The following is a 108,928-nucleotide window of genomic DNA, read 5'->3' on the forward strand; positions in this document are numbered from 1 at the left end:
TTACCACTTAAATATGCTGCTCATACACCATGTTTCCGTAGTGAAGCGGGCTCGTATGGTCGTGATACCCGTGGCTTGATTCGTCAACACCAGTTCGACAAAGTTGAGATGGTGCAAATTGTAAAACCTGAAGATTCGATGCAGGCTTTAGAAGAATTGACTGGTCATGCAGAAGGTATTTTACAGGCGCTAGGTTTGCCATACCGTAAAATCATCCTGTGTGGTGGTGATATGGGCTTTGGCGCAATCAAAACTTATGATTTGGAAGTTTGGGTACCGAGCCAAAATACTTATCGTGAAATTTCAAGCTGTTCATGCATGGGTGACTTTCAGGCGCGTCGTATGAAAGCACGCTACCGTGTTGACCAGAAGAAAACTGAATTTGTGCATACCTTGAATGGTTCAGGTCTGGCTGTTGGTCGTACCTTGCTTGCGGTGATGGAAAACTACCAGCGTGCAGATGGTTCGATTGAAATTCCTGAAGTGCTTCGTCCATATATGGGTGGTGCAGAATTTATTGATTAATCTTCGGATTGATCAATAAAACGATGAATAGCACAATTTTGTGCATGAAAATTGCTTAAGACAGTCAGATTTAAAATATTGAGGTCATTTGTGGATATCTTTCCAATCTCTTTAAAGTTGCAACAGCAACCTTGTCTGATTGTCGGTGGTGGACATATTGCTTACCGTAAGGCGGTACTTTTGGCAAAGGCAGGCGCAGTCATTCACGTGATTGCACCTGAAATTGAAAGCAGTTTGCTTGAGATTGTTGAAACCAGCCAAGGGCAATATGTCCAAGTGCCTTTTAGTCCAGATATTCCGTTACGCGATTACCGTTTGGTGATTGCGGCAACCAATGATAAAGCGACCAATATTCAAGTTTTTGAAGCGTGTGAAGCTGAAAAAATATTGGTGAATAGTGTCGATGATCCACCACACTGTCGTTTTATGGTTCCTGCCATTATCGACCGTTCGCCTTTGGTGGTATCTATTGCGACCAATGGCACATCCCCGGTTTTATCCCGTCAAATTCGAACTCAGCTTGAAGCCAGCATTCCACATGGAATGGGTAGACTTGCTGATTTTTCAGGAAAATGGCGTGCTGCTGTAAAAGCGAAAATTGTAAACCCGGATGAACGCCGTATTTTTTGGGAAGACTTGTATGCCAGTCCGCTCAAAGAACAGGTGTTTAATGACAATCTTGCTGAAGCAGATCGCCTCATTGAACAAGCCTTGCAGGAGTGGAAAACCCCTAAAGGGGAAGTCTACCTGGTGGGCGCAGGACCAGGTGATCCTGAGCTGTTGACTTTAAAAGCATTGCGTTTGATGCAACAGGCAGATGTTATTATTTACGACCGTTTGGTTTCACCTGCAATTATGGACTTATGCCGCCGTGATGCGGAAAAGATTTATGTGGGTAAAGCCCGTTCAAATCATAGTGTTCCTCAAGAGGGGATTAATGCACTCTTGGTGGAATATGCAGCCCAAGGTAAGCGTGTCTGCCGTTTGAAAGGCGGTGATCCGTTTATTTTTGGTCGTGGTGGCGAAGAAATTCAGGAGCTGTTTGCTGCGGGTGTAGCCTTCCAAGTGGTACCCGGGATTACTGCGGCTTCAGGCTGTTCTGCTTATGCCGGTATTCCTTTAACCCATCGTGACTATGCGCAAAGTGTTCGCTTTCTGACTGGACATTTAAAAGAAGGCTCGCCGGAGTTACCTTGGAGTGAGCTGGTTTATGAAAACCAGACCTTGGTATTGTATATGGGCCTGGTTGGTCTGGAAAAAATCTGTGCCCAGCTGATTGCGCATGGTCAACGTCCAGATATGCCAGTTGCACTTATTTCCAAAGGGACGACGCCTGAACAGAAAGTAGTGGTCGGAACTTTGGCAGATATTGCTTCAAAAGTGTCTGAACATCAGATTCAAGCGCCCACCCTGACCATTATTGGTGAAGTGGTAAAATTACGCGAACAATTACAGTGGCAAGGCTAATTCGAGTCCTGTTGCATTGAAAGAGTAGAGAAATTCAGTGATCCATGTTGTTTTATACGAGCCAGAAATTCCCGCAAACACAGGGAATATCATTCGTTTATGTGCCAATACCGGTGCGCAACTTCATTTGGTCAAACCGCTGGGATTTGAGCTTGATGACAAGAAGCTGAGACGTGCAGGTTTGGACTATCATGAATGGGCGCATATGAAAGTTTGGGAAAACTTTGCAGAATGTATGGCGCATTTAAAAGAACAGGGGATTGATAATGATGCCATCTATCCCTTAACCACTAAAGGTTTTGAAACCCCGCATACCTCAAATTTAAACCGTCCGGTGGCTTTATTGATGGGTCCTGAAACACGTGGTTTGCCTGAAAACGTTCGTATGATGTTTCCGGAAAAACACTGGATCCGTTTGCCAATGGCAGCAAACTCCCGTAGCTTGAACTTGTCTAACGCCACTGCTGTTATTTTATATGAAGCTTGGCGTCAGCAAGGTTTTAAAGAACTGGTCTAATAGAAGGCTGTAAAAAAAAGACGCATTAAGCGTCTTTTTTTATGAAGGAAATCAAACCATTAATGAGAATCATCAAACTCGTTATGTTGCGGTGCCGGGTGTTTGAAACCTTTGGTTTTATAACCCAGGTACAAAATACCAAACATTGCCCACCATAAACCGAATTTTAATGCAGTATCTTCAATTTCAAGCCACATCGCAAAAATGCTTAAGAAGCCGAGTAAAGGAATCACCACAAAGCTGAAAATGTCTTTGATATTTTTGGTACGACCATCACGTAATGCATAACGTGAAATCACAGACAGATTCACAAAGGTAAAGGCAGTTAAGGCACCGAAACTGATCATCGAAATCACGATGTCCAAATCCATAAAGCCAGCAGTTAAAGCCACGCCACCGACAATCAGAATGTTGTAAACTGGAGTGTAGCTTTTCGGACTGATATGACCAAAGATCTTTTTATTGATCACGCCATCACGGCCCATCACATACATTAAGCGTGAAACACCTGCATGTGCAGAAATACCCGATGCCATCACCGTGACGATTGCAAAGTAAAGCACTACAGTTTTGAACGCTACTCCACCCACAGCTTGAAGGATATCTGGCTGAGTTGCAGCAACATCTTCAAAGTAAGTCTTCGGATCATTCGGGAAGTAGATTTGCATGAAATAGGTACTGATAATGAAGATAATACCTGCAAGGAGTGCCGTAAGGAAAATCGCTTTAGGTAAGGTTTTTTCAGTATCTTTAGTTTCTTCTGCCAGTGAGCTGAGTGAGTCAAAACCGGTAAAAGAGAAACACAGCAATGTTGCGCCGGTAATGAGTGGGCCTAAAGCTGTCATTTCATTCCAAAATGGTTCCAGGCTCCACAACTGGTATTTGGCATTTGCTAATGTACCATCGGCATTGACCCCGCCTGCAAGCAGTGTATAGACCATCCAGGTGAAATAGGCGATGACTGCCAGCTGAACCAATACAATCAGGCCGTTGAAGTTGGCAACGAATCTGGCACCACGTAAGTTTACCCCGGTCATAAATGCAGTCAGTACGACTACCCAAACCCAATGGTTCACCTCAGGGAAAAGAGCTTCTAGATAAATGACCGCCAAAATGATGTTGACCATTGGCGAAAGCAGATAGTCTAACCAAGATGACCAACCCACCATAAAACCAACGTTCGGATGAATTGATTTTTGCGCATAGGTATAAGCAGAACCTGACGACGGATAGCGACGGATCATGTGTCCATAACTAATCGATGTAAACAAAATTGCAATCAGGGCAATAATGTATGACGTCGGTACGTGGAAATGACTTTCTTCGGAAACCAGGCCGAATGTGTCAAATAACGTCATTGGTTGAATATAAGCTAAACCAATAATAATAATGTGCCAGAGCCCTAGCGTTTTTTGCAGTTTAGCTGCCGATTGAGTCCCAGAGATATTTGTCAACGGCGTTATCCTCTTAATCGTTGATCAAGGATCAGTCATGTTTACAAGGATCGTTTGAGACGAACGATCCCCCCTATATGAATAAAACAAAGTGCGCCAATCTACTCTAGTTTGGTACCTTTTGCCAATATCTTTATGAGTTTTTAATGCAGAAAATATGCCATTTGATATAAAAAGTTCGCTTTATCTTTCCATAAAGTAAAAGCCTGATGCTTAAAAAAACATCAGGCTAATTTTTAGCTATATTTGCTTAATTTTCAATATTTACCAAGCTTTTTCTAAAATCGCTTTTAAATCACTCAGGGTTGCTTCTTTAGGATTGTAAATAATGGAACCATCATTTAATGCCTTGTCCGCGACTTCATCAAGTTGTGCTTCTGAAACTTTACCAGTTTCACGTAAAGTACGTGGCAATTTGGTCAGTGCATATAAGCGGTCACGCATGGTCAGAATAGTGGCAATGGCTTTGTCGGCACGTAAATGTGCAGGCGTCTGTGCATAAATATCTGGCCCTGCTAAAGGCAGTAATAGCTCTGCAATTTTATCGCCATTAACTTCCTTGTTGTACTCAAGTACATAAGGCAGGAACAGGTTCATGCAGAGACCATGGGGTAGGTGGGCAACCGCACCTAAAGCATGTCCGAGTGAGTGAACCAGACCTACCATAGAGTTAGAGAACGCAATACCAGCCATGGTTGAAGCTTGCGCCAATTCCAGGCGGCCAAATTCATCGGTTGGATTGTCCAGAACATTGAACAGGCTGCTGCTGACTTTTTTGATCGCAGCCGTCGCATAAGCATCACTGATCGGATTGGCAGCCATGCAAGTATAGGCTTCAACTGCATGGGTCAATGCATCCATTGCCGTCATTGCCGTTAAATGCGGAGGCAAGGTTTGGGTCATACGCGGGTCAAGAATCGCGGCATGTGGCATCAGGTAATAAGATGCAAACGGCATTTTGACGTTTTTCTCAAGATCTGAAACTACCGCAACCATCGTTACTTCTGAACCGGTACCCGATGTGGTAGGAATTACGAAGAATGGTTTTAACGGTTTTGGCAGGTTATGTGCACCTGAATATTTAAGCAGGTCATCGCCACCTTCAGTCACCAGGATATTAGTTGCCTTGGAGGTATCAATCACCGAACCACCACCAACAGCGATAATCGCATCACATTGATTGTCGCGATAAGCTTTCGCTGCATTTCGAACGGTTTGTACGCTTGAATCGGGTGGAACATCATCAAAAATATAGCCAATCACCGCATCGGTAGATTCAAAAGCCGCCTCAATAGGAGCAAGCAGATTGTTGCTACGTACGCCTTTATCGGTAATGATTAGCGGGCGTTTTGCACCTAAAGTAGCAAGTTCAAACGGAATATGTTCTAACGCGGCATGACCTGCGATGACTTTTACTGGACAGAAAAATTCGTAATAAGGCTTAGCCATGTTATGCACTCCGTTTAAAATAGGATTGAGCTAGTTTCAAATAAATATTTGCAGCTCCACTCAGTTTTTCTTTTAAGCTCAATTCGGTTGGATATTGTTTTACAGCAAGCTCAGCAAGCAGTTTAGGTAAAATGAGCGCTTCCATTTTGTTTAAGCAACGCACCAGACGAATGGCAAATGCAATATCTCCATCAGCAATCATACGGTCGTGAGCAAAAGCCTGTGCGGTACTTTCCTGAAAAGAAAACACTAAAAAAGCATGACTTAAGTGCTTAAAAGTAATGGTGAGGTCAGGCTTGCTGTCTGCAGATTGCAATAATTGTAATTGATGGTCTTGCGTGACTTTTGCAATAAAAGCCGGGCCATGGGGAAATACTTTCATTGATAGAACGAAACCCACAGGGAATTTTGCAACTTCCTGTTTTACTTCGGCGTCGACTTGACTCGCCATTACCAGACCTCTGCCAATCACATCCATCATGAGTTTGACATAGGTCAGTTGTAAAGCGGGCTTAACGGATTTGGTTGAAATCACTCGCGTATCCCTTATCTAAAAAATATTTTATTAGTTTAGAGTAAATACTCTAATTTATTTTTATGCCAAAAGCAAAGTTATTGTTGCATGATTTGAACTTCACTAAAGTAACCGCTGTTGTTTAAAGTTTCAATGATATCGACGCATAAGTTCTCGAATTTTGGATAATCTTCAACTAAATCTTGGATGCGGACCATTTCTAAACCAGCATAACCACAGGGATTAATGGTGTGGAAGCCAGTCAGGTCGCAATCAATATTCAGTGCCAGACCGTGGTAGCTGCGCCCTTTACGGATTTTAAAACCCAAAGAACCAATTTTGCGCTCATCGACATACACGCCTGGTGCATCTGCTTTGGCATAGGCTTCAATGCCATATTTTTTCAGCAGCTCAATCATCAGGTTTTCAGCATAGGACACCAGCGTGCGTACATTCCAGCCCAAGCGGTTTAAGTCAAACATGAAATAGGCAACCAGTTGGCCCGGACCATGCCAGGTAACTTGTCCACCACGATCCGTTTGTACCACTGGAATATTGCTGGACATGAGGATATGTTCAGGCTTGCCAGCTTGACCTTGGGTCAGCACATCATGATGCTGTAAAATCCACAGTTCATCTGGCGTATTCTCGTCGCGATTTTCAGTCAGGTTTTTCATATCCTGAAAGCGATCCTGATAGGGGGTGAGCTGGTTAAATTGGCGAATAATCAGTTTGGGTTTTAGAACAGCATCAGTCACGTGAAGTGCATCCTTAAAAAATTTTAAGAGGATGGAAGGATTATAGTGAAATCGTGCCGAGATAGGGGGGATCGCTGGACGATTTAAAGTTTTTTGCAGAATTAGTCATATTTTTATTGTTATATAAATAAAAAAACACGCCTGAAGCGTGTTTTTTTCATGCCCTTAAAGAGCGGTTTTAATTAATGGGCAGGCTGCCAAGTCAGCATATAAAGCATGCACCTGTTCCAGCTCTACAAAAACAATTTGGGCAGTCAAAGAGTGATATTTCCCGGTACGTGAAGGTTGTACCTTGATGCTGTTACCGTCAAATTCCGGGAAATGTTTTACCAGAATGTCTACCACAGCAATATGTAATTCTTCGCAGGCTTCACCAATCAGTTTAATTGGATAATCCATTGGGAAAACCCAAAGATGTTCTTGAAGTTCGCGAGATGGAGTACGGTTTAACATGGTCATAGTAGTCCCACTTATATATCAAACGCCTGCGTAAATGCAGGCGTTATATGTTGCTGAATACTAGATGGGGTTGCTAAATACTTTTTCAACTCCCCGGCGTATCCCTATGGGTTAGTCATTTTCAAGGAATGAACGTAAGTGTTCAGAACGGGAAGGATGACGTAATTTGCGTAATGCTTTGGCTTCAATCTGACGGATACGTTCACGGGTAACGTCAAACTGTTTACCGACTTCTTCCAGAGTGTGGTCAGTCGGCATGTCGATACCAAAACGCATTTTCAAGACTTTCGCTTCACGTTCAGTCAGGTTTTCCAGTACTTCACGGGTTGCTTCTTTCAGGCCTTCTGAAGTTGCTGCATCAATTGGAGAAGTGATGTTGCCATCTTCAATGAAGTCACCCAAATGCGAATCTTCATCATCACCAATTGGCGTTTCCATAGAAATCGGCTCTTTGGCAATTTTAAGTACTTTACGGACTTTAACTTCATCCATTTCCAGACGTTCGCCCAATTCTTCCGGGGTTGGTTCACGGCCCATTTCTTGAAGTAATTGACGAGATACACGGTTGATCTTGTTGATGGTTTCAATCATGTGTACCGGAATACGAATAGTACGTGCCTGATCGGCAATCGAACGGGTAATTGCCTGACGAATCCACCAGGTGGCATAAGTCGAGAATTTATAACCGCGACGGTATTCAAACTTGTCTACCGCTTTCATCAAGCCGATGTTCCCTTCTTGAATCAGGTCAAGGAATTGCAAACCACGGTTGGTATATTTTTTCGCAATTGAAATTACCAGACGCAAGTTGGCTTCGACCATTTCCTTTTTCGCACGACGAGCTTTGGCTTCGCCTACCGCCATACGTTTAGAAATGTCTTTGATTTCTTTAACATTCAAGCCCAATTCTTTTTCAATGTCGGCAATCTTTTGCTGGAATGCCAGTACATCTGGACGTACTTTTTCTAAATAAGTTTTTTGCTCGGCAGGTGCTTTGGCAATTTGCTCATCTAACCATGCAGGATTAGATTCCTGACCCGGGAAAGAAGTACGGAATTGAGTACGATCCATACGGCCACGACGGACTGCATAGCGCATCACTTCACGTTCAGAAGTACGAATCTGTTCATGTGTGCCACGAATCATTTCAGAAATGATGTCAAACAAACGAGGAGTGAATTTGAACATCATAAACACGGTTGCAAGTGCTTCAAGCGATTCTTCTGCTTGTTTGCTGTTACGACCATGTTTTTCAATGGCAGCTTTGGTTACTTTCCAGGCTTCTTCCAATTCAGCAAAACGTACACGGGCAATTTCTGGATCAGGACCTGATTCACCTTCAGAATCATCATCACTTTCAGATTCTTCTTCGTCATCATCATCCAGTTTTACATCTTTGGTTGTTTTAGAATCAGCTTCTTCATCTTCATCGATTTCAGCTTCTTCTTCTAAAACTTCTGGAATTTCTTCATCAGATTCCGGGTCTAAATAGCCCGATAAAATATCAGCAAGACGACGTTCACCTTCGGCAACATCATTATATTCTTTTAATACAACTTCAACTGCATTTGGCCAGTACGCAATAGAGTGAAGAACGTCACGAATACCTTCTTCAATGCGTTTAGCAATGCTAATTTCGCCTTCACGTGTTAATAGTTCAACCGTTCCCATTTCACGCATGTACATACGTACTGGATCCGTGGTACGACCAGGTTCGTTTTCAACAGAAGCAAGTACTGCTGCCGCTTCTTCTTCGGCAACTTCATCGGCAGCTTCTGCACTGGAACCATCGAACATAGTGTCATCAGATTCAGGCGCACGTTCATGAACTGGAATACCCACGTCCTGAAGCATCTGAATGATGTCTTCAATCTGTTCGCTTTCCGTGATCGAGTCCGGGAGATGATCGTTAACCTCAGCGTAAGTTAAGTAACCTTGCTCTTTGCCTCGGCTAATCAGAGCCGCTACTTGCGAAGTAGGGGAAGTCATATCGCTCATCTTTGCTTACTCTTCGTTGAATCTGTGGCAGTGAAAAACCGTGCATGATAGCACAATTCGTTTAAAATTGTTTTGAATATTGATTGCTCAAGTCTCATTTAAAAATATGAATTTGTTTTAACAACTGTTTTCAATATTGGGCTGGAATTTTTTTTTTCAAGTGCATAGGGTGGATCACTCAAAATATATTGAGTTTTTATTAGGCCATGCTGAAAATTCTAGGTATTAATAAATACACAATTTTTAGGGGAAAAAACAAGATTAAACCAGCTTTGTGAGAAAAAAAATAAAAATACTTGACAAGAGTGCATAAGCACGATAAATAGCGCCTAGACCCATTCACTTTTTTCACCATGAGGTAGTTTTAGTGTCTTCTACAGATTTTGAACTAGATGATAGCTACAGTGATGATGATGTTAGTTTTGATGAAGTATCAAGCAAAATTAGTGCTAAAGAGTCGTTAGAAAAACGTCGTCTCATTGATGACCTTCTCGCACAACGTCGTTTAGAGCGTGAACTGAAAGATTTTGATTATGATCTGGATGATGACGACGATTTTGATGACGAAGAAGACTAAAATAGGATTCAGCATAGCGGGCTAAAATGCTATGCTATGCCGTAGTTATTTTACAAACCTGGATTTTAAATGAGTGCTTTAGATTTAGACCTTTTGAGCGAATATCTAGATGGCGACCAAAATGAATATGGTCTAGATTTCCCGGCTACTCATGGCTTTTTATGTGCAATTGCTGTTGGTCCGAAATTCGATAAATGGTTGGACGAACTTTTTGATAACAATCAAAAGAAAGTACCTGCTGAAATTATTGCACAAGTAAAAGCATGGTTAGAATCAATTCGTCAAAGCTTGGCTAATGAAGAAGGAATTGAGTTTCCTTTTGAAATTGAAGAAGCAGAAGTGGATTCAAGTTTAGGTGACTGGAGCGTTGGCTTTGTCGATGCAATGTTCCTAAACGAAGATGCCTGGTTCACGCCTGAACATGAAGAGCAATTGGTAGACTTAACTTTACCAATGATGGTTTTCAGTGGTGTGGATGAAGAAGATCCGCAAATGGAATCTTTCCGTCGCAATGGTCAGCTCATGGATGAAATTGCTGAAGAAATTCCAGACAATTTGAATGAATTGTATCTCATGTACCACACGCCAGCGTGATGTTACATTTTGAGCCGCTACAATCGCGGCGCATAGATTACACGCCAAATTAATTGGCTCAATAAAAAAAGCACCATAAGGTGCTTTTTTTAGGCCTGAATTTTTATTTTTATAGTAGCTCTAGGGAATTCATCAGTAAAATTTATTTATATTTATTCAAAGTATAGCGGGCATAACCATTATAAGCGATATGAAAGATCAACCCATGTAAGGCAATGGCAGCTGCGACCAACAATGAATTACGGGCTCTCCCAGCATAACCCATTGCCATTAAAATTTCCTCAGCTCGTGGATGCATAAAAATAGAGACAAACATCACGATAAAGCCAATGGTCATGGCGACCACTGTGGATCCCCAAACCAGTGTATTTTTTTCCTTGGCATTCGGTAAGCGCTGTTCTTTTTTGACAAAATGTCTGGCGCTTAGAAAAGCGGAAGCAATCAGTCCAGGCAGTAGAGTAATGGCACCAAGCTTTAAGCCATAAATTAGGAGGCTGACTAACAGGATTAATACCATACTATAAACAACTGCAAAATATTTAAGATAATGCGACATCGTCTTAGTCTCCTGAGTATCACTTAAATTCAGGATGGACGATTTTTGCGCTGCTGTCTACGGTATACAATCCAGCCAATGATGAACACCACAATGGCAATAATCACATAACTGACGTTACTGAAGATTTGCTGCATTAGTTGCTGGTTTTCACCAAAGTAAAATCCGACACAAGCCAGGAATGTAGTCCAGATGATGGTGCCTAATCCACTGTAAAACATAAATTTCCAGAATGGCATCCGGCTCATGCCTGCAGGAATGCTGATAAGCGACCGAACTGCCGGAATCATACGACCAAAGAATACGATGCGATGTCCATAGTGTTCAAACCAGTCTAGGGACTTTTTGACATCACTGGATTTGATAAACAGATATCTGCCATAACGGTCAACAAAACGAAAAATACTGTCATGGTTAAACTTATAACCAATCCAATAGAGTACAGCAGCAGCAAGCAATGAACCGAAACAACCGGCAATGATGACGCCCACTAAAGCTAGCTGTCCTTGTGAGGCAGAATAGCCAGCTGAAGGCATGATGATTTCAGATGGAATGGGGGGGAATACATTGTCAAGAAACATCAGCAGGGCAATACCGAGATAGCCCAATTGTTCCATAATGGAAATAATCCATTCTGTCAGATTCATAAAGTGATAAAAATAATCGTGATATTTACACCATCCTAAATATTATTTGATGCAGGGTAAAGCATAGCCAAGCAATCAATCCTGATTATTCTTGGCTATGAATCAGGGTATAGATATAAACTTTTCTTAAACTATAGGCGAGTGCAAATGGAATTACACCGAGCAAAGCATATTCCAGCAGATTAGGGGTGAGATGATATGCAATGAATAGGGAAAAAATACTGCCAATTACAGCACCCATAATCACAATAAAAAGATGCGATTCTTGCTCTAAAGTTTGTTTAATTTGTTCTACTTTTTGCAGATTTCTTTCGCGCACAAGGTGAAAGCGGCGAGTATAATTGGCTGAACGGCTAATTGTTCTTGACATATATTTAACTCCTTTTTCACGTTACTTTTTTAGGTTATATATTAAATATTTCACGTTAAAAATTAATAGGTTACAGGTTTATTGTAATTTTTATATCAGACTAACAGATTATTTGTGACTTGACACACATTAATGGTAAAACTTGGTGATATTTTTTTATTTATTGTTGGTTTTGAGTAAATAAAAAAGCCCTCTATAGTAGAGGGCTTTTTTGAAGGAACTCGATTACAGACGTTTGCGTTTAGCAGCTGCAATTTGTGATTGACGCATACGGAAACCGGCTTTTTGCTTCTCGCTGGTTTTGTCGATGCAGTATTTGCATGATACACCATGTTCATAGCTTGGGAGTTCTACTTCTTCAGGAAGCAAAGGCCAGCCACAAGCATGACACTTGATATTTTGACCTTCTTCTACACCATGAGTAACAGCTGTACGACCATCAAAGACGAAACATTCGCCTTCCCACATGCTTTCATCAGCAGGAGTTTCTTCCAGGTATTTTAAGATACCGCCTTTGAGATGATAGACTTCATTAAAGCCTTCTTGAAGAAGAAGAGAAGTGGATTTTTCACAGCGAATACCGCCAGTACAGAACATGGCAATTTTCTTGTCTTTGTGCTGTTCCAGTTGTTTTTTTACATATTCCGGGAATTCACGGAAGGTTTCGGTTTTAGGATCAAGCGCACCTTTAAACGTACCGGCTTTATATTCGTAGTCGTTACGCGTATCAATCAAAATTACGTCGTCACGTGCAATCAGTTCATTCCATTCTTTAGGATCAAGATAGTGACCCACTAAATCACGCGGTTTGACTTCTACGCCTAAAGTTACAATTTCTTTCTTCAGTTTGATTTTCATTTTACGGAATGGTTTATCAGAGCTTTGGGACTCTTTATATTCCATTGCGTTAAAACCTTCATTGAGAAGAAATTGATGAATGGTATCGATCGCTGCACGGTCACCCGCTACAGTACCGTTAATGCCTTCACCTGCAACAATTAGAGTTCCACAAAGATTGATGGTTTTTACCAGATCAAGAAGACGTTGTTGAAGATCGGCTGGATCTTGAACTTCTTTGAATTGATAAAGTGCTGCAACAACCCATTCAGTGGTCGCTTGCTGTTCTACAGGTGCAAGCTGTTCTACAGTAGCGTTCATGGAATACTCCAAATGTATTTAAGATAAGACAAAATTTAAGGCGCATATTCTAGCTTGATTTCGTAAAATTAGCGAGAAAACCCTTTGCAAAATATGGTTTTTAATTTGCTGTTTAGGGATGTATGATGCCTGTGCCAATTGCATCTTAAATTAGAAAAATGGTCTGAATTTTCCAGACTTGAATGTTGTTGAATTTCGGAGTTTATTTTGAATACTGATCGTCGAATTGCCTCTTTGACTCCATGTGCAGGGCGTTGCTCTACGGTGTTTGGTGATTCGGTGTGTCGTGGTTGCCGTCGTTTTAATCATGAAGTGATTAAATGGAATACCTATACGCCTGAGCAGCACACGGCTATTTGGCGTCGATTAGATTCACAACTGGATCAGATTTTGATTCCGATGTTGCCGATGGCTGATATAGCCCATGTGGAAGGCTTTGTTTTATCCAAGCGTGTGCGGTTGCGTCCTGATGCGAGCAAAGGACGTAAGCTCTACCATGCATTAAAGTTGTGTGAGAAAAATCGCCATTTCACCGATGATAGTGGGTTAGGTATTCACTATAAAGATGTTCGTCCTTTGTGGGATGAATTTGAGCGACGAGTATTGGCACTTGCCACGGCCAGTTATGATTTGGCCTTTTTACGCGCTGATGGTATCAGTATGCATTTGCTGCAAAGTCTGGAAGAAGAGGATTAAGTCCTCTTTTAAAACTTAAAATTTATAAAAAAATTCTTATTCTCGTGTGCACTGAAATCATTTTGCATTAAAAAATCATCAGGCTTGACTAGGAAGCCTGATGATTTTAATTTTTTTGTGGCAAGCTTTGTTGTCTCGGTTAAAGATTATGCTGCAAACGGTACTGTACAATTTCCTCAATGGTAATCACGGTTAAATGATGAGTCTGTGCATAGGACAGAACCTGAATACCAGATGCCATCGTGCCGTCAGGATTGGTCAGTTCACATAATACACCAGCGGGTTTTAAACCGGCCAAACGTGCGAGATCAATTGTACCTTCGGTATGACCACGACGGGTGAGTACGCCACCTTCACGGGCACGCAAAGGGAAGACATGACCTGGACGGTTTAAGTCGCTTGCGACAGCGCCATCTTTAATTGCCGCTTTTACTGTGGTGGTACGGTCTTTTGCCGAAACACCAGTAGTGACACCTGAAGCTGCTTCAATGGTCACGGTAAAGGCTGTTTTAAACTGACTCGAGTTGTCAGTTACCATTGGTGGAAGTTCTAAATGATTGGCGAGTTCATCGGTCAGGCAAAGACAGACAATGCCTGAACCATCACGAATCATGCGAGCCATGGTTTCTACGGTTAAGGTCTCTGCGGCAACAATCAGGTCGGCTTCATTTTCGCGGTCAAAGTCATCCATCACCAAAACAGGTTTACCCTGGCGGATATCTTCTAAAGCTTTTTGGATGCGTTGTTCAGCAGGAGGAAGGGCAGAAAAGAAAATTTCGGGTTGAATCAAACTAGACATTGAAACGCTCTCGTAAAATAAACATACGGTTGAACATTTCAGGACTGATGTAGAAATGGGGTCGCAGCGATATATCACATATAAATATCGGTTACGTCGTCTTCTTTCATCCGGACTATACCGTCGGCTTTGGTTTTTCACCAAATCTGCGAGCAAACCCTAACAGGTTTACAGGCTCGTGGGCTGATTAAATCCTACAAGAATATAGTTTTAATTTACCACCGGTGGGGAATTGCACCCCGCCCTGAAGCGATGTGCAATAAGTATAGACCTGTTTTTAACAGTGGGTACAAATTTCTATAGATGAATCAGTCATATCAATCGTCAAGCTAGGAATAACTCTAGAGTAATTTTATAATTATGAATATGTAGGGTATAAAAAAGCCCGCAGAAGCGAGCTTTTTGAATTTTGACCTGAACTGATCAGTTTAGGCAACCTGTACAGGAATACAGTTCGCAGTGTGATTTACCGTATTATTTGGGTTGGCATAAACCAGACGTGGTTTATGTGCATTTGCTTCAGCTTCGGTGAAATCGCCAAATGTTGCGATAATCATCAGATCACCTACATCAGCTTGCAGGGCAGCACCGCCATTCACTGAAATGATGCCTGAATTTTCTTCACCACGAATGGCATAAGTGGTAAAACGCTTACCATTAGTCACGTTCCACATATGAATTTCTTCATATTCACGGATACCGGCTAAATCCATTAACACGCCGTCAATTGCACAAGAACCTTCATAATGTAATTCTGCTTGTGTAACGACACAACGGTGAATTTTAGCTTTTAATAAACGAGAAAGCATGGCTAGCGTCTCCTTAGTTGATCTAAGATTTTATCTTAGTTAAATCAAATCACTTCTTACTGGATCAGTAATCCGCAGAAAGCGCATTTTGCTCCGAAAAAAGCAACATGGCAAGAAGGAAAATTCAATTATTTGTAGAATGATCAGTTCGGTTTGTAGGCATTAATTTGATTCATGGCTGGCTGTATGTCACCGTTTACCAGCAATTTAATGCGGGATAAAGCATGTGCAATCGCATCATCCATTAAACCTTGTTCACTGCTCGGTGCTTTGCTCAGTACATGACCCGATACGCGTTCTTTGGAACCAGGGTGACCAATACCGATACGTAAGCGATGGAAATTAGGACCTGTATGCGGAACGATATCACGTAAACCGTTATGTCCACCGTGACCGCCACCTGTTTTCAGGCGAATGACACCAGGGTTCATATCCAGTTCATCATGAGCAATCAGCATGGCTTCAGGTGCAACTTGATAGAATTTGGCGAAGGGCACAACACTTTTACCGGAGGCATTCATAAATGTAGTAGGTAAAAGCAGACGGACGTCTTGACCTTCAATATTACCGCGACCACTAATTCCGTGGAATTTAGGATCGGCTTTGAGAGAGATGCCATATTGTTCTGCAAGGCGTTCAACGAACCAGAAGCCTGCATTATGGCGGGTTTGGGCGTATTCCTTACCAGGATTGCCCAAACCAACAATTAGCGAAAGTTTTGACACTAATTTACACCGTTAACACTTATGCGCGTTTGAAGTCAGCGTGCATTGGAGTGTTTTTAGCTGGGTGACGTTGTAAAGCTTGGATTTTAACGCTTTCAACTTTATCGCCAACTTTGATTTCAACAACTTCTTCAAAGAAAGCGTTGTTTTCAAGTGCTTTAACAAGTTCACGAAGTTCTAAAGTTACTGCAACAGGCTCACCTGAACCGTAGATGATTGCTGGTACTTTGTTTTGAAGACGAAGGCGGCGGCTCGAACCTTTCCCTTGTACTGCTTCTTCACGTGCTGCTGCGTTTAATACGAAGTTTGCCATGATAGACATTCCTAATTTAAGTTTAATTAAGCTGAGTTTTCGACCAGCTCAGCGATAGAAAACCCTGCCTAGGGCAGGGTTTTGAAAATTTAGCGCTATATTATAGATAAGAATCAAACATTGCGCTAATAGATTCTTCGTTGTTAATACGACGAATTGTTTCAGCAACCATGCTGGCTACTGAAACTTGGCGAATCTTACCAAGTTCTTGAGCTTCTTGAGAAAGAGGAATCGTATCTGTAACAACGAGTTCGTCGATTACAGAGTTCTTTAAGTTCTCAATTGCTTTACCAGAAAGTACAGGGTGGGTTGCATAGGCAACTACACGGCGAGCACCAAACTGTTTCAGTGCATCAGCAGCTTTACATAAGGTACCTGCTGTATCAACCATATCATCCACGATCACACAGTCACGATCTTTCACATCACCAATCAAATGCATCACTTGTGATTCATTGGCTTTTTGACGACGTTTATCGATGATTGCAAGATCGATATCACCCATTTGTTTCGCTACAGCACGTGCACGAACTACACCGCCAACGTCTGGAGAAACAACCATAAGGTTATGGTGTTGCTGTTGACGAAGGTCAGCAAGTAATGCAGGAGTACCGTAGATGTTGTCTACAGGGATATCGAAGAAACCTTGAATCTGGTCAGCATGAAGGTCGATCATTACAACGCGGTCAATACCAACAGTTGTAAGCATATCTGCTACAACTTTTGCAGTGATTGGCACACGGCTTGAACGAGGACGACGGTCTTGACGAGCATATCCGAAGTAAGGGATGACAGCAGTAATACGACCAGCACTTGCACGACGCAAAGCATCAGCCATAACGAGGACTTCCATCAGGTTGTCATTCGTTGGGGCGCAAGTAGGTTGTACTAGGAACACGTCTTTACCACGAACATTTTCAGTAATTTCGACAGCAATTTCACCGTCAGAAAATTGACCTACAGATGCTGCACCTAAAGGGATGTGCAGATGGCTTACGACTTTTTGGGCGAATTGTGGATGTGCAGTTCCACTAAAAACGACAAGATTGGGCATGAAGCACCCTTGGCGGTTGGAATGTTTGAAAATAGATGGCAGGGGCGGCTGGATTCGAACCAACGGATGCCGAGATCAAAACCCGGTGCCTTACCACTTGGCGACGCCCCTAATGCGGCAGAACTTTAATATTTTTGCTGTTCTGTGTCAAGGTGAATTAACAAATGAACATGCAAATTCTGTTCTGTCTTTTTTGAGAAAATGGCAGGGGCGGCTGGATTCGAACCAACGGATGCCGAGATCAAAACCCGGTGCCTTACCACTTGGCGACGCCCCTAAATTTGATTGCTGTATTTTTAATTTAAACGACGAGTTTAAATGGCAGGGGCGGCTGGATTCGAACCAACGGATGCCGAGATCAAAACCCGGTGCCTTACCACTTGGCGACGCCCCTAATACAGTAATCTACAGATGAATATGATGGCAGGGGCGGCTGGATTCGAACCAACGGATGCCGAGATCAAAACCCGGTGCCTTACCACTTGGCGACGCCCCTATCATATAACCTTGAAATGACGTAATGGTGATTCATTTAAACTATTCACCAAGTAAGCTTTACACGGCGAATGAGCTAAAATCTCATCAATATTCATATCAGCAGTTACTTCAGTAAAAACACAAGCACCTGTACCTGTAAGTTTTGCAATACCGAACTGGTCTAAATACTGCATTGCTTCATTTACTTCCGGATATAAGCTTCTTGCCAAAGGCTCAAAGTTATTTCCAAAGTTAAATGGCTTTAACTGATAGGCGCAAAATTTAGTAGGCTTCGTGTCTCTTGTCAACGTTTTTTGTGAAAAAAGAAGTTGAGTGCTGATAAAACAGTCAGGTTTTAGCACAATGTATTGTTTTTGATCTAAGTCTATGAATGTTAAGTGTTCACCAATACCTTCCGCCCAGGCATTCCGGCCATGAACAAAAATGGGAACATCAGCACCGAGTTTTAGCCCCAGCTCTGCCAACTGCTCAATGTTTAAGCCACATTGCCATAATTGATTGACCACAATGAGAGTAGTCGCTGCATTAGATGAGCCGCCACCAAGCCCTGCACCCATGGGGATATTTTTTTCAATGCGGATAGTTAAGCCTGAATATGCTTTTGCATACGGTTTTAAAATCTGTGTTGCCTTGAATATGAGGTTTTGTTCCAAATCAACGCTTTTTAATCCATCAATGTTAATTTCAGGATTCACGGTTTGGCTAAATTCCAGCCAGTCACACAGGTCGATGAGCTGAAAAATACTTTGCAATTCATGATAGCCGTCGTCACGACGACCGGTGATATGCAAAAAAAGATTAAGCTTGGCAGGAGAAGGAACACGAATCATAGAATTTTGAACTTTTGAATAGGCTTAACGGTTTTGAATGAGCATTGTAATACGGTTTTCCTGACCGGATTCAAGCACATGCTTTAAAACTAGCTTGTTCGGTAACTGAGCTTGCTCGTTATAACTGAGATCTACTATCCAGCCATCTTCCAGAAATTGAATTGGGCGGTTTTGCTCATCTTTACTGATTTTTGCCTGTGTGGTGGCCGGTTTGGCCTGAACCCAATCGACTAAATGGGTAATTGGGGCCTGCCAGCCTGTTGCACGCTGCAGCAATTCTTCAGGTGTGTCTGCTTGAATCAAACCTGTTTTGGCACTGTTAAGGGTGACATTACCCGGTTGACCTGAAATCTGGGTCTTGCCGACACCCAAAATTCCGCTTAACTCGATGTCAAATTCATCCTGCTGTTGTATCCAGGTAAAGAATGCGCTGCCAGATTGTCCCGGTGTTCTTACCCCAATTTTACCTTGCAGATTGAAATTTTTTGCTGCTTCAGGAATTTGAGCGACATTAGGTGCTTGAGGTTGGGTGTATTGCTGGCAACCGGTCAGGATCAGCGTGCTTGCTGCAAGCAGGCTTAAACTGAATTTTGAAAAAATATGCATCAAGATATTTAACTCTTCTTCATTTGTTGCGGTAACAGTAACGATTTCAATTGTTCTAATTGCGGATCATTAGGATGATTTCTTTGTAATTCTTGTAACACTTTATTAAATTTTGTCAGCTCACCTTGCATGTATAAGGATTTGGCATAACGCACTCCAATTTTCACATTTTGACTCAATTTATAGGCTTGTTCTAACACTTGAGCAGAAGTTTTAAAGTCGTTTTGTAAAAAGGTGATATAGCCTAAAGTATCTAAAATAGAGGCCTGTTCCGGAGCAAATTCCAGGGCATGTTCAACATACTTGCGGGCTTCATCTAAACGCCGGTTTTGCAGCGCAAGCGTATAGGCGTAGGCATTCAGATAAGTTGGGCTGTTTGGCTCAATTTCCAGTAATTTTTTCAATAATTTATCAAGTTTGTCACGATCTTGATAAGGATCAAGTAATAACACTTCTGAATAGATCAGTTCCGGATCATCGGGGATATTTTTAATGGCTTCATCCAGCAGGCGCATGGCTGCTTTTTTATTGTCCATGCGTTTTAAAATATCGGCCTGAGCCTGGTACAGGAAACTGGCATATTGCGGATAATTGACCCGCTCCTGGGTCAGGAAGCGCAGGGCATCGGTGGGCTGGTTCTGGGCGGCAAAAATATTGATCATGCTGCGGCGTGACACTGTGTACAGGCTACCATCCACCAAACGGTAATAGGCTTTTGCAGTTTCAAAATGCTGCTTTCGTTCGGCATTGACTGCCAGATAGTAATAGGCTTCATTTTGATATTGAGTGGAATAACGTAGCTCTACTAAATATTTTTCAGCTTTTTCATATTGTTCCAGGTCAATACTGGTTAAACCGGCAATAAACAGCGCTTCTTCTTCATGCGGCCATTTTTTTAATACGGTTTCGAGTTTATTGAGTGCTTCTTCTGATCTGTTTAACTTAATCAGGTATTTAATTTCAGCTAAGCGAACTTCTATATTGTTTTTATGTTTGCGACTGGCTTTATTATACCATTTTAGGGTTTCTTCATCGTCGCCCAGGGTACTAAGCAAATTGGCCTTCATTAAAATAAAGCCGGTCACATTGGCGCGCTTTTTTAATGCACGACTAATGGTGGTCAGGGCTTGTTCCAGTTGCCCGTTTTGCGCTTCTAAACCTGCAATTAGCACCAGTACAGAAGGATTGTCCCGTTCTTTACTTTTACGCAAGGCATCAATCAAAAAATCGCGATCTTCGGGTTCTTCCGGTGCAATCCCGACCAGAATTTTTTCCAGGTCTGCATTCGGGTCAATGTTTAAAATCTTGTCCAGCGTTTCTGCGGCCAGTTCATATTCATGAGCTTTTAAGGCAATATGTGAAAGATAAAATAAAGCCGGAACGTCAGTCGGTTCTTGCACCACCCAGTGGGTCGCAATATCCAGCGCCGCTTTTAGATCATTCTGTTCAATGGCAATATTTAAGGCACGCTGTTTAACCGTGGTGGAATTGCTTTTAATTGCAAGCACGGTGTAGTTGTGTAATGCTGTGGGAATGTCCTGATAGGTCAGTGCAAATTCAGCAATCATGCTTTGTTTTATGGCATTATAATTTGAATTGGCATGATAAATTTCTCCAGATGCTCTAATATGAGCACTGTAAGCCATGCTACCCACAAGTAAGAATGTGGTAAAATATTGCTTAATTGTCGCGCCGTTTATCCGGCTATTTGTTTGACGCAATTTTTCTTGATCCAAGTAATGCTTTTTATGACACCAATACTGCACAATAGCATAAATTTAGCGAAATGATGATCTGATATGTCTTTCTTTGCATTGGGTGTCAACCATCAAACCGCCTCTGTAGAGCTGCGTGAGCAGATTGCATTTAATCCTGAAAAATTAATGCACCTGCTTGCCCTGCAAAGCCAAAACCATGACCTGAATGATATGGTGGTGGTCTCTACATGTAACCGCACCGAAGTTTATGCCATGTCTGAAAATGCGGACATGGTAATGAATTGGCTCGCCGAAGCAAATGGCCTAGATGTTAAACAATTGTTTAATCATGTATATCGTTACGAAAATGCGCAGGCAGTGACCCATTTAATGCGGGTAGCCAGTGGTCTGGATTCGCTGATGCTAGGTGAACCGCAAATTTTGGGGCAGGTGAAATCTGCATTGTCTCTGGCTAAAGATGCGCATACCGTATCGCCGAATTTAAACCGGATTTTTGAATACGCCTTTTACGCGGCAAAACGTGTACGCTCGGAAACAGCCGTGGGGAGTCATGCCGTTTCGATGGGCTATGCCGTTGCCCAGTTGGCGCTGCAAGTCTTTAGCAAACCTGAAAAACTGACCGTGTTGGTGGTAGCCGCTGGGGAAATGAATAGCCTGGTGGCGAAGCATTTAGCAGAAATGGGTGTGGGTAAAATCCTGATTTGCAACCGGACACGCGCCCGTGCAGAAAGTTTGGCACAGGAAATTGCCCATCGTGTTGATGTAGAAATTATTGAATTTTCCGAACTTGCTGCAAATTTGCACCGTGCAGATGTCATTTCAAGCTGTACCGGAAGTCTGCATCAGGTCATTTCATATCAAGATGTCAAAACAGCGTTGAAAAAGCGTCGTTATCAACAAATGCTGTTGGTAGATTTAGCCGTTCCGCGCGATATTGATCCCAAAGTAGAATCTCTGGATGGTGTTTACTTATATGGAGTGGATGACCTGCAAAGTGTCATTGACGACAATCTTGCCCAACGTCGCCAGGCTGCGGTTGAAGCAGAGGTGATGGTCAATCAGTTAGCCACAGAAATGCTGACCCAGGAAAAAATCAAAAAAGCAGGCAGTACCATTCAGGCTTATCGTGAACAGGGTGAAGCACTCAGACAGGAAGAACTGGCTTTGGCTATGTCTCGTCTGGCAAGTGGTGACAATGCAGAGCAGATTTTACAGGAATTCTCGCATCGCCTGACACAAAAACTACTCCATCCGACTTCTATCTTGTTGCGACAAGCTGCCAAGGCTGAAGATCCAGGCTGTTTTGAATCTATGCGCGAGCAACTAGAAGATGTATTTGCCAAACGGCGTAATACCAAGCATGAATCATAAGTAGTAGAATGCTGCTCGCTTATTCTTCCAGTAAAGTAAGCGAGCGTTTTTTATCAATCTCGTAAATTTTCTGTTTCAGATTGCGCATTTCGGCAATGCTGGCAAATTTCTTCGATTTGAGTTTCTGTTGCAAACATTGATATTGCAGTTTGATGGAAAAATCTTCCGCCAATTTATCTGCCTGCTCGGGTGATGAAGTGTAATCACTGACATTGGCGTGTAGCAAAATATTTTGCAGATCATGGTGATATGGAGCACAGGCACCTAAGACATAATACTGCGACAGTTCGGTATCATCAGGTAAATCATCAAAAATGATATTGAAGACATTGAGAATTTTAAACAGCAGTTGATCCTGAAAAATCAAGGCGCGTAGCGGTTCAAAATGAATATACAGATAGGGGTGATTCATCAGGATGGCAATCACATATTCTTCAGCATCAATCTTGGTGCTAAAGCTTAAGGATGCGTCATTGTTAACTTGTGGTTGCCATTTGCGATTAAAGCCCAGTTTTTCCCGGAAAAACTGCTGTAACAGATAGCGATACGAACCCTGTTTTGGCAATAGTTCAGTCAGTTGGCGTAATTCGCCCATGACCTGACTTTTGCCTTCCGGCTTGGTCACATCATGATTCTGGGTTAAAAGGGCAAAGACAAAATCGGACAATAATGGCGCTTGTTGTAATAAGCGATGGAAGTTTTCAATGCCTTCACGACGGATCAGCGAGTCCGGATCGTGATCATTGGGCAGTACAAAGAACTTGAGTTCGCGGCCGTCGTTGAGTAGCGGCAGGGCAATTTCCAGAGTGCGGCGGGCAGCTTTTTGTCCGGCAGCATCACCATCGAAGGCAATAGTGATGCGGTTATTCTGCTTGAACAGAATATTCAGATGTTCGGTATTGCTCGCCGTTCCCAAGGTCGCCACGGCACCAGAAATGCCATATTGCTGCAAGGCAATGACATCCATATAACCTTCAACCATCAGCCAGTCTTGGGCTTTCTGTTTGCGACCTTCATATAAACCATAGAGCAACTGGTTTTTATGGAACACTTCCGAGTCAGGCGAGTTGATGTATTTGGGTTTGATTTCGTCATTTAAGGCACGACCACCAAAACCAACGACGCGACCTTTGGGATCACGAATCGGGAAAATCACCCGGTCACGCAGCAGATCAAAATCACGGCCACTATCACTGGTACGGATTAACCCGAGCAGTTTTAAACCTTCAATATCTTGAGGAAAGGCTTTTTCAAGGTGTTGCCAATCTTCTGGTGCATAGCCTAAGCGCCAATAGTCAATGGTCTCTGCACTTAAGCCACGCTGTTTGAAATATTGCTGGGCACTGGCACTTTGCGGTAATTGGCGTTGATAATACTGGGCAATATTTTCCAGCAGATCAAACAGGTTGCCATCTTGCGCTGTTTCTTCCATTGGCATTTCAAAAGATGCAAATGGATCGCCATAGTATTCGTTTTCTTGCGCCTGAAATTCGGCAAAAGGATCAAAGTTTACTACAGGTGCAACATCTGTTGTCTGATTGTTTGTGCTTTGCGGTTGTTCTTGCAGCTGTGCTATTGGAGCAGGTTTGGCTGCTTCACGTTTATATTTGATTTTATTGCTGTCGTTATTGTCTTTAGGCAGTTCAATACCGGTGCGGCTCGACAGGTCCTTCATCACATCAATAAAGTTACGACCGTCAATATCCATTAAAAAGCGAATGGCGTTGCCGTTGGCCTGACAGCCAAAACAATGAAAATATTGCTTGTCGCGATAGACATGGAAAGATGGCGATTTTTCCTGATGAAAAGGGCAGCAACCTGAATAGGTACGACCGGTTTTCTTGAGTTTCACGCGCTGACCAATCAGATCGACAATATCGGTGCGATCCAGGATTTGATCAATCGTGTGTTGAGGAATAGCCATAGGTATGCAATCGGGTTGAGATCTATCTAAGTGACTGACAAATAAGCTGTCAGAATTTATGCAAGTTAAAATTGCGTCATCGGTTAAAAGTTAATTTGTATACCTTTTGCGCAAAATGATCAATATGACACATTGAAATAACAAAAGGGCAAGTATGATAACTTGCCCTTCATGAAAATGCGACCAATAAGCCAAGCTTATTCTGATGCTGGAGCCTCGGTTGGTGTTTCTTGTTGAGGCTGTTGCTCTGGTGCGGCAGGAATGCTGCTTTCAGTTTTAGGACGGTCTAGCAAGCCAAAACTGATGCGATTAGTGAAACTGCGTTTTTCACTCTGCTCTAAATTTTGCTGTTGCTCTGCCTCGGTAGAGGTTTGCGCTTCACGACCAAAAATACCTAAAGTGGCACGGTTAACCCAGCTACCTTCACCATGCGCAGCACGCATATTCACGCTACCATCTGATTTAACCAGATGTGGATAATTCAGCTTTAACACCTCAATATACTGCTGTGAAGTTTGCGTATCACCTAACTTGTCATAACCATAGGCCATGGTTGCTAAAGCTTCAGGAACTTGCGGAGTTTGTGGATAGTGTTCCACCACCCATTGGGAACGTTCAATAGCCGCTAGCCATGCTTTACGCTTGATATTAAAACGTGCCGCGTTCATTTCACTTTCAGCCAGTTCAGTACCAATGAATTTCATGCGCTGTGCGGCATCGACAGCATAAGTGCTTGATGGGAAACGACGGATGAAATCGACAAAGTTCTGGTAAGCGACTTTTAAATAGCTGACATCACGGTGCGCCTGTTTTAATGAAGTATAACGCAACAGGCCATCATAGTTTTGTTCCATGTTCGCTACGCCACGAACATAGTAGGCATAGTCCACATTGGGATGCTGCGGATTCAAACGGATAAAACGCTCAGCCAGGGCAACTGCGCCTTCATAATCTTTTTGTTGAAATTTAACGTATAACAATTCCAGTTGTGCCTGTTGCGCATAGTCACCTGTTGGATAATAGGTATCTATAGCTTCAAGATGTTTGGCCGCATCGGTATATTGTCCGCGTTCAAGCGCTTTTTCTGCTTTTTGGATATACACTTGCTCGCTAGACTGCGGTCCTGTGTCCACAACTTCTTTCTTTGGATTACTGCTACAGCCCACTATTGCCGACGCAACGCCTAAAGATAAAGCAAGCATTGTCATTTTATAACGTGGTAACGACATAAAAATTCCTCTGTTAATACTGGCAATGAGCTACAATTGCGCTATTAAACCACTTTTGTCTGAATGAGCAAATGAGTCAAGCACAATCTTCTAATTCTAATTTCCCTGAAACTGATTTCAATTTACTTGAAGATTCTGAGGATGCAGATAACCATACTTCAGACTCAACTGCAACACGTTTATCGTTGCAATTTCAATTGGATGAAAGTTATTTGGGGCAACGTATCGATCAGGTTGCAGCGCTAGTCTGGAGCGATTTTTCTCGTGAAAAATTGAAGCAGTGGCTGAAAGATGGCCATTTGTTGGTAAATGGTAACACTGTCAAACCCAAGTATAAATGTGAAGGCAATGAACTGCTCACGCTGGATGTTGAGCTGGAAGTTCAAACCAAAAGCCTGCCGGAAAATATTCCCTTAAATGTGGTGTATGAAGATGGCGATATTATTGTCATTAACAAACCGGTCGGTATGGTGGTGCATCCGGGGGCAGGAAACACTTCGGGTACTTTGGTGAACGCCTTGCTTTATCATTATCCAAAATCTGCCGAACTGGCACGTGCTGGCCTGGTACACCGTATTGATAAAGACACCAGCGGTTTGCTAGTAGTAGCAAAAAATCTGGAAGCACAGTTTTCTTTAAGCAAGCAATTGGCAAAGAAATCGGTATATCGTCTCTATGATCTGGTGGTGTACGGTAACATTATTGCGGGCGGTACTATTGATGAGCCAATCAAGCGCCATCCGGTTGATCGTGTAAAAATGGCCGTGTTGCCGGGTGGTCGAGATGCAGTGACCCATTACAACGTGAAAGAACGCTTTCAGCATTTCACCCGTGTACAGGCACGTCTGGAAACCGGTCGTACCCATCAGATTCGTGTGCACTTTAGTTATCTGGGCTTTGGTCTGGTCGGTGATCCGGTCTATATGAGTCGTGTTCGTGTACCGGCCGGTGCTTCAGAATTACTGGGTGCTACTTTACGCGGCTTTAAACGTCAGGCCTTGCATGCATCGAAACTTGGGCTGATTCATCCGCGCAGTGGTGAGGAAATGATGTTTGAAGCGCCATGGGCAGATGACTTTGCACAACTTGTTGAAGTATTGCGTAGTGAAAATAAAGCTTACTAAGCAGTTTGATCGCCTGGTATGAACCACAAGGAAAAGGACAGGGAAATAGACATGCAATTTGTTCAAGGGCTTCCACCAGGTGTATATGTTGGGCAGACGCGAGTGCATCATGCAAAAATGCTGGCCTCGGCTCAACCTGAACTTGCAGGATTTAACTTGGCCTTGCATGTGGGTGATGATGCAAAGCGTGTACAGCAGCACCGGATGGCTTTGCTGGCAGAGTTTGCTGAATTTGGGGTCGATAAAGTGACCTGGATGACGCAAACCCATAGCACCATTTGTCATACCATCAATCAAGAAATCCCTTTTCAGGCATTGGAAGGGGATGGACTGGTCACACAGCGTAAAGCGCATGCTTTAATGATGATGACTGCAGACTGTTTGCCCGTGGTGTTGGGTAATGCCGATGGTAGCGAAGTTGCAAATTTGCATGCCGGCTGGCGAGGTTTGGCCCATGGTATTGTTGAAAATACCATTGCTGCCATGCAAACCCAGCCGACCTGGGCATGGTTGGGTGCTGCGATCAGTCAGCCTTGTTTTGAAGTTGGTGAAGAAGTCAAACTTGCTTTCTGCTCTAAATACCCTGAACTGGATAGTGCTTTTAAAGCGGGTGAAAAAGCCGGGAAGTTTTATGCCGATCTGTATGCCATTGCACGGTTGATCTTAAAACAACAGGGTGTTGATGTAGTGCTGGGCGGCGATCAGTGCTCCTATACGCAGGCAGAGGAATATTTTTCCTATCGCCGTGAAGCCAAAACTGGGCGCATGGCGACATTCGTGTTTATGGTTTGAAACTGTTAAACTTAATTAAAATTTACTGCTTTTACTGATATGTCTTTATCCACAAAATCTCTTGCCATCGTTTATCACAGCCCCTATGGACATACTGCAAAAGTTGCCTCTTTCATTGCTCAAGGTGCCAAGCAAACTGGTGTTCAAGTGCATTGCATGAATACTGAACAGGTGGATTGGGATGTATTGGATCAGGCGGATGCGATTATTTTCGGTTGTCCAACCTATATGGGAAGTCTAACTGCTGCTTTGAAGCTATTTATGGAGCAGTCTTCCAAACGCTGGCTGGCACGCAGCTGGCAAGGCAAAATTGCAGCGGGTTTCACCAATGGTGGCGGATTAAGTGGTGACAAGCTGGCGGTATTGCAACAGATCAATCTGTTTGCCATGCAACATGGCATGTTATGGGCAGGTTTACCTTTTATGCCTACAGGTCGTAGTGCCCAAGACATTAACCGCATGTCCAGCTTTTTAGGTTTAATGACCCAGTCCGATAATGCCCCTGCTGAGATCACTCCACCTGAAGGTGATTTGCAAACAGCAACGCAGTTTGGCGAATATTTGGCTTTATTACTGGCTAAACTAAAATAATCACAGATTTATTCGAAGATTAAAAAAAACCTCCAAATGGAGGTTTTTTATTTGTGAAAAATTATTTATGGAAGATACGGGCTTTGTCGCGCTGCCAGTCCCGATCTTTTTCAGTGGCGCGTTTATCGTGTAACTGTTTCCCTTTAACCAAAGCAATTTCCAGTTTGGCTAAGGGACCTTTCCAGTAACATGCCAAAGGTACGCAGGCATAACCTTTCTGATTCACTGCACCCAAAAGTTTTTCAATTTCACGACGCGAAAGCAGCAATTTACGAGTGCGGGTTGCTTCAGGCACCACATGTGTCGAAGCGGATAACAAGGGCTGGATTTGTGCACCAAATAAAAACGCTTCATTGTTTTTAAAAAGAATATAGCTTTCGGTAATGGTCATTCGCCCAGCACGTAAGGACTTGACTTCCCAGCCTTGTAATGACAGCCCAGCTTCGAATTTCTCTTCAATAAAATAATCATGGCGAGCACGCTTGTTCTGCGCAATAGTGCCACCAGTATTTTTTTTAACTACGATTGATTTCGACATAATACGCATATTCCAAGATTAGTTATATTTTGCCTCAAACTTGCACTAAGGTGAAGTTTTTTCAAAATTAAGGAGATTGTTCACTAAAAAAAAAAGTTTTTGCTAAAATAGGCTTCTACTAAAAACTAGAGTAAAAATGGATGACTAAATCTCGCGTCATTTATCCAGGTACTTTCGATCCAATTACCAATGGACATATCGATTTGGTGTCACGTGCAGCGAAAATGTTTGATGAAGTGGTGGTTGCGATTGCCATTGGTCATCATAAGAATCCAGTTTTTAGTTTGGAAGAGCGAGTGGAGTTAGCAAAAAAATCGCTAAGTCACTTGCCTAATGTAGAATTTGTCGGCTTTGATGGTTTGTTGGTTAATTTTTTCCGTGAACAAAAAGCAACAGCAGTGCTGCGTGGATTACGCGCCGTATCCGATTTTGAGTACGAATTTCAATTGGCCAATATGAATCGCCGTCTGGATTCAAGTTTTGAAGCAGTATTTCTAACCCCTTCAGAACAATATTCTTTTATTTCATCTACTTTAGTACGTGAAATTGCCCGCTTAAATGGTGATGTCGCTCAGTTTGTACCGCAAGCAGTAGTCGCAGCCTTTAAGCAGAAACAACAGCAAGGTTGGTAGCGTGTCCCTATATATTACCGATGAATGCATCAATTGTGATGTATGCGAACCGGTTTGCCCGAATGAGGCGATATTCATGGGTGAAGTCATTTATGAAATTCACCCGGATTTATGTACCGAATGCGTTGGGCATTTTGATGAACCGCAGTGTCAGTTGTTCTGTCCAGTCGACTGTATTCCGCATGATCCCAAGCATGTGGAATCATCAGATGAACTGATGGAAAAATATAAAAAGCTGATTGCACAAAAAAGCACCAGTAATTAGTGCTGAAATTTGTTAGCATACGCCCCGAAGTGAGCCAGACGATCGCTGCTGTGGAGATCTCCGTGATTGAAGCAGGGGAGGAAAGTCCGGGCTTCGTAGGGCAGGGTGCCAGGTAACGCCTGGGCGGTGTAAGCCGACGGCAAGTGCAGCAGAGAGTAGACCGCCTCATTCGTGAGGTAAGGGTGAAAGGGTGCGGTAAGAGCGCACCGCGTGTCTGGTAACAGTTCACGGCAAGGTAAACCCCACCAGAAGCAAGACCAAATAGGAATCCTTCAGGCACGGCCCGTGCTGGATTCGGGTAGGTCGCTTGAGCGTACGAGTGATTGTACGCCTAGAGGAATGATCGTTCACGACAGAACCCGGCTTATCGGCTCACTTCACTAATTTTTTTACAATTATTGCGTGATATTTCTTGACATGAGTTTGTTTGAAATAGATAATACGCGCACAGTTTTGGCTATGTAGCTCAGTTGGTTAGAGCACCGCACTCATAATGCGGGGGTCACAGGTTCAAGTCCCGTCATAGCCACCATTTTCATAGACCACGTTTCTAAAAGCGTGGTCTTTTTTTATGTCTAAAATTTATGTTTTAAAAAAACAAGTCATTCACATTGAATTGCTCTGGCATCCAATTTTATTTTGGGAAATTCTTGAGTATATTTTTGCAAAATTGCGGCTTTTTCATTTTTCCCAAAAATAACGCTTTGTAACTGACTGATTTTATTTTCTGTAAGATGTAATCGGGCACAATGCAGTGCAATCTGGTTTTGCATGGCAAGCGTTAATTTCTGATCTTCTGGAATCTGTTCAATACGATATAGCTTTTGCTGCGCTTTACTGAGCTGTGCCAGGCTGCGTTTTTGCTGCATGGTCAACAGTTGTTGATTGTTAATCCATCGTGCCACATCTCTGCGTACCCCATTATAATCGACGAATATGGGTGAAATCAGCTGGCATGAGGAACTCAGGAAGGTCATTAAGCCGATAGAGATGACTTTGAAAGGATTCATTTTTATCTCAATCTTCAGTACTTTAATTTTGCGCTTAAAGCAGAAAATAGCATGAATAAACAGGTGTTTTGTTTAAATATTAACTGAAAAAAATTAAAACGCTCAAACTCTGAACACTCGTAAAATAAAGGGCTTGACGCTACTCATTGAAATTTAGATAATGCGCACACAGTTTATGGCTATGTAGCTCAGTTGGTTAGAGCACCGCACTCATAATGCGGGGGTCACAGGTTCAAGTCCCGTCATAGCCACCATTTTTATAGACCATGCTCTCAGCATGGTCTCTTTTTTTGTGGGTCAAAAAAGTATTGGTGGATATCAAATAAAAAATTCGAGAAAAAATCAGGAATTTTCTTGAAGATATTGCTCGATAAATTGATGGGTGGTTTCGCTACTATAAAAAGGTGCAATCAGTGCCTGAATGATGCCGTCCAATAAGCCTTGTTGTTCTAGAGCTTGAAGTGTGTAAGGCAGGAAGCGATGAGCCTCTTGATGCAAATCGTCTTCATCTAGGCCTACAGATTGCAACAGTTCCTGTAAGTTGTAGTCGGCAAAATAATCATAAAAACCAGCCACGACATCCAAAACCACCTGTTGCAGGTATTCCGTTTGTCTTAACTGCCGCCAGGTTTCATAGACTAAAATAAAAAAATCTTCAAAGTCGATGGCTTGAAACTGCGAGAAGGTCTCTTTAAACGTTCTCTGCTTTATGTCTTCCCATAAATGCAGAGCAATATCGGCAAGTTCTTCATTGGGCAGCAAGATGATGTGACCAAGCTGTTTGACCAGTGCCTGAGCAAGTTGCTGCTCAAGTTTGAGTTCAATATGCTGTTGCTGGTCTTGAATAAAACTCAGGATTTTAGAACCCAGTCCATGTTGATGGGTATTCAACTTGCGCAGATGATCCAGCCACGGTGTATTACTTTCAAGAATCTGGTTCGCTAACTGCAAGCTGACATGTTCGACTTGCGGATTATGCTGCAAATTGTCATGGATGTAGTGACGCAACTGATCCAGTTCGAGAATCTTGTACATCCAGAGTTCAAAGGTTTCATCTGAAAGTAGCGCGTTGATTTGAGTCTGGCTGCTCATAGCCAGTTGGTGAACTCTTTGTGAGACCACCCCAATGAATTCTAAAATTTCAGCGCCCAGATTCAACTCAAAAGCATATTTTTGAACGACATCTTGTAGCGCTTCAAGTTGAATAATCTGTTTTAAAAGAATCTGATCTGAAGAGGTATAAATATGATGAACAAATTTTTCGATATAAGGATTATTTTGTTCTGCTAATAATTGTTTTTTAATAAAGCGGGTTTGCTCAAGCATAAGTGCTTGAGCAAACTGTTGGGCCAAGTCCTGCTTAGACACCTGGTGTCCATCCATTCATGATTGGATAACGGCGTTCACGGGTAAATGCACGTGAACTAATACGCGGGCCAATAGCACCTTGACGACGTTTATATTCGTTGCGATCTACCAAGCGAATGACTTTTTCAACCACTTCTTTTTCAAAACCTTTGGCGATAATGTCATCCTGGCTCATATCTTCTTCAATATAAGAATAAAGAATGGCATCCAATACTTCATAAGCAGGTAAAGAGTCTTGGTCTTTTTGATCTGGACGAAGTTCTGCAGAAGGTGGACGGGTAATGACACGCTCTGGAATTACTGGAGTCTCTGAAATGCTGTTACGGTATTTCGCCAGTTCAAAGACAATGGTTTTATATACGTCTTTCAGCACCGCATAACCGCCGACCATATCGCCATACAGGGTACAGTAACCTACAGAAAGTTCAGACTTGTTACCGGTAGATAGCACCAGATTGCCAAACTTATTCGACAAGCCCATCAATAAAGTACCACGAGCACGGGCTTGCAGGTTTTCTTCAGTTGCATCCGCAGGGCTGTTGCCAAAGAATGGATACAAGGTTTGCATGAAGCTGTTCACGATTGGATTGATTTCAGCAATACCGAAAGTTACACCCATGTTTTTCGCCTGTGCAGCGGCATCTTCTACACTGATTTGCGCAGTATAGGTATATGGCATCATCACCGCCTGGACTTTATCTGCACCAATGGCATCAACTGCGATTGCCAGTGTTAATGCCGAGTCGATCCCACCCGATAAGCCAAGGATCACGCCAGGAAAACCTGAGCGCTGAACATAATCGCGAGTTGCTAAAACCAGACCTTGATAGATTTCAGCCATGGTATCTAAAGCAGGCGTTACTGTTCCGACTTTATAGGCTTTTTGTTCAGCTTCATATTCGGCGTAATAAAGATCTTCTTTAAAGCTTGCTGCCTGTAAAGCAATGTTGCCATCTTTATTGATCACAAAGCTGGTGCCATCAAAAATCAGGTCATCTTGACCACCGATCTGATTGGTATAAATCAGATTAATGTTCAATTGTTTAGCCAGCTCGCTCATTGTGCTCACACGATGTTGCGGTTTACCCACTTCATAAGGTGAAGCATTTAAGACCAAAGCAGTTTCAACATTCAGTTGTGATAATTGATGCACAGTACTGAGTGACCAGATATCTTCACAAATCAGCACGCCAAACCTATGACCTAAATATTCAAAAACAAGGTGCTGATGTCCTTCGCTGAAATAACGCTTTTCATCAAAGACACTATAGTTTGGCAAGTTCTGTTTATTGTAAACACCCAGCACTTGTCCATCTTTCATGACCGCTGCAGAGTTATAGCGGTGACCTTCTTCAGTTTGATTGACGAAACCAAAGACCATCACAATGTCTTTCACCTGGCTGAGCTGTTCAAATGCTTTTTGCGTGCGTTTTGCCAAGCTAGGACGGAGTAATAAATCTTCTGCAGGGTAGCCTACAGTTGAAAGCTCGGGGAAGAGAATTAAATCAGCTTTTTGTTTTTTGGCTTCATTTATCTGTTCAAGCATCTTTTGAGTGTTTGCTTCGATATTGCCAATATGCGGAGAGAATTGTGCAAGGGCAATTTTAAAACTTTTCATTCCAACTTAATCCTATTACCTATAGGGATGTATACACAGACTTAGATTTATTAGGGTTATGGGTTCAATGCTGTATACGTGATGACAAATAAAATAGACGTATTAATCAATAATTAGCAATTCGATACTATATACGAATTGCATCGTTTGTAGAGAGAAAAACAAAAAAAAATCTGAATTTAGACAAAAAAATACAGCATGAATGCGAAAATGGGCATGTGGCAAATGATTTGTTGTGATTGAATGAGATGGTTCGGTTGATGAAATTAATTTTAAATGTTTTAAATCAATTGCTTGAGGTAAAAAGACGCACCTTGACTGTGGGTGAAAAACAGCTTGCTAGCTCTGTCTTCGGTAAGCATTTACAGTTGGATGCTATACATATTGTGGCGTATCGCGGAGTTATTAAAAATTATGCCATTAGCCCTAATGGTAATATTTATTTTCATCCACAAAACTGGTGTGAAGATTTTTCTAAAATGCCTTTGGGTAAGCAGTCCTGGTTAATTCATGAATTAACCCATGTATGGCAAATTCAGCAGGGTTTGGCGGTGGTTCGTAAGGCTATATTTGACCGTAAATACCATTATGTCTTGCAACAGGGTAAACAGTTTTTACAGTATGGAATCGAACAGCAGGCGCAGATGGTGCAGGATTATTTTATTAAAAAAGCACAGGGCCAAGAGTGTGCTGACTATGAGGCGTGTATTCCATTTTTGATTCAAAAAGCCTGATTAAAATTTTATTCATCACATCAAAATGACTTTAGTGAAAGATATAAAAAAACCACCCAAAAGGGTGGTTTTTTAAAGTAATTAATTCTTAAAGAATTAACGACCTTGGATGTCACGTTGAACTTCACCAGTGTAAAGCTGACGTGGACGACCGATTTTGTAAGGGCCGCTGTGCATTTCTAACCAGTGGCTGATCCAGCCTACTGTACGTGCAAGAGCGAAGATTACTGTAAACATTTCAGTCGGGATACCAATCGCTTTAAGGATGATACCTGAGTAGAAGTCTACGTTAGGGTATAGGTTACGTTTGATGAAGTATTCGTCAGACAACGCAATACGTTCAAGTTCCATAGCAAGAGCAAGTTGTGGATCGTTGATGCCAAGAGCAGCAAGAACTTCATCACAAGTTTCTTTCATTACTTTCGCACGTGGATCGAAGTTTTTATAAACTCGGTGACCGAAGCCCATAAGTTTAACTTCTTTAGTTTTCACTTTTTCCATGAAGCCAGCAACGTTTTCTACAGTGCCGATTTCATCGAGCATCTTAAGAACAGCTTCGTTCGCACCACCGTGTGCAGGTCCCCAAAGTGCAGAGATACCAGCAGCGATACATGCATATGGGTTAGCGCCAGTAGAACCAGCTAAACGTACTGTAGAAGTAGACGCGTTTTGTTCGTGGTCAGCATGAAGTGTGAAGATACGGTCCATTGCTTTAGCAAGAATAGGGTCAACTTTGTAATCACGGTCTGCAGGAGTAGCAAACATCATGTACAAGAAGTTTTCAGCGTAGCTCAAGTCGTTACGTGGGTAAACGAATGGTTGGCCTACTGTATATTTGTAGCTCCAAGCTGCAAGTGTAGGAACTTTAGCAATCAAGCGGATTGCTGTAATTTCACGGTGGTCAACATTTTCAATGTCAAGATTGTTGTGATAGAACGCAGAAAGCGCACCAACTACACCAACCATGATTGCCATTGGGTGAGCATCACGACGGAAACCATTGAAGAAACGGCTAACTTGGTCGTGAACCATAGTGTGGTTACGTACTTTAGCGTCAAATTCAACTTTTTGTTCAGCAGTTGGAAGCTCGCCATTTAGCAGAAGGTAGCAAGTTTCTAGGTAGTCTGCTTTAGTTGCAAGCTGGTCGATAGGGTAACCGCGGTGTAAAAGCACACCTTTACCGCCATCGATGAATGTGATTTTTGATTCACATGCAGCTGTTGCCATAAAACCAGGATCAAAAGTAAAGTGACCTGCGGCCAACACATCTTTAACGTCGATTACATCTGGGCCCAATGTGCCGCTGTAAATTGGTAATTCAATTTCTTTGCCATCAAGCTGTAAAACGGCTTTTTTGCCAGTTGCTGCAGACATTCAATAGATCTCCTGTCCTGGTGAATGTTTTATCCGACTCGTAGTACTAATCTTTTAATGCGCGAATCAGACGGATCAAAAATTTGCTATAAGAGTAGTGAGTACTGAAATTTTGTCAATTATACTTATGGATAAAGAGACGCTCTCACAGGGATTTGGTCAAAAAAATTCCAGTAGCTGTGAGGAAAATATCAGTATCGACGCAGTATAATAAGTCAAATGAAAACAAGTTGCAGAAAAAAATATGCATACTGTTGGAATTGTAAGCAATTTTTAATTCTTAAAAACTCTGATAAGTAACAGCTTTTTATTTCACCTAATATTCTAAACTATTCTGATTTTCGTAACTTACATCTTTTTAGTGGGGTTTTTGCTGCTTTCTTGGTCATAATTAAAAGCGATAAATGGTGGATAAAATAAAGTTTGTTTGGTTAAAAAATAACTGCTAAATGTGTACTGAAACGCTGTTTATTTGTTCGGATGTGGAAGAATAAGTCATAATTTTGCTGAAAAATCCATCATGATTTTGCCATGTTAAGGGAGTTATGCACAGACTAAGTGGTTATTTCATTTCATGATGTTGTATAAACATAATTTTTATAAATACCATATATTTTTATTAAAAATAAAAGCTTTTATAGGCGATATAAATATAGCTAAGATTGTTGTAAAATATAGTAATTCTTTGTTCTTCTTTAGTCTAAATAAATTAATTTAATTCTCAAAGCTAAAAACGATAAATAAAATCGACTTTTATTTAATAAAAACCAAGCATATAGCTCTGTTTTCTTAGATGTATTTCGTCTGCTTGAATAGGGGATTTTATGTTAATGATTCTTATTTAATGGTTTTTTATGGAAAAGCTAAATGTGACTGTTTGTGTTTTGATAGTTCACGTTTTATAATTCAGTGTCGTTTTAAGTTTAGGTATTACTGGATAGAGTAATTGCCTAAAAATGCTAGCTTTCCTTCGAATTAATTCCAACAAACTCCGGATGGAGTTTTTACTTACAGGATGCCCGCTGTGAAAAGCAACAGACCTGTCAATTTGTCCATGGGTCAAGTTTTAGAAGTAAACTTAAAATCCCCTGTGGCTATTGCATCAATTCTACACCGTCTTTCTGGTGTCATCGTATTTTTACTTGTACCGGTACTTTTGTGGCTTTTAGACAAATCATTGTCTTCTGCTGAAGGTTTTGCTGAAGTTCAGGCAATCTTTAGCGGCTTCATCGTACGCTTTATTGTATGGGTATTTGTAGCCGGCTTACTTTTCCATTTCATTATGGGTATTAAGCATTTACTTGCTGACCTTGGTTTTGCTGAAGAACTGCAAAGTGGTCGTGTAGCAGCTACTATTTCATTGATCTTGGCTGCGATTTCGATTGTCGCATCATTTGTATGGATTGTTCTCTAATGAAAAGTGCTACAGGTTTAACGGGTTCAGGTTCTCGCGATTGGTTTATCCAACGTGTAAGTGCTGTTGTATTAGCTGTTTATACTGTTGTGGTATTGGGTTGGATCCTTCTTAATGGCGGATTTAACTATGAACAATGGTTTGGCTTTATGATGACATTACCAATGAAGATTATGTCTTTATTGGCAGTCTTATCTCTTGTCGCACACGCTTGGATCGGCATGTGGCAGGTATTCACGGATTATGTGACTACTCGTCAAATGGGTCCTTCAGCTTCAGGCTTGCGTTTGGTGCTGACTTCAGCAGTCATTATTGCTGTATTTGCATATGCAATCTGGGCGATCCAGATTTTTTGGGCGAATTGATAGGAAAATATCATGGGCGCTATAACCCCTAAAGAAGATTACACAAATATTCCACACGAAACTTTCGATGCTGTCATCGTTGGTGGTGGTGGTTCAGGTATGCGCGCATCTTACCAACTGGCTCAAGCTGGTTTGAAGGTTGCGGTACTGACTAAAGTATTCCCGACACGTTCTCATACTGTGGCAGCACAGGGTGGTATTGGTGCATCTCTTGGTAACATGCAAGAAGATAACTGGCACTACCACTTCTATGACACTGTTAAAGGTTCTGACTGGTTAGGTGATCAGGACGCAATCGAGTTCATGACTCGTGAAGCGCCACAAGTTGTTTATGAGCTTGAACATCTTGGTATGCCATTTGACCGTAACGCAGACGGTACGATTTACCAACGTCCATTCGGTGGTCACTCTGCAAACTACGGTGAAAAAGCAGTTCCACGTGCATGTGCTGCTGCCGACCGTACGGGTCACGCTCTTCTTCACACGCTTTATCAAAGCAACGTGAAAATGGGTACTCAATTCTTCGTGGAATGGATCGCACTTGATCTAATTCGTAACGAAGCAGGTGACGTTCTTGGTGTAACAGCAATCGACCAAGAAACTGGTAAAATTGCAGTATTCCAAGCGAAAGCAACATTGTTCGCTACAGGTGGTGCTGGTCGCGTTTACCGTGCATCTACCAACGCTTATATCAACACTGGTGACGGTCTTGGTATGGCGGCTCGTGCAGGTATTCCATTACAAGATATGGAATTCTGGCAATTCCACCCTACAGGTGTTGCGGGCGCAGGCGTATTGTTGACTGAAGGTTGTCGTGGTGAAGGTGCAATCCTTCGTAACAAAGACGGCGAACCGTTCATGGAGCGTTATGCTCCAACTTTGAAAGACTTGGCACCACGTGACTTCGTATCACGTTCTATGGACCAAGAGATCAAAGAAGGTCGCGGTTGTGGTCCTAAAGGTGATTATATCCTTCTTGATATGACTCACTTGGGTGCTGACACGATCATGAAACGTCTTCCATCTGTATTTGAGATTGGTAAGAAATTCGCGAACGTTGACATTACTAAAGAGCCAATTCCTGTAGTACCAACAATCCATTACCAAATGGGTGGTATTCCTACGAACATTCATGGTCAGGTTGTTGTGCCTGAGTCGCGTGAAACTGCGCCGCTTGAAGCTCACTACAACAAAGAAACTGATGTTTATTCTACAAATGCGGAAGGTCGTAACTTCACTAAACCAGTGAAAGGTTTCTATGCAATTGGTGAGTGTTCATGTGTATCTGTACATGGTGCGAACCGTTTAGGTACAAACTCATTGCTTGACTTGGTTGTATTTGGTAAAGCTGCTGGTGAACACATCATCGACTACGTGACTAAACACCACGGTGATGAATACGCGCCACTTCCTACAACTGTACTTGAGCAAACTGTTGCACGTATTCGTAAACTTGACGAATCAGCGACAGGTGAAAACGCTCAAGAAGTTGCTGATGCAATCCGTGACATCGTTCAAGACCACGCTGGCGTATTCCGTACATCTGCGCTTCTTGAAGAAGGTGTGAAGCAAATTCTTGCGATCGAGCCACGTGTTCGTAACATTCATTTGAAAGACAAATCTCAAGTATTCAACACTGCGCGTATTGAAGCTTTAGAAGTTGAAAACTTGTATGAAGTAGCGAAAGCAACACTTATCTCTGCGGCTGCTCGTAAAGAATGTCGTGGTGCGCATACAGTGGTAGATTTTGAATTACCGCCAGAACATGCGGATTATCCATATGGTCGTCGTGATGATGAGTGGATGAAGCACACATTATGGTTCTCTGCTGACAACCATCTTGAGTACAAGCCAGTGCGTTACAAACCTTTATCGGTTGACGCAATTCCACCAAAACCACGTACATTCTGATTGGGAGAAGTAAGATGAGTAGAGGTACTCGTACATTTAATATCTACCGCTACGATCCTGATAAGGATAAAGCACCGTACATGCAAACTTTTAAACTTGAGTTGACAGACAAGCACCGTATGTTGCTTGATGCTCTTCTTGCGTTGAAAGTACAAGACGAATCTTTAACGTTCCGTCGTTCATGTCGTGAAGGTATTTGTGGTTCTGATGGTGTAAACATCAATGGTAAAAACGGTTTGGCGTGTCTTTGGAACCTAAACGATTTACCAGAAGTGATTACTGTTCGTCCACTTCCAGGTCTGCCAGTTGTTAAAGACCTGGTTGTAGACATGAATCAGTTCTACGATCAGTACAACAAAATTCACCCGTTCTTGATCAACAACCAGCCTGCGCCACCGAAAGAGCGTTTACAGTCTCCTGAAGAGCGTGAACACCTTGACGGTTTATACGAATGTATTCTTTGCGCATGTTGTTCAACTTCATGTCCGTCATTCTGGTGGAACCCTGACAAGTTCTTGGGTCCTTCGGCATTGTTGAATGCTTACCGCTTCATCATTGACTCTCGTGATACTGCAACTCAAGAGCGTTTGGCTCGTCTTGACGACCCATTCTCGCTATTCCGTTGTAAAGGCATCATGAACTGTGTATCAGTTTGTCCTAAAGGTCTTAACCCAACTAAAGCTATCGGTCACATCCGTAGCATGTTGTTAGACCAAGCAGGTTAATCTGTTGCAGTCAAAAAAAGCACACCTTTGGGTGTGCTTTTTTATGCTTTTAATAGTTAAAAATATGTATGGAATACTAAATGGCTATATTAATAGACTGAGGTAGGGGTGTGTAGGGGTGTTAAAAAAATATATAATTGATTAAAACAGAAGCAGAATTTTGCTTAAAAATGATCTGATTGTGGAGAGATTGTTTGAATTAGTGATTAATGCGCTAATTATGAGCTGGAGTCTGCAAAATTGAGATTAAAATGTTATCATATAACGCATATAAAGAGGGCCAGTTTAAATATTGCGCTCTCTTTTGTTATATGTGCTGAAGTGGGGTAGGACTTTGGTCTAGATTGAATCTAATTATGAGATAAAGCACCATATGTTAGATGAAAATAGTTGATGTGTATTTCGCTGAGTTATGAGAGGTATGTGTCAAAAAAATCAATTGCAACTGGAGAACATGTTACGATTTGACACAAAGCTATATTTAAAAAAAGCCCTGTATTTACGTACATTTTTTCAACATTTGAAGTTATGTATAAGGTTTATAAATAGATATAAATCGCTTTAGAAAAATTAAGTCGAGTAGTTATTTTTTCTAAGTCGATTTGCAAAAAATTGCTCGGTTTCGGTCGAGTATATATAAATGAGTGATGATGCCGCTGAGGGCGTTATGATTCATTATTCACATTGGGTTATTCCTAATGTAGTGATAACGCCTCATGGCTGATGCCTGATGGGGACTAATGTCATGTTACCAATTTGACATTATTAATCATGGGTTCGCTTAAAAAGCATCCTGAAAATGTTTTTGCAATAGGAAATGGGTCCACAAATGCAAGAAGTTGCTGACGCACTGCGTCTTGACACTGAACTTAGCGCTGACAGTGCAGCGTATATTGAAGAACTTTATGAGCAGTATTTGACGGCTCCAGATTCAGTAGGTGCTGACTGGCAAGAATACTTCGGTAAATTCCCTAAAGGTGATCAACCACATAGCAATGTACGTGAGCAATTCCTTTTATTAGGTCGCAACTCAAGTCGCGTTCAACCTGTAATTCAAAGTGCTGTAAGTTCTGAGCATGAGCGTCGTCAAATTGGCGTTTTACAACTGATTGCAGCTTACCGTAACCGTGGTCATCAAAAAGCAAAATTAGATCCACTAGGTTTGGCTAAGCGTGAAATCGTGCCTGATCTTGATCTTGCTGCACATGGTTTGACTCAGTCTGATTTAGACACAGTATTTAACACCGGTAACCTTGCAATCGGTAAGACTGAAACAACTTTAGCTGAAATGGTTCAGGCGATGGAAGCCACTTATTGTGCTTCTATTGGTGCTGAATACATGCACATTGTTGACACTAAAGAAAAACGCTGGATTCAACAACGTCTTGAAGGTGCAAAAGGTCAATTCGGTTTCACTGCTGATCAGAAAAAACACGTCTTAGAACGCTTAACAGCAGCTGAAGGCCTGGAAAAATACCTCGGTAATAAATACGTTGGTGCGAAACGCTTTGGTGTGGAAGGTGGTGAATCTTTCATCCCGATGGTGAACGAACTGATTCAACGTGCAGGTTCTGTAGGTTGTAAAGAAGTTGTGATCGGTATGCCACACCGCGGCCGTTTAAACCTTCTTGTCAACATCATGGGTAAAAACCCGGCTGACCTGTTTGGTGAGTTTGAAGGTAAATCACTGCACAAAAAAGGTTCTGGTGACGTTAAATATCACCAAGGTTTCTCATCTAACGTGATGACTCCGGGTGGCGAAGTTCACTTGGCATTGGCGTTTAACCCATCTCACTTAGAAATCGTTGGGCCTGTAGTTGAAGGTTCGGTACGTGCGCGTCAAGTACGTCGTAAAGACATTGGCGGTGATGATGTATTGCCAGTCATTGTTCACGGTGATGCTGCATTTGCAGGTCAAGGTGTAAACCAAGAAACCTTCCAGATGTCACAAACACGTGGTTATACCGTAGGTGGTACAGTTCACATCGTTGTTAACAACCAGGTGGGCTTCACAACTTCTGATCCACGTGATGCACGTTCTACAGAATACTGTACTGATATCGCGAAAATGATTCAGGCACCGATCTTCCATGTAAATGGTGATGATCCTGAAGCTGTATTGTTTGTTTCTCAATTGGCACATGACTTCCGTCATACTTTCCGTAAAGACGTTGTAATTGACATGTTCTGTTACCGTCGTCGTGGTCACAACGAAGCGGATGAGCCAGCTGCAACTCAACCAATGATGTATCAAGTCATTAACAAAAAAGCGACGACTCGTACGCTTTATGCTGACCAACTTGTACAACAAAATGTTCTGGATCGTGCTGCTGCTGATGCAATGGTTGAACAGTACCGTGCTGACCTTGAAGCAGGCAAGCATGTTGCTAATGCATTGGTACTTGAACCAAACACCAAAATGTTTGTTGACTGGACTCCGTACCTGGGTCACGAATACACAGACGTATGGGATACATCATTCCCAATCGAACGCTTAAAAGAACTTGGCACCAAAATGCGCGAGCTTCCAGAAGGCTTCGTGATGCAACGTCAAGTAGCAAAAGTGATTGATGATCGCTTGAAAATGCAAACTGGTGAAATGCCATTGAACTGGGGTGCTGCAGAAACTTTAGCGTATGCAACCATTCTGGATGAAGGCTTCCTGGTTCGTTTAACTGGTGAAGACGTCGGTCGTGGTACTTTCTCACACCGTCATGCGAAATTGCATAACCAAGTAGACGGTTCAACTTACATTCCATTGTGTAACTTGAAAGAAAACCAGCCACGTACTGCAATTTATGACTCTTTATTGTCAGAAATGGCGGTACTTGCATTTGAATACGGTTATGCAACGACTCTTCCTAAGAGCTTGATCATCTGGGAAGCTCAGTTCGGTGACTTCGCTAACTGTGCGCAGGTGGTGATTGACCAGTTCATCGCATCTGGCGAAACCAAATGGGAGCGTGTATGTGGTTTAACCATGCTTCTTCCACATGGTTTTGAAGGTCAAGGTCCAGAGCATTCATCTGCACGTTTAGAACGTTTCTTACAGCTTTGTGCTGAAGACAACATGCAAGTGATGACACCGACTACACCAGCGCAAATTTTCCATGCGATGCGTCGTCAAGCACTTCGTCCAATCCGCAAACCAATGATCATCATGTCGCCGAAGTCATTGCTTCGTCACAAACTTGCAACCTCTACTCTAGAAGAGCTTGCAAATGGTTCATTCCAGACTGTGATCGATGAAATCGACAACATCAACAAGTCTGAAGTGACTCGTCTGGTTCTTTGTGGTGGTAAGGTTTATTACGACTTGCTTGAAAAACGTCGCGAGCAGGAATTAAATAACACTGCAATCGTTCGTATCGAACAATTGTACCCATATCCAGAACAACGTATTGCTGAAGTACTTGCTTCTTATCCCAATATCAAAGAAGTGGTTTGGACTCAAGAAGAACCGAAAAACCAAGGTGCTTGGTTATTCATCGCACCTCGTTTATATGACGACGTGATGAAGTCTGGTAAACAAGTACGTATCAGCTTCGCAGGCCGTGAAGCTTCTGCTGCACCGGCATGTGGTTCACCATATTTGCATGCAAAACAACAAGCTCAGCTGATAAATGACGCACTCGCGATTGCAGCTGAACAATCAGGAGATTCTAAATAATGGCAACCGAAATTAAAGCACCGGTATTCCCAGAGTCAGTTGCAGACGGTACGATTGCAACTTGGCATAAACAACCAGGTGAAGCTGTATCACGTGATGAAGTGATCTGTGATATCGAAACTGATAAAGTTGTTTTAGAAGTTGTTGCTCCTGCTGACGGTACAATTGCGTCAATCATTAAAAATGAAGGCGATACAGTGCTTTCTGCTGAAGTAATTGCACAGTTTGAAGAAGGTGCTGTTTCTGGCGCTGCGCAAACTCAAGCAGTTCAATCTGAAGAAAAAGTTGAACAAGCTGCTGCACAAACTCAAGCGGGTAATGCACCTGTTGTTGAGCGTGCTCAACCTGTTGCTGATCAAGCTCCAGCAGTGCGTAAAGCATTGACTGAAACTGGTATTGCAGCGAGCGATGTAGCTGGTACTGGTCGCGGTGGCCGCATCACTAAAGAAGATGTTGCAGCTCATCAAGCTAAACCGGCTGCTCCTGCTGCTGCGCCTTTAAGTGTTGCTGTTGGTGAACGTATCGAAAAACGTGTTCCTATGACTCGTCTTCGTAAACGTGTTGCTGAACGTTTACTTGCTGCTACTCAATCAACAGCAATGTTGACCACGTTCAACGAAGTGAACATGAAACCAATCATGGAAATGCGTGCTCAATATAAAGACGCATTTGAAAAACGTCATGGTGCACGTCTAGGCTTCATGTCATTCTTCGTTAAAGCAGCGACTGAAGCACTTAAACGCTACCCAGCTGTAAACGCTTCTATTGATGGTGATGACATTGTTTATCACGGTTACTATGACATCGGTGTAGCAGTATCAAGCGACCGTGGTCTTGTGGTACCTGTATTACGTGATACCGACCGTATGAACTACGCTGAAGTAGAAAATGGTATTCGCGCGTATGCTGGTAAAGCACGTGATGGCAAGTTAGGTATTGAAGACATGACTGGTGGTACTTTCACTATTACTAATGGTGGTACTTTCGGTTCATTGCTTTCTACTCCAATTTTGAACACACCACAAACTGCAATCTTGGGTATGCACAAAATCCAAGACCGTCCTATGGCAGTTAATGGTCAAGTAGAAATCTTGCCAATGATGTACTTAGCGCTTTCTTATGATCACCGTTTAATTGATGGTAAAGAAGCGGTAGGTTTCCTTGTAGCAATCAAAGAATTGTTAGAAGAGCCTGCTCGTCTTATCCTTGATCTTTAATTTTATAGAATAAATCCATGGGCTTAGAGTGATCCTCTAGGCCCATTTTTGGAGAGCATAATGTCTCAACAATTTGATTTAGTAGTAATTGGTGGTGGCCCAGGTGGTTACGAAGCTGCAATTCGTGCTGCACAATTGGGTTTCAAAGTTGCGTGTATCGAAAAACGCATCCATAAAGGTAAACCATCTTTAGGCGGTACTTGCTTAAACGTCGGTTGTATCCCGTCTAAAGCTTTGCTTGACTCTTCACACCGTTATGAAGATACAGTGCATCACTTAGATGATCACGGTATTACCACAGGTGAAGTGAAGTTTGATCTTGCAAAATTACTTGCACGTAAAGACAAAATTGTTAACCAATTAACAATGGGTATCGATGGTCTATTAAAAGGCAATGGTATCGAATGGTTAAAAGGTACAGGTAAATTACTTGCGGGTAAAAAAGTTGAGTTTGTATCTCACGAAGGTGAAACTCAAGTTTTAGAACCTAAATACGTGATTCTTGCGACTGGTTCTGTGCCTGTAAATATTCCTGTAGCTCCTGTAGATCAAGACATTATTGTTGACTCTACTGGCGCACTTGAATTCCAAGAAGTGCCTAAGCGCCTAGGTGTAATTGGTGCGGGTGTTATCGGTCTAGAGCTTGGTTCTGTATGGCGTCGTCTTGGTGCTGAAGTTGTTGTATTTGAAGCAATGGATGCATTCTTACCAATGGCTGATAAAGCGTTGGCTAAAGACTACCAAAAAGTTTTAACTAAACAAGGTCTTGATATCCGTGTTGGCGCTAAAGTTGCCGGTACTGAAGTAAATGGCCGTGAAGTTACAGTTAAGTATACCCAAGGTGGCGAAGAAAAAACTCAAACTTTCGACAAGTTGATCGTTTGTGTAGGCCGTCGTGCATATGCTGAAGGCTTATTGGCTGATGACTGCGGTATTAAACTGACTGAACGTGGTTTAGTTGAAGTAAACGACTGGTGTGCGACTTCTGTTGAAGGCGTATATGCGATTGGTGACTTGGTACGTGGTCCAATGCTTGCACATAAAGCAATGGAAGAAGGCGTAATGGCTGCTGAGCGTATTCACGGTCATGCTGCACAAGTGAACTATGACACAATCATCTCTGTAATTTACACACATCCAGAAGCGGCATGGGTAGGTTTAACAGAAGAGCAAGCGAAAGAAAAAGGCCACGAAGTTAAAACTGGTCAATTCGGCTTTGCTGCGAATGGTCGTGCAATGGCTGCTGGTGAAAATGCTGGTTTCGTGAAGTTTGTTGCTGATGCAAAAACTGATCGTTTACTCGGTATGCACGTGATTGGGCCTGCTGCGTCTGACATCGTACACCAAGGTATGATCGCACTTGAGTTTGTATCTTCAGTTGAAGATCTTCAGTTAATGACTTTTGGTCACCCTACATTCTCTGAAGTGGTTCATGAGGCTGCTTTGGCTGTAGATGGCCGTGCGATTCACGCGATTCAGCGTAAACGCAAGTAAGACAAAAAAAGAGCGGCTTAGGCCGCTCTTTTTGTATTTGATGGTTGTTTTTGTATGAATAATCATCTAAAAATAAAGATAAGATAGATTTTAAAAAATGCTGATACTGCTTTGACGGATGTCTGGGTATTGGTTGGTTATAACAAAGTAAAAAAGTAGTAAAAGGTTGTTCAATGAATTTACATGAGTATCAAGCAAAAACGTTATTAAAAAAATATGGTATGCCGGTTCAAGAGGGCATCCTGGCAACAAATGCAGAAGAAACCGTAAAAGCTTTTGAGCAGCTTGGAGGGAAATTTGCAGTACTTAAAGCCCAGGTTCATGCCGGGGGGCGCGGTAAAGCGGGTGGAGTAAAAGTGGTGAAGTCTGCGCAAGAAGCCGCAGATTATGCCAACCAGATCATTGGGACACGTTTGGTGACTTATCAAACTGATGCCAAGGGGCAGCCAGTCAACAGCATCTTAGTTTCTGAAGATGTCTATCCTGTTGAACGCGAGTTGTATTTGGGTGCAGTTGTAGATCGTTCTAGCCGTCGTGTAACCTTTATGGCATCGACCGAAGGTGGTGTCGAAATTGAAAAGGTGGCTGAAGAAACCCCTGAAAAAATTATAAAAGTTGAAGTTGATCCTTTGGTGGGTTTATTGCCATTTCAAGCTCGTGAAGTGGCTTTTGCGCTGAATTTAAAAGATGGACAGATTAATCAGTTTGTCAAAATCATGACCGCGGCTTATCAGGCATTTATTGAAAATGACTTTGCCTTATTTGAAATTAACCCGCTTTCAGTCCGTGAAAATGGCGACATCTTATGTGTGGATGCCAAAGTAGGGATCGACTCTAATGCATTGTATCGTTTACCAGAGATTGCAGCGATGCGCGATAAGTCTCAGGAAAATGAACGTGAATTGAAAGCTTCAGAACATGACCTGAATTATGTAGCTCTGGAAGGCAACATCGGCTGTATGGTTAATGGGGCAGGGCTTGCCATGGCGACCATGGACATCATCAAATTGTATGGGGGGCAGCCTGCAAACTTCCTTGATGTAGGCGGTGGGGCAACCAAAGAACGCGTGATTGAAGCCTTTAAAATTATTTTGGCAGACAGTTCGGTACAAGGGGTTTTAATTAATATTTTTGGTGGAATTGTACGTTGTGACATGATTGCTGAAGCCATCATTGCAGCGGTTCAGGAAGTTCACGTAGCCGTGCCGGTCGTTGTGCGTTTGGAAGGAAACAATGCAGAACTGGGGGCCAAGTTATTGGATGAATCTGGACTAACGTTAATCTCTGCATCAGGTCTAGCTGATGCTGCAGAAAAAATTGTCGCTGCTGTAAAAGCTTAAGGAGTATCAAACATGGGCGTATTAATTAATAAAGACACAAAGGTATTGGTACAGGGCTTTACAGGAAAAAATGGTACATTTCATTCAGAACAAGCACTGGCATACGGCACCAAAGTTGTAGGTGGGGTAACTCCCGGTAAAGGCGGTCAAACCCATTTAAATCTTCCCGTTTTTAATACAATGAAAGATGCGGTAAAAGAAACAGGTGCAGATGCTTCTGTGATTTATGTACCTGCTCCATTTGTATTGGATTCCATTGTAGAAGCGGTAGATTCAGGTATTGAACTCATTGTTGTCATTACCGAAGGTGTACCTACCTTAGATATGCTAAAAGCGAAACGCTACCTTGAAAGCAATGGGAATGGTACACGTTTAATTGGTCCAAACTGTCCGGGTATTATTACACCAGGGGAATGTAAAATCGGGATTATGCCGGGTCATATTCATCAACCAGGTAAAATCGGGATTATCTCGCGTTCAGGAACATTGACCTATGAAGCTGTGGCGCAAACGACCAAGCTCGGTCTTGGTCAATCTACCTGTATTGGTATTGGGGGAGACCCGATTCCGGGCATGAACCAGATTGACTGCCTGAAACTATTCCAGGAAGATCCGCAAACCGAAGCCATTATCATGATTGGTGAGATTGGCGGTACCGCAGAAGAAGAAGCAGCTGAATATATTCAGTCGCATGTCACTAAGCCGGTTGTGGGCTATATTGCAGGTGTAACAGCACCGAAAGGCAAACGTATGGGACATGCGGGTGCAATTATTTCTGGAGGTAAGGGCACAGCAGAAGAAAAATTTGCAGCCTTTGAAAAAGCGGGCATGGCTTATACCCGTAGCCCTGCAGAACTTGGTTCAACCATGTTGGAAGTGCTAAAACGCAAAGGTATAGCTTGATTCACTAAGTAAGTTTGAAAGCCCTCAATTGAGGGCTTTTTTTATTGCGCAACCTTTGACAATTGGGATGATATCAGCCATTTAAGAACTTAATATAAAGTGGTAGTTCATGAGAAGAGGTATTTTAGTAGAAGATTAAAATTGATGATTGTATAAAAAATATACTTGTTGAATAAGCAAAATATTGCCGTTAAAGTAAAGCAACAAGAAAAAAAAACTAGTATATTTCACAATTAAAATAATGTGATATATATCACATAAAATAATAAAAAACACAAAACGAAACACATTTTTTTGTTAATCCAGTCTTTTATTTATATATTGTGGATTACAATGTGATCTTTAATAACAATGAATAAAGAATATTTTAATTATGAACTTTAATTTCACTGTACTCTCGATCTCTTGTGGGACTTTACTGTTTTCTACATTGTCATACTCAGAATTGATCTATAAGGACGTTGTGGATCAACAGCGTGAAAAAATTGTACCCTTAATTAAAGAGGGCCAGGTGGAGCCTGGATTACAAAAGCTCAGACAATTATTGGCCCGTTATCCCAATAATCAGAAATTGATTGCTGATTTTGTGGTGATGGCCTATGAAAATAAAAAGTTTACAGAGTCGGATATTCGATATCTTAAGGGCATACAAAGTCAAGAATTTCCAGGCTATGGAAAAGTCAATGTGCTTAAAGCCTTGCGGGATTTAAAAAAATTTGAATTAGCTGAATATTGGGCAAAAAAATTCGCCCAAATTGATCAAAATCAGATATGGACAGTATGGATCGGTATCTTGCAAGCGGAAGCGGGTAAAACGGCTGAGGCGAAAAAGACACTTTCTAAAGTTGATGTTAATCAGGTCGAAGCAGATTATTTAGCACAGCTTTCTTATACTTACCGGAGGCTGAATATGCCTGTTGAGGCATTGAATACGGCTAATCTGGCGATTGAAAAGAGCAAGGATATTAGTACAGAAGAACAGTATGCATTGGCATTACTGGACAATGCAGATTACGCCAATGCTGAAAACTTCATACAAAATAGTAAATCGCTAAAAGAAAATACTGACCTTAGAGCCAATGCCAAAATTAACGAATTTTCCCAGCGGATTCAAAATGCCGTGGAATATTATAAGCTTTCAATTTATCGCGGACGAAAACAGCCGTATCAGCAACTCGATGCAGTGCTTGCAGATATGGAGCAATACGAATCGCAATTGCCGAATGATCCTAATTGGAAGCGACGTTTTTACTATGAATATATTTATGCCTTAAACGAACGAAATCGCTCTAAAAAAGTATTTGAGCAAATTCCAAAAACTGGAGTGCCTATAGAGCAAATGCCTCCTTACGTGCGTCAAGCGATTGCAGATGCTTACTTTAAGAATCAACAACCTCAAATAGCTGAAAAAATTTATAAAAGCTTATTGAATGAAAAGAACTATGCTCATTTTGAACTCTATGCAGGTTTATATTACTCGTTAATTGAACAGGAAAAATATAAAGAAGCTGATCAATTACTTAAAGAGATGGACAAAGTATTACCTACTTTCCAATACAGTAATGCTAAAGGTGTGGATAGAGTTACCCATGATGACAGGAGTGAATATTTAGCTTTAGTCGGGCTTAATTATGCCTATCGTCAAGACTATGCCAAAGCAGAACAATACTATGAAGAGCTAGTTGCAAAAGCACCCAATAACGTACTTTTTCAAAATAATCGTGCATTTATTCAACTGTTACGAGAAAACCCGCAACGTGCCGAATGGATTGTATCTCAATGGGATGGAGTCATGCCGGTAGATGAAGGAATCCGAATCCGCCATTTAGAAAACCTACAAGCTTTGGAAAATATCCAGCAATGGCGTCTCGAAAGTGCTGAACTCATGCAAACTATGCCTGAAGATACGACCGTAGTAAAAAATAAAAAACAACTTAATGACCGTAATCATGCCTCTATTCAACATCTGAGTAATTTTTCAGAAAGTGACTCTGATAACTCGGCTTTGCTCAATCGTTTGAGAGGGAACCGGGAGCAGGATCATTTAACACGCATTCACAGTCCATGGTTTTTTGATAATTATCGTACCTATGTTGATCACAGTTTCCGGTCTGGTGAATATGATACGGGCACAATTGAAGATCAACGCGTAGGTCTGGGGCTGGAATGGGCATCGCGTCGTAAGGCAGTGAATGTCATGTTGTCTCAGAGTATAGATAATGAGCAGGATCAAGATCGCTTTGGGGTTAAGGTCAATTGGTCACAATGGTTGAATGATCATTGGCAGTATGCCTTTGGATTTAATAGTCAGGCGGATATTCCATTACAGGCCATCAGAAATGGTAATGAAGGAAAATCTTATACTTTTGATTTGAACTGGCAACAGCATGAATCCCGTAAAGCTGGGCTTGTCTATCAGTTAACCGACATTGATGATGATAATACACGCCAAGAGGTTTCAGCATATTTGAATCAACGGATTTTCCAAGCCCCGCATCATCTTACCAGTTTGACTTTGGCTGGTTATTACAGCCAGAACGAAGATGTCATTGTTGACTATTTCAATCCTGAAGAAAGTTACAGTGCAGAATTAACTTTGAAGCATGAATGGATTACTTGGCGTAGATATGATCGCGATTTCACGCAACATTTTGAAGCTAGCGTTGGAACTTTTGGACAAGATAATTATTCCGCAAAACCAATTTATAACGTTTTTTATCAGCATGATTGGCAGGTTTCCCGGACATGGAGTCTGAACTATGGCATAGGATGGGGAACACATCCTTATGATGGTGAAGATGAAGAAAAAACTTACGCAACAGTGGGCTTTAAAGGAATTTTTTAATGAAACAAGTGATAAAAACTTTACTTTCTGCTGTCATGGTAACGGTATGCGCCTTTCCAGCAGCGAGTTTTGCTCAAAATATAACCAAAAATACCACTGAAATACCTGACAATTTATTTATTACCATTACTTTTCATGATGTTCGGGATGATGTGGCCCGCGAAGGAGATCGGGATCTGTATGCCATTAGTACTAAAAATTTAGGACGCTATTTTGCATGGCTAAAACAGGAAGGATGGCAAGTTATCAGTTTGCAAGATGTGTGGGAGGCTCGGCAAAAGAAAATAAAATTACCTAAAAAATCAGTGTTATTAACATTTGATGATGGAGCACTTAGTAGTTATACCCGTGTTTTTCCATTATTGAAACAGTATAAATATTTCGCTGCTTTTGCTATTCCGACAAGCTGGATTAACGGTAATACCAAAGATGCTTATGAGGCCTATGGTCAAAACAGCTTAATGTCTTGGGATCAAATGCGTGAAATGCAGCGCTCAGGTCTGGTAGAGTTTGTTTCACATTCGGACAATATGCATAAGGGCATACTTGCCAATCCACAACAAAGTATGCAGCCTGCGGCAATTACACGTCAATTTTTGCCAAAATATCAACGTTATGAATCTGATCCAGCCTATCAAAAACGGGTCATAGAAGATTTAACACAGTCTAAGAAAATTTTAGACACTGAATTGGGAACAGATACAAGAGCTATATTCTGGCCTTATGGTGCCGTGACCAAGGAAAGTGAAGTACTTGCAGAAAAAGCTGGTTTGCCTATGTCATTTAGCTTGGGGAGTATGTCAACCCTGGCTGATTCGGGACAAACCTATCAACGTGCACTGGTAATGAATAATCCAACTCCTGAAATGCTGCATGCAGAAATGCTGGATTTCTTGACTTTTGCCAGTGATATTCATAAACAGCGTAGAAGTTATATCCGTTTTGATTTGGCTGAAATGGTCAGCACAAATAATCAAGTTTTTGATCAAAAACTTGGGCAATTTTTAGATCAGATTAATGCATTACAAACCAATACTATTTTATTAAAAACCGTAGCGGATGAGAATGGTGATGGAAAAATAGATGTTGCCTATTTCCCAAATCGTCAATTAGGCATGCGTCAAGATTTATTAAATCGTATGGTTTGGCAAGCACGTACCCGTGTAGGTAATCGGGTATATGCGGAATTGCCGATCAGTTTACAAACAAAACAGGGACTCAATTTTGCAGATCTAACTGCGGAATTAGTTAAATATAATTCTTCAGTTGAAGGTTTAATGATCGATACTGGAGATGAATTCAATTGTGCGATACAGCAAAAGACTTGGGATGCGCAATGTGCTCAAAAAATAAAACAGGTTTTTGACATAAAAGAGCAAGCTAAAAAACAAGCAAAATATTACACCAATATCAGTAATAACTATCAAACTGTTTTGAAAATCACCTTAAAGGATAAACATGTAGATGGGTTAATGCCTTTGATGGAATATAGTTTAAATAATAATGATTTTCTTTATGTTGAATTCGATCCGGTCAAAGATTCTGGAATATTTAGAGCAGTAGAAAAACAACTCGAAAAATTAAACCCTCAACAAAAACAGTATTTAATTGTTAGTTTTACCGTAAATCAGGATGCTAAAAAAAGCGATTGGAAAGAATATTCGCAATATTATCAGGAATTAAAGAAATTATCCGTACAAAAAATTGGGATTAATAATTATCAATTGAAGGCTGGACAGCAAGTTCAAGAGCATCTTTACAAAGACTTGAGTATTAATACCAGCCCACTCACTTATCGTAATCCCTATGAAAATAATACTGCGAAGGGGAGGAAATGATGGAAGACATAAGTTTATTTAAAATTAGTGATTTATATTTTGGTTTTGCTTTTTTTTACCCATTATTTATGGCTTGGCTTTGGATTGCAGGTGGAATCTGGTTTTACCTAAAACATGAACGCAAGAAACCGGTATTACCTCATCCCAGCGAACATGGATGCAGTATCATTATTCCTTGTTTTAATGAGGCTGCACAGGTTAGGGATACCATTAAATTTGCCATGCAAACTCAGTATCCGAATTTTGAAGTCATTGCTGTGAACGATGGTAGTCAGGATAAAACTGCCGAAATTCTAGATGAGCTTTTGCAGAAATATCCGAAACTCAGAGTTGTTCATTTGGCTGAAAACCAAGGCAAAGCCTATGCTTTACGTGCCGGGGCAATGGTGAGTCAAAATGAATATCTGGTTTGTATAGATGGTGATGCCTTAATACATCCACATGCAGTGGTATGGATGATGCATCATTTAACCCATTATCCACGGGTTGGGGCAGTCACGGGGAATCCACGTATTTTGAACCGCTCCAGTATTCTGGGCAAAATTCAGGTTGGTGAATTCTCTTCTATTATTGGATTAATTAAACGTGCACAACGTACCTATGGGCGCATCTTTACTGTTTCAGGCGCAATAGTTGGTTTTCGTAAAACGGCACTAGACCGGATTGGATATTGGCGTGATGACATGATTACAGAGGATATCGATGTATCATGGCGTTTACAGTTCGATCATTGGGATTTGCAATATGTCCCAAGAGCATTGTGTTACATCTATATGCCTGAAACCTTCAATGGTTTGTGGAAACAGCGTTTGCGTTGGGCACAAGGAGGGGTAGAGGTCTTATTTGCTTATTTACCGAGCTTGTTTAGGTGGAATCGACGCCGTATGTGGCCTATTGCGCTTGAATCCATTATCAGTGTGGTTTGGGCATATGTGATGTTCGGTATTATTATCCTATATCTCTATGGCCTGTTTTTTTCTTTACCCGGAGAGTGGGCAATACAATCTCTCTTTCCACAATGGTACGGGATTATTCTGGGTGTAACCTGCCTTATTCAATTCTTTGTTAGTTTATGTATCGATAAACCCTATGATAAAGCCCGAATGTTCAGGAACTATTTTTGGGTCATTTGGTATCCACTGTTCTTCTGGATTTTGACGATGCTGACGACAGTGGTTGCATTACCTAAAACGATTTTCAAGACTCAAAAACGTGCACGTTGGGTAAGCCCAGATCGTGGATTTAGAGGAGCGCCAGAAAATGACTAAAGTATATAAATATTATTTAATTGAAGATGAGTCAAAATTAGAACTACCCGAGTATATTGATCAACCTGAATATGTACGTAATAAAAGTGTGGGTTACAGTTTGCAAATCGTCGGCTGGTTTATGTTCATGTGGTTATTTATGCCAGTGTTGACCCTGTTTTTTTGGTGGTTTGAGGGTCAAACCATTTATGAGCAACTGGTCATACAAGCTCAACCCAATAGCCAATTAAGTTTAATGAATATTGTGGTGATGATTTTAAGCTTTATTGTTGCGCTATTGCTTTGGGCCACTTATAACTGGGCTCGCTTTTCAGGCAAGGACCGTAGAAAAACCCCATTAGCGGTCGCAGTGCCCAAACTTGCCAATAGTTTTAAGGTGAATACGGCAGATATTATCAATATGCAACAGGCCAGGAATTTAACCCTTTATTATAACAATAAAGGGTTATTGGAGTTTTTTGAGACTAATCACCAGTTAAAAAAGCGGATTTCAGCTTAGAAGGCTGAGGATGTTCCTGTACAAAATCATCGGGGTAATAACCAATATGTTTTACCCCGTGTTTTTCTAAAAACTTGATGGTATCCACAATTTCCTCGGTGGAGAGCTTTTTGTTATTTCTCCAATTCAATGCTTGAAGTTCAAAGATTGTATGACTCAAATCCGGGTCGTATTTTTTTGACCGTTGTATAAGGTCCAAATAGAACTGTTGATGGTCATCCGCTTCTTCCATATAAGGCATCGCCATAATGGCATTGTAATCATAATATTGATAAGTACTTGGCATGGACTGGCTAAACCAGTTTTCACTACGAGGCTCTAATACCACTGGTGCATACATATTGCGTGCAGTCAGTAGATGAGGCTGTTGTTGTTTAATGATTTTGGTAATGCCTGCGGCAAATTGATCCAGATACGCTGTTTTGAATTTTGCAAATTGTAATTGCTTAGATTGCCGAGGCTGTTTTAATAATTGATCTGCACTAAATCCCCAAGTCTGGTACATACTTTGTGCTGGTGCAGAGCTGTCTTCATAATCATTCAGCGTGACATCATCATGATAGAGTACTCCATCTACTACATTTGATTTGAAAAAATCTAAATAAATCTCAGAAACATATTGAAGGTTTTTCGGATCAAATGGGGAAACCCGAATATAGCCCTGTTTTCCACCTTCATTATGTGAAACATAAGTCAGTTTGTAACGTTTTGGAAACTCCCATGACATTAAAGGTAACCAGGCATAAACATGCTTGACCTGGGTCTTGTTACGAATCTGGCTGACCAAAAGAGGAAAAAGATTGTCTCTGGTAGGGATGTGGCGGTTTTTAAAGTACACCTGATCGGCTGAACCATTTGCATCGGGATCAGCAAAGGCTTGCAAAAAAATGGTATTGGGTTGAATCAGGTTAATCCTCTGGATTAAATTTCGAATATTTTTTTGCTGCTGTGCTTTATCTTTATCAAACACATAGTCAATATCGATATGCATGATACGCATCTGATCGATTTTGCCGGTTTTTTTTAATGGCGGCGCGACTGATTTTTGTGTCAGGTTTTGCTGCACAATTGCATCAATAGGATGGGATTTGATTTGCACAAGATCTGCAGCGTGTGTAGACAGTGGCAGCCAGCTTAAGCTCCAATACAGACAGCGGCTAAACCTGTTCCGGTATAAATTTTTTAAATTATTCATTGTTATACTCGCTCTTATTATCTATTGAGTTTTCCAAAAATATCAATTTATTGATGGTTGTTTTATGATGAAGTCACCCTATTGTGAAGTGGTCAGGCATGGATCAAATCATGAATCACCAGCTTTTTCATTTTAAATACTGCTGCTTGTGCGCGTGGGTTCTGCTTGAGAATTTCACTCAAATTTTCAGGGTGAATTTGCCAGCTTACTCCAAACTGATCTTTGCACCAGCTACATTGGTTTTCGATGCCTTTTAGCGTAATGCTATTCCAGTAATAATCAATCTCGGCCTGATTTTCACATTCAATGATCAAAGAGACCGCTTCATTAAATTCAAACGGCTGGGGAATGCCACTATCCATGGCCATCAGGGTGAAGTGATTGGCGATCACTTGGGCATGTTTCACTTGTCCGGCATATTCGCCTTCGCTGTATTTTAAAATGCCTTGTGTGCGAAAATTGTGAAACAGACTTTGATAAAAATTCAAGGCAGCCAGACATTGCCCCTGATATGCGCCGCAATACATGAGTGTTGGAACAATTTTTTGCTGATTGACATCCGATAATTTGCCTAAATAGAGCTGCCAGCTAAAACCATATTGATCTTGCAACCAGCCGTAATAATCACTCCAGGTATATGGGCCTAATTCCATTAAGCTAGAACCACCTTCGATTAACTGATTCCACAAGTGATCAATCTCGGTTTGGTTTTCACAGATGACCATAAAGGAAATGGCAGGGTTGGGGTGAAAAGTAGGACCACCGTTAATCCCTAGAAAGGGTACGCCTGCAAAATTTGCTTTTGCCGCATACTCATTGGTTTCAATCATGTGACTATGCGGAAAAATAGAACAATACCATTCAAAGGCCGCTTGGGCATTTTTTCCAAACCACAGGCACGGGTAAATAGAGTGAGTCATTATTATGCTCTATATAGGTCATATCAGCAGTTAATGTAGCGTTCTACAGGCATTACTCAAGTGAGTTTATGCAGGGTAATTGTATAAAATTGATGCAATTTAAATAAAAAATGCAGCCGTTAAGACTGCATTTTTTATTGCTTGGAAAAATTTATCTCGATTCAGTGGCTTGCGGTTTTAAACTTTGAGTCAAGCCATTAATGTCACCACCTTGAATACCCAGTTCATTCATCAGGCTATCAATAAGTGGGGCTTGACTACGATAACGTAAAGCACTGTTCACCACCTGGTCAGATAAGGCAATCTGTCCCTGTTCATAGGTGGGTTCACCTGCTGTATGTTGACCACCGACACCGCCTAAACCACTCACTTGCAAAATCTTGATGTCATCAATATTTTCCATCGGTTTAACGCTTTCACGAATGATGTCTGGTAAATATTTCAATAAGGCCAGACGAATCTGCATTTCAACCTGTTCAGTTGACAAGATATTATTCGCTTCATTGACTGCACGCGTACCATCAGCATCGACCTGGTATTGTTTTTCCATGGCTTGCGCAAGTAACACTTTTGCATCGGCTTCACCTTTGGCTTTTAACCGAACTTTTTCAGCTTCAGCTTCAGCAGCTGTACGAATAGCATCAGCTTCATCAACTGCAGCTTTCTTACCCGCTTCGGCTGCAACAGTAATGGCAATGGCATCTTTTTCTGCTGCCTGTTTGGCTGCAACCAGTTCAACAGCCTTTTCACGTTCTGCACGCTGTGTTTCACGAACGGTCAATACTTGTTCTTCTGCCTTTACAGCTTCAGCACGCGCCTGATCGGCCTGAGCTTTGGCTTCAGATTCGGCACGGGATTTTTCTGCAATGGCAATGGCACGATCTTGCTCTGCCAGTTCAATGGTTTTTTTCTGTTCTACTTGGGCTTTTTGAATCAGCTGTGCTTTTTGAATGTTTTCATTTTCAACATCACGTGCAGCCAAAATACGTTTCAGTTCAACTTCACGTTCAGCAGCAATTTGTGCTTCTTCAGCTTCACGTTTTTTAGCCGCTTCCTGTGTCGCAATTTCTGCCAGTTGTTCAGCCTTACGAATAGAAATTTCACGCTCTTGCTGCATTTTTGCATATTCTTCTTCACGCAGAATCTGTAAGCGTGCCTGTTCAGCTTCCAAATTTTTGGTTTTAATTGCCAGATCAGTATCCTGCTCAATATGGTTACGCTTACGACGACGATCTTCAATCGTTTCAGTGAGTTTGGTTAGGCCTTCTGCATCGAAGGCATTTTGCGGGTTGAAGTATTTAAACCCGGTTTGATCTAAACCTGTCAAAGAAACCGTTTCTAATTCTAAACCATTTTTATGCAAATCTTCAGAGACCACTTGCTGTACTTTCTGGACAAAGTCGACACGTTTTTCATGGAGTTCTTCCATAGCCATTTCTGCAGCCACAGCACGTAACGAATCTACAAATTTCCCTTCGACCAAATTTTTCAGTTCATTGGGCGACATGGTTTTTTGCCCGAGGGTTTGTGCCGCCGTTGCAATAGAATCGGCCGTTGGTTTTACCCGGACATAAAATTCAGCCATGACATCGACACGCATACGGTCGCGGGTAATTAAGGCTTGGTCATCAGCACGACGCACTTCCAGACGCAAGGTGTTCATGTTGACTGGAATAATTTCATGCAGCACAGGCAGTACAATGGCACCACCCCCTAAAATCACCTTTTCGCCCCCAAAACCGGTACGTACAAAAGAAATTTCTTTACTGGAACGACGATAAAGCCGGGCAATAATAATGCCGATAATCACCAGAGCTGCAAAAATCACCCCGGTAATAATTAAAATGCTATATAAGTTGGACGTTAACATTGTTATCTCAATTGTTTTATAAAGAAAAAATTAAAAAATAATGGCTTGAAAACCATTTTTGGTTTTTTGAGTCAGCACTACAGACTGACCCTGAGTAAAAATTTCATCTTGTTCAGGTTCCACCAAAATATAGTGGGTGTGGCCAAACTGGTCTTGAACTTTGGCTTGCGCAGGTGAATTGGGTTTGGCTTCACCTAAAATAATCAGGGCAGTGCGACCAATCAGTTCATCACTGTAAATTGCTGTGGTTTCATCTTTGGGTAAAATTTTCACCATGATCATGCTGCTATAACGCACCAGAGGCATACACAGAAACAGACAGGCCGGCGCTATGATCCAGATACTAAAAAAGTGTGCAGTAAAATGATGGAAAATACTTTGCAGAATAAAACCGGTTAAACCATAAAGGGTGAGGAAAGTAATCAGCCAGACAAAAAATGGCACACGACCCACATACAGCCAATTTAGAACTTGAGTAAAAATACTCTGATCGGCATCAATACCGAGTTCAGCATGTTGCGGTGAGGTGAAGTCGTCTGGAAAGAATTGATCCAGGAAGCCTTGAGAACCTCCGCCCAAGACCAGTAAAGTCAGTTCTAACGCTCCCAGAAATAGCATCAGGCAAATTGCCACGCTAAAAATCAGGTTCGAGGGATGTGTAATAAGTTCCCACATGGGTTTTTCTCTATCTCTCTTGCTATAAATAATTAAAAATTATTGGTTTTTATTTCAAAGTAAACGTTATTAAAGATAACATTGAAGTGAAGGGATGTCTAAAAAAAGTACTTGATTTCAGTCAATCATGATTCAAAGTCATTGGCATTTTATCGTTTTATTGTTTTTTAAAGAGAGTATTTGGTTGTGCTGACAGGGAATGATCTGGTTGAAGTAAACAGATACCCATCATCCACTGAGCTATTTTGCATGATTTGAATGACAGGTATCTTGAATAACAGCTATTACATCAAACAGGTTTGAATACGGACTTTCATTTCTAGGGCTTGTTGCAGAATAAAGGCTTTCATCCAGTTCACTTGTTGTCCCATTGGATTGATTTTGACAGCAGTATTCAAGAAATCTAACTTGGCCTGACTGAACAGTTGCGTTTCAATGGCATGTTCAAGCTGGGCGCTATTGGCTGTCAGTGGCAGGCTCACCAGATAAAATGCCTTTGGATAGTTATAAAAAGCATACAGCAAGTTAAAGGCTTTTTGATCGGCCTTAAGATTACCCGCACCAATTTCATAGCTACGGTCTTGGTTGCTATGGGTGACCCCCATTAAAAAATCAACATGGTTATCCGAAAGTCTTAGTCCAAATTGCAGCCCGATCTGGTCAGCAGTGAGTTCATGTTGCACAAAATTATTCAGGATTGAACCATCATCATTTAATGGTTCCTGCAAGATTAGCAAATGCTCATTGTGTTGATAGATATGACCTGCAAGCTGTGCCTGTTCCAGGTTGGATTTAACGGATTCAAGAGTAAGGTCTAGCGTAAGCATAATTCAAAAGAACATAGGAGATGGGAGGGAATTTGAGTACTCTATGCAATTTTCAGTACGAATTACATAGATGTTTTAGAGGAATAACCAATCAGATGATATTTTGTACATTTTAATGTTGGCTTGTGGTAACGGTCATATCTGAATAAAATAATAGATCATCATTTAAGTGAATCATTAATAAAAACTTATACTCTTTATTAGATAAGCTTTATATGACAAATATGCATATCAATATAATAAAACAAGCAATAGATGTGATAACTAAATCTCTATAATGAATATATATATTTTTAAAAGTGTAATAAGTACACGTTGATCTGAGCTGGTGTTGTCAATGTCCATAACTGAGGAAAGACTTACTCATCTTAAACAGCTTGAAGCTGAGAGTATTCACATTATCCGTGAAGTGGCTGCCGAATTTGAAAATCCGGTCATGTTGTATTCTATTGGTAAAGATTCTGCAGTGATGCTGCATCTTGCTTTAAAAGCATTCTATCCTGCAAAACTCCCATTCCCGCTATTGCATGTCGATACGGGCTGGAAATTCAAAGACATGATCACGTTCCGTGACAACATGGCAAAAACTCACGGTTTTGATCTGATCGTGCATCAGAACAAAGAAGGTGTTGAAGCAGGAATCAACCCGTTTGATCATGGTAGTTCTAAATATACTGACATCATGAAGACTCAAGGTCTGAAACAGGCACTTGATAAATATGGTTTCGATGCTGCCTTCGGTGGCGCACGCCGTGACGAAGAGAAATCGCGTGCCAAGGAACGTGTGTACTCATTCCGTGATTCGAAACACCGTTGGGATCCTAAGAACCAGCGTCCAGAACTTTGGAATCTTTATAATGGTAAGGTGAACAAAGGCGAAAGTATTCGTGTGTTCCCATTATCAAACTGGACTGAGCTGGATATCTGGCAATACATCTATTTGGAAAGCATTCCATTAGTACCACTTTATTTGGCTGCAGAACGTCCTGTGGTTGAACGTAGTGGCACACTGATTATGATTGATGATGAGCGTATGCCTCTACAAGAGGGCGAAGTTCCACAAATGAAATCGGTACGTTTCCGTACTTTAGGTTGTTACCCATTAACGGGTGCGGTTGAATCAACTGCTAACACCTTGCCGGAAATTATCCAAGAAATGCTTTTAGCCACAAGCTCTGAACGTCAAGGTCGTATGATTGACCATGATGAGGCAGGCTCGATGGAGAAGAAAAAGCAGGAAGGTTACTTCTAATTAATCTCTCCCAACCTCCCTTTCTTAAAGAGAGGAGAAAAGTCCCTCTTTTATAAAGAGGGATTTAGGGAGATTCAGGATTAAAACGATTTCAACGAATTTGTGGAGCTATGAGCGATGTCTCATCAATCAGAATTGATTAGCCAGGATATCTTGGCGTATTTAAAACAGCATGAAAATAAAGACCTTCTACGCTTTCTAACTTGCGGTAACGTGGATGATGGTAAATCGACTTTAATTGGTCGTTTGCTTTACGATTCAAAATTGATTTATGAAGATCAATTGCAAGCCGTTACCCGTGACTCTAAAAAAGTCGGCACAACCGGTGATGCACCTGACTTGGCGTTACTTGTCGATGGTCTGCAAGCTGAACGTGAGCAGGGTATTACTATTGATGTAGCGTATCGTTATTTCTCTACTGAAAAGCGTAAGTTCATCATTGCCGATACTCCGGGACATGAGCAATACACCCGTAACATGGCGACAGGTGCATCTACCTGTGACCTTGCGATTATCCTGATTGATGCGCGTTATGGTGTGCAAACCCAGACCCGTCGTCATACTTATATTGCAAGCTTGCTGGGTATTAAGAACATTATTGTTGCAATCAACAAAATGGACCTGGTTGAATTCTCTGAAGCACGTTTCAATGAAATTCAGGCTGATTATGCAAACTTCGTGAACCAATTGGGTGACCGTAAGCCAAGCAACATCATCTTTACGCCTATTTCTGCATTGAATGGCGATAACGTGGTGAACAAGTCGCCAAATACGCCATGGTACAAGGGCGAAACCTTAATGGGTACGCTTGAGTCTGTAGAAATTAACCGTGATACTGCGAAACGTGATTTCCGTTTCCCTGTGCAATATGTGAATCGTCCTAACCTCGACTTCCGTGGTTTTGCAGGTACGATTGCGCTGGGTGAAATCAATGTCGGTGATAAAGTTGTGGCTTTACCATCAGGTAAATCTTCAACGGTTAAAGAAATCGTAACCTTTGATGGCAACCTTGAACATGCATTTGCAGGTCAAGCAGTGACATTAACGCTGAACGATGAAATTGACGTATCACGCGGTAATATGCTGGTTCGTGCAGATCAGGGTATTCCTGCCATTTCGCGTTCGGTTAAAGCGACTGTGGTCTGGATGGCTGATCAACCGCTGGTCATTGGCAAGTTGTATAACATCAAAATTGGTACGCAAACTGTTCCGGCCAAAGTGACTGGCATTAACTTCCGTACTAATGTGAATACACTTGAGCACATGCAAGTAGATCACCTTGATCTGAATGCCATTGCCAATGTGACTATTGAATTTGATGCGCCAGTGGTATTTGACTGTTATCAGGACAGCCGTTACACCGGTTCGTTTATCTTCATTGATCGTTTGAATAACGTCACGATTGGTGCGGGTATGGTGGAAGAGTCTGTTGAATGGAGTGCTCATAGCAACCCTGTCACAGCGGAAGACCGTGCTGCACGTTTGGGTCAAAAGCCTGCGTCAATTACGGTATCTGCTAAAGCATTGGAAAATGCGCAAGTGCTTGAAAACTTGTTGCTTCAACAAGGTATTGTCGCGATTGCGAAAGCTGATCTTGATGCTGCGCAAGTTGCACTGCTTCGTGAAACAGGTATTGCGGTGATTACCACTGTTGCAGAAAGTACAGATGTAAGCTTCACGCAAGAGTCGGTCGAAGAACTGGCTGAGAAGATTGTGGAGTTGGTTCGTCTTTAATAGATTGAGCTGATTTAAAAAACCCGCTGAAAGGCGGGTTTTTTATTCATAATAAAAACAAATCGGGTAAGATGCTAAACAAAATACTAGCCAATAAAAGAGGGTGTTTGTGTCAAATATTTCATCTAAAGACTTAAAATTAACAAGTGTCATTCAGGATATTTATGATGGTGATTATAAATTGCCTGAGTTCCAGCGTGACTATGTTTGGAAAGATCAAAATATCAAAAGTTTATTTGAATCTGTATTGTTGGGACATCCTATTGGTTCGCTATTAATACTTGAACTTAATAAAGAAAATCCTTTATTTGCATGGAGTAATTTTCATGAAATTTTTCCTGAGGATCCAGAAAAACTTCCTAAATTTTTAGTTCTGGATGGTCAACAGCGTCTTACTTCATTAAGTAAATTGACTAATGGTACTTCTAGGCATATTTGGTATCTAGATTTAAAGAAAATCAAGGAAAGTTGGGTAAATGAGGGAATGCCTAAAGATGATTTTGCAATACGAAAATGGATAGATACGAGTATTGATATAGTATCAGCATTAACTAAGTTAAAAAAGCAAGATGATATTTTAAAAGGACTGAGAGGTAAGTCTAGTCGATTAATGCCATTAAATATATTGAAAAATAAGACAATATTTTCTAATGAAATAAATGCTGTTAGAGATCAAATTAAAGAAGAAATTATAGAGCAACAGACTTTAATTAAATATCATTCAAAATTGAATGTTCAAGAATCTATTGAGCAGTTGGAGAAAGAGATAGTTGTAAATAACGAATGGGTTGATTTTTTATCTGCACCGCTCATGAGAATATTTGATAATTATTATGATTATAATGTTCCTTGTGTGCTTATTTCAGAGAAAATGGGTATAACAGGTATTTGCAAGGTATTTACTAAAATGAATACTACGGGCGTTAGATTAGGTGCTTTTGATTTGCTTGTTGCAACAATGTATCCGAAGAAGATCCCGATAAAGCAAATGTTCGATGAGGTTATGGAAAACTATGACCTAATTAGAGTGGTAGATCAAAATAATAAAAGGTATTTATTACAAACTATAGCTTTATTTGAAGGTGTAAGTCCTAAAACTGTGTCGTTGCCAGAAGTCATTACTAAATCTCATATTGAAAACACTTGGAGTAAGGCATGCCAAGCTTTGAATAATATATGTGTTCTTTTAGATGAGTATTGTGGTTCATGTATTTCTATTGGAAAAGATACTTGGCTAGTATATAGTCCTCTTTTAGCACCAGTAGCTGTTATTTTAGAAGAGTTTCCGATAATAGATAAAACTAATTCATTAAAGTTGTTAAGGAAGCAAAAATTACAAGCTTGGTACTTTGGAGCAGGACTTACTCAAAGATATGGAGAAGGATCTGATGCAAAACAAAATCAAGATTTACGGGATATGCGGATTTGGTTTGATTCACCTACTTTCAATGATGGAATGCCCCTATGGTTAAAAGAGGTTTCAGTTGATTTTAGCGAAGCATATAAAAACGGTGCATTAGGTAAGACAATAGTCTCTATGCTTAATTTGAAACAACCTAAAGATTTTTATGATGTAGACAGAGTGGTTGGTGCAAATGCTAAATATAGCTGTGATTTACACCATATTTTTCCAAAAGCAGCACTTCGTAACAAAATTATGCAAGAGAAAGGAATTAGAAATAAAGATGAAGCAGATAAGATTTTAAAAAGAGATTATCAGGTTGATTCTATATTTAATCAAACTTGGATTCTTTCCGATACAAACAGAGATATTATTAAAGATAGACTTCCATCGGAATATTTGAAGGATATTATGTCTTTTTTTGGTGGGGGTGATCATGCTAGACAAAAACTCCTTAATATTTTAGAGGGACATGTTATAAGTGAAAAAGCCTTTGATTGTTTGATGAGAGATGACTATTTGAGTTTTTTAGATGAACGTAAATTGAGTTTTAAATTTGAATTTAAAACAACGGGCTCCGTTCATAATCTGGTTTAAAACTTATATTTGATTAATTTTATTTAAACATACTAAGATATATCTTAATTTTATTAAGGTATATCTTAATTTTTGAAATTTCATACACGAAAACGCCTGTTTGAAGCAGGCGAAATGAAACTGTTGGTACTACATTTCATCGCCCAACAATCAAAGTTTAGCTATGACATCATCAAAGATGTATTGTCATTGGTGGGCGGTAACTACAAGCCAAGCACAGGTACAATCTGCCCAACCATCAATTATCTAGAAGAACACGCTTTTGCCGAAGCATACCTCACTGTAGATGATCGTAAGCAGTATCACATTACTGCTCAAGGTCAGGTACATCTCACAGAGCATCATTACACTTTACAAAAGACGCTGGCTCGTTTTAGTGTCCGTCAACAAATCCAATCCAACGAACAGTATGTCGATATTAAACGTGCGATGGAAAACTTGAAAACGTCATTGCGCCTGAAGATTCAATATACTGAACTGAACCTAGAGCAAATCCGTGAAATCTCCGGAAAGATTGATCAGGCAGCAGTAGAAATTGCACGTATGTAATTCGATTCACGATTTAAAAAAAGATTAGGTTAAATGATGAAAAATAATCTCCCAAAATTTCACCCCAAACATATGACATGGTTGATGCCTTTAATCCTGTCAGGCCTCATGAGTGGTTCAATCTCTTGCTTTAACATGTTGCTGAATAACGGCTTTGTTGATGGCTTCTTTTCTCTGTGGCTGCATGCATGGAGCTTGTCATGGCTGATGGCATTTCCACTAATTCTGGTGATGCTGCCATTGGTGCGTAAATTTCTAATGCAATTTGTGGCACTGCCGAATGAATCAACTTCGGAATAAGCTGAATTAATGATTGGTTTGTTCGAAAATGACCTGTTCAATGATGGCATTAAGCTCAGCGAGGCTTTTCACACCAGCAATGCGTTTCACAACTTGTCCGCGATAAAAAATTAAGGTTGAAGGAAGACCATACACGTTATAGCGCAAAGTCAGAATGGGGGATTGATCTACATTCACTTTGCCGAATTTAATATTGTTATGTAATGCTGACATTTGCAGCGCACATTGCTCAAAGATCGGAAAGTTCTGCACGCAAGGCGCACACCAGTCTGCATAAAAGCGAATCACTGCAAAACTATCAAACCATTCATAGTCACTAAAGTTATTTTCATTATATTCGATGAGCTGAAACATGCTGTGCCTATTATCAATTTGCTGAATAGTTATTGAATTATACATAAGTCCATGCTTATTCATTCCCGGCTGTTTCTATGTTCAAATAGAGCGCTAAACATGAAAAGTAATGAATAGATCAGGAAGAAACTATGTCACAAGCGACTATGCAACAAGTCATCATCACTGAACCGGGCGGCGTGGATAAACTCGCTTACGAAACTGTTTCAATACCTGAAGCTAAAGCAGATGAAGTCTTGGTAAAAGTGCATGCATTTGGCATTAACCGCCCAGATATCTTGCAGCGTCAAGGCTTATACCCAATGCCTAAAGGTGTGACACTTGTTCCGGGGCTAGAAGTTGCCGGTATTATTGAATCTGTAGGAAGTGAAGTTACTAAGTTTAAAGTTGGCGACAAAGTCTGTGGCTTAACCAATGGCGGCGGTTATGCGGAATATTGCGTGGTACCTGAAAGCCAAACCTTGAGTATTCCTGAAGGCGTGAGCTTTGTACAGGCTGCGGCTATTCCTGAAACCTTCTTTACCGTGTGGGCAAATGTGTTCCAGATGGGTAAAGCCAAGGCAGGGGAAACTGTACTGGTGCATGGTGGAACGAGCGGGATTGGTACGACTGCTTTGATGCTGTGTAAATCACTTGGCATCAAAACTTTTGCAACTGTAGGCTCGGATGAAAAAGTTGCAGCCATTTCTGATTTAACTATTGCAATCAACTATAAGACTCAAGACTTCGAGCAAGTGATTAACGAGCAAACTGACAATGGTGGTGTCGATGTCATTTTAGATATGGTGGGTGCACCTTATTTAGAGCGTAATTTGAATTTACTTCGCCGTGATGGACGTCTGGTTTATATCGCATTTTTGGGCGGGGCAAAAGCCAAAGAAGTTAAACTGGGTCAAATCATGATGAAGCGGTTGACCATTACCGGTTCAACCATGCGTGCGCGTAACACAGCGGAAAAAGCTGAAATAGCACAAGGCCTGCAAGCAACGGTTGCGCCGCTCTGGGCAAAAGGTGAATGCTTACCTATGATTTATAAAACTTTTAAGTTTGACCAGATTCAAGATGCACATGCCATTATGGATACTGGCGAGCATATCGGAAAGGTTGTGGTTGAAGTTATCTAAACATTCCCGTTTTAAATATTTAAAAGCCAACCCATGTTGGCTTTTATTTTGCATACAATAAAAAATGATAAGTAACTTAAATAAATGTATAGAAAAAAGGTCATAAAGTTTAAAAAATGGTAAAAAATGTCGATTGTTCGACACAACCTGTCAGGACTAGGGAGTAGATTAAACTTTAAGATAATCCGACTAAATTGTTTGGGATTAGGCGAAATATCACGCAATAAGGGGATGTAAAATGAAAATTATATCAACACCATATACCCATGCGCATAGTTTCCGTGCTTTAAAGCGTCTGCATAAAGCGATTATCTGTAATCAGGTGGAGCATTCAAACCTGCATAAATTTTATCAAGCGATGCTTCATTTAGAGCGTTATGTCGAACGTCTTAATGGTAAATGCAAAAAAAGCCGCGTAAAACGGCTGCTTCAATAGCTGTATTAGAACCTCTCTATTAGCCTTAAGTCGAAGGGAATATTTGAAAATTATTTTTTTATTTGGCTGTATAATTTTTTGATAATTAAATAATTTTGCATATTTTTATGTGCTGTGCTGCAAAGCACAAAGAGGGGTTTTATGAAGGATCATCCTTCAACACATGAGCGTCTTGCAGAACGTTTGGCTCGTATATTGACCAAACTCAATGTGGGACATCAGCTGAGCGTGCAAGAATTGGCGCTTGAATTTCGCGTCAGTAGCCGAACCATAGAACGTGATTTTGATCGTTTAAATTCTTATCTTCCACTTATTCAAGACACTAAAACCAAAAAATTTTACCTGGATTCTTCTTATTTCGGGCGCTTTAAATTACAGGATATTCAAAACTTTGCCCAGTTGTCTGGCATTCAGAATCTTTATCCATCTTTAGATATCTCTTTCCTCAGAGAGTTGTTTGATAACCGTGCCAATCTGGTTTTTTCTGCCAAAGGTTACAATTTTGAAGATACCACGCAGTATGCTGAGCATTTCAAATTACTCACTGCAAGTATTCAAAAAAGACAGCAAATTGCCTTGTTTTACCGAGGTCAAATACGGGTTGTAAAACCCTATCGATTAATTCACCATATGGGTAGCTGGTACTTGGCAGCTGTACGCAAGCAAGAACTGCGCGTTTACCGTCTGGGCCGTATTGAGAAAACTATCTGTAGTCATCGACTTTCACCGTTTGAACATGATCAGGCTGTGCTGCAGCAATTAACTGATGAAGATGGTATTTGGTTTCAGCATGAAAAACAGGAAGTCATGTTATCGGTGCATCGAGAGGCTGCAATTTATTTTAAGCAACGCCGGATTTTTCCAGAACAGGTGATTGTAGATGAATCGGAAACAGGGGAATTGCTGATTAGTTGTCAGATTCGACATCAGAAAGAATTGAATCCATTGGTACGTTACTGGATTCCTTATGTGAAAATCGTCAAGCCTGCACATTTGCAGCAAGAATTAGATAATAGTCTGCAAGGCTATTTAAAATGTGCCCAGTAAAAATGAACTCAAGATTTTAAAGTTTTAGCAGGGCTATAGTTAGATACGGATAAGTATTGGACTTAACGCCCTTTAATTTTAGGATATGTCTGCAAGAAATTTCAGGCATAAAAAAACCAGCTTTCGCTGGATCTTTTATTGCACCATTTTAAGAAGTATTAAAATGGTGCCCGAGGCCAGACTCGAACTGGCACGCTTTGTGGGCGGGGGATTTTAAATCCCCTGTGTCTACCGATTTCACCACTCGGGCATTTTACAAGATTGGAGGCGGAGGTCGGAATCGAACCGGCGTACACGGAGTTGCAGTCCGCTGCATGACCACTCTGCCACCCCGCCATCTCTTGTTGCTGCGTATATTATCAAGCCCTGAAAAAAAAACAATAGTAGATTTATGCAGATGTGCAGAAAAGCAGCATATAACGGAAAATATTTAAAATATTCATGTAGAATGTGCGAAATTGATTCATATCAACACTTGGGAGAAGTGCCGTGGCATTAGTATTAGATGGTCGTGCATTGGCAAAGCAAATTGAAGCTGATTTGTTAACTCGCGTAGAAGCGTTAAAAGCAAAATCAGGTCGTACTCCAATCCTTGCGACGATTTTGGTAGGTGACGATGGCGCATCTGCAACTTACGTTCGTATGAAAGGAAATGCTTGCCGCCGTGTCGGTATGGATTCATTGAAAGTTGAACTTCCGAAAGAAACCACGACTGAAGAATTACTGGCTGAAATTGAAAAACTCAATGCCAATCCTGATGTTCACGGTATTCTTTTACAGCACCCAGTGCCTGCTCAAATTGATGAACGTGCGTGCTTTGATGCTATTTCACTGGCTAAAGACGTTGATGGTGTAACTTGTCTTGGTTACGGCCGTATGGCAATGGGCGAAGCGGCTTATGGTTCTGCAACACCAGCAGGTATCATGACGATTTTGAAAGCAAACAACATCGAAATCGCTGGAAAGCATGCGGTTGTGGTTGGCCGCTCTGCAATTTTGGGTAAACCAATGGCTGCAATGTTGCTTGAAGCGAATGCAACGGTAACGATTTGCCATTCACGTACTCAAGATCTTGCTAGCTTCGTTAAGCAAGCGGACATCATTGTGGGTGCAGTAGGTAAAGCTGAACTGATTCAAAAAGACTGGATTAAGCCAGGTGCAGTCGTTGTAGATGCTGGTTTCCATCCACGTGATGGTGGCGGTGTAGGTGATATCCAATTAGTTGGTATTGAAGACGTGGCTTCTGCATATACACCAGTTCCGGGTGGTGTAGGTCCAATGACGATTACGACTTTAATTCGTCAAACTGTTGAAGCTGCAGAAAAAGCTTTGGGTTAATGCCTTTTTTTCCTTCTCTTGCGCCGTATACGGCTTAGGGAGAAGGCTGGGATGAGGGGATTTAAAAAATAATCCTCTCCCTAACCCTCTCCTGAAAGGAGAGGGGAATTCATTATGATAAATAATGAGATACTCCTTCTCCCTTTGGGAGAAGGTTGGGATGAGGGTTTTCCCTCGATTAGACGGATTTCCTTTAATTTAAAACGAATAAAAAATTCCAATGAGCTGTACTTTTCAACTCCCCCAAGCCCCTGAACATCTCCTTCAAGCCCTGCATGAAGTCATTCCACATTGTGAACTGCTTGCACAGCAACTGCCTGAAACACCAATTTCGTTATGGCTGATTCCACCAGTCTTTCCAACCGATCGCTTAGATGATGAAGTGATTTGTCGTATCTGGAACGATACCCCATACTGGATTTTCTGCTGGGCGTCAGGGCTTGCGATGGCACAGTGGTTGCTTGCAGAGCCACATCACGTCAAGGATAAGGTTGTCCTCGACTTTGGTGCGGGTTCAGGCGTTGTTGCCATTGCAGCGAAAATGGCAGGGGCGAAACGGGTGATCTGTTGTGATATCGATCAGGTCAGTTTGGATGCATGTCGCGCCAATGCAGCATTGAATGATGTAGAACTTGAATATCTGGATGATTTATATAAAGCAGAACAGGTTGATGTGCTGTTGGCAGCAGATGTTCTCTATGATCAGTGCAACCGCTTTTTCCTAGATGAATTCCTAAAATTCGCCCCAGAAGTCTGGGTGGCTGACAGCCGGGTGAAAAACTTTAGTCATCCAAACTATGAAAAACTGGATGAGCGAAGTGCGACCACATGGCCAGATCTGGATGAAGCGAAAGAATTTCGTAATGTCAGTTTTTATAAGACGCTATAAATAGCGTCTTATTTCTATCTATCTTGTAGATTCTAAGAGCAGGTATAACGAACCACACTTAAGGTACTTGGACGTGCCTCTAAAGCTTGACGAGTGGCGATATCTTCACTGTTATATAAATCTGGGGTATTGCTCAGACTTATGCTGGTACGACTTTGACCCAGTTGACGGCCATAGTGAGGTGTTTGTATTTCCGGATTGGCAATTTCACTAATGCTGAGAATGGTTAATTTATATTGTTTATTTAAGCCCAATACTTTTTGACAAGCGCGTTGTAATTTCTGTTCATCTACTCTCTGGTTTTGACGAATTGCCAAAGTATAAGCCAAGGTTGCGCTATCCGCAGACTTGCTTTCAATCTGATAGCCGACAGTACCATTGTATTGGCGCGGAGTACTTTGACAGGCAGTCAGTCCAAGCGCAATCAAACCTAAACCTAACAATTTATATCTCTTGTTCATCTTCAAAAGTTCCCGGCGTTATTATTCTATTCAGTATGCCATAAGCCCGATTTTTTAACGATCTTGAAGCGCTGTATATCCCATAAAAAAGCTTTCCAAATGTGACCATTTAGAAAGCTCAGGAGCTGATTATTCAACTTGATTCATTCGATTTAGTCATCGCTAATCATGCTGTGTTTTTTACTGTCTTTCATAAAGATATAGGTCATTAAAGACAAGCCGATCATGAAGGTAATGTAATAGAAGACGTAGTTTTCATGACCGGCATTTTTAAAGCTGAGGGCAACCAGTTCTGCTGTACTACCAAACAGGGTATTGGCAATAGCATAAGGAAGTGCAACAGCCAATGTACGAATATGCGTAGGGAACAGTTTATTTTTTTCAATACTACAGATAAATAAAAAGCCTTTCATATAGAAAGTAGAAAGGCTTTTTAAAATGGCTTTGGATTAATGTTCCTTGATCTGGGAATGATGTTTAGTGTCTTTCATAAAGATATAAACTAGCAACGAGATAAAGATTAAAATCGTGACATAAATAAAGAACCAGGACTCATGTCCGGCTTCTTTAAAGCTTAAGGCAAAAAATTCTGCGGTACCGCCAAACAGGGTGTTGGCGAGAGCATAAGGCAGTGCAACGCCTAAGGCACGGATATGAGCGGGAAATAATTCGGCTTTGACCACTGCATTAATAGAGGTATAACCAGTCACAATCACCAGACCTGCCAGGCAGAGCCAGAATGCTGCCCAGTAGTCATGAGTCTGGCCTAGACGATCAAATATAAAATAGGTAAATAAAACGCCTAATACCCCAAAGGCAATCATGATCGGCTTGCGCCCAACTTTATCTGATAAAGCACCGGCTAATGGTTGTAAGCACATGAAAATGAACAGTGCCAGAGTTGTGATTTGCGTGGCTTCGGGTTTGCTAAATCCAGAGGTATTTACCAAGTATTTTTGCAAGTAAGTGGTATAGCTATAAAAGGCAACAGTACCACCTGCGGTTAAAAATAAAACTGTAAAGGCCTGTTTGGGATAATGTTTAAAGAGGGAAAACATGCTTGATTCGGGCTGGTTTTTATCTTTTTGGGCATTTTTAAAAGACTGGGTTTCGAGCAATCCACGACGGATATAAAACACCACAATGGCCAGGCAAGCCCCAATAAAGAAGGGAATGCGCCAACCCCAGTCATGCAGTTGTTCTTCGGTGAGCACAAACTGCAAAATCAGCAATACACAGAGAGCAGTCAGCTGACCTGCAATCAGGGTGACATACTGAAAGCTTGAGAAAAAGCCACGGCGATTTCTTTCAGCCATTTCACTCAAATAGGTGGCACTGGCACCATATTCACCGCCCACGCTTAAGCCCTGAATGAGTCGGGCAACCACTAAAATAATAGGGGCAAATATGCCAATTTGGTCATGGGTTGGGGAAACTGCAATCATGAGAGAACCAATACACATCAAGGTTACAGAAAGGGTAAGTCCAGATTTACGTCCTTTTTTATCCGAGTAAATACCCATAATCCAGGCACCAATCGGTCGCATTAAAAAGCCGACTGCGAAAATGGCGGCTGCCTGAAGTAATTGTGCTGTCTGGCTGCCTTTGGGGAAGAAAGCATGGGCAAAATATAAGGTAAAAGCAGCATAGACATACCAGTCATACCATTCCACCAGATTACCTGCTGAACCACCAAGAATGGATTTGACCCGTGTTTTGGTATCTAAATTTACTTGAGAAACGTTTTGATCAATCATCTGCACAAGTCCATTTCGCTATCGTTTTTTGATGTTAAACCAATTATCTTAGGGGTATAAGCATATGATTTTTCAGTTTTGTATGAAAAGTGTGCAAAATGAATAGTACAAAAAAGGGTGTGTTTAAAGGAGGCATGGAATCAAATCTCAGAGGTCGGAATAAAGAAATACACACTTTGTTCATTTTGTCTCCATTGAGGTGAACGACAATTATCTGGTGTCCTTTCAGTTTAAATAGTGTTAAGTTTCTTGGTACAACAAGAAATTTAAGTTTGCTGTTTAAGCAGGATTAGAGGAGGTGGACATGCAAGTGAGTCATCCGGTCTATGATGTAGCGGTGATTGGTGGTGGCATCAATGGTGTGGGGATTGCCGTAGATGCTGCAGGTCGAGGTTTGTCGGTTTTTTTATGTGAAAAGGATGATCTTGCCAGCCATACTTCTTCTGCCAGCAGTAAGCTGATTCATGGTGGTTTGCGTTATCTTGAATATAAAGAATTCCGTCTGGTGCATGAAGCTTTAGTAGAGCGGGAAATTCTGTTGGCTAAAGCACCACATATTATTCGTCCCTTACGTTTTATTATGCCGCATCAGCCGCATTTACGTCCTGCATGGCTGATCCGGGCCGGTTTATTTATTTATGATCATCTGGGGAAGCGGAAAAAATTAGCCGCTTCCCGGCATATTCATTTTGATCCGGCCAGCAGTCCTTTAAAAGATGAAATGACGCAAGGTTTTGAATATTCTGATTGTGCTGTAGATGATTCACGTCTGGTGATTTTAAATGCCATGCAGGCACATGAACTGGGCGCCAGGATTGCGACACAAACACGTTGCGTAGCAGCTTACCGCGAACAGGGGTTGTGGACCCTTCAGCTGGAAAATGCACAGGGCAGTTATCAGCTACAGGCAAAAGCCTTGGTCAATGCTGCCGGACCTTGGGTATTCCAGTTTATTGAGCACAATTTAAAGCTAAAATCGCCGCATGGCTTACGTCTTGTTCAAGGCAGTCATATTATCGTGCCTAGAATTTATGAGGGTGATAAAGCTTTCATTCTGCAAAATGATGATCATCGTATTGTTTTTGCCATTCCTTATCTGGAGCAATACACCTTGATTGGTACCACAGATCATGAATATAAGGGCGATCTGGATCAGGTTAAAATCACCTCGCAGGAAGTGGATTATTTGCTGGATGTTTATAATGATCATTTTAAGCATCAGCTAGCAGTTGAAGATATTTTATATACTTATTCAGGTGTGCGGTCTTTGTGTGATGATGAGTCAGACAATCCTTCGGCCATTACCCGGGATTACACTTTGGCGATATCGCATGCGCAGGAAAAGGATGCGCCGTTACTTTCAGTTTTTGGCGGAAAGCTCACCACCTATCGCAAACTGGCAGAGTCAGCAATGGTGCATTTGGCGCCGAGCTTCCCCGACATGCATAAGCCTTGGACTGAAACGGCATTGTTACCGGGTGCGGAAAATTTGGTTTCGGTTGAGTTGTTAATGCAGCAGCTGATGCAGGCTATTGAGGATGTCTCTTTGCCATTGGCTTCGCGCTGGGCACATGCGTATGGCTCAAGGGTATGGACGTTTTTAAAGGATGTTTCCAGCATCAATGAACTGGGTGTAGATTTTGGTCATGGTTTGTTTGCTAGAGAAGTAGATTATCTGGTGGATCAGGAGTGGGCTAGAACCTGTGAGGATATTTTATGGCGCCGAAGCAAACTGGGCTTTCAATTTGGCGATGCTGAAATACAGAAACTGGATCAATATCTTTTAAAATTGCTGATTAAAAGATCGGAAGATACCGCTGCTTAAATTGATGAATCACAAAATAAAAGACCGCCTGAGCGGTCTTTTAGGTGAAGCAAGTTTCAGTTGTTCTCTTTATTGAAGTTCCAGCTGTGGGCTGTACTTAAATTTCAACGCCACCGATTTCTTTACAATTTACCGGCGTATTCCATTTCACTGCAGTACCCCAAACCACTGGACGTACAATACGCCAAGGCCAGAAACCGAATCTTTGGCTGGCGTTGTAGTTAATGACCACGTTACCACCGACTTGATGTGCACGTTCTGCAAAACGTGAATACAGCTCTTCTACGCTGCCATAGGTACCTTTAGCTACTTTAATGCGCTTTTTGATCTGAAACTGGCTAGAGTCTGGCGTGCCTTTGATTGCACAAACGTGAAGAGCAGGCTGTTCTGGTGTTTCAGGTTTGGCCATTGCTAAAGTGGACAGACCGAGCAGGCAAGCACCAAGTGTTAGTGTTTTTAACATGAAATTTCCCCTTTTGTGGTTGTTGTTAAGTTCTAAAGTCTTGTTATTAAAAAACAGTTAAAAAAAAGACCGCACTTGCGGCCTTTTTTTCAATATCTGCTGATTAAGCAGATTTTTTCACAGCATCTAGAAGCTCATTTTGACGAGCTTTAAGTGCTTCTGGTAAGCGTTCACCAAGTTTGTTGAACAATTCAGTGTGGCTTTCAAGTTCTTTGATCCATTGATCTTTGTCTTGAGAAGTCACAAGGTCAAATTGTTCTTTAGTGAAATCAGAACCAGTCCAGTTCAATTGTTCGTAAGTAGGAACAAAACCGATTGGAGTTTCAGTCGCTTCAGCACGACCTTCACAACGATCAATCATCCACTCAAGAACACGCATGTTTTGACCGAAACCAGGCCATACGAAGTTGCCTTCAGCATCACGACGGAACCAGTTTACGTTAAAGATCTTAGGAAGTTTGTTGCCAGCAGCTGCAGCTTTCTCGCCAACTTGCTCACCCATTTCTAACCAGTGAGAGAAGTAGTCAGCCATGTTGTAGCCAGTAAATGGAAGCATCGCAAATGGGTCACGACGTACAACACCTTGTTGACCTACAGCGGCAGCAGTTGTTTCAGAACCCATCGTTGCAGCTTTATATACGCCATCAACCCAGTCGAAAGCTTCAGAAACTAGAGGTACTGTATCTGCACGGCGACCACCGAAGATGAACGCAGAAATTGGAACACCTGCTGGATTTTCCCAGTCAGCATCAATTGAAGGGCATTGACCCGCAGCAACGGTAAAACGTGCATTTGGATGCGCAGCTTTTTCACCAGCAACGTGTGGTTGACCTTTCCAGTTAGTCAGGTTAGCAGGCGCTTCTTTAGTTAGACCTTCCCACCATACTTCACCGTTGTCAGTTACAGCAACGTTGGTATAGATCACGTCGTGGCTTAAAGTCGCCATACAGTTCGGGTTGGTCTTGGTATTTGTACCAGGAGCTACACCGAAGAAACCAGCTTCAGGGTTGATTGCATATAAGCGACCGTCTTCACCTGGTTTGATCCAGGCAATGTCATCACCTACAGTTTCAATTTTCCAGCCTTCGTAACCTGCTGGTGGAATCAACATAGCGAAGTTTGTTTTACCACAAGCAGATGGGAATGCAGCTGCGATGTAGTGTTTTTCGCCTTGTGGGTTAGTCACGCCAAGGATCAGCATATGTTCAGCTAACCAGCCTTGTTGACGACCCATAGAAGAAGCAATACGTAAAGCTAGGCATTTTTTACCCAACAATGCGTTACCGCCGTAACCAGAACCGAATGACCAGATTTCACGAGTTTCTGGATAATGCACGATATATTTTTCTGGGTTGCAAGGCCAAGCAACGTCTTTTTGACCTTCTTCAAGCGGAGCGCCTACAGTGTGGACACATGGTACGAATTCGCCATCAGTACCAAGTACCTCGTAAACAGCTTTACCCATACGAGCCATTTTAGCCATGCTTACTGCTACGTAAGGAGAGTCGGTTAACTCAATACCGATGTGTGCGATATGAGAACCTAAAGGACCCATAGAGAAAGGAACCACGTACATGGTACGTCCTTTCATGCAACCATCAAACAAACCGTTCAGGCGAGCGCGCATTTCAGCAGGTGCTTCCCAGTTGTTTGTCGCACCTGCGTCTTCTTGTTTTTCTGAGCAGATAAATGTGCGACCTTCAACACGAGCAACGTCAGAAGGATCTGAATTGGCCAAGTAAGAACCAGGGTGTTTTTCTGGGTTAAGTGCTTGCATAGTGCCGTTAGCGATCATCAAGTCAATAAGACGTTGATATTCTTCTGCGCTACCGTCACACCATTCAATTTTTGCCGGTTTGGTTAATTTAGCAATCTCTTCCACCCATGCAATAAGCTTAGGGTTACGAACGAATTCTGGTGCGTTCACTTGGGTCATGGTGAGGCCTATCTCAAATATGTACGATTCAAATGTACAAAGTACAATCCAGGCAATGGGATACATCGCCAGGATGAAAATATAAAAAAAAAGTGGCTGTATTAAAGCATAAAATCATAAAAAAAATAAGACTAAAGAAGTAGCTGAAATAGATTGGAATATTAAATGTTTCTTTTTTAAAATTATTAAAAACAATAAGTTAAAACATTGTTCGTTTATTAATTGACCCATTTATTAGTTTTATGAGTGTTATTTATTTAAATTATTTTTTTAAAAAACAATAATTTATTGTTGTTATTTTTGTGGTGATCGATATTGATTTAATAAATGGTGGTAATTTGAATTTTACATAAAGATGCTTTCAATTGTCGATAATTTGGACAAAATTAGAGCAATTGCTTCAAAAAAGTATAGAAAATGTCAGTTTCTGCCAAGCCTTTGTCCCTTATCTATAATGAAAAATCAGGGTTTCATGCAGCCAATAAAGATGAAATCTATGAACAACTTATGACAAATTTAACGGCTTATGGCTATGAAATTCAGGCATTTGAAATCAGTGCTGAAGCAGATTTTAACAGTTTTATGGACAGAATAATCGCTCGCCATCAACAGGCCGAAGAAATTGGTATTGTGGTCGCTGCGGGTGGGGATGGTACACTCAATACGGTGGCAACCAAATTGGTGGGTACCGAGATTCCCATGGGCATTTTCCCCTTGGGAACCTTTAATTATGTTGCACGCTTGCTGAATATTCCGCTTGATCTGCTGAAAGCGGCCGATGTGATAGCGACAGGGAAGATCCGTACCGTCCATGTGGCGCAAATCAATGATCATATCTATTTAAACAACGCCAGCTTGGGGCTTTATCCTTTATTTATACAAAGGCGTGAACTCTATAACCGACGTTTTGGCCGTTTTGCTTTACATGCCTATACTTCAGCTTTAGATGTGCTGATTCGTGATCGCAAAGAACTGAAACTTGAAGTGGAAATTGATGGTAAAAAATATCCGGTGAAAACCCCGCTGATTTTTTTTGGCAATAATCAGCTGCAACTGGCAGAGATGAATTTACGCATTGCCAAATGTGCTGAACTGGGAAAGGTCGCTGGGGTGGTGGTGGCGAAAAGCGATAAACCGACGTTATTTAAAATTTTATGGCAGTTGATTCGAGGCAATCTTGATCATGCGCCAGATGTGTATAGCTTTTCTGCCGACAAGGTGAAAATTCATTCCAAAGCCAAAAAACTGACCCTTGCACTGGATGGTGAAATCGTGGAAATGCAGCCACCTCTTCATATTTCTGTGCGTAAGCATGCATTAAAAGTAATGGTTCCTCATGATTCTACATCTGTCTGATTTACATTTTGGAACGGAAAAACCGGCCTGTATGGCAGCAATCCGTCTATTTTGTCAGCAACACCCTTTGGAGGCTGTAGTTGTGAGTGGGGATTTAACTCAACGCGCCCGTTATAGGCAGTTTTATGACTGCAAACATTTTTTGGAAAGTTTAAATCTTCCATATTTGGTGGTGCCGGGAAATCATGATATTCCGCTATACCATGTCTGGAATCGAATATTCAGTCCTTTTACTCGCTACAAAATTTTCTTTGGCCATATGGAAGCGGTGCTGGAAACTGCGCATTTTTATCTGATTGGGGTGAATAGCATTAGACGACGCTATCACACCCGGGGACATATTTCGCTGGAGCAAATTCAGCAAATTGATCAAAGGCTGATGATGGCTCCCAAGCATAAAATCAAACTCATTGTTGCGCACCAGCCATTTTATACGCCACCGAATGATCCGCATGGGATCAAGGATTGTCCAATGCTGGGGCGTATGGCACTGGAATCATGGAGTCAAAGTGGTTTAAACGGTCTGTTGCATGGGCATCTGCATCAGCCGGCCGTGTATGATCTGAATCAGGTTTACCATTTGGGGGCAACCCATCCTGTGCTCGATATTCATGCCGGAACCGCAACCTCTTACCGTTTACATCGTGGCTTACCGAACAGTTTTAATATCATTTATTCCAATGCCGATGTAGAGCATTATTATTTTAATCAGCAGCAAAAAGAATTTGTGTTAAAAGAAGAAAATGCCGATTAATTGCAGAAACATTGGGTTTGAATAAAAAAAATACAAAAAACTGCAATTTTTTTTTGCTTGCCCCTTGAAGCGGTTTTTTCCATCCCCACAAAAGTGTCATCGAAATTATTTGATGATGACCGATGGAATAACAAAGTCATCATTACTTCACTAATAAAAGACTTAGTCTGATGGAGTTTCCAATGAGCAACATTCGTCCATTACATGATCGCGTAGTTATTCGTCGTGTTGAAGAAGAAACTAAAACTGCTGGCGGTATTTTGCTTCCAGGTTCTGCTGCTGAAAAACCGGCTCAAGGTGAAATCATTGCAGTAGGTAATGGCCAGATTACTGACAACGGTGTACGTGCTTTAGACGTTAAAGTTGGCGACAAAGTATTGTTCGGTACATATGCAGGTACAACTGTAAAAGTACAAGGCGAAGAACTTCTTATTATGAAAGAGTCTGACATTTTAGCTGTGCTTGAAGGTTAATCCTGAGCAAGCAGATTCAGATCTGATTATTTATTCAGCTTATTGAAAATTAAAAAATATTTGGAGTAAACCATGTCAGCTAAAGACGTAAAATTCGGTGATTCAGCTCGCAGCAAAATGATTGCAGGTGTAAACGTACTTGCAGATGCGGTAAAAGTGACTTTAGGTCCTAAAGGCCGTAACGTTGTTATTGACCGTTCTTTCGGTGCGCCACACATCACTAAAGATGGTGTAACTGTCGCTAAAGAAATTTCACTTGCAGACAAATTTGAGAACATGGGTGCTCAACTGGTTCGTGAAGTCTCTTCAAAAACCAATGACATCGCAGGTGACGGTACAACAACTGCAACTGTATTGGCTCAAGCAATCTTGAATGAAGGTATCAAGTCAGTGACTGCGGGTATGAACCCAATGGACTTGAAACGTGGTATCGACCTTGCAGTGAAAGCGGTTGTTGAAAACATCAAAGCCACTGCTAAACCAGCTTCTGACACTAAAGCCATTGAACAAGTCGGTTCGATCTCTGCTAACTCTGATACCACTGTGGGTAAACTGATTGCACAAGCAATGGAACGCGTTGGTAAAGAAGGCGTGATCACTGTTGAAGAAGGTTCAGGCTTTGAAGATGCGTTGGATGTAGTTGAAGGTATGCAGTTTGACCGCGGTTATATCAGCCCGTACTTTGCAAACAAACAAGACACTTTAACTGCAGAACTTGAAAATCCGTTCATTCTTCTTGTTGATAAAAAAATCAGCAATATCCGTGAATTGATTACTGTATTGGAAGCAGTTGCTAAAACGGGCAAACCACTTCTTATCATCGCTGAAGATGTTGAAGGTGAAGCGTTGGCTACGCTTGTAGTAAACAACATGCGCGGCATCATTAAAGTATGTGCGGTTAAAGCGCCTGGTTTTGGTGACCGTCGTAAAGCAATGCTGCAAGATATCGCAATCTTGACTGGTGCTACTGTTATTTCTGAAGAAGTAGGCATGTCTTTAGAACAGGCAACGCTTCAAGACTTGGGTACTGCACATAAAATCACAGTTTCTAAAGAAAACACTGTGATTGTTGATGGTGCCGGTGATGCTAACCAAATCGCTGAACGCGTTCAACAAATCCGTGCGCAAATTGAAGAATCTACGTCTGAATACGACAAAGAAAAACTTCAAGAACGCGTAGCAAAACTTGCTGGCGGTGTTGCAGTCATCAAAATTGGTGCAGCAACTGAAGTTGAAATGAAAGAGAAAAAAGACCGTGTTGACGATGCACTTCATGCAACACGTGCTGCAGTTGAAGAAGGTGTAGTTGCGGGTGGTGGTGTTGCGCTTGTACGTGCAGCTTCTGCGCTTACTGATGTAACTGGTGCCAATGATGACCAAAATGTAGGTATCAACATTTTACGTCGCGCGATTGAAGCTCCGCTTCGTCAAATCGTAGCGAATGCGGGTGATGAACCATCTGTAGTCATCAACGCTGTGAAAAATGGCGAAGGTAACTTCGGTTATAATGCTGCAACTGGTGAATATGGCGATATGCTTGAAATGGGTATCCTTGACCCTGCAAAAGTAACACGTTCTGCACTTGAACATGCTGCATCTGTAGCTGCTTTAATGTTAACGACTGAATGCATGATCACAGATATCCCAGAAGACAAACCTGCTATGCCTGATATGGGCGGCATGGGTGGAATGGGCGGTATGATGTAATTCATACTGATCATCCGATCTTAAAAAAATCCCCGCAAAAGCGGGGATTTTTTTATTTAATTTCTATTCATATCATGAATGTGCTTTGTTTAGCTCATCAGCTTCATTTTCTACTCTAAAACCCCTTAACCAAAAGATTTGCAATTAATAAGCCTATTTTTCAGGTTTTTAAATTGCCTAAAGTCAGATATTCAAATAGAAATTATTTCAGATCTTTCTGCAACTTATAATTCAGTTTGGAATCAATTACTTTTCCAGAATTTATATCACGTGCTTCAACAAAATTTTCACCAACAAAGAATTTACGATTTTCTCCCGCTTGGTCCAGGCTAATGATAGAGGGATTATCTGCATCAAAGCTAAAAGAGCCTTTTACCTTAAATTCATTCGTTTTACCCTTGCCTAAATATTCTTCTGTTAATTCATAGGTTTTGTCTGCTTTTAATTCCAGTTCTGTTTCAATACCTTCGCAGTCAGCGCAGGGGAAAACACCCTTATATTCTCCAGCCCAATCCAGCGCTGTTTCTGCGCTATCTCCTGTAGCTTTAGCAGTTGTGGCAGATGGTGGTGTTGTGGATTGAGTCATGGGTTGATCAGGTGCTGTATTGCTGTCATGAGTATCGGTATTGGGTTTGCTACATCCAGCAAAAGCCAAGGTACTCAGTGACAGAATGAAGATTATTTTTTTCACGATATTGTTCCTTTTAGCCAATACAGTTTTAAAACTATATAAAAATGCAGATTAATTAAATATTTATCTTGTTATTGCTTTGTTATGTCTATTTTTGTGAATTCTAATATGAACTAAGACTTGAGAGCATCCACAATGAGGAGATATCGACAACAATAAAACAGCAAATTTCACATTTTTTATTTGAACTTGAAAGTTATACATTTATATATTAATTGGTTATTTATTGCACATACCGCACTTTTATATTTCAGCGACCTTGTTAGAATTTGCGCACTTGATTAGGTGGTGGTGCGGTAAGTGTTTGAGAAATTAGCTGAACAAAGTTTAGGAATGATGGGCTGGGAAATCGATAATCATTGGCCGCTTGATTTGGATCAATGTGTCATGATTGCTGCACCGCACACCAGCAATTGGGATGCCTTATATGCACGTCTGGCGCTCAAGGCACTCGGGGTGAATGTTCGTTTAACTATCAAAGACAGTTATATGAAATTTCCTTTTGGTCCATTTGTACGTGCAATGGGCGGAATCGGGATTGACCGCACAGCGAAAAAAGAAGGTGAGCCACGCCCAAGTATGGTGCAAGTGATGACGGATTTATTTAAAACCCATCCAAAACTGGTGATGCTGGTTACACCGGAAGCAACACGTGCCAAACGGGAACAATGGAAAACCGGTTTCTACCATGTGGCGATCAATGCAGGTGTGCCGATTGCATTGGCTTATATGGACTATGCCAAGAAGAAAACCGGGGTAGGTAAAATTGTTTATCCTACGGGCGATTATGAAAAAGACATGGCTGAAATTATGGCATTTTATGCGCAAATCAATGCTAAATTTCCAGAACAGTTTAGCGTGGATACACGTTATTACCATGAAGCCTAACTAAAAAGACAGGGTTTCTCTGTCTGATTTTCAAGAGGAGCCAAGATGCGCAAATAGCAACATCTTGGGTCGCTGCCTATGTTTGGTGAGTTGTATTGAATTCACCTTCGCTGGAAGAAATTATCGATTTTGTGCTGGGTTAATCCCGCCTAAATGCAGACAAGCTTCCTGATAAATAAAATATTGCTCCTCAATCACTTCTGTTAATGGGACATTAAATAGCTCGTCCCCATCTTTATAGCTTTGTACATAAAATTCAGCTTTTTGGCGGCTAGAAGCAAGTGCCTGTTCATGATAAGAAGTAATAGAACTATGTGCCATTTGTGCAGTTTCAATTTTATTGCACTGAAAATCTGCAAGCATTTTTTCTGCATGTTTAACTTCATGGGAAGTGGTGAGGGAACAGCCAGAGAGAAGAATAATTCCTGCTAATAAAATCAAGGTTTTCATTTCTAGGAAAATTGATGATGGGGTTAAGTTATTGTATAAAGTTTTCCTTTAGATAAATTTGATCTGCCCGGCTGATTGGATATTTTTTGTCTAAATGAGATTTACGGTGCTTTTGTCCAGTGGTTATAGATAAATGAGGTGGAAAAATCTCAACATATGAATTTGATTTTTTGGGCAAGCCAGTAGCATTACAGCAGTGTATTGAAAATTAAGAAACAGCCAGATGCAAATAACAGACTTAAAACAGTATGCTTAAATTGTGTTTCCGAAATTTTATAAAATAATTTTGCCCCTAAAATGGCGGGAAAACTGACACTGATCAGCAAAATTGCCATATAAGGCCAGAGCTGGATTTCTAGCGTGCCTTGCAGTAAATAGGCCAGTAGGGTAAAGAGCTGAATGCCAAAATTAAAATGTCGTAAAACGTAACGTTGTTGCTGTTTGGAGAGATTTTTCAGCATCACCCAGGCAGATGGCAAGGAACCGCAAAATCCGCCTAAACCACCCAGGATTCCGCCGATAAATCCAATCAGGCTGTCTGCCAGTTTTCCCGATTGTTGCAGACGGGGAAATGCCGGATGGAAAAACATCACCGGACACCACACCACCAAAAAAATGCCTAAAATGACTTTAAAGGTTTCAGGTTGAATAATATGCAATAAATATGTGCCTAAAGGTACGCCAATGAGTCCGGCAATTAAATAAGGCAACACCAGGGTTTTATGCAGATGAGGATGCTTCTGTTCATTGGATAACGAAATGATATGGCTCCATACCGAAGCAAAGACCACCAAGGGTGCAGCAATTTGCGGAGGCAGGGCCCAGACCCAGAATGACATGGCGATTAGGGCAAAAGCAAAGCCGGTCAGTCCCTGGACAAAACCTGCGACCATTGCCCCAAGAATAAATAACAGCCAAGTCATAGCGTTCTGTACAGAAGAAAAGTCAGTAGTATTCAAAAGTTGAGTCAAAAAGCCAAGCGTGTATTTAGCAGTATTTCTGCAAATCTAAGGAGAACTTTTGCTAAAAGCATTGGATGAAATATGGATTGAATATTTTTGTGATAAATAAAAAACAATAAATGACTACAAGAGAGTAACAATGACTTCGTTTGCTCTACATTAAATCATTTGATACTGATGTCGTGCAGTAAAGAGGTGATGAACATGATGAAAAAAGTGATCTTACTTTCTGTATTGGCAGTGTCAATAACTGGCTGTGTCCTCGATCCTTATTATGATGATGATTATCGTGGTCATCGGGATCGCAACGGACATTATGACCGAGACCATGGTGATCGAGACTGGAAAGATAGAGACCATAGGGATTGGAAGCATGACAGAGGTGACCGGGATTGGCGCTATAGTCGTTAATAGATCTATTCCCGATCTGAAATTGGCATACTACATTTGACAAAAAAGGATTCCATGCAGGAGTCCTTTTTTATTTTTAATCAGGGTGCATTTTTTTGATACAGCCCTGCACGAACAGTTCCCGCCTTGCTTTGTTTAATCTGTTGCCAGGAAGCGGGAAGTTTAAGCTGGCTTAATTCACGATCGGCCTCAACATATATAAATGCCCGGTCTTTAATGAGCGGGTCGGCAAGCTGAGCCAGTTCTTCCCATAAATCCAAACTATAAGGCGGATCTAAGAAGACCAGATCAAAGGATTGTTTCAGGCTAGGTAAAGTTTGTTGTGCAGTGGCTACTTTCAGTTTGGCATGTTGACTGGTCACTTTCAGTAACTGCAAATTGTTGGTTAAAAAAGCAGCTTGTGTACGATTCGGTTCAATCATCACCACCTGTGCTGCACCACGTGATAAAGCTTCAAAACTTAAGGCACCTGAGCCGGCACAAATATCGAGAACCTGTGCATTTTGAATATCCCACATCAGCCAGTTAAACAAAGTTTCACGGACACGGTCGGGCGTAGGGCGTAAACCTTCAATACTGGCAAAGGGAAGCTGACGGCGTTTCCATTCACCGCCAATAATACGGAGTTGATTTTTCATAGCTCAGTCACCTTCAACTTCTGCGGGTTGTGCACTTGATGCAGCTTGAGTTGCGTGCTGGGTCGCTGCTGCTGTTGTATTGGCTTGAGCAGTGGTCGCCGTGCTCAGTGGTGCCGTGCCACTTGGCAATTCACCCGGTTTGATGCCTGCGGTCATTAAGCCGCCACTCATTTGATGAGCTGCCGGGCGAATTGGATTCTTTTTACGGGTATATAACCAATAATCAAACATAGGGCGAGCCAATTGGGCTGCGGAACCACCGTGTTTACCATTTTCCCAAACCACCGCAACCGCAATTTCAGGATTTTCAGCCGGGGCAAAACCGACAAATAAACCATGGTCAAGTTGACGCTCGGTTAATAATGCTTCGTTGTATTTTTTACCCTGGGCAATACTTTTTACCTGTGCAGTCCCGGTTTTCCCTGCAATATGATATAGCGGGGTACGAATGCCACGTCCTGTACCAGATTCGATGACATCAACCATGGCATCGCGCATTTTGATCCAGTCTTCAGGTTTACCGTTAAACTGGATTTTTCCATCTGGTGCATTATGCATTTTAAAAGGTTTGGCACCGTGACTTTCACGCAGTACATGTGGGGTAATATGCGCACCTTGATTTGCCGTAATCGCGGTAGCCATGGCCAGTTGTAAAGGTGTTGCAGTAAAAGCACCTTGCCCAATACTGACGGAAATGGTTTCACCTTTCAGCCATTTACTGTTACGGGTACGCATTTTCCAGTCGGGGTTTGGATACAGGCCTGTACTTTCGCTGGGTAAATCCACCCCAGTTTTTTCACTAAAACCAAATTGGCGCATCCAGGCATTCATTTTTTCAATGCCCATACGATAAGACAGGATATAAAAGTAAGTATCACAAGATACCACCTGAGCTTTATGCATATTTACAGCACCATGACCGGATTTTTTATGGTCACGGAAGCGGTGACTGTCACCCGGTAAGGTGAAATAGCCTGGATCAGAAATGGCCGTCGCCCAATCGACATAGCCGTAATGAATACCGCCTAAACCGAACATTGGCTTAATGGTGGAACCGGGAGGATAGGCCCCTTGCACGGCACGGTTATAAAGTGGCTGGTCAAGATTGTCGCGCAGGGCGCTATAGTCGGTATTGCTAATCCCGGTCACAAATAAATTCGGGTTAAAACTTGGACTGGAAACCAGTGCCAGAATTTCACCTGTTTTGGGATTCAGCGCCACAATGGCACCACGACGCCCGGCCAGTTGCTCGGTTGCTGTTACTTGTAAGCCATAGTCAATTGAAAGGTATAAGTCATTTCCACGTACAGGCTCTTTACGACCTAAATTGCGTAATACATTACCATGAGCATCGGCTTCTACAGATTCATTGCCGGGCAAGCCATGCAACAGATCTTCATAAGATTTTTCCACCCCAATTTTACCAATCAGGTTGGTACCGGCATATAAGTCTTTATCAATCGATTTTAATTCTTTGTCGTTAATACGCCCTACATAACCAATCACATGCGCAAACAATTCGCCATGCGGATAGTAGCGGGTCATCTGGGTTTCAATATTCACCCCAGGGAACTGAAATTTGACTTCGCTAAATCTGGCAATATCGGTTTCGTTTAAATTTAATTTTATTGATACACGTTCAGTTTTTTTAGAGGTTTTAATCCGGCTGCTAAAACGGTCGATGTCTTCTTGCGTCAGGCTTAAGATGGGAGTTAAACGCTTTATGGTGTCGTCAATGTCTTGCACATCGGCCCGAGACATGGTTGCGGAAAAGACCGGATAATTATCTGCCAGCAAAACACCGTTACGGTCGTAGATATAGCCGCGTGCAGGTGCCAAAGGTTGTAGCCGGATACGGTTCTGGTCTGAAGCAGTTGAAAATTCATTAAAATGCGCAATTTGCAGATAGGCATAACGCGCAACAAGAAGGAGCAGAAAGAATGCCACGATCCCGATAGAGATAAACACCCGATTGCGATAAATGCGCTTTTCTTGTTGAACATTTTTTAAAGGAAAGTGCTGCTTCATACGCGATCGACTTACATCTAGGGGAGTTAAAAAATCCGGTGGCACATTCTAACGCAAGTCTGGTTTTTTTGATATTTGTTCTGCTGAACTGTTGGGCTGGTTTAGCTTAAACTTTGACTTTACAGACATTAAAATTGTAAAGTGAAGTATATAAGAGTTCTCATAATTCTGCTAAAGTCAAAATTCAAAAAAGGACTGTATTAAAAAATAAAATTTAGGGACAACGATGAAAATAATCACAAAAGTGTATCCTTTGCTGGCTTTTTTTGCGCTGGCAAATATTGCCCATGCAGAAGACAATCCATATTCACCTGAAGCGAAATTGACATCAGAAAGTGCTAAAACATGGAATGTCGGAGCTGGATTTACCAAAAAACTTCTTCATTTAAATGCAGAATGGGTTAATCCTTATGGCATCGCTTATGCAAAAGCGGGTGTATTTTATAATGATGACTATAATGCGGGTGGTCAGGTCGGGTTTCGTTATCCTTACTATCTGACTGGAAAAGATAAAAACGGTTACTACATTGGTGTCTATGCAGGGCATCTGGAAAGTAAAAAAATCGACAATGAATATGAAGCAAGACTGGGTGCTGGTATAGATTTAGCATATGTATTGCTCAGTAAAGAACGGATTAGCAGTTTTAGTATCGGGATTGGTGCTGGTGAGAAGATGGAAGATCAAAATGGCAACGTGGTTGCAGAAACAGAACCCATGCTACAATTTTCCTATACTCTAAGTATCGGTTTATAGTCAGAATAGTCAGTTTTTACAATTAAGTATTTTGTGATTAAAAAATTAAATATGGATATCGTGCATGTTTGAGTACGTCAACGAATTGTGGCAAACCTTCTTGAATCGCCCTGATTTCTGGGCAGTACTTAGCATCATTCCTGTGACAGCTTTTGTAACTTGGGCGCATGTGTGGATGGCGCTGAAAATGGTATTTTATCCCTTGACGTTTTGGGGATTCCATTTAGGGCCACTTCCTGTTGGTTGGCAGGGCATTGTGCCACGTAAAGCCGGTCGCATTTCTGGGATTATTACAGATAATACCTTGTCGAAATTGGGCTCTTTGCGTGAATTTCTGGATGCCATGGATCCGGAAGATATGGCACGGATCATCGGTGAGCAGGTCGGTTTTGAACTTGAACATCTGATTGATGAAATGATGATTGACCGTAATGCGGTACTTTGGGAAAACTTGCCCTATTCAATTAAACGCCGTATTTATTCACAAGCCCATAAACAGCTGCCGGGTATTTTAAGGGAATTGGTGACTGAGCTGACCATGAACGTCGAGTCACTTGTAGATATGCGTGAAATGGTGGTTCGCCAAATGGAAGGTGATCGCCGTTTAATGGTGAATATGTTCCTTAAAGTAGGTCAAAAAGAGATCAACTTTATTTGGCATATTAGTGCGTTAATCGGGATGTTCTTCGGTATATTCCAGATGATCGTCTGGTTTGTCGTACCTTGGCATTGGACAGTTCCGTTCTGGGCAGCGGTTTGGGGTTTTCTGACCAACTGGATTGCCATCTGGATGGTATTCAATCCGCTGGAACCGCATTATATCCGCTATCCACAGTTTTTTTCGCGTACAGAAAGTCGCAAGTTCCCGTGGATAAAACCGGTGATTCCGCGTATTGGCACCTATAATATTCAGGGTGCATTTATGAAACGTCAGGATGAAGTTTCCGATGTTTTTGCGCGGGTGGTCACAGAAGACCTAATTACGTTAAAATCCATTATGACTGAAATGATGTATGGCGGGAAGAAAGACAAAACTCGCCGTATTGTGAAACGTCATATTAATGAAATTATGGAAACTCCGATTGTTCGGACCTCTTTGCAGTTGTCTTTAGGGCCAAAAGAGTACGCAAAACTCAAGACGGACTTGATCGATCGCTCGATTGAAATTACGATGGTGCCTGTATGCGACCCGGCCTTCAATGCGAGCCGTGCACAGAAAATCTATCAAATGTTTAGAGACCGTATTCGCGAGTTGACGCCAAGAGAGTTTCAGAATTTATTGCGTCCTGCCTTTCAGGAAGATGAATGGATTCTGATTGTCTTGGGTGGCGTAACCGGATTTATAGCGGGTACAATACATTTGTTTGTGGCTTTCTTATAATTAGATGCTGGACTACATGACGAATAAAGAGATTCATCATGCAAACGCATCACATATATTTGTTAAATGAGGATGTTTTTTTATGCGCATTATATTACTCGGACCACCTGGGGCAGGTAAAGGTACACAAGCTCAGTTGATCTGTAAGCGCTACAATGTCCCACAAATTTCAACCGGTGATATGCTCCGTGCTGCAATTCGTGAAGGTACTGAATTAGGTCTTAAAGCTAAAAGCGTGATGGAAAGTGGCGGTCTGGTATCAGACGAGCTTATCATCGGTCTGGTCAAAGAACGTATTGCTCAATCTGATTGTGTAAATGGTTGCATTTTTGATGGTTTTCCTCGCACTATTCCTCAAGCAGAAGCTTTGGAAAAAGAAGGCATCAACATTGATCACGTGATTGAAATTGATGTTCCAGACGAAGAAATTGTAAAACGTCTTTCTGGTCGCCGTCAGCACCCAGCTTCTGGCCGTGTTTACCATGTGGTTTACAATCCGCCTAAGGTCGAAGGTAAAGATGATGAAACGGGTGAAGAACTGGTTCAACGTCCTGATGACCAGGAAGAAACCATCCGTAAACGTTTAGGTTCTTATCACACTGAAACTGAACAATTGGTAGGTTTCTACCAAGGTCGCGCAGCATCAGGTGAAAATGCACCGACTTATGACAAGTTAAACGGTCTGCGTCCAATTGAAGAAGTTCAAACTGATTTGTTTGCCATTCTAGATCAATCAAAATAATCGTATTTCGATGATTTTGACAATCGAAGAGCCCTAAGTCATATTAGGGCTCTTTTTATTATGCTCTCAAAAAGGACACTGCTGTGAAGTTTGCTGTATTAGGGTTAATGGTCGTATTTCTGGCAGTATTGTTTGCTTTGTTCTATGTCAGTTTCAAGATGCTGAAAAAAGTACGTCAGCAAGAGCGTAGCGAAAATGCTGGTAAAGTACCTCAACGTCAATTGCATCCAAAGTTACAGGCACAGCGCGATCAACAAAAACGAGATCAGGAAAAGGCTGAACAAGAAAAAAATAAATAAACTGCGTATAAAAAAGCTGAACTTAAAGTTCAGCTTCAATGTTTTTTACTGCAATGGCACGTGCTGCACCAAATTCAAAACGATCTGGCCAGTTGCACACGTCACACACCACGCATTCATGACATTTAGGCTTGCGGGCAATACAGGTATAACGACCGTGTAAAATCAGCCAGTGATGTGAATCAATGATAAATTCTTTGGGAATGACTTTGACCAGTCGATGTTCGACTTCAAGCACATTTTTACCTACCGCCAGACCAGTGCGATTGCCTACGCGAAAGATATGCGTATCGACGGCCATGGTGGGTTGACCAAAAGCTGTATTGAGCACCACATTGGCGGTTTTACGTCCCACACCCGGTAACGCTTCCAGATCAGCCCGATTGTTGGGTACCACACTGTTGTGTTTTTCAATCAGCATCTTGCAGGCTTTAATTACATTCTCGGCTTTTGCGTTATATAAGCCGATGGTCTTGATATATTCTTTTAAACCCTCAACGCCTAAGGCATAAATAGCTTCTGGCGTATTGGCCACAGGAAACAGTTTATCCGTGGCTTTGTTGACACTGACATCGGTGGCTTGAGCTGAAAGCGTAACGGCCACCAAAAGTTCAAAAGGATTGCTGTAATTCAGTTCGGTTTTAGGGCTAGGTCTTTGCTCACGTAAGCGGTCAAAAAAAATCTGGATCTGCTTTTTGGTCATGTTTTTAACCGCCATTATGATGCTCCCAAAGCAATCAGCTGCTGTTGCAAATCATCCAGCAGGGCACGTTTTTTAATGTCTTCCCGAACACTGAGCTGTTTTTCTAATTTTTTGATTTGTGTACGAATTTTAGCAAGTTGAATGGTGATTGCTGCGTCGTGGCTAATGACAGGTTTGCTCGTTTTTTCTGCCATCTGAATTTCTGGAACGACATCACTTTGCGCTGAAAATTGGGCAAATAAGGCCGTATCAATATTGGCGCGGACTACAGGACCTTTACGATTGATACGTCGTTTTTCTTCACGCTGAATATGGGCGTAATAGCGATTGCGCAGGTCGGTTTGTTCAGCAATACGCGCATCATCTGAAGGTACAACGTGGTGATCTTCCACCAGATCAATACAGTCGACCGGACATGGCGGAATACAGAGTTCGCAACCGGTACACAGGTCGGTCAAAATGCTATGCATGAGCTTGCCTGAGCCAATAATCGCATCGACCGGGCAGGCGCTGATACATTTGGTACAGCCTATGCATTCATCTTCACGAATGATGGCTTTCATGCGTTGTGGTCGACCATCACTTTGAATCGGCCAAACACTTTCTTCAGCTTGCAGTTGAGGACGACCCAGCAATTCGGCCAAAGCATCGGCAACCGGCTGTCCGCCTGGTACACATTTATTGGCTTCCTCACCTTCAGCAATGGATTTTGCATAGGGCAAACATCCATCTCGATGGCCGCAAAGTCCGCATTGTGTTTGCGGCAGCAGGGCGTCAATTTTTTGAATCAAGGTAATTTGAGTGTTCATGTATAACCGGGAGTGCTGGGCGAGCTGCGTGAAACAATGTGCTGGAGAGCAATACTAGCATGTTTTTGCATAGAATTCCTGTGCGCAAAAATAGCACCAGGAATGCATTAATTTCGAGCAAAATATTACACTAATTCATATCTAAAAGTTATTATATATATAACCAAAAAGACTGAATAATTAATTTAAATACCTGTTCTATATAGATAATTGAAGTTTTTTTTAAAAAACTATTGCTGAATAAGTGCAAAAGATATTTAATGTTTTGCGCCAAAATATATCATTGATTGAAATATTGAACGATTTTGATCCATTTCTGCTGAGGATTAAGTGTTGAAATATAACAGCCTTAACGACTTCCTAGACTACGTTAAATCACGTGACCAACATCAACCAGAGTTTCTACAAGCTGTAGAAGAAGTAATGACCAGCCTTTGGCCATTCATTGAAAAGAATCCAGAATATGCTGATCATGGATTACTTGAACGTCTTGTAGAACCTGAACGTGCGATTCAATTCCGTGTTTCATGGGTAGATGACAAAGGCCAGACTCAAGTAAACCGTGCTTTCCGTGTACAGTACAACTCAGCTATTGGTCCATTTAAAGGGGGGATGCGTTTCCACCCTTCAGTAAACCTTTCAATTTTGAAATTCCTCGGTTTTGAACAGACTTTCAAAAATGCCTTGACTACATTGCCAATGGGCGGTGGTAAAGGTGGTTCAGACTTCGACCCTAAAAGTAAGTCTGAAGGCGAAATCATGCGTTTCTGCCAGGCATTAATCATCGAGTTGTATCGTCACCTTGGTTCTAATACTGACATCCCTGCGGGTGATATCGGTGTAGGTGGCCGCGAAGTGGGTTACATGGCTGGTATGATGAAAAAACTCAGCAATGACACTTCATGTGTATTCACGGGTAAAGGCTTAACTTTTGGCGGTTCATTGGCTCGTCCTGAAGCAACTGGTTACGGTACTGTGTATTTCGCTGAGGAAATGCTAAAAACTCGTGGCGACAGCTTCAAAGATAAAGTCGTAACGATTTCTGGTTCTGGTAACGTTGCGCAATACGCTGCTGAAAAAGCAATGTTCCTGGGTGCGAAAGTGGTTTCACTTTCTGACTCTGCGGGTACTGTATTCGTTAAAGACGGTTTCACTGACGAACTTCTTGCAGAAGTGATGGAGCTTAAAAACGTTAAACGTGGCCGTATTTCTGAGTTTGCGTCTAAACACGGTTTTGAATATCTTGAAGGTCAACGTCCTTGGGGTATCAAGTGTGATATCGCACTTCCATGTGCAACTCAAAACGAACTAGATGCTGATGACGCTGCTAAACTTCTTGCAAACGGTGTGATCTGTGTTGCTGAAGGTGCTAACATGCCTTCAACTTTGGATGCTGTAGAGAAATTCGTTGAAGCGAAAATCCTTTATGCTCCAGGTAAAGCATCTAACGCAGGTGGTGTTGCGACTTCTGGTCTTGAAATGTCTCAAAATGCATTGCGTTTAGGCTGGACTTTCGAAGAAGTAGACGAGCGTTTACATGCAATCATGAAAGAAATTCACCGTAACTGCGTGAAATACGGTACTAAAGAAGATGGTACTGTGAACTATGTTGACGGTGCGAACATTGCAGGCTTCGTAAAAGTAGCTGATGCAATGCTTGCTCAAGGCGTATTCTAAGTCTGACTTGGTTTAAGCTTTAAAAAACCGAGGCGATGACCTCGGTTTTTTTATTTCTTGACTAAATGCTTTACTTAACCGTTGAGCGTTCAACCGTCATGTCATGGATATAAGCATATTTCGACTGATCTGCAGCGGGATGCTTGATTTCATAACGTTTAACACGAATGATCTGACGTTCGTTCGGCGTGTGAGTAAAACCTTCGATTTTGTCATAGAACAAAGTCCAGTCTTTATCGACCTGAGTTTTTACCCCATTTTCGGCATACTTCACCTCCCGAACCTGTAAGCAGGTTTGAGGTGCTACACCGGTACACGATTTTGTTTCAGGTGCAATTTCCAGAAAAATTGTTTCAGCCTGAGAGTTGTATTTTGTTTCAGGTGTCATCTTTCCAGTGAAAACATATTTCTGACCTGTCGCTGAAATTAGTGTTAATGTCGGCTGTTGAGGATCATTCAGGTTCAATACAAAAGGTGCTTTGCGGTCATTAAACAGATCCTTGGCAATACTTTCTTGCTGCATAGAAGCTTCTGGACATGCCATCTGAGTTGCCATTAAAGGCCCTGTTACAATCTGATTGTTTTCCACTTTCCAGCTACCGCCCATGCCATTACAGCTGGTGGCAATACTTAAACGGCCTTTATCATCAAAATTCAGCACCAGAGGTTTAGGTGCAGTACCTGTAGCAGTACTCCATTGATAAGCACTCAGGGTTTGATCTGCATTTTGTTGTTGAAGCACCGACACAGCAACATCTCCAACTTTTTGAATATCGCCAGATTGGCAGGCTACAAGCGTGAGCGGGAAAAGGGCGATTGCTAAAAGTTTAAATTTCATTTTAAAAGTACTTGGTTTTGAAGAATTTTTAATAGAATAACGTATAGGTATTTAAAAAATATGGATACATTCTGATAAGTTCAGTTTCAAAATGTATCCATAACTATAATTTTGTTAATTATTAATAAAAAGTTATGAGTTGGCGTGTCTCAGTCAAAACGATAAATATCCATGCCCAGAGAACCCATACTGAAACTGCTATGCACGATACTAAAACGGTGACCTGTACCCATCGCAAAAAACAGGGGAGCAAAGTGTTCTAAGGTCGGATGATTACGTTGTACATAAGGAATATTCTGCCAGTCCAGAACCGCAGCATAATCGCCATGATTCATTTTGCTAACCACATAATTCCGAAAAGTCGATGCCCATTCAGGAACTGCAGCAGATTCACCATGCCAGGACAGTTCGCTTAGGTTATGGGTAATGCTGCCCGAACCGATCATTAACACCTGTTTTTCACGTAGGGGTGCCAGGGTTTGACCAATTTTATAAATATCTTCAGCAGACATGTTCATGGGCAAGGAAATTTCCACCACTGGAACATCAGCCTCAGGATACATATGCAACAATGGCATCCACACGCCATGATCTCGTGGACGGGTACTGTTGGCATGCGCGGCAAAGCCGGCATTGGCTAAAAGATGCAGAATCTGTTCTGCAAGTTCAGGTTGACCCGGTGCAGGATAGCGTATTTCATACAGCTCAGGCGGAAAACCGCGGAAGTCATGCCAGGTTTCAGGACGTACACTGCTACTGACTTCCAGCGCATTACTTTCCCAGTGTGCAGACATCACAATAATGGCTTCAGGTTGAGGCAGATTTAAGCTCAATCGCTCCAACGCAGGGCCAACCTGTTCCGGATTAAGCGCCAGCATGGGTGATCCATGAGAAATAAATAAACCGGGTAAAGTTTGTAAATTCATGTTGACGCGCCTAATTCAAATAATATCGATTGAGGATATGATGCCAAATAAAGAGAAATAGAATAAATACAATTTATATAAACATATTGTTCCGTTTATGGAACGATAATGAATGATCCAAACAGATGTATGATTCAGGCTTAGAAATACGTTCGCTTTACACTATTTTGCCGAGCCCAAATCATCCTGTTATGAGCCTGCTTAACCCGCCCGGTGATAAGGATGATTATTGTTGATGCTCATTGCGCGGTAGAGCTGTTCAATCAGCATGACCCGAACCATAGGGTGTGGTAGGGTGAGTTTGGATAAAGACCAGTGCCATGCAGCAGCTTTACGTACTGCTTCAGAGTGACCATCCGGCCCCCCAATCGCCAATACCACATCATTGCCTTCAAGCATCCATTGTTTCATGGTTTCAGCCAGTTTTTCAGTACTGAATTCTTTACCACCGACTTCAAGGGCAATCAGGGTTTCATTATGTTTTAGTGCATTCAGGATGCTTTCACCCTCAATCTGGCGATATTTTAGGATGTCGGCTTCAGAATCATTTTTTCCGCGTTTTGCCATAGGTAATTCAATAATTTGAGTTTGCACAAAAGGCTGAATACGTTTGAAGTAATCTTCAAAGCCGGTGAGCACCCAGGCTGGCATTTTTTGACCGATGGTAATAATACGGATTTTCATAAGATTCGATGATTTGAAAGTCAGCGCTATTATAAACGCTAAAATGGTTTTTACTGCTTTTGAGCAACAAATTGAAATTGAAAATCAGCTTGAGATGTTGTTTTAATCTTCATTAACGGACTAAATGTGAATAATAAGAGTGGGATAACAATACATGAAATTAAAAAACCATCTAAATTTAGGCATGCTTTTTTGGGGCTTCCTTTGTTCGGTTTTTATCAGTGTTTCAGCCTGGGCATTCCCCAGTGCGCCACCGGCCAGTACAGATAATTTAAAAGTCTATCTGGAGCAAATCATCGGTGAGCAGGGGCATCGGAATTATAAAAATATTCAGGAATTGCAGCGTGTCTCGGCATGGATTAAAGAGCAAATGCGTTTGTTTGGCATACCCTGCCAGTATCAGAATTATACAGTCAACGGTTTGGGTTATCGCAACGTAGTGTGTACGCTCACAGCTGGACATGCGGACAAGGTGATTGTCGGTGCGCATTATGACGTATTTGGCGAAACTCAGGGCGCAGATGATAATGCCTCTGGAGTCGCGGGGGTGATTGAAACAGCACGGATATTGGCACAGCAGAAATCGCAGCTGGCACATAATGTCGAATTTGTATTTTATACCTTGCAAGAACCGCCATTTTTCAAGACTGAACAGATGGGCAGTTTTGTGCATGCAAAATCAATCCAGGCTCAGAAAGATCACATCAGAGGCGTTTATATTTTAGAGATGATAGGGTTTTTTGATGAAAATCTGGTGCAGCAATATCCTGCCGGTTTAAAGTGGGTATATCCGCAGCATGGTAACTTTATTGCCGCCGTCAGTAATTTACAGTCTTATGACTTAAGTGCGAAATATTGTGAATCGATGAAAATGCTGGATCAGCTAGAGTGTCAACGCTTGGTGGCACCATCTTTTATTTCGGGAATGGAATTTTCAGATCATCTGAATTACTGGAATTTAAATATTCCTGCCATGATGATTACCGATACAGGTCATTTTCGGAACAAGCATTACCACAGCAAGGGAGATACCCTGAAAACTCTGAATATTGCAAAAATGGCGAATGTGATTGATGGTCTGACTTATAGTTTAATGATTCAATCTGACTGAGTAAGCACACATAAAAAACGCAGTCCCCTAATGGAATACTGGGACTGCGATCAAAAGGTCATCCACCTGGAGATGTAGATGACCATTCACATAACTTATTAATTAGAAATCTTAATTAGAAATCAATTAGAAACTTACAGCACATCTGTGTATCTATACTATTAGGTGAGGGTGAGCTGTTGGTTTTTCAAGCTAATGGTCTATGAATATCGTAAAACCTTTACACAAAAAAAGAGAGCCGAAGCTCTCTTTTTTTGTGTAGCAAAATGCAATTAGTGACGCGCTGCTTTGCCTTCTGCCATTGGTTTAACAATCGGTGCTTTTACCAAAGGCTTTGGCTTTTCAGTCAAGGCAAGTGGCAAGATCTCATCGATGTTTTTCACTGCTTTGATTTCCAGACCGGCTTTAACATTTTCCGGAATTTCCACCAAGTCACGTACGTTTTCTTGAGGGATGAAGACCAGTTTAATGCCACCACGATGCGCAGCTAAAAGTTTTTCCTTCAAGCCACCAATACGCATTGCACGACCACCAAGATTGGTTTCACCAGTCATGGCAATGTCTGCGCGAACTGGAATACCTGTGAATGCAGAGACTAAAGCCACAGTCAGCGCCAAACCTGCAGATGGACCATCTTTCGGTGTTGCACCTTCAGGTAAATGTACATGAATATCAGTTTCTTCAAATCTTGAAGCCTCAATACCCAAGGCATCGGCACGGGTGCGGACTACAGTCATTGCAGCGGTAATGGATTCTTTCATCACATCACCGAGTGAACCAGTGGTAATGAATTTACCCTTACCTTTTACCGCAGCCACTTCAATCGAAAGCAATTCGCCACCAACTGATGTCCAAGCCAGACCATTGACACGACCGACTTGCGCTTCTTCTTCTGCCATACCGAAGTCGAACTTATGTACGCCCAGGTAATCAGACAGATTTTCAGCAGTGACATCGATATGCAGGTTTTTGGCTTTTTTGCTGACCGCTTCTTTCACCACTTTACGGGCAATTTTTGACACTTCACGTTCAAGACTACGTACACCCGCTTCGCGAGTATAATGACGCACGATGTCACGAATCGCTTCTTCATGAACAGTCAATTCTTTAGCACGTAAACCGTTGTCCTTAATGGCTTTAGGAACCAGGTAACGCTCTGCAATATTGACTTTTTCCTCTTCGGTATAACCCGGAAGACGAATCACTTCCATACGGTCAAGCAATGCTTCAGGAATATTCATGCTGTTTGCAGTACAGATAAACATCACTTCAGAAAGGTCAAGATCAAGATCGAGATAGTGATCGTTAAACTTGCTGTTTTGTGATGGATCAAGCACTTCAAGCAAGGCAGAAGCAGGGTCGCCACGGTAATCCTGCGCCATCTTGTCAATTTCGTCGAGCAAGAACAGCGGATTCTTCACGCCAACTTTTGTCAGTGATTGCACGATTTTACCCGGCATCGCACCAATGTAAGTACGGCGGTGACCGCGGATTTCCGCTTCGTCACGTACGCCACCTAAAGCCATACGCACAAATTCACGACCTGTGGCTTTGGCAACCGACTCGCCCAATGAAGTTTTACCTACCCCTGGAGGGCCAACCAGGCAAAGGATTGGACCTTTGAGCTTTTTCACACGAGATTGTACTGCAAGATATTCCACAATACGGTCTTTGACTTCATCTAGACCGTAGTGATCGGCATCTAAAATTTCTTGTGCTTTCGCCAAATTGATGCTGACTTTGCTGGCTTTATTCCAAGGCGTATCTAAAATCGCCTCGATATAATTGCGCACCACAGCAGCTTCACTTGAAGCAGGTTGCATTGCTTTGAGCTTGCGGAATTCAGATTCGGCTTTTTTACGCACGTGTTCCGGTAAATCGGCTTCTTCTAGACGACGTTCAATTTCTGCAACATCATCTTCAGCACCGCCATTCATGTCGGAAAGCTCGCGCTGAATCACCTTCATTTTTTCATTCAGGAAATATTCGCGCTGGTTTTTCTCCATCTGGCGTTTTACCGAGTCATGCAAGGTTTGTTCAATCTGCTGTTCTTCAGACTGTTGCAACAAATAAGTCATGAGCTCAGTCAAATGTGCTTCAAAGTCATCATGTTCCAGGAACTTTTGCTTGATATCGATGTTCAAGGGCACACGAGTGGCCACAAAGAACAAGAGTTGCAATAAGTCATCGATTTTATTTGCAGCAGTAATCAATTCACGTGCATTACGTAATTTGGCTTCTGCATATTGGGCAAATAAAGTTCGCAGTTCTTGTACACGTGTTGCTTGAGAACCAGCCTCAACATTCACTGTCATTGGGCTAAGGGCATGTTCGGCTGATAAATATTCATCATTGTCGATGATTTTTACCAGTTTAGAACGATGTAGGCCCTCAATGAGTACCTTTATACAGTTTTCATCATTTTCATGATTCACAACTTGCACAATCTTCGCGACAGTACCGTATTGATATAAGTTGTCGTGATCAATTTCTTCTGTAAGAGAATCTTGTTGTGCAACTACAAATACGAGATTGTCACTGTTACGGGCCACGTCAACTGCTTTGATCGATTTTTCACGACCTACAAATAACGCAATCTGCATGTGTGGATAAACCACCACATCTCGTAGCGCTAAAAGTGGTAATACGCTTGGAACCTGTGTAGCTAAGGTTTCTTGATTCATAATAATTTCAGACATGGGCACTCCTAATGAGTAACAATGGTGTTGCCATATTTTTATAGTGAAGTGTATTTCAAAAATTACAAGGGCAGGGCAAATGAAAATGTTTAAAAAATGAATAAATATGTGATTTTAAAGTGTTCCTGATGGTCAAAAATGCCAGTTTAGCGCTTGAAAGATAAATATCGTGAAGGTGTAAGCAAGGCATCCAGAGGCTGGTCCCAAGTTTCGCGATGCAAGCGTTGTTTAATAAGCTGAAAGTCATGGGCAATCCCGAGGCGAAAAGGGCTATGTATAGCGCTGGCCAGGGTTTTGTCGTAGAAACCGCCCCCCATACCAATGCGGGTACCGTAAATATCACAGGCCAGCAAAGGCATAATTAAAAAATCCAGCGTCGACACATGCGCTCCGCGCCCGGCCATGGGCTCTTGCATGCCAAAAGGATGATAGGAAAAACGTTTATTTCGATATTGCTGCAGGCTAATTCGAACCCAGTGCAATTGCTGGTTCATAGTGCAAATCATCGGCAGATAAACTTCTTTATGCTGTTTAAAACAGTACTCGATAATTTGATTGGTATTAATCTCTCCAAACGCATGCAGATAGACGCCAATTTTTTTTGCATGCTGAAAAGATTTTAGCCGGATTAGTTGCTGGAGTACTTTCTGTTGAGCTTGTTTTTGTTGAAATTTGGAAACGGCTCTACGTTGATGTCGAAGGTGTCTGCGTAAAGCTTTTAAATGCACTGACATCAGTTGGTGTTCCCTCAAAAATGACCCATGATCTGACTGCTGGGTGAAGTTTAACTTTTTTTCAGTTCTTGTAAAATTGGGCAGCAACTTTCTTTGGTTGTTTTACACTCATCTACCCAGCTGCTTAAACGGGTTTTTAGCGCCTGCAATTCCTGAATCCTTTGATCAATTTTTTCTAGTCGTTGCTCAATGACATGTCGCACCTGTTCACGGTCATCCAGTTGCAGTTGCAGTAATTCCTGTATTTCACTGAGTTGCAAACCTGCATCTTTACCTTTTTGAATAAAGCTTAACGTTTCAATGTCTTTGTCATTGTAATAACGATAGCTCTGCGTGGTTTCAGGCACGCGCATTAAACCGATCCGTTGATAATAACGAATGGTTTCGACGTTGACATGACACTGTTTGGCCAGTTTTCCGATAGTGAGCATAAAATATCCTCGAATGACTTGACTCTGTACCTAGGTACAGACTTTATGCTAGCACAATCGAATAATAAAGTGAGGAGAGTCTGATGAATGAGCCGCAATCTTCCTGCTGTGCAAAACAGGATTCAGTTCTTGAATTAGTGAAAGTTGATCCGGTTTGTGGAATGAATGTTTCTGAACCTTCAGAACATGCTTTTGAATTTGAGGGGAAAAAATATTTATTTTGTTGTGATGGCTGCAAACAAAAGTTTGTTAAAAACCCTGAAGCTTACCTTCAACAAATCAAGCCTAAATCAGGCTGTGGCTGTGCAAATAAAGCTAAAGTTGTAGCGGCCTCATCTTCATGTTGTGGTGGTGAGAAAAAACCACAGCAGCAATATGTTGATCCGGTCTGCGGGATGACCGTAACGGATTTATCCAAACCGCATACTGAATATTTGGGACAACTTTATTATTTTTGCTGTCAGGGCTGTTTGGATAAATTTCAGGTCAATCCGGAACAATATTTGGCAAAAGAATCTGCGAAAACTTCGGGTTGTGGTTGTGCATCAAAATTGAAAGTAGCAGAAAAAAAATCTTGTTGTGGTGAAACAGATTCAAAATCTGGACTAGATACGCAAACCGTCACCGATCCCGTCTGTGGCATGCAGGTTAAAACGGATTCGAAATGGCACAGCCAGTTGGAATCACAGGACTATTATTTCTGTTCAGAACGTTGTTTGACTAAATTTACCCAACAGCCTGAACAATATTTGCAAACTAAGCAACAAGCCTCTTCCTGCTGTGCTTCACAAGAAAAACCGGTAGTTGCAGAAAAGAAATCTAGCTGTTGTGGAGGAACTCATCCTTCATCAGTACAGAGTTCAGGAATTGATCCCGTGTGTGGCATGTCGGTAGATACTTCCACCGATTTAAAAACAGAGTATCAGGCTAAAACTTACTATTTCTGTAATCCGTCTTGCCTGAAAAAATTTAAAGGCGATCCGGAGTTTTATCTGCTTCCAGCGGATCAGCGACCTGTGCCTGAAGGTGCTGCGGACATGGATTATACCTGTCCGATGGACCCTGAAATTGTGCAAAAAGGACCGGGAACTTGTCCAATCTGCGGCATGGCTTTGGAGCCAATGCAACCGACTTTGAATGATGCACCCAATCCTGAGCTGGTCGATTTTAGTCACCGTTTCTGGATGACGTTGCCGCTGACTTTAATTGTCTTTGTCATGGCCATGGGTTCGCATATTCATGCCTTTATTCCTCAGCATATTCAGCCGTGGATTGAACTGGTGCTTTCTATTCCCGTCATCCTTTGGGCGGGTAAGCCATTCATCGAGCGTTGCTGGATTTCTTATAAAACCCGTAACCTGAACATGTGGAGCCTGATTGGTGTTGGGGTGCTGGCGGCATTTATCTACAGTCTTGTGGCGACAGTTTTTCCATCGCTGATTCCGATGCAGGCCAAAACTGGTCACGGTGTTGCCGTGTATTATGAAGCGGCGTGTATGATTGTGTCCTTGAGTTTGCTTGGGCAAATCATGGAGTTAAAAGCTCGTGCCAAAACCGCTGACGCCCTTAAATCCTTACTAAAATTGCAACCGTATACTGCAAAACTGGTGCAGCATGATCAGGTAGTGGAAGTGGATGTTGGTATGGTGAAACAGGGCGATATCCTGCAGATTTCTTCAGGGGACCAAATTCCACTCGACGGCATTGTAGTGGAAGGAAAAACCTATGTTGATGAAGCCATGATGACGGGTGAACCTGTTCCGGTAAAAAAAGAAGTAGATGACCGGGTGATTGGCGGTACGGTGAACCAGCAGGGCAGTATACGCATTCAAACCACGGCAGTGGGTGCCAATACCACTTTGGCGAAAATGATTCAGACTGTAGCCGAAGCACAGCGTTCCAAAGCACCGTTACAAAAACTTGCCGATGTATTTGCCAAATATTTTGTGGTAATTGTTTTAGCCATTAGTGTGTTGACCTTTATGGCATGGATGCTGTTTGGCCAAGCGCAATTTGATCTGGCGCTGATGTGTGCAGTGGCTGTACTCATTATTGCCTGTCCATGTGCCTTAGGTCTGGCAACGCCGATGTCGGTGATGGCAACCACAGGTCGTGCCGCGCAAAAAGGCGTGTTGTTTAAAGATGCGGAAGCCATAGAAGCTTTGAGCAAAGTCACCACTTTAATTGTCGATAAAACCGGGACCTTGACCGAGGGTAAACCAAGCCTGAAAGAGATTAAACTGCTTTCAGATACAGTTCAGCAAGCGCAAGTGGAACAATGGATTGCCTCGATTGAACAGTTCTCTACTCATCCGATTGCCCAGACTTTAACCAAGCTTGTTCCGCCTGATCAATTGCTAAAAGTCAGTGATTTTGAAGATGTCACCGGTTTTGGGGTGAAAGGGCAAATTGAGGGTCAAACCCTGTATGTGGGCAGTCAAAAGCTGATTGATCAATTGGGTTTAAAATTGGCTGAACAGGCTCAAGCGAAGCTGGATACTCAACGGGCAACTGGTAATGTGATCAGTTTCTTGGCCAATACGCAGCAAGTGTTGGCTTATATCTCGATTCATGATGCGATTAAACATAATGCCCATCAGGTGATTGATCAACTGATTGCCGATGGCATAGAAGTGGTGATGGCGACTGGTGATCACGAACAGAATGCCAAACTGGTCGCTGCTGAGCTGGGGATTCAGCAGGTTTATGGCAACTGTACCCCGACTGAAAAATTAGATCTGGTAAAAAAATATCAGGCTCAAGGAAAAGTTGTGGCGATGGCTGGCGATGGTATTAATGATGCACCGGCACTTGCCCAGGCCAATGTGGGGGTGGCAATGGGCAATGGTACCGATATTGCCAAACAGACGGCTCAAGTGACTTTGGTCAAAGGGGATATCCGCGGTGTGGCTGATGCCATTCATATGGCAAAGTTAGGTGTGAAGAATATGAAGCAGAACCTGGCCTTTTCCTTTGTCTATAATGGCTTGGGTGTGCCTGTGGCAGCGGGTGTTTTTTATCCTCTGACCGGACTGTTATTGACCCCGATGCTTGCTGCGGTGGCTATGTCACTCAGTTCGTTGTCAGTAGTCATCAACGCTTTACGTCTGCAAAAATCTCGATAACAGAATATTAGACGTGAAGTGACGTACCCAAGATGCAAATCTTGGGTATTTTTTGCATAAAATATCAATGAATATGACGGAAGATGAGATGAAATTTAAAAATGAAAATTCTTTAAAAAGTAAAATAGATGAATAAATATTTGTAATAAATAACACTTAGAATAATAAAAATAAGCACTCCGAAGATGCCGCTGCATGTCGTTACCCTGAACCCGAAGAAGTTCAAGGTGGACGCGACGCATACTTGCTGGGTTTCCCATTCGAAGATGGGCATACACTCTAAATATGCAGAACACAATCCGTAGATTTAAGTATCGGCAGGGATATAGACTCGCTGGCGAACACCTCAGAGATGAAATAAGTATAACCAATAATGAGATATTGGCAAATCTTCAATGTTCATGAACTGTAAACTTAGATTTCAACTGTTGATACTTTAGTCAATTTAAATGAAAATTAAACTAAATCTTCTACATCCTCTAAAATCGTTGTTAATAATCGCTCACAGTGCGAGTACTCCTGCAAGGATTTGTTCATTGACAGAACTTCCTGCATCAGCTCAAGCGCCACCATAATAATGAGTTTACTCGGTTCAACACGTGGTGCTTTACGACGAAAATCATCATATTTTTCATTTAACAATTCAGCTGCACGTTCCAGATCGGCTTTCTCGGTTTCCGTAGTGGCTAAACGGAAATTATGACCCAGTACACGCAATTCAACGGCAATTTGTTCACTCATCATTAAATGTCCTCATTTGCATCGGTAGGGTGAGCAAGCTGTTGAATTTCTTGCGCGTGTTGATCTTGAGCAGTACCTAAAATAGACAGGCGTTGAATAATGGCTTCAACTTTGGCTTTGGCATGTTCATTTTTTTGTAACAATCTTTCACGTTCCTGCTGCAAATCTTGAATTTCCTGGTGCGCAAGCCGCTGATCATTTTGCATCTTTTCTTTAATGACACGTAATTCATTACGCTCAGCCAGAATTTCCTGAAAACGGTTTTTAAGATCGGTACAGCTTTTTTCCAAACGGCTATAACGGTCTGCTAAAGAAGCCGCATCGGTATTCAATTGCTTGAATTGCGATTGGGTTTCGCTTAATTGCTCGCTCAGATTATCTATTTCTTCTTGCTTCTGGGTGATGATGCCATTTTTTTGCACAATTTGGGCATGATGATGCTCGTTGGAATCTGCTTTTGCAGCATTGAGTGCATCATTTTCACTTTTAAAATGCGCAAGTCGCGTTTTTAAAACGCCAATATGCGCCTGTAGACGCTGTAATTCTTCTAACATATCGTAGTCGCACAGTATCGCAAACAAAGGTAATATATAAGAAGTATAGAGATTGGATAAGCGAATGCAAGACGATATTTCAGGTTGGTCGGAATGGCACCACAATTTTTCAAAAATTGAAGAGATTTCAAGCCCAAGTGAGTTACATGGACTGCTAACGGGTATTGTTTGTGTTACTCAGGCGCCGACTGGTGATGAATGGCAACAAATATTAGCCACCCTCGAAATTCCGGCACTAGAACAGCAGATTTTAGACTTATTAACTGATGAAGCCGAAGATATTGCCCATGCTTTATCTGAAGATGAACTCGATTATTTACCCTTGCTTCCGGATGATGAACACGTTCTTGCGGATCGTGTACAAGCCTTGGCGGACTGGTGTGCCGGTGTGGTATTGGGCTTTGGTCTGGCTTCTGGTCATATCCGTCAGGATGAAATGGAACTGATTGAACATCTGCAAGATGTGGCAGCCGTCGAGTTTGATGAATCGGATGATGATGAAGAAGGCGAAGAAAGCTATCAGGAGCTTTACGAATTTGTGCGCTTAATTCCTGTCAGTCTGTCATTGGGACGCAAGAAAGTGGAAGTGGCAGAAACTCCATTACTGCAAAATATTCAGCCGCAATTGCAAAAAAATAACGCTACTGAAGCAAACAGTGTTGTTGAAATGTTTACTCCACATCGTCCGAGCTAATTCGGGCGATGCCGGTTCAAAAACAGACCATTTAAAAGTTATAACCTACTCATAAAAGACAAAAGTACACTTAATGATGAAACTGACTCAAGCAGATTTTCAGGAACGTCGTGACCGCCTGGCAGAAGAAATGGGTCCGCACAGTATTGCAATTATTGCCACCAGTCCGGTTGCCATGCGTAACCGCGATGCAGATTATAAATTCCGTGCAGACAGCAGTTTTTTCTATCTGACGGGGTTTGCAGAGCCTGAAGCTGTAGCGGTTATTGAGACTTTTGAATCGATTGATGAAGGTTATACCTATAGTCTGTTCTGCCGTGAACGTAACCGAGAGATGGAAATCTGGAACGGTTACCGTGCCGGTGTAGACGGTGCAGTCGATGATTACGAGGCGGATGAAGCCTATGCCATTGACCTGCTGGATGAAGAAATTATCGAGAAACTGCACAATAAACAAAAACTGTTCTATCGCATTGGCCAGCAGGCTGATTTTGATGCGCGTGTAGCCAAGTGGATTGCTAAAGTCAATGGTGAATCACGTAAAGGCACCTCCGCACCTGCCCAAGTCATCCAGCTGGACCGAATCGTAGATGAAATGCGTCTGCATAAATCCGAACAGGAAATCAAGCTGATGCAACATGCATCGACCATCAGTGCAGAAGCGCATACGCGTGCCATGCAAATGGTACGTCCGGGCATGATGGAATATGCACTGGAAGCAGAGCTGAACTACATCTTCGGTAAAAATGGCTGCGTGCCTTCTTACAATAGTATTGTTGGGGGAGGAGAAAATGCCTGCATTTTGCATTATGTGGAAAATGACCAAGTGCTGAAAGATGGTGATCTGGTGTTGATTGATGCGGCCTGCGAATATCAATTGTATGCTTCGGACATTACCCGTACTTTCCCGGTGAATGGTAAATTCAGCCCTGAACAGAAAGCCCTATATGAGCTGGTATTAAAAGCACAACTGGCTGCGATTGATGCAGTACGTGTCGGTAATTCTTACAAAGAGCCGCACAATGTGGCGGTACGCATTCTGGTTCAAGGTTTATTAGACCTCGGCATTATGCAAGGTGATATTGAGGAAATTATCGAAAAAGAAACCTTCCGTCAGTTTTATATGCATGGTACCGGTCACTGGTTGGGTATGGATGTACACGATGTCGGTTCATACAAACTAGACGGCGAATGGCGTGCTTATGAAGAGGGCATGGTGGTGACGGTTGAACCGGGACTATACATTGCACCGGATGATGAAACTGTTGATGCAAAATGGCGTGGTATTGGTATCCGTATTGAAGATGATGTGGTCGCTACCGAAAACGGGCCACTGGTTCTTACCAAAGATGTAGTAAAAACAGTCGAAGATATCGAAGCATTGATGGCAAAAGCTAAAGTTGCTTAATTTGGGTTGATAAAAGCCGGTCAGATGATCGGTTTTTTTTTGTTATTCACCAATTAAAATGTCTATGCGATAAACCATTTAAAATGTCCTGCTTTTAACTGCAAGAGTCAAGAACAGGATTTAAATTTCTTTGTTCAATGATTGCTTTCTGAGCTTTAC

General features: G+C 41.8%; 103 protein-coding genes, 8 tRNA genes, 2 other RNA genes and 1 riboswitch (1 of these 114 running past the window's edge). Of the genes, 55 read left to right on the forward strand and 58 right to left on the reverse strand.

Features of this window, described 5'->3' with window-relative positions; all coding sequences use genetic code 11:
- From serS to ACE01R_RS04140, 3 genes are all read left to right on the forward strand, one after another.
- Nucleotides 1–525: the final stretch of a serine--tRNA ligase gene (gene serS / locus ACE01R_RS04130; RefSeq protein WP_395546797.1), read on the forward strand. It extends 747 nt beyond the left edge of the window; only the last 525 of its 1,272 coding nucleotides appear in the window; its start codon lies off the left edge, out of view; it ends in the stop codon at nt 523–525.
- A gap of 90 nt (nt 526–615) precedes the next feature.
- Nucleotides 616–1,992: a siroheme synthase CysG gene (gene cysG, locus ACE01R_RS04135; protein WP_395546806.1), complete on the forward strand. Its 1,377-nt coding sequence runs from the start codon at nt 616–618 to the stop codon at nt 1,990–1,992.
- 37 nt (nt 1,993–2,029) lie between these two features.
- On the forward strand, nt 2,030–2,509 hold the full coding sequence (locus ACE01R_RS04140; RefSeq protein WP_395546808.1) for a tRNA (cytidine(34)-2'-O)-methyltransferase: 480 nt from the start codon (nt 2,030–2,032) through the stop codon (nt 2,507–2,509).
- Nucleotides 2,510–2,568: 59 nt separating this feature from the next.
- Here ACE01R_RS04140 and ACE01R_RS04145 read toward each other — a convergent pair whose 3' ends face one another.
- The 6 genes from ACE01R_RS04145 to rpoD form a co-directional block, all read right to left on the reverse strand.
- Nucleotides 2,569–3,963 carry an APC family permease gene (locus tag ACE01R_RS04145; RefSeq protein WP_395546810.1) on the reverse strand — a complete coding sequence of 465 codons (1,395 nt, stop codon included), beginning with the start codon at nt 3,961–3,963 and terminating at the stop codon, nt 2,569–2,571.
- A 264-nt stretch (nt 3,964–4,227) separates the two neighbouring features.
- Nucleotides 4,228–5,412, reverse strand: a complete 1,185-nt coding sequence (locus tag ACE01R_RS04150; protein WP_395546812.1) for an iron-containing alcohol dehydrogenase — start codon at nt 5,410–5,412, stop codon at nt 4,228–4,230.
- Nucleotide 5,413: 1 nt separating this feature from the next.
- Nucleotides 5,414–5,947: a hypothetical protein gene (locus tag ACE01R_RS04155; RefSeq protein ID WP_395546815.1), complete on the reverse strand. Its 534-nt coding sequence runs from the start codon at nt 5,945–5,947 to the stop codon at nt 5,414–5,416.
- 77 nt (nt 5,948–6,024) lie between these two features.
- Nucleotides 6,025–6,684 carry a lipoyl(octanoyl) transferase LipB gene (lipB, locus tag ACE01R_RS04160; RefSeq protein ID WP_395546844.1) on the reverse strand — a complete coding sequence of 220 codons (660 nt, stop codon included), beginning with the start codon at nt 6,682–6,684 and terminating at the stop codon, nt 6,025–6,027.
- Nucleotides 6,685–6,849: 165 nt separating this feature from the next.
- Nucleotides 6,850–7,137 carry a YbeD family protein gene (locus ACE01R_RS04165; protein WP_395546864.1) on the reverse strand — a complete coding sequence of 96 codons (288 nt, stop codon included), beginning with the start codon at nt 7,135–7,137 and terminating at the stop codon, nt 6,850–6,852.
- A gap of 117 nt (nt 7,138–7,254) precedes the next feature.
- A complete protein-coding gene (gene rpoD / locus ACE01R_RS04170; protein WP_395546873.1) occupies nt 7,255–9,141 on the reverse strand; it encodes an RNA polymerase sigma factor RpoD in 1,887 nt (628 codons plus the stop codon).
- Between the two features lie 367 nt (nt 9,142–9,508).
- Here rpoD and ACE01R_RS04175 point away from each other — a divergent pair, with 367 nt between their 5' ends.
- Both ACE01R_RS04175 and ACE01R_RS04180 read left to right on the forward strand, forming a co-directional pair.
- Nucleotides 9,509–9,718: a PA3496 family putative envelope integrity protein gene (locus ACE01R_RS04175; RefSeq protein ID WP_086176283.1), complete on the forward strand. Its 210-nt coding sequence runs from the start codon at nt 9,509–9,511 to the stop codon at nt 9,716–9,718.
- A gap of 69 nt (nt 9,719–9,787) precedes the next feature.
- Nucleotides 9,788–10,312, forward strand: coding sequence for a YecA family protein (locus tag ACE01R_RS04180; RefSeq protein ID WP_174558762.1), 525 nt, complete (start codon nt 9,788–9,790; stop codon nt 10,310–10,312).
- A gap of 142 nt (nt 10,313–10,454) precedes the next feature.
- Here ACE01R_RS04180 and ACE01R_RS04185 read toward each other — a convergent pair whose 3' ends face one another.
- The 4 genes from ACE01R_RS04185 to ACE01R_RS04200 all read right to left on the reverse strand — a co-directional run bounded on the left by ACE01R_RS04185 (nt 10,455) and on the right by ACE01R_RS04200 (nt 13,043).
- Nucleotides 10,455–10,868 (reverse strand): ABZJ_00895 family protein, encoded by a 414-nt coding sequence (locus ACE01R_RS04185; protein ID WP_395546876.1) that lies wholly within the window; start codon nt 10,866–10,868, stop codon nt 10,455–10,457.
- 29 nt (nt 10,869–10,897) lie between these two features.
- Nucleotides 10,898–11,515, reverse strand: coding sequence for a DedA family protein (locus ACE01R_RS04190; RefSeq protein WP_395546878.1), 618 nt, complete (start codon nt 11,513–11,515; stop codon nt 10,898–10,900).
- Between the two features lie 85 nt (nt 11,516–11,600).
- Nucleotides 11,601–11,885, reverse strand: coding sequence for an FUSC family protein (locus tag ACE01R_RS04195; protein ID WP_395546892.1), 285 nt, complete (start codon nt 11,883–11,885; stop codon nt 11,601–11,603).
- Between the two features lie 225 nt (nt 11,886–12,110).
- Nucleotides 12,111–13,043, reverse strand: coding sequence for a rhodanese-related sulfurtransferase (locus ACE01R_RS04200; protein ID WP_395546903.1), 933 nt, complete (start codon nt 13,041–13,043; stop codon nt 12,111–12,113).
- Between the two features lie 207 nt (nt 13,044–13,250).
- Between ACE01R_RS04200 and ACE01R_RS04205 the strand changes: the two genes are divergently transcribed.
- Nucleotides 13,251–13,739 carry a DUF1289 domain-containing protein gene (locus tag ACE01R_RS04205; RefSeq protein WP_395546922.1) on the forward strand — a complete coding sequence of 163 codons (489 nt, stop codon included), beginning with the start codon at nt 13,251–13,253 and terminating at the stop codon, nt 13,737–13,739.
- Between the two features lie 139 nt (nt 13,740–13,878).
- Here the strand turns inward: ACE01R_RS04205 and ribB are convergent, their stop codons facing one another.
- The 12 genes from ribB to ACE01R_RS04265 all read right to left on the reverse strand — a co-directional run bounded on the left by ribB (nt 13,879) and on the right by ACE01R_RS04265 (nt 21,094).
- Nucleotides 13,879–14,538, reverse strand: coding sequence for a 3,4-dihydroxy-2-butanone-4-phosphate synthase (ribB, locus tag ACE01R_RS04210; RefSeq protein ID WP_395546924.1), 660 nt, complete (start codon nt 14,536–14,538; stop codon nt 13,879–13,881).
- Nucleotides 14,539–14,632: 94 nt separating this feature from the next.
- Nucleotides 14,633–14,793: riboswitch (FMN riboswitch) on the reverse strand.
- Nucleotides 14,794–14,966: 173 nt separating this feature from the next.
- Nucleotides 14,967–15,347: an aspartate 1-decarboxylase gene (panD, locus tag ACE01R_RS04215; RefSeq protein ID WP_086176275.1), complete on the reverse strand. Its 381-nt coding sequence runs from the start codon at nt 15,345–15,347 to the stop codon at nt 14,967–14,969.
- 143 nt (nt 15,348–15,490) lie between these two features.
- Nucleotides 15,491–16,072: an aminoacyl-tRNA hydrolase gene (pth, locus tag ACE01R_RS04220; RefSeq protein WP_395546927.1), complete on the reverse strand. Its 582-nt coding sequence runs from the start codon at nt 16,070–16,072 to the stop codon at nt 15,491–15,493.
- A 19-nt stretch (nt 16,073–16,091) separates the two neighbouring features.
- On the reverse strand, nt 16,092–16,385 hold the full coding sequence (rplY, locus tag ACE01R_RS04225; protein WP_174558753.1) for a 50S ribosomal protein L25: 294 nt from the start codon (nt 16,383–16,385) through the stop codon (nt 16,092–16,094).
- A gap of 100 nt (nt 16,386–16,485) precedes the next feature.
- Complete coding sequence (locus ACE01R_RS04230; protein ID WP_086196840.1) at nt 16,486–17,439, reverse strand: ribose-phosphate pyrophosphokinase; 954 nt, start codon at nt 17,437–17,439, stop codon at nt 16,486–16,488.
- A 36-nt stretch (nt 17,440–17,475) separates the two neighbouring features.
- Nucleotides 17,476–17,550 (reverse strand) — tRNA-Gln (locus ACE01R_RS04235).
- Between the two features lie 91 nt (nt 17,551–17,641).
- Nucleotides 17,642–17,716 (reverse strand) — tRNA-Gln (locus ACE01R_RS04240).
- A gap of 42 nt (nt 17,717–17,758) precedes the next feature.
- Nucleotides 17,759–17,833: transfer RNA gene (locus ACE01R_RS04245), tRNA-Gln, on the reverse strand.
- Between the two features lie 27 nt (nt 17,834–17,860).
- A tRNA-Gln gene (locus tag ACE01R_RS04250) sits at nt 17,861–17,935 on the reverse strand.
- Between the two features lies 1 nt (nt 17,936).
- On the reverse strand, nt 17,937–18,767 hold the full coding sequence (ispE, locus tag ACE01R_RS04255; protein WP_395546983.1) for a 4-(cytidine 5'-diphospho)-2-C-methyl-D-erythritol kinase: 831 nt from the start codon (nt 18,765–18,767) through the stop codon (nt 17,937–17,939).
- A gap of 24 nt (nt 18,768–18,791) precedes the next feature.
- Complete coding sequence (gene lolB, locus ACE01R_RS04260; protein ID WP_395546998.1) at nt 18,792–19,373, reverse strand: lipoprotein insertase outer membrane protein LolB; 582 nt, start codon at nt 19,371–19,373, stop codon at nt 18,792–18,794.
- Nucleotides 19,374–19,381: 8 nt separating this feature from the next.
- On the reverse strand, nt 19,382–21,094 hold the full coding sequence (locus ACE01R_RS04265) for a tetratricopeptide repeat protein (protein ID WP_395547027.1): 1,713 nt from the start codon (nt 21,092–21,094) through the stop codon (nt 19,382–19,384).
- A gap of 78 nt (nt 21,095–21,172) precedes the next feature.
- Between ACE01R_RS04265 and hemA the strand changes: the two genes are divergently transcribed.
- Complete coding sequence (gene hemA, locus ACE01R_RS04270) at nt 21,173–22,462, forward strand: glutamyl-tRNA reductase (RefSeq protein WP_395547052.1); 1,290 nt, start codon at nt 21,173–21,175, stop codon at nt 22,460–22,462.
- A 19-nt stretch (nt 22,463–22,481) separates the two neighbouring features.
- Here hemA and ACE01R_RS04275 read toward each other — a convergent pair whose 3' ends face one another.
- Complete coding sequence (locus ACE01R_RS04275) at nt 22,482–24,386, reverse strand: DNA primase (protein WP_395547069.1); 1,905 nt, start codon at nt 24,384–24,386, stop codon at nt 22,482–22,484.
- Nucleotides 24,387–24,583: 197 nt separating this feature from the next.
- Entirely contained in the window at nt 24,584–25,615 is a 1,032-nt protein-coding gene (locus ACE01R_RS04280) for an outer membrane protein assembly factor BamD (protein WP_395547080.1), read from the reverse strand.
- Between the two features lie 71 nt (nt 25,616–25,686).
- Between ACE01R_RS04280 and rluD the strand changes: the two genes are divergently transcribed.
- From rluD to ACE01R_RS04295, 3 genes are read left to right on the forward strand one after another with little or no spacing between them, the layout of a single operon-like run.
- Entirely contained in the window at nt 25,687–26,739 is a 1,053-nt protein-coding gene (gene rluD, locus ACE01R_RS04285; RefSeq protein ID WP_395547108.1) for a 23S rRNA pseudouridine(1911/1915/1917) synthase RluD, read from the forward strand.
- 51 nt (nt 26,740–26,790) lie between these two features.
- Nucleotides 26,791–27,531, forward strand: coding sequence for a peptidoglycan editing factor PgeF (gene pgeF / locus ACE01R_RS04290; RefSeq protein ID WP_395547131.1), 741 nt, complete (start codon nt 26,791–26,793; stop codon nt 27,529–27,531).
- A 39-nt stretch (nt 27,532–27,570) separates the two neighbouring features.
- Nucleotides 27,571–28,122, forward strand: coding sequence for a flavodoxin family protein (locus ACE01R_RS04295; protein ID WP_395547132.1), 552 nt, complete (start codon nt 27,571–27,573; stop codon nt 28,120–28,122).
- A gap of 61 nt (nt 28,123–28,183) precedes the next feature.
- On the opposite strand, the gene smpB is transcribed toward ACE01R_RS04295, so the two are convergent.
- Nucleotides 28,184–28,660 (reverse strand): SsrA-binding protein SmpB, encoded by a 477-nt coding sequence (gene smpB / locus ACE01R_RS04300; protein WP_092819720.1) that lies wholly within the window; start codon nt 28,658–28,660, stop codon nt 28,184–28,186.
- A 140-nt stretch (nt 28,661–28,800) separates the two neighbouring features.
- On the opposite strand from smpB, the gene coaD reads away from it, so the two are divergent.
- The 4 genes from coaD (at nt 28,801) to ACE01R_RS04320 (ending at nt 30,089) form a co-directional block, all read left to right on the forward strand.
- The gene (coaD, locus tag ACE01R_RS04305; RefSeq protein WP_395547171.1) at nt 28,801–29,292 is read left to right on the forward strand and encodes a pantetheine-phosphate adenylyltransferase; all 492 of its coding nucleotides are present in this window, start codon (nt 28,801–28,803) and stop codon (nt 29,290–29,292) included.
- A 1-nt stretch (nt 29,293) separates the two neighbouring features.
- Nucleotides 29,294–29,557: a YfhL family 4Fe-4S dicluster ferredoxin gene (locus ACE01R_RS04310; RefSeq protein WP_395547198.1), complete on the forward strand. Its 264-nt coding sequence runs from the start codon at nt 29,294–29,296 to the stop codon at nt 29,555–29,557.
- A gap of 26 nt (nt 29,558–29,583) precedes the next feature.
- Nucleotides 29,584–29,940, forward strand: an RNA gene (gene rnpB, locus ACE01R_RS04315) — RNase P RNA component class A.
- A gap of 72 nt (nt 29,941–30,012) precedes the next feature.
- Nucleotides 30,013–30,089: transfer RNA gene (locus ACE01R_RS04320), tRNA-Met, on the forward strand.
- A gap of 70 nt (nt 30,090–30,159) precedes the next feature.
- On the opposite strand, the gene ACE01R_RS04325 is transcribed toward ACE01R_RS04320, so the two are convergent.
- Nucleotides 30,160–30,567: a hypothetical protein gene (locus ACE01R_RS04325; protein WP_395547208.1), complete on the reverse strand. Its 408-nt coding sequence runs from the start codon at nt 30,565–30,567 to the stop codon at nt 30,160–30,162.
- 177 nt (nt 30,568–30,744) lie between these two features.
- On the opposite strand from ACE01R_RS04325, the gene ACE01R_RS04330 reads away from it, so the two are divergent.
- Nucleotides 30,745–30,821: transfer RNA gene (locus tag ACE01R_RS04330), tRNA-Met, on the forward strand.
- Between the two features lie 88 nt (nt 30,822–30,909).
- Here the strand turns inward: ACE01R_RS04330 and ACE01R_RS04335 are convergent.
- On the reverse strand, nt 30,910–31,935 hold the full coding sequence (locus ACE01R_RS04335; RefSeq protein ID WP_395547226.1) for a hypothetical protein: 1,026 nt from the start codon (nt 31,933–31,935) through the stop codon (nt 30,910–30,912).
- Complete coding sequence (locus tag ACE01R_RS04340; RefSeq protein WP_395547254.1) at nt 31,928–33,553, reverse strand: NAD+ synthase; 1,626 nt, start codon at nt 33,551–33,553, stop codon at nt 31,928–31,930. The genes ACE01R_RS04335 and ACE01R_RS04340 overlap by 8 nt, the downstream gene beginning before the upstream one ends.
- 260 nt (nt 33,554–33,813) lie before the next feature.
- Between ACE01R_RS04340 and ACE01R_RS04345 the strand changes: the two genes are divergently transcribed.
- The gene (locus ACE01R_RS04345; RefSeq protein ID WP_395547269.1) at nt 33,814–34,287 is read left to right on the forward strand and encodes a type IV secretion protein Rhs; all 474 of its coding nucleotides are present in this window, start codon (nt 33,814–33,816) and stop codon (nt 34,285–34,287) included.
- 96 nt (nt 34,288–34,383) lie between these two features.
- On the opposite strand, the gene gltA is transcribed toward ACE01R_RS04345, so the two are convergent.
- A complete protein-coding gene (gene gltA / locus ACE01R_RS04350; RefSeq protein WP_395547273.1) occupies nt 34,384–35,661 on the reverse strand; it encodes a citrate synthase in 1,278 nt (425 codons plus the stop codon).
- A gap of 1,015 nt (nt 35,662–36,676) precedes the next feature.
- Between gltA and sdhC the strand changes: the two genes are divergently transcribed.
- From sdhC to pgaD, 13 genes are all read left to right on the forward strand, one after another.
- On the forward strand, nt 36,677–37,075 hold the full coding sequence (sdhC, locus tag ACE01R_RS04355) for a succinate dehydrogenase, cytochrome b556 subunit (RefSeq protein WP_131273317.1): 399 nt from the start codon (nt 36,677–36,679) through the stop codon (nt 37,073–37,075).
- A complete protein-coding gene (gene sdhD, locus ACE01R_RS04360) occupies nt 37,075–37,440 on the forward strand; it encodes a succinate dehydrogenase, hydrophobic membrane anchor protein (RefSeq protein ID WP_092819989.1) in 366 nt (121 codons plus the stop codon). Before sdhC ends, sdhD begins: the two co-directional genes overlap by 1 nt.
- A gap of 12 nt (nt 37,441–37,452) precedes the next feature.
- Entirely contained in the window at nt 37,453–39,351 is a 1,899-nt protein-coding gene (locus ACE01R_RS04365; protein WP_395547275.1) for an FAD-binding protein, read from the forward strand.
- A 14-nt stretch (nt 39,352–39,365) separates the two neighbouring features.
- Nucleotides 39,366–40,076: a succinate dehydrogenase iron-sulfur subunit gene (locus tag ACE01R_RS04370; protein WP_092819987.1), complete on the forward strand. Its 711-nt coding sequence runs from the start codon at nt 39,366–39,368 to the stop codon at nt 40,074–40,076.
- Nucleotides 40,077–40,905: 829 nt separating this feature from the next.
- Nucleotides 40,906–43,746, forward strand: coding sequence for a 2-oxoglutarate dehydrogenase E1 component (locus tag ACE01R_RS04375; protein ID WP_395547963.1), 2,841 nt, complete (start codon nt 40,906–40,908; stop codon nt 43,744–43,746).
- Entirely contained in the window at nt 43,746–44,963 is a 1,218-nt protein-coding gene (gene odhB / locus ACE01R_RS04380) for a 2-oxoglutarate dehydrogenase complex dihydrolipoyllysine-residue succinyltransferase (RefSeq protein WP_395547276.1), read from the forward strand. The genes ACE01R_RS04375 and odhB overlap by 1 nt, the downstream gene beginning before the upstream one ends.
- 60 nt (nt 44,964–45,023) lie before the next feature.
- Nucleotides 45,024–46,457 carry a dihydrolipoyl dehydrogenase gene (lpdA, locus tag ACE01R_RS04385; RefSeq protein WP_395547278.1) on the forward strand — a complete coding sequence of 478 codons (1,434 nt, stop codon included), beginning with the start codon at nt 45,024–45,026 and terminating at the stop codon, nt 46,455–46,457.
- Nucleotides 46,458–46,630: 173 nt separating this feature from the next.
- Nucleotides 46,631–47,797 (forward strand): ADP-forming succinate--CoA ligase subunit beta, encoded by a 1,167-nt coding sequence (gene sucC / locus ACE01R_RS04390; RefSeq protein ID WP_395547280.1) that lies wholly within the window; start codon nt 46,631–46,633, stop codon nt 47,795–47,797.
- Between the two features lie 12 nt (nt 47,798–47,809).
- Nucleotides 47,810–48,700: a succinate--CoA ligase subunit alpha gene (sucD, locus tag ACE01R_RS04395; RefSeq protein WP_395547282.1), complete on the forward strand. Its 891-nt coding sequence runs from the start codon at nt 47,810–47,812 to the stop codon at nt 48,698–48,700.
- A gap of 373 nt (nt 48,701–49,073) precedes the next feature.
- Entirely contained in the window at nt 49,074–51,545 is a 2,472-nt protein-coding gene (gene pgaA / locus ACE01R_RS04400; protein ID WP_395547284.1) for a poly-beta-1,6 N-acetyl-D-glucosamine export porin PgaA, read from the forward strand.
- Entirely contained in the window at nt 51,545–53,383 is a 1,839-nt protein-coding gene (gene pgaB, locus ACE01R_RS04405) for a poly-beta-1,6-N-acetyl-D-glucosamine N-deacetylase PgaB (RefSeq protein WP_395547308.1), read from the forward strand. Before pgaA ends, pgaB (ACE01R_RS04405) begins: the two co-directional genes overlap by 1 nt.
- Nucleotides 53,380–54,651, forward strand: coding sequence for a poly-beta-1,6-N-acetyl-D-glucosamine synthase (gene pgaC / locus ACE01R_RS04410; protein WP_395547330.1), 1,272 nt, complete (start codon nt 53,380–53,382; stop codon nt 54,649–54,651). Before pgaB (ACE01R_RS04405) ends, pgaC begins: the two co-directional genes overlap by 4 nt.
- Complete coding sequence (gene pgaD / locus ACE01R_RS04415) at nt 54,644–55,150, forward strand: poly-beta-1,6-N-acetyl-D-glucosamine biosynthesis protein PgaD (protein WP_395547341.1); 507 nt, start codon at nt 54,644–54,646, stop codon at nt 55,148–55,150. The genes pgaC and pgaD overlap by 8 nt, the downstream gene beginning before the upstream one ends.
- Here pgaD and pgaB (ACE01R_RS04420) read toward each other — a convergent pair.
- The 5 genes from pgaB (ACE01R_RS04420) to ACE01R_RS04440 all read right to left on the reverse strand — a co-directional run bounded on the left by pgaB (ACE01R_RS04420) (nt 55,116) and on the right by ACE01R_RS04440 (nt 60,637).
- A complete protein-coding gene (gene pgaB / locus ACE01R_RS04420; RefSeq protein ID WP_395547380.1) occupies nt 55,116–56,345 on the reverse strand; it encodes a poly-beta-1,6-N-acetyl-D-glucosamine N-deacetylase PgaB in 1,230 nt (409 codons plus the stop codon). The two genes, pgaD and pgaB (ACE01R_RS04420), sit on opposite strands and share 35 nt — an antisense overlap.
- Before the next feature lie 92 nt (nt 56,346–56,437).
- Nucleotides 56,438–57,265 (reverse strand): VOC family protein, encoded by an 828-nt coding sequence (locus tag ACE01R_RS04425; RefSeq protein ID WP_395547406.1) that lies wholly within the window; start codon nt 57,263–57,265, stop codon nt 56,438–56,440.
- A gap of 151 nt (nt 57,266–57,416) precedes the next feature.
- On the reverse strand, nt 57,417–59,135 hold the full coding sequence (locus ACE01R_RS04430; RefSeq protein WP_395547422.1) for a flotillin domain-containing protein: 1,719 nt from the start codon (nt 59,133–59,135) through the stop codon (nt 57,417–57,419).
- 30 nt (nt 59,136–59,165) lie between these two features.
- Nucleotides 59,166–59,810 (reverse strand): YqiJ family protein, encoded by a 645-nt coding sequence (locus tag ACE01R_RS04435; RefSeq protein ID WP_395547440.1) that lies wholly within the window; start codon nt 59,808–59,810, stop codon nt 59,166–59,168.
- A gap of 284 nt (nt 59,811–60,094) precedes the next feature.
- Nucleotides 60,095–60,637, reverse strand: coding sequence for a hypothetical protein (locus tag ACE01R_RS04440; RefSeq protein WP_395547458.1), 543 nt, complete (start codon nt 60,635–60,637; stop codon nt 60,095–60,097).
- Nucleotides 60,638–60,980: 343 nt separating this feature from the next.
- On the opposite strand from ACE01R_RS04440, the gene cysD reads away from it, so the two are divergent.
- The 5 genes from cysD (at nt 60,981) to ACE01R_RS04465 (ending at nt 66,471) form a co-directional block, all read left to right on the forward strand.
- Nucleotides 60,981–61,889, forward strand: a complete 909-nt coding sequence (gene cysD, locus ACE01R_RS04445) for a sulfate adenylyltransferase subunit CysD (RefSeq protein WP_349929742.1) — start codon at nt 60,981–60,983, stop codon at nt 61,887–61,889.
- A 117-nt stretch (nt 61,890–62,006) separates the two neighbouring features.
- Nucleotides 62,007–63,623 carry a sulfate adenylyltransferase subunit CysN gene (gene cysN / locus ACE01R_RS04450; protein ID WP_395547516.1) on the forward strand — a complete coding sequence of 539 codons (1,617 nt, stop codon included), beginning with the start codon at nt 62,007–62,009 and terminating at the stop codon, nt 63,621–63,623.
- A 109-nt stretch (nt 63,624–63,732) separates the two neighbouring features.
- Nucleotides 63,733–65,622, forward strand: a complete 1,890-nt coding sequence (locus ACE01R_RS04455; RefSeq protein ID WP_395547523.1) for a DUF262 domain-containing protein — start codon at nt 63,733–63,735, stop codon at nt 65,620–65,622.
- Between the two features lie 114 nt (nt 65,623–65,736).
- The gene (locus tag ACE01R_RS04460) at nt 65,737–66,171 is read left to right on the forward strand and encodes a PadR family transcriptional regulator (RefSeq protein WP_395547982.1); all 435 of its coding nucleotides are present in this window, start codon (nt 65,737–65,739) and stop codon (nt 66,169–66,171) included.
- Between the two features lie 36 nt (nt 66,172–66,207).
- A complete protein-coding gene (locus ACE01R_RS04465) occupies nt 66,208–66,471 on the forward strand; it encodes a DUF2798 domain-containing protein (protein ID WP_395547542.1) in 264 nt (87 codons plus the stop codon).
- Nucleotides 66,472–66,477: 6 nt separating this feature from the next.
- Here the strand turns inward: ACE01R_RS04465 and ACE01R_RS04470 are convergent, their stop codons facing one another.
- Entirely contained in the window at nt 66,478–66,825 is a 348-nt protein-coding gene (locus tag ACE01R_RS04470; protein WP_395547560.1) for a thioredoxin family protein, read from the reverse strand.
- Between the two features lie 131 nt (nt 66,826–66,956).
- Here ACE01R_RS04470 and ACE01R_RS04475 point away from each other — a divergent pair, with 131 nt between their 5' ends.
- The 3 genes from ACE01R_RS04475 (at nt 66,957) to ACE01R_RS04485 (ending at nt 69,432) form a co-directional block, all read left to right on the forward strand.
- Nucleotides 66,957–67,949 carry an NAD(P)H-quinone oxidoreductase gene (locus ACE01R_RS04475; protein ID WP_395547566.1) on the forward strand — a complete coding sequence of 331 codons (993 nt, stop codon included), beginning with the start codon at nt 66,957–66,959 and terminating at the stop codon, nt 67,947–67,949.
- A 238-nt stretch (nt 67,950–68,187) separates the two neighbouring features.
- Nucleotides 68,188–68,385: a hypothetical protein gene (locus ACE01R_RS04480; protein WP_395547568.1), complete on the forward strand. Its 198-nt coding sequence runs from the start codon at nt 68,188–68,190 to the stop codon at nt 68,383–68,385.
- A gap of 141 nt (nt 68,386–68,526) precedes the next feature.
- Nucleotides 68,527–69,432, forward strand: a complete 906-nt coding sequence (locus ACE01R_RS04485) for a helix-turn-helix transcriptional regulator (protein WP_395547575.1) — start codon at nt 68,527–68,529, stop codon at nt 69,430–69,432.
- A 164-nt stretch (nt 69,433–69,596) separates the two neighbouring features.
- Here ACE01R_RS04485 and ACE01R_RS04490 read toward each other — a convergent pair.
- Nucleotides 69,597–69,682: transfer RNA gene (locus ACE01R_RS04490), tRNA-Leu, on the reverse strand.
- A 12-nt stretch (nt 69,683–69,694) separates the two neighbouring features.
- Nucleotides 69,695–69,768: transfer RNA gene (locus tag ACE01R_RS04495), tRNA-Cys, on the reverse strand.
- Nucleotides 69,769–69,921: 153 nt separating this feature from the next.
- Here ACE01R_RS04495 and folD point away from each other — a divergent pair.
- Nucleotides 69,922–70,770, forward strand: a complete 849-nt coding sequence (gene folD / locus ACE01R_RS04500) for a bifunctional methylenetetrahydrofolate dehydrogenase/methenyltetrahydrofolate cyclohydrolase FolD (RefSeq protein WP_395547577.1) — start codon at nt 69,922–69,924, stop codon at nt 70,768–70,770.
- A 220-nt stretch (nt 70,771–70,990) separates the two neighbouring features.
- Nucleotides 70,991–71,659, forward strand: coding sequence for a class I SAM-dependent methyltransferase (locus ACE01R_RS04505; protein ID WP_395547579.1), 669 nt, complete (start codon nt 70,991–70,993; stop codon nt 71,657–71,659).
- 32 nt (nt 71,660–71,691) lie between these two features.
- Here ACE01R_RS04505 and ACE01R_RS04510 read toward each other — a convergent pair whose 3' ends face one another.
- The 3 genes from ACE01R_RS04510 to ACE01R_RS04520 all read right to left on the reverse strand — a co-directional run bounded on the left by ACE01R_RS04510 (nt 71,692) and on the right by ACE01R_RS04520 (nt 73,877).
- Nucleotides 71,692–72,120, reverse strand: a complete 429-nt coding sequence (locus tag ACE01R_RS04510) for a hypothetical protein (RefSeq protein WP_395547595.1) — start codon at nt 72,118–72,120, stop codon at nt 71,692–71,694.
- 152 nt (nt 72,121–72,272) lie between these two features.
- A complete protein-coding gene (locus tag ACE01R_RS04515) occupies nt 72,273–72,533 on the reverse strand; it encodes a hypothetical protein (RefSeq protein ID WP_395547616.1) in 261 nt (86 codons plus the stop codon).
- A gap of 36 nt (nt 72,534–72,569) precedes the next feature.
- A complete protein-coding gene (locus ACE01R_RS04520; RefSeq protein WP_395547623.1) occupies nt 72,570–73,877 on the reverse strand; it encodes an MFS transporter in 1,308 nt (435 codons plus the stop codon).
- Between the two features lie 304 nt (nt 73,878–74,181).
- Between ACE01R_RS04520 and glpD the strand changes: the two genes are divergently transcribed.
- The gene (glpD, locus tag ACE01R_RS04525) at nt 74,182–75,702 is read left to right on the forward strand and encodes a glycerol-3-phosphate dehydrogenase (protein WP_395547625.1); all 1,521 of its coding nucleotides are present in this window, start codon (nt 74,182–74,184) and stop codon (nt 75,700–75,702) included.
- A gap of 97 nt (nt 75,703–75,799) precedes the next feature.
- Here glpD and ACE01R_RS04530 read toward each other — a convergent pair whose 3' ends face one another.
- Together ACE01R_RS04530 and ACE01R_RS04535 are read right to left on the reverse strand one after the other, a co-directional pair.
- Nucleotides 75,800–76,165 (reverse strand): hypothetical protein, encoded by a 366-nt coding sequence (locus ACE01R_RS04530; RefSeq protein WP_395547627.1) that lies wholly within the window; start codon nt 76,163–76,165, stop codon nt 75,800–75,802.
- Between the two features lie 103 nt (nt 76,166–76,268).
- Complete coding sequence (locus ACE01R_RS04535) at nt 76,269–78,101, reverse strand: phosphoenolpyruvate carboxykinase (GTP) (RefSeq protein WP_395547629.1); 1,833 nt, start codon at nt 78,099–78,101, stop codon at nt 76,269–76,271.
- A gap of 417 nt (nt 78,102–78,518) precedes the next feature.
- Between ACE01R_RS04535 and ACE01R_RS04540 the strand changes: the two genes are divergently transcribed.
- From ACE01R_RS04540 to groL, 4 genes are all read left to right on the forward strand, one after another.
- Nucleotides 78,519–79,457 (forward strand): diacylglycerol/lipid kinase family protein, encoded by a 939-nt coding sequence (locus tag ACE01R_RS04540; protein ID WP_395547631.1) that lies wholly within the window; start codon nt 78,519–78,521, stop codon nt 79,455–79,457.
- Nucleotides 79,438–80,211: a metallophosphoesterase family protein gene (locus ACE01R_RS04545; RefSeq protein WP_395547633.1), complete on the forward strand. Its 774-nt coding sequence runs from the start codon at nt 79,438–79,440 to the stop codon at nt 80,209–80,211. Before ACE01R_RS04540 ends, ACE01R_RS04545 begins: the two co-directional genes overlap by 20 nt.
- A 182-nt stretch (nt 80,212–80,393) precedes the next feature.
- Nucleotides 80,394–80,684 (forward strand): co-chaperone GroES, encoded by a 291-nt coding sequence (groES, locus tag ACE01R_RS04550; RefSeq protein WP_016167026.1) that lies wholly within the window; start codon nt 80,394–80,396, stop codon nt 80,682–80,684.
- A gap of 72 nt (nt 80,685–80,756) precedes the next feature.
- On the forward strand, nt 80,757–82,391 hold the full coding sequence (gene groL, locus ACE01R_RS04555) for a chaperonin GroEL (protein WP_395547639.1): 1,635 nt from the start codon (nt 80,757–80,759) through the stop codon (nt 82,389–82,391).
- A gap of 202 nt (nt 82,392–82,593) precedes the next feature.
- On the opposite strand, the gene ACE01R_RS04560 is transcribed toward groL, so the two are convergent.
- Nucleotides 82,594–83,082, reverse strand: a complete 489-nt coding sequence (locus ACE01R_RS04560; protein WP_395547680.1) for a copper resistance protein NlpE — start codon at nt 83,080–83,082, stop codon at nt 82,594–82,596.
- A gap of 300 nt (nt 83,083–83,382) precedes the next feature.
- Between ACE01R_RS04560 and ACE01R_RS04565 the strand changes: the two genes are divergently transcribed.
- Nucleotides 83,383–83,970 carry a 1-acyl-sn-glycerol-3-phosphate acyltransferase gene (locus tag ACE01R_RS04565; RefSeq protein WP_395547704.1) on the forward strand — a complete coding sequence of 196 codons (588 nt, stop codon included), beginning with the start codon at nt 83,383–83,385 and terminating at the stop codon, nt 83,968–83,970.
- A 120-nt stretch (nt 83,971–84,090) separates the two neighbouring features.
- Here ACE01R_RS04565 and ACE01R_RS04570 read toward each other — a convergent pair whose 3' ends face one another.
- A complete protein-coding gene (locus ACE01R_RS04570; protein WP_395547750.1) occupies nt 84,091–84,420 on the reverse strand; it encodes a hypothetical protein in 330 nt (109 codons plus the stop codon).
- Between the two features lie 188 nt (nt 84,421–84,608).
- The gene (locus tag ACE01R_RS04575) at nt 84,609–85,343 is read right to left on the reverse strand and encodes a sulfite exporter TauE/SafE family protein (RefSeq protein ID WP_395547783.1); all 735 of its coding nucleotides are present in this window, start codon (nt 85,341–85,343) and stop codon (nt 84,609–84,611) included.
- Between the two features lie 243 nt (nt 85,344–85,586).
- Here ACE01R_RS04575 and ACE01R_RS04580 point away from each other — a divergent pair, with 243 nt between their 5' ends.
- Nucleotides 85,587–85,793 carry a hypothetical protein gene (locus ACE01R_RS04580; RefSeq protein ID WP_395547999.1) on the forward strand — a complete coding sequence of 69 codons (207 nt, stop codon included), beginning with the start codon at nt 85,587–85,589 and terminating at the stop codon, nt 85,791–85,793.
- A gap of 80 nt (nt 85,794–85,873) precedes the next feature.
- On the opposite strand, the gene rsmD is transcribed toward ACE01R_RS04580, so the two are convergent.
- Nucleotides 85,874–86,431, reverse strand: a complete 558-nt coding sequence (gene rsmD, locus ACE01R_RS04585) for a 16S rRNA (guanine(966)-N(2))-methyltransferase RsmD (RefSeq protein ID WP_395547811.1) — start codon at nt 86,429–86,431, stop codon at nt 85,874–85,876.
- Between the two features lie 3 nt (nt 86,432–86,434).
- The gene (mrdA, locus tag ACE01R_RS04590; protein ID WP_395547813.1) at nt 86,435–88,459 is read right to left on the reverse strand and encodes a penicillin-binding protein 2; all 2,025 of its coding nucleotides are present in this window, start codon (nt 88,457–88,459) and stop codon (nt 86,435–86,437) included.
- Nucleotides 88,460–88,694: 235 nt separating this feature from the next.
- On the opposite strand from mrdA, the gene ACE01R_RS04595 reads away from it, so the two are divergent.
- The 4 genes from ACE01R_RS04595 to ACE01R_RS04610 all read left to right on the forward strand — a co-directional run bounded on the left by ACE01R_RS04595 (nt 88,695) and on the right by ACE01R_RS04610 (nt 91,635).
- On the forward strand, nt 88,695–89,213 hold the full coding sequence (locus ACE01R_RS04595) for a hypothetical protein (RefSeq protein ID WP_395548002.1): 519 nt from the start codon (nt 88,695–88,697) through the stop codon (nt 89,211–89,213).
- A 64-nt stretch (nt 89,214–89,277) separates the two neighbouring features.
- Entirely contained in the window at nt 89,278–90,594 is a 1,317-nt protein-coding gene (locus ACE01R_RS04600) for a hypothetical protein (RefSeq protein ID WP_395547825.1), read from the forward strand.
- 82 nt (nt 90,595–90,676) lie between these two features.
- The gene (adk, locus tag ACE01R_RS04605) at nt 90,677–91,336 is read left to right on the forward strand and encodes an adenylate kinase (RefSeq protein ID WP_395547838.1); all 660 of its coding nucleotides are present in this window, start codon (nt 90,677–90,679) and stop codon (nt 91,334–91,336) included.
- 83 nt (nt 91,337–91,419) lie between these two features.
- On the forward strand, nt 91,420–91,635 hold the full coding sequence (locus ACE01R_RS04610; protein ID WP_395547844.1) for a hypothetical protein: 216 nt from the start codon (nt 91,420–91,422) through the stop codon (nt 91,633–91,635).
- Between the two features lie 22 nt (nt 91,636–91,657).
- On the opposite strand, the gene nth is transcribed toward ACE01R_RS04610, so the two are convergent.
- Both nth and ACE01R_RS04620 read right to left on the reverse strand, forming a co-directional pair.
- The gene (nth, locus tag ACE01R_RS04615; RefSeq protein ID WP_395547845.1) at nt 91,658–92,353 is read right to left on the reverse strand and encodes an endonuclease III; all 696 of its coding nucleotides are present in this window, start codon (nt 92,351–92,353) and stop codon (nt 91,658–91,660) included.
- On the reverse strand, nt 92,353–93,147 hold the full coding sequence (locus tag ACE01R_RS04620) for an RnfABCDGE type electron transport complex subunit B (RefSeq protein WP_395547848.1): 795 nt from the start codon (nt 93,145–93,147) through the stop codon (nt 92,353–92,355). Before ACE01R_RS04620 ends, nth begins: the two co-directional genes overlap by 1 nt.
- 333 nt (nt 93,148–93,480) lie before the next feature.
- Here ACE01R_RS04620 and gdhA point away from each other — a divergent pair, with 333 nt between their 5' ends.
- Entirely contained in the window at nt 93,481–94,824 is a 1,344-nt protein-coding gene (gene gdhA / locus ACE01R_RS04625) for an NADP-specific glutamate dehydrogenase (protein ID WP_395547850.1), read from the forward strand.
- A 70-nt stretch (nt 94,825–94,894) separates the two neighbouring features.
- On the opposite strand, the gene ACE01R_RS04630 is transcribed toward gdhA, so the two are convergent.
- The 3 genes from ACE01R_RS04630 to rlmH all read right to left on the reverse strand — a co-directional run bounded on the left by ACE01R_RS04630 (nt 94,895) and on the right by rlmH (nt 97,272).
- On the reverse strand, nt 94,895–95,662 hold the full coding sequence (locus ACE01R_RS04630) for a DUF4377 domain-containing protein (protein ID WP_395547852.1): 768 nt from the start codon (nt 95,660–95,662) through the stop codon (nt 94,895–94,897).
- A 149-nt stretch (nt 95,663–95,811) separates the two neighbouring features.
- Nucleotides 95,812–96,588, reverse strand: coding sequence for a dioxygenase (locus ACE01R_RS04635; RefSeq protein WP_395547853.1), 777 nt, complete (start codon nt 96,586–96,588; stop codon nt 95,812–95,814).
- 201 nt (nt 96,589–96,789) lie between these two features.
- Nucleotides 96,790–97,272, reverse strand: a complete 483-nt coding sequence (rlmH, locus tag ACE01R_RS04640; RefSeq protein WP_086194926.1) for a 23S rRNA (pseudouridine(1915)-N(3))-methyltransferase RlmH — start codon at nt 97,270–97,272, stop codon at nt 96,790–96,792.
- Nucleotides 97,273–97,426: 154 nt separating this feature from the next.
- Between rlmH and ACE01R_RS04645 the strand changes: the two genes are divergently transcribed.
- On the forward strand, nt 97,427–98,383 hold the full coding sequence (locus tag ACE01R_RS04645) for a M28 family peptidase (RefSeq protein ID WP_395547856.1): 957 nt from the start codon (nt 97,427–97,429) through the stop codon (nt 98,381–98,383).
- Nucleotides 98,384–98,655: 272 nt separating this feature from the next.
- Here the strand turns inward: ACE01R_RS04645 and lon are convergent, their stop codons facing one another.
- The 3 genes from lon to ACE01R_RS04660 form a co-directional block, all read right to left on the reverse strand.
- Nucleotides 98,656–101,082: an endopeptidase La gene (gene lon, locus ACE01R_RS04650; RefSeq protein ID WP_395547858.1), complete on the reverse strand. Its 2,427-nt coding sequence runs from the start codon at nt 101,080–101,082 to the stop codon at nt 98,656–98,658.
- A gap of 146 nt (nt 101,083–101,228) precedes the next feature.
- Nucleotides 101,229–101,816, reverse strand: a complete 588-nt coding sequence (locus tag ACE01R_RS04655; protein WP_395547864.1) for a 5-formyltetrahydrofolate cyclo-ligase — start codon at nt 101,814–101,816, stop codon at nt 101,229–101,231.
- Nucleotides 101,817–101,866: 50 nt separating this feature from the next.
- A complete protein-coding gene (locus ACE01R_RS04660) occupies nt 101,867–102,247 on the reverse strand; it encodes a MerR family transcriptional regulator (protein ID WP_395547918.1) in 381 nt (126 codons plus the stop codon).
- Between the two features lie 83 nt (nt 102,248–102,330).
- Between ACE01R_RS04660 and ACE01R_RS04665 the strand changes: the two genes are divergently transcribed.
- Nucleotides 102,331–105,372 (forward strand): heavy metal translocating P-type ATPase, encoded by a 3,042-nt coding sequence (locus ACE01R_RS04665; protein WP_395547935.1) that lies wholly within the window; start codon nt 102,331–102,333, stop codon nt 105,370–105,372.
- A 173-nt stretch (nt 105,373–105,545) separates the two neighbouring features.
- Here ACE01R_RS04665 and ssrS read toward each other — a convergent pair.
- The 3 genes from ssrS to ACE01R_RS04680 all read right to left on the reverse strand — a co-directional run bounded on the left by ssrS (nt 105,546) and on the right by ACE01R_RS04680 (nt 106,667).
- Nucleotides 105,546–105,728, reverse strand: a non-coding RNA gene (gene ssrS / locus ACE01R_RS04670) — 6S RNA.
- Nucleotides 105,729–105,828: 100 nt separating this feature from the next.
- Complete coding sequence (locus ACE01R_RS04675) at nt 105,829–106,113, reverse strand: cell division protein ZapA (RefSeq protein ID WP_395548004.1); 285 nt, start codon at nt 106,111–106,113, stop codon at nt 105,829–105,831.
- 2 nt (nt 106,114–106,115) lie between these two features.
- On the reverse strand, nt 106,116–106,667 hold the full coding sequence (locus ACE01R_RS04680; RefSeq protein ID WP_395547939.1) for a hypothetical protein: 552 nt from the start codon (nt 106,665–106,667) through the stop codon (nt 106,116–106,118).
- A 64-nt stretch (nt 106,668–106,731) separates the two neighbouring features.
- Between ACE01R_RS04680 and ACE01R_RS04685 the strand changes: the two genes are divergently transcribed.
- Together ACE01R_RS04685 and pepP are read left to right on the forward strand one after the other, a co-directional pair.
- Nucleotides 106,732–107,361 carry a UPF0149 family protein gene (locus ACE01R_RS04685; RefSeq protein WP_395547940.1) on the forward strand — a complete coding sequence of 210 codons (630 nt, stop codon included), beginning with the start codon at nt 106,732–106,734 and terminating at the stop codon, nt 107,359–107,361.
- A gap of 76 nt (nt 107,362–107,437) precedes the next feature.
- Nucleotides 107,438–108,769 (forward strand): Xaa-Pro aminopeptidase, encoded by a 1,332-nt coding sequence (pepP, locus tag ACE01R_RS04690; protein WP_395548006.1) that lies wholly within the window; start codon nt 107,438–107,440, stop codon nt 108,767–108,769.
- Nucleotides 108,770–108,928: the final 159 nt, after the last annotated feature.

It is taken from the genome of Acinetobacter sp. BSP-28, from assembly GCF_044130285.1.
Lineage (GTDB): Bacteria > Pseudomonadota > Gammaproteobacteria > Pseudomonadales > Moraxellaceae > Acinetobacter.

Coding starts and splice junctions, on each gene's coding strand:
- ACE01R_RS04675 (WP_395548004.1), bottom strand. CDS start 106,113: ATGAGTGAACAAATTGCCGTTGAATTGCGTGTACTGGGTCATAATTTC.
- ACE01R_RS04230 (WP_086196840.1), bottom strand. CDS start 17,439: ATGCCCAATCTTGTCGTTTTTAGTGGAACTGCACATCCACAATTCGCC.
- ispE (WP_395546983.1), bottom strand. CDS start 18,767: ATGATTCGTGTTCCTTCTCCTGCCAAGCTTAATCTTTTTTTGCATATC.
- ACE01R_RS04200 (WP_395546903.1), bottom strand. CDS start 13,043: ATGAACGCTACTGTAGAACAGCTTGCACCTGTAGAACAGCAAGCGACC.
- ACE01R_RS04505 (WP_395547579.1), top strand. CDS start 70,991: ATGAGCTGTACTTTTCAACTCCCCCAAGCCCCTGAACATCTCCTTCAA.
- ACE01R_RS04630 (WP_395547852.1), bottom strand. CDS start 95,662: ATGAAATTTAAACTTTTAGCAATCGCCCTTTTCCCGCTCACGCTTGTA.
- pgaA (WP_395547284.1), top strand. CDS start 49,074: ATGAACTTTAATTTCACTGTACTCTCGATCTCTTGTGGGACTTTACTG.
- ACE01R_RS04510 (WP_395547595.1), bottom strand. CDS start 72,120: ATGAACAAGAGATATAAATTGTTAGGTTTAGGTTTGATTGCGCTTGGA.
- glpD (WP_395547625.1), top strand. CDS start 74,182: ATGCAAGTGAGTCATCCGGTCTATGATGTAGCGGTGATTGGTGGTGGC.
- pgaC (WP_395547330.1), top strand. CDS start 53,380: ATGATGGAAGACATAAGTTTATTTAAAATTAGTGATTTATATTTTGGT.
- ACE01R_RS04665 (WP_395547935.1), top strand. CDS start 102,331: ATGAATGAGCCGCAATCTTCCTGCTGTGCAAAACAGGATTCAGTTCTT.
- ACE01R_RS04325 (WP_395547208.1), bottom strand. CDS start 30,567: ATGAATCCTTTCAAAGTCATCTCTATCGGCTTAATGACCTTCCTGAGT.
- ACE01R_RS04425 (WP_395547406.1), bottom strand. CDS start 57,265: ATGACTCACTCTATTTACCCGTGCCTGTGGTTTGGAAAAAATGCCCAA.
- ACE01R_RS04635 (WP_395547853.1), bottom strand. CDS start 96,588: ATGAATTTACAAACTTTACCCGGTTTATTTATTTCTCATGGATCACCC.
- cysN (WP_395547516.1), top strand. CDS start 62,007: ATGTCTCATCAATCAGAATTGATTAGCCAGGATATCTTGGCGTATTTA.
- sdhC (WP_131273317.1), top strand. CDS start 36,677: ATGCCCGCTGTGAAAAGCAACAGACCTGTCAATTTGTCCATGGGTCAA.
- ACE01R_RS04195 (WP_395546892.1), bottom strand. CDS start 11,885: ATGTCAAGAACAATTAGCCGTTCAGCCAATTATACTCGCCGCTTTCAC.
- coaD (WP_395547171.1), top strand. CDS start 28,801: ATGACTAAATCTCGCGTCATTTATCCAGGTACTTTCGATCCAATTACC.
- groES (WP_016167026.1), top strand. CDS start 80,394: ATGAGCAACATTCGTCCATTACATGATCGCGTAGTTATTCGTCGTGTT.
- ACE01R_RS04685 (WP_395547940.1), top strand. CDS start 106,732: ATGCAAGACGATATTTCAGGTTGGTCGGAATGGCACCACAATTTTTCA.
- ACE01R_RS04340 (WP_395547254.1), bottom strand. CDS start 33,553: ATGAAAAGTTTTAAAATTGCCCTTGCACAATTCTCTCCGCATATTGGC.
- ACE01R_RS04465 (WP_395547542.1), top strand. CDS start 66,208: ATGAAAAATAATCTCCCAAAATTTCACCCCAAACATATGACATGGTTG.
- mrdA (WP_395547813.1), bottom strand. CDS start 88,459: ATGAAGCAGCACTTTCCTTTAAAAAATGTTCAACAAGAAAAGCGCATT.
- ribB (WP_395546924.1), bottom strand. CDS start 14,538: ATGTCTAGTTTGATTCAACCCGAAATTTTCTTTTCTGCCCTTCCTCCT.
- groL (WP_395547639.1), top strand. CDS start 80,757: ATGTCAGCTAAAGACGTAAAATTCGGTGATTCAGCTCGCAGCAAAATG.
- ACE01R_RS04375 (WP_395547963.1), top strand. CDS start 40,906: ATGCAAGAAGTTGCTGACGCACTGCGTCTTGACACTGAACTTAGCGCT.
- ACE01R_RS04480 (WP_395547568.1), top strand. CDS start 68,188: ATGAAAATTATATCAACACCATATACCCATGCGCATAGTTTCCGTGCT.
- rlmH (WP_086194926.1), bottom strand. CDS start 97,272: ATGAAAATCCGTATTATTACCATCGGTCAAAAAATGCCAGCCTGGGTG.
- nth (WP_395547845.1), bottom strand. CDS start 92,353: ATGGCGGTTAAAAACATGACCAAAAAGCAGATCCAGATTTTTTTTGAC.
- ACE01R_RS04540 (WP_395547631.1), top strand. CDS start 78,519: ATGTCAGTTTCTGCCAAGCCTTTGTCCCTTATCTATAATGAAAAATCA.
- panD (WP_086176275.1), bottom strand. CDS start 15,347: ATGCTTTCTCGTTTATTAAAAGCTAAAATTCACCGTTGTGTCGTTACA.
- pgaB (WP_395547380.1), bottom strand. CDS start 56,345: ATGAATAATTTAAAAAATTTATACCGGAACAGGTTTAGCCGCTGTCTG.
- gltA (WP_395547273.1), bottom strand. CDS start 35,661: ATGTCTGCAGCAACTGGCAAAAAAGCCGTTTTACAGCTTGATGGCAAA.
- rsmD (WP_395547811.1), bottom strand. CDS start 86,431: ATGAAAAATCAACTCCGTATTATTGGCGGTGAATGGAAACGCCGTCAG.
- ACE01R_RS04190 (WP_395546878.1), bottom strand. CDS start 11,515: ATGAATCTGACAGAATGGATTATTTCCATTATGGAACAATTGGGCTAT.
- pgaD (WP_395547341.1), top strand. CDS start 54,644: ATGACTAAAGTATATAAATATTATTTAATTGAAGATGAGTCAAAATTA.
- hemA (WP_395547052.1), top strand. CDS start 21,173: ATGTCTTTCTTTGCATTGGGTGTCAACCATCAAACCGCCTCTGTAGAG.
- ACE01R_RS04295 (WP_395547132.1), top strand. CDS start 27,571: ATGTCTTTATCCACAAAATCTCTTGCCATCGTTTATCACAGCCCCTAT.
- sucC (WP_395547280.1), top strand. CDS start 46,631: ATGAATTTACATGAGTATCAAGCAAAAACGTTATTAAAAAAATATGGT.
- ACE01R_RS04580 (WP_395547999.1), top strand. CDS start 85,587: ATGATGAAAAAAGTGATCTTACTTTCTGTATTGGCAGTGTCAATAACT.
- ACE01R_RS04365 (WP_395547275.1), top strand. CDS start 37,453: ATGGGCGCTATAACCCCTAAAGAAGATTACACAAATATTCCACACGAA.
- ACE01R_RS04430 (WP_395547422.1), bottom strand. CDS start 59,135: ATGTTAACGTCCAACTTATATAGCATTTTAATTATTACCGGGGTGATT.
- ACE01R_RS04570 (WP_395547750.1), bottom strand. CDS start 84,420: ATGAAAACCTTGATTTTATTAGCAGGAATTATTCTTCTCTCTGGCTGT.
- ACE01R_RS04535 (WP_395547629.1), bottom strand. CDS start 78,101: ATGACCCAAGTGAACGCACCAGAATTCGTTCGTAACCCTAAGCTTATT.
- ACE01R_RS04275 (WP_395547069.1), bottom strand. CDS start 24,386: ATGGCTATTCCTCAACACACGATTGATCAAATCCTGGATCGCACCGAT.
- ACE01R_RS04680 (WP_395547939.1), bottom strand. CDS start 106,667: ATGTTAGAAGAATTACAGCGTCTACAGGCGCATATTGGCGTTTTAAAA.
- pepP (WP_395548006.1), top strand. CDS start 107,438: ATGAAACTGACTCAAGCAGATTTTCAGGAACGTCGTGACCGCCTGGCA.
- ACE01R_RS04620 (WP_395547848.1), bottom strand. CDS start 93,147: ATGAACACTCAAATTACCTTGATTCAAAAAATTGACGCCCTGCTGCCG.
- ACE01R_RS04440 (WP_395547458.1), bottom strand. CDS start 60,637: ATGCTTACGCTAGACCTTACTCTTGAATCCGTTAAATCCAACCTGGAA.
- rplY (WP_174558753.1), bottom strand. CDS start 16,385: ATGGCAAACTTCGTATTAAACGCAGCAGCACGTGAAGAAGCAGTACAA.
- ACE01R_RS04185 (WP_395546876.1), bottom strand. CDS start 10,868: ATGTCGCATTATCTTAAATATTTTGCAGTTGTTTATAGTATGGTATTA.
- smpB (WP_092819720.1), bottom strand. CDS start 28,660: ATGTCGAAATCAATCGTAGTTAAAAAAAATACTGGTGGCACTATTGCG.
- adk (WP_395547838.1), top strand. CDS start 90,677: ATGCGCATTATATTACTCGGACCACCTGGGGCAGGTAAAGGTACACAA.
- ACE01R_RS04470 (WP_395547560.1), bottom strand. CDS start 66,825: ATGTTTCAGCTCATCGAATATAATGAAAATAACTTTAGTGACTATGAA.
- lpdA (WP_395547278.1), top strand. CDS start 45,024: ATGTCTCAACAATTTGATTTAGTAGTAATTGGTGGTGGCCCAGGTGGT.
- lolB (WP_395546998.1), bottom strand. CDS start 19,373: ATGCATATTTTTTCAAAATTCAGTTTAAGCCTGCTTGCAGCAAGCACG.
- pgeF (WP_395547131.1), top strand. CDS start 26,791: ATGCAATTTGTTCAAGGGCTTCCACCAGGTGTATATGTTGGGCAGACG.
- ACE01R_RS04530 (WP_395547627.1), bottom strand. CDS start 76,165: ATGTTAAAAACACTAACACTTGGTGCTTGCCTGCTCGGTCTGTCCACT.
- ACE01R_RS04435 (WP_395547440.1), bottom strand. CDS start 59,810: ATGTGGGAACTTATTACACATCCCTCGAACCTGATTTTTAGCGTGGCA.
- ACE01R_RS04345 (WP_395547269.1), top strand. CDS start 33,814: ATGAAATTAATTTTAAATGTTTTAAATCAATTGCTTGAGGTAAAAAGA.
- ACE01R_RS04485 (WP_395547575.1), top strand. CDS start 68,527: ATGAAGGATCATCCTTCAACACATGAGCGTCTTGCAGAACGTTTGGCT.
- ACE01R_RS04180 (WP_174558762.1), top strand. CDS start 9,788: ATGAGTGCTTTAGATTTAGACCTTTTGAGCGAATATCTAGATGGCGAC.
- ACE01R_RS04370 (WP_092819987.1), top strand. CDS start 39,366: ATGAGTAGAGGTACTCGTACATTTAATATCTACCGCTACGATCCTGAT.
- rpoD (WP_395546873.1), bottom strand. CDS start 9,141: ATGAGCGATATGACTTCCCCTACTTCGCAAGTAGCGGCTCTGATTAGC.
- rluD (WP_395547108.1), top strand. CDS start 25,687: ATGAGTCAAGCACAATCTTCTAATTCTAATTTCCCTGAAACTGATTTC.
- sdhD (WP_092819989.1), top strand. CDS start 37,075: ATGAAAAGTGCTACAGGTTTAACGGGTTCAGGTTCTCGCGATTGGTTT.
- ACE01R_RS04150 (WP_395546812.1), bottom strand. CDS start 5,412: ATGGCTAAGCCTTATTACGAATTTTTCTGTCCAGTAAAAGTCATCGCA.
- ACE01R_RS04165 (WP_395546864.1), bottom strand. CDS start 7,137: ATGTTAAACCGTACTCCATCTCGCGAACTTCAAGAACATCTTTGGGTT.
- ACE01R_RS04660 (WP_395547918.1), bottom strand. CDS start 102,247: ATGCTCACTATCGGAAAACTGGCCAAACAGTGTCATGTCAACGTCGAA.
- pgaB (WP_395547308.1), top strand. CDS start 51,545: ATGAAACAAGTGATAAAAACTTTACTTTCTGCTGTCATGGTAACGGTA.
- ACE01R_RS04575 (WP_395547783.1), bottom strand. CDS start 85,343: ATGACTTGGCTGTTATTTATTCTTGGGGCAATGGTCGCAGGTTTTGTC.
- odhB (WP_395547276.1), top strand. CDS start 43,746: ATGGCAACCGAAATTAAAGCACCGGTATTCCCAGAGTCAGTTGCAGAC.
- ACE01R_RS04515 (WP_395547616.1), bottom strand. CDS start 72,533: ATGAAAGGCTTTTTATTTATCTGTAGTATTGAAAAAAATAAACTGTTC.
- ACE01R_RS04645 (WP_395547856.1), top strand. CDS start 97,427: ATGAAATTAAAAAACCATCTAAATTTAGGCATGCTTTTTTGGGGCTTC.
- lon (WP_395547858.1), bottom strand. CDS start 101,082: ATGTCTGAAATTATTATGAATCAAGAAACCTTAGCTACACAGGTTCCA.
- ACE01R_RS04280 (WP_395547080.1), bottom strand. CDS start 25,615: ATGTCGTTACCACGTTATAAAATGACAATGCTTGCTTTATCTTTAGGC.
- ACE01R_RS04655 (WP_395547864.1), bottom strand. CDS start 101,816: ATGTCAGTGCATTTAAAAGCTTTACGCAGACACCTTCGACATCAACGT.
- ACE01R_RS04520 (WP_395547623.1), bottom strand. CDS start 73,877: ATGATTGATCAAAACGTTTCTCAAGTAAATTTAGATACCAAAACACGG.
- ACE01R_RS04475 (WP_395547566.1), top strand. CDS start 66,957: ATGTCACAAGCGACTATGCAACAAGTCATCATCACTGAACCGGGCGGC.
- sucD (WP_395547282.1), top strand. CDS start 47,810: ATGGGCGTATTAATTAATAAAGACACAAAGGTATTGGTACAGGGCTTT.
- ACE01R_RS04460 (WP_395547982.1), top strand. CDS start 65,737: ATGAAACTGTTGGTACTACATTTCATCGCCCAACAATCAAAGTTTAGC.
- ACE01R_RS04545 (WP_395547633.1), top strand. CDS start 79,438: ATGATTCTACATCTGTCTGATTTACATTTTGGAACGGAAAAACCGGCC.
- ACE01R_RS04600 (WP_395547825.1), top strand. CDS start 89,278: ATGTTTGAGTACGTCAACGAATTGTGGCAAACCTTCTTGAATCGCCCT.